Annotated in this window: 99 protein-coding genes, 1 tRNA gene and 1 riboswitch (2 of these 101 cut by a window edge); of the genes, 51 read left to right on the plus strand and 49 right to left on the minus strand. The window is 68.0% G+C overall.

Annotated elements, in window-relative coordinates:
* From MLJ35_RS10850 to MLJ35_RS10900, 11 genes are all read right to left on the minus strand, one after another.
* Positions 1-608 carry the 5' end (the start) of an MFS transporter gene (locus MLJ35_RS10850; protein ID WP_243384357.1) on the minus strand. 919 nt of this gene lie to the left of the window's left edge, so only the first 608 of its 1,527 coding nucleotides appear in the window; it begins with the start codon at positions 606-608; its stop codon lies beyond the left edge, outside the window.
* Between the two features lie 78 nt (positions 609-686).
* A complete protein-coding gene (locus tag MLJ35_RS10855; RefSeq protein ID WP_243384358.1) occupies positions 687-911 on the minus strand; it encodes a DUF6755 family protein in 225 nt (74 codons plus the stop codon).
* Positions 908-1,468: a QcrA and Rieske domain-containing protein gene (locus MLJ35_RS10860; RefSeq protein WP_243384359.1), complete on the minus strand. Its 561-nt coding sequence runs from the start codon at positions 1,466-1,468 to the stop codon at positions 908-910. Before MLJ35_RS10860 ends, MLJ35_RS10855 begins: the two co-directional genes overlap by 4 nt.
* Positions 1,468-2,067, minus strand: coding sequence for a 4Fe-4S dicluster domain-containing protein (locus MLJ35_RS10865; protein WP_243384360.1), 600 nt, complete (start codon positions 2,065-2,067; stop codon positions 1,468-1,470). The genes MLJ35_RS10860 and MLJ35_RS10865 overlap by 1 nt, the downstream gene beginning before the upstream one ends.
* Entirely contained in the window at positions 2,067-4,328 is a 2,262-nt protein-coding gene (locus tag MLJ35_RS10870; protein ID WP_243384361.1) for a molybdopterin oxidoreductase family protein, read from the minus strand. The genes MLJ35_RS10865 and MLJ35_RS10870 overlap by 1 nt, the downstream gene beginning before the upstream one ends.
* A 2-nt stretch (positions 4,329-4,330) precedes the next feature.
* Positions 4,331-5,443, minus strand: a complete 1,113-nt coding sequence (locus tag MLJ35_RS10875) for a hypothetical protein (protein ID WP_243384362.1) — start codon at positions 5,441-5,443, stop codon at positions 4,331-4,333.
* A 105-nt stretch (positions 5,444-5,548) separates the two neighbouring features.
* Positions 5,549-5,995: an RrF2 family transcriptional regulator gene (locus MLJ35_RS10880; protein WP_243384363.1), complete on the minus strand. Its 447-nt coding sequence runs from the start codon at positions 5,993-5,995 to the stop codon at positions 5,549-5,551.
* Positions 5,996-6,066: 71 nt separating this feature from the next.
* The gene (locus MLJ35_RS10885) at positions 6,067-6,834 is read right to left on the minus strand and encodes a YwiC-like family protein (RefSeq protein WP_338028453.1); all 768 of its coding nucleotides are present in this window, start codon (positions 6,832-6,834) and stop codon (positions 6,067-6,069) included.
* A 231-nt stretch (positions 6,835-7,065) separates the two neighbouring features.
* Entirely contained in the window at positions 7,066-9,204 is a 2,139-nt protein-coding gene (locus MLJ35_RS10890; RefSeq protein ID WP_243384365.1) for an acetate--CoA ligase family protein, read from the minus strand.
* A gap of 1 nt (position 9,205) precedes the next feature.
* Positions 9,206-9,805: an indolepyruvate oxidoreductase subunit beta gene (locus tag MLJ35_RS10895; protein ID WP_243384366.1), complete on the minus strand. Its 600-nt coding sequence runs from the start codon at positions 9,803-9,805 to the stop codon at positions 9,206-9,208.
* Positions 9,802-11,463 carry a thiamine pyrophosphate-dependent enzyme gene (locus MLJ35_RS10900; RefSeq protein ID WP_243384367.1) on the minus strand — a complete coding sequence of 554 codons (1,662 nt, stop codon included), beginning with the start codon at positions 11,461-11,463 and terminating at the stop codon, positions 9,802-9,804. The genes MLJ35_RS10895 and MLJ35_RS10900 overlap by 4 nt, the downstream gene beginning before the upstream one ends.
* A gap of 531 nt (positions 11,464-11,994) precedes the next feature.
* On the opposite strand from MLJ35_RS10900, the gene MLJ35_RS10905 reads away from it, so the two are divergent.
* From MLJ35_RS10905 to MLJ35_RS10940, 8 genes are all read left to right on the plus strand, one after another.
* On the plus strand, positions 11,995-13,350 hold the full coding sequence (locus tag MLJ35_RS10905) for a hypothetical protein (RefSeq protein WP_243384368.1): 1,356 nt from the start codon (positions 11,995-11,997) through the stop codon (positions 13,348-13,350).
* Positions 13,350-13,823, plus strand: coding sequence for a hypothetical protein (locus tag MLJ35_RS10910; RefSeq protein ID WP_243384369.1), 474 nt, complete (start codon positions 13,350-13,352; stop codon positions 13,821-13,823). The genes MLJ35_RS10905 and MLJ35_RS10910 overlap by 1 nt, the downstream gene beginning before the upstream one ends.
* 29 nt (positions 13,824-13,852) lie before the next feature.
* Positions 13,853-14,503, plus strand: a complete 651-nt coding sequence (locus tag MLJ35_RS10915) for a hypothetical protein (RefSeq protein WP_243384370.1) — start codon at positions 13,853-13,855, stop codon at positions 14,501-14,503.
* 85 nt (positions 14,504-14,588) lie between these two features.
* Positions 14,589-17,282 (plus strand): OmcA/MtrC family decaheme c-type cytochrome, encoded by a 2,694-nt coding sequence (locus MLJ35_RS10920; RefSeq protein ID WP_243384371.1) that lies wholly within the window; start codon positions 14,589-14,591, stop codon positions 17,280-17,282.
* A gap of 171 nt (positions 17,283-17,453) precedes the next feature.
* Positions 17,454-17,861 carry a ComEA family DNA-binding protein gene (locus tag MLJ35_RS10925; RefSeq protein WP_243384372.1) on the plus strand — a complete coding sequence of 136 codons (408 nt, stop codon included), beginning with the start codon at positions 17,454-17,456 and terminating at the stop codon, positions 17,859-17,861.
* Positions 17,862-18,189: 328 nt separating this feature from the next.
* Positions 18,190-20,847 carry an OmcA/MtrC family decaheme c-type cytochrome gene (locus MLJ35_RS10930; RefSeq protein WP_243384373.1) on the plus strand — a complete coding sequence of 886 codons (2,658 nt, stop codon included), beginning with the start codon at positions 18,190-18,192 and terminating at the stop codon, positions 20,845-20,847.
* 491 nt (positions 20,848-21,338) lie between these two features.
* Positions 21,339-23,987, plus strand: coding sequence for an OmcA/MtrC family decaheme c-type cytochrome (locus MLJ35_RS10935; RefSeq protein ID WP_243384374.1), 2,649 nt, complete (start codon positions 21,339-21,341; stop codon positions 23,985-23,987).
* 242 nt (positions 23,988-24,229) lie between these two features.
* Complete coding sequence (locus tag MLJ35_RS10940) at positions 24,230-24,703, plus strand: RrF2 family transcriptional regulator (RefSeq protein WP_243384375.1); 474 nt, start codon at positions 24,230-24,232, stop codon at positions 24,701-24,703.
* 31 nt (positions 24,704-24,734) lie between these two features.
* On the opposite strand, the gene MLJ35_RS10945 is transcribed toward MLJ35_RS10940, so the two are convergent.
* The 4 genes from MLJ35_RS10945 to gltA all read right to left on the minus strand — a co-directional run bounded on the left by MLJ35_RS10945 (position 24,735) and on the right by gltA (position 32,906).
* Positions 24,735-25,280, minus strand: a complete 546-nt coding sequence (locus tag MLJ35_RS10945; RefSeq protein WP_243323611.1) for an RrF2 family transcriptional regulator — start codon at positions 25,278-25,280, stop codon at positions 24,735-24,737.
* 140 nt (positions 25,281-25,420) lie between these two features.
* A complete protein-coding gene (locus MLJ35_RS10950) occupies positions 25,421-26,413 on the minus strand; it encodes a dihydroorotate dehydrogenase-like protein (protein ID WP_243384376.1) in 993 nt (330 codons plus the stop codon).
* 11 nt (positions 26,414-26,424) lie between these two features.
* Entirely contained in the window at positions 26,425-29,985 is a 3,561-nt protein-coding gene (gene nifJ, locus MLJ35_RS10955) for a pyruvate:ferredoxin (flavodoxin) oxidoreductase (protein WP_243384377.1), read from the minus strand.
* Between the two features lie 143 nt (positions 29,986-30,128).
* A complete protein-coding gene (gene gltA, locus MLJ35_RS10960; protein ID WP_243384378.1) occupies positions 30,129-32,906 on the minus strand; it encodes an NADPH-dependent glutamate synthase in 2,778 nt (925 codons plus the stop codon).
* A 445-nt stretch (positions 32,907-33,351) separates the two neighbouring features.
* On the opposite strand from gltA, the gene MLJ35_RS10965 reads away from it, so the two are divergent.
* From MLJ35_RS10965 to MLJ35_RS10975, 3 genes are all read left to right on the plus strand, one after another.
* On the plus strand, positions 33,352-33,798 hold the full coding sequence (locus tag MLJ35_RS10965) for a hypothetical protein (protein ID WP_243384379.1): 447 nt from the start codon (positions 33,352-33,354) through the stop codon (positions 33,796-33,798).
* A gap of 315 nt (positions 33,799-34,113) precedes the next feature.
* Positions 34,114-35,211: a prephenate dehydratase gene (gene pheA / locus MLJ35_RS10970; protein WP_243384380.1), complete on the plus strand. Its 1,098-nt coding sequence runs from the start codon at positions 34,114-34,116 to the stop codon at positions 35,209-35,211.
* A complete protein-coding gene (locus MLJ35_RS10975; RefSeq protein ID WP_243384381.1) occupies positions 35,208-36,536 on the plus strand; it encodes a 3-deoxy-7-phosphoheptulonate synthase class II in 1,329 nt (442 codons plus the stop codon). Before pheA ends, MLJ35_RS10975 begins: the two co-directional genes overlap by 4 nt.
* On the opposite strand, the gene MLJ35_RS10980 is transcribed toward MLJ35_RS10975, so the two are convergent.
* The gene (locus MLJ35_RS10980; RefSeq protein WP_243384382.1) at positions 36,537-37,526 is read right to left on the minus strand and encodes an isoaspartyl peptidase/L-asparaginase; all 990 of its coding nucleotides are present in this window, start codon (positions 37,524-37,526) and stop codon (positions 36,537-36,539) included.
* A gap of 34 nt (positions 37,527-37,560) precedes the next feature.
* Complete coding sequence (gene moaA, locus MLJ35_RS10985; protein WP_243384383.1) at positions 37,561-38,565, minus strand: GTP 3',8-cyclase MoaA; 1,005 nt, start codon at positions 38,563-38,565, stop codon at positions 37,561-37,563.
* Positions 38,566-38,624: 59 nt separating this feature from the next.
* Here moaA and MLJ35_RS10990 point away from each other — a divergent pair, with 59 nt between their 5' ends.
* The gene (locus MLJ35_RS10990) at positions 38,625-39,905 is read left to right on the plus strand and encodes a hypothetical protein (RefSeq protein WP_243384384.1); all 1,281 of its coding nucleotides are present in this window, start codon (positions 38,625-38,627) and stop codon (positions 39,903-39,905) included.
* Positions 39,906-40,208: 303 nt separating this feature from the next.
* On the opposite strand, the gene recA is transcribed toward MLJ35_RS10990, so the two are convergent.
* Both recA and MLJ35_RS11000 read right to left on the minus strand, forming a co-directional pair.
* The gene (recA, locus tag MLJ35_RS10995) at positions 40,209-41,270 is read right to left on the minus strand and encodes a recombinase RecA (RefSeq protein WP_243322905.1); all 1,062 of its coding nucleotides are present in this window, start codon (positions 41,268-41,270) and stop codon (positions 40,209-40,211) included.
* A 96-nt stretch (positions 41,271-41,366) separates the two neighbouring features.
* Positions 41,367-42,494 carry a glycosyltransferase family A protein gene (locus tag MLJ35_RS11000; RefSeq protein WP_243384385.1) on the minus strand — a complete coding sequence of 376 codons (1,128 nt, stop codon included), beginning with the start codon at positions 42,492-42,494 and terminating at the stop codon, positions 41,367-41,369.
* Between the two features lie 144 nt (positions 42,495-42,638).
* Between MLJ35_RS11000 and MLJ35_RS11005 the strand changes: the two genes are divergently transcribed.
* The 3 genes from MLJ35_RS11005 to MLJ35_RS11015 all read left to right on the plus strand — a co-directional run bounded on the left by MLJ35_RS11005 (position 42,639) and on the right by MLJ35_RS11015 (position 45,569).
* Positions 42,639-43,193, plus strand: coding sequence for a GNAT family N-acetyltransferase (locus MLJ35_RS11005; RefSeq protein WP_275976514.1), 555 nt, complete (start codon positions 42,639-42,641; stop codon positions 43,191-43,193).
* A 12-nt stretch (positions 43,194-43,205) separates the two neighbouring features.
* Positions 43,206-44,171 carry a carbon-nitrogen hydrolase family protein gene (locus tag MLJ35_RS11010; RefSeq protein WP_243384387.1) on the plus strand — a complete coding sequence of 322 codons (966 nt, stop codon included), beginning with the start codon at positions 43,206-43,208 and terminating at the stop codon, positions 44,169-44,171.
* A 102-nt stretch (positions 44,172-44,273) separates the two neighbouring features.
* The gene (locus MLJ35_RS11015; protein ID WP_243384388.1) at positions 44,274-45,569 is read left to right on the plus strand and encodes a cation:proton antiporter; all 1,296 of its coding nucleotides are present in this window, start codon (positions 44,274-44,276) and stop codon (positions 45,567-45,569) included.
* 37 nt (positions 45,570-45,606) lie between these two features.
* Here the strand turns inward: MLJ35_RS11015 and MLJ35_RS11020 are convergent, their stop codons facing one another.
* The 4 genes from MLJ35_RS11020 to MLJ35_RS11035 all read right to left on the minus strand — a co-directional run bounded on the left by MLJ35_RS11020 (position 45,607) and on the right by MLJ35_RS11035 (position 50,313).
* Positions 45,607-46,332 carry an ABC transporter ATP-binding protein gene (locus MLJ35_RS11020; protein WP_243384389.1) on the minus strand — a complete coding sequence of 242 codons (726 nt, stop codon included), beginning with the start codon at positions 46,330-46,332 and terminating at the stop codon, positions 45,607-45,609.
* Positions 46,333-46,387: 55 nt separating this feature from the next.
* A complete protein-coding gene (locus tag MLJ35_RS11025; protein WP_243384390.1) occupies positions 46,388-47,374 on the minus strand; it encodes a FecCD family ABC transporter permease in 987 nt (328 codons plus the stop codon).
* Entirely contained in the window at positions 47,371-48,204 is an 834-nt protein-coding gene (locus MLJ35_RS11030; RefSeq protein WP_243384391.1) for an ABC transporter substrate-binding protein, read from the minus strand. The genes MLJ35_RS11025 and MLJ35_RS11030 overlap by 4 nt, the downstream gene beginning before the upstream one ends.
* 81 nt (positions 48,205-48,285) lie before the next feature.
* Positions 48,286-50,313, minus strand: coding sequence for a TonB-dependent receptor plug domain-containing protein (locus MLJ35_RS11035; protein ID WP_243384392.1), 2,028 nt, complete (start codon positions 50,311-50,313; stop codon positions 48,286-48,288).
* Between the two features lie 66 nt (positions 50,314-50,379).
* A riboswitch (cobalamin riboswitch) is annotated at positions 50,380-50,578 on the minus strand.
* A 47-nt stretch (positions 50,579-50,625) separates the two neighbouring features.
* Here MLJ35_RS11035 and mtnP point away from each other — a divergent pair.
* The 4 genes from mtnP to MLJ35_RS11055 all read left to right on the plus strand — a co-directional run bounded on the left by mtnP (position 50,626) and on the right by MLJ35_RS11055 (position 53,705).
* Complete coding sequence (gene mtnP / locus MLJ35_RS11040) at positions 50,626-51,501, plus strand: S-methyl-5'-thioadenosine phosphorylase (protein WP_243384393.1); 876 nt, start codon at positions 50,626-50,628, stop codon at positions 51,499-51,501.
* On the plus strand, positions 51,498-52,025 hold the full coding sequence (locus MLJ35_RS11045; RefSeq protein ID WP_243384394.1) for a hypothetical protein: 528 nt from the start codon (positions 51,498-51,500) through the stop codon (positions 52,023-52,025). The genes mtnP and MLJ35_RS11045 overlap by 4 nt, the downstream gene beginning before the upstream one ends.
* A 289-nt stretch (positions 52,026-52,314) precedes the next feature.
* On the plus strand, positions 52,315-52,719 hold the full coding sequence (locus MLJ35_RS11050) for an ACT domain-containing protein (protein WP_243384395.1): 405 nt from the start codon (positions 52,315-52,317) through the stop codon (positions 52,717-52,719).
* Positions 52,720-52,889: 170 nt separating this feature from the next.
* Positions 52,890-53,705 carry a peptidoglycan DD-metalloendopeptidase family protein gene (locus MLJ35_RS11055; RefSeq protein WP_243384396.1) on the plus strand — a complete coding sequence of 272 codons (816 nt, stop codon included), beginning with the start codon at positions 52,890-52,892 and terminating at the stop codon, positions 53,703-53,705.
* Here MLJ35_RS11055 and MLJ35_RS11060 read toward each other — a convergent pair.
* The 4 genes from MLJ35_RS11060 to MLJ35_RS11075 all read right to left on the minus strand — a co-directional run bounded on the left by MLJ35_RS11060 (position 53,702) and on the right by MLJ35_RS11075 (position 56,953).
* Entirely contained in the window at positions 53,702-54,616 is a 915-nt protein-coding gene (locus MLJ35_RS11060; protein WP_243384397.1) for a DMT family transporter, read from the minus strand. The two genes, MLJ35_RS11055 and MLJ35_RS11060, sit on opposite strands and share 4 nt — an antisense overlap.
* A 9-nt stretch (positions 54,617-54,625) precedes the next feature.
* A complete protein-coding gene (locus MLJ35_RS11065) occupies positions 54,626-55,225 on the minus strand; it encodes a non-canonical purine NTP pyrophosphatase (protein ID WP_243384398.1) in 600 nt (199 codons plus the stop codon).
* 170 nt (positions 55,226-55,395) lie between these two features.
* Positions 55,396-56,397, minus strand: coding sequence for a ThiF family adenylyltransferase (locus MLJ35_RS11070; protein ID WP_243384399.1), 1,002 nt, complete (start codon positions 56,395-56,397; stop codon positions 55,396-55,398).
* 91 nt (positions 56,398-56,488) lie between these two features.
* Positions 56,489-56,953 carry a DUF6941 family protein gene (locus MLJ35_RS11075; RefSeq protein ID WP_243294677.1) on the minus strand — a complete coding sequence of 155 codons (465 nt, stop codon included), beginning with the start codon at positions 56,951-56,953 and terminating at the stop codon, positions 56,489-56,491.
* A 100-nt stretch (positions 56,954-57,053) separates the two neighbouring features.
* Here MLJ35_RS11075 and MLJ35_RS11080 point away from each other — a divergent pair, with 100 nt between their 5' ends.
* On the plus strand, positions 57,054-58,661 hold the full coding sequence (locus tag MLJ35_RS11080) for a bifunctional metallophosphatase/5'-nucleotidase (protein WP_243322978.1): 1,608 nt from the start codon (positions 57,054-57,056) through the stop codon (positions 58,659-58,661).
* 19 nt (positions 58,662-58,680) lie between these two features.
* Here MLJ35_RS11080 and MLJ35_RS11085 read toward each other — a convergent pair whose 3' ends face one another.
* From MLJ35_RS11085 to MLJ35_RS11105, 5 genes are all read right to left on the minus strand, one after another.
* On the minus strand, positions 58,681-59,580 hold the full coding sequence (locus MLJ35_RS11085; protein ID WP_243384400.1) for a hypothetical protein: 900 nt from the start codon (positions 59,578-59,580) through the stop codon (positions 58,681-58,683).
* Positions 59,581-59,661: 81 nt separating this feature from the next.
* Complete coding sequence (gene dxs, locus MLJ35_RS11090) at positions 59,662-61,587, minus strand: 1-deoxy-D-xylulose-5-phosphate synthase (protein WP_243384401.1); 1,926 nt, start codon at positions 61,585-61,587, stop codon at positions 59,662-59,664.
* An 8-nt stretch (positions 61,588-61,595) separates the two neighbouring features.
* Positions 61,596-62,483 (minus strand): polyprenyl synthetase family protein, encoded by an 888-nt coding sequence (locus MLJ35_RS11095; RefSeq protein WP_243322984.1) that lies wholly within the window; start codon positions 62,481-62,483, stop codon positions 61,596-61,598.
* A complete protein-coding gene (xseB, locus tag MLJ35_RS11100) occupies positions 62,480-62,719 on the minus strand; it encodes an exodeoxyribonuclease VII small subunit (protein WP_243322985.1) in 240 nt (79 codons plus the stop codon). The genes MLJ35_RS11095 and xseB overlap by 4 nt, the downstream gene beginning before the upstream one ends.
* A 54-nt stretch (positions 62,720-62,773) precedes the next feature.
* Entirely contained in the window at positions 62,774-63,508 is a 735-nt protein-coding gene (locus MLJ35_RS11105) for a hypothetical protein (RefSeq protein WP_243384402.1), read from the minus strand.
* Positions 63,509-63,594: 86 nt separating this feature from the next.
* On the opposite strand from MLJ35_RS11105, the gene MLJ35_RS11110 reads away from it, so the two are divergent.
* The 7 genes from MLJ35_RS11110 (at position 63,595) to MLJ35_RS11140 (ending at position 69,141) form a co-directional block, all read left to right on the plus strand.
* Positions 63,595-64,965, plus strand: a complete 1,371-nt coding sequence (locus tag MLJ35_RS11110) for a sigma-54-dependent transcriptional regulator (RefSeq protein ID WP_243384403.1) — start codon at positions 63,595-63,597, stop codon at positions 64,963-64,965.
* 147 nt (positions 64,966-65,112) lie between these two features.
* Positions 65,113-65,832: a hypothetical protein gene (locus MLJ35_RS11115; RefSeq protein ID WP_243322999.1), complete on the plus strand. Its 720-nt coding sequence runs from the start codon at positions 65,113-65,115 to the stop codon at positions 65,830-65,832.
* Positions 65,833-65,923: 91 nt separating this feature from the next.
* The gene (deoC, locus tag MLJ35_RS11120; RefSeq protein ID WP_243384404.1) at positions 65,924-66,760 is read left to right on the plus strand and encodes a deoxyribose-phosphate aldolase; all 837 of its coding nucleotides are present in this window, start codon (positions 65,924-65,926) and stop codon (positions 66,758-66,760) included.
* Between the two features lie 42 nt (positions 66,761-66,802).
* Entirely contained in the window at positions 66,803-67,300 is a 498-nt protein-coding gene (locus MLJ35_RS11125; protein WP_338028454.1) for a roadblock/LC7 domain-containing protein, read from the plus strand.
* A 15-nt stretch (positions 67,301-67,315) separates the two neighbouring features.
* The gene (locus tag MLJ35_RS11130; RefSeq protein ID WP_243287104.1) at positions 67,316-67,900 is read left to right on the plus strand and encodes a GTP-binding protein; all 585 of its coding nucleotides are present in this window, start codon (positions 67,316-67,318) and stop codon (positions 67,898-67,900) included.
* Positions 67,901-67,979: 79 nt separating this feature from the next.
* Positions 67,980-68,055 (plus strand) — tRNA-Asn (locus MLJ35_RS11135).
* 600 nt (positions 68,056-68,655) lie between these two features.
* Positions 68,656-69,141: an FKBP-type peptidyl-prolyl cis-trans isomerase gene (locus MLJ35_RS11140; protein ID WP_243384405.1), complete on the plus strand. Its 486-nt coding sequence runs from the start codon at positions 68,656-68,658 to the stop codon at positions 69,139-69,141.
* Positions 69,142-69,210: 69 nt separating this feature from the next.
* On the opposite strand, the gene MLJ35_RS11145 is transcribed toward MLJ35_RS11140, so the two are convergent.
* Together MLJ35_RS11145 and thiC are read right to left on the minus strand one after the other, a co-directional pair.
* The gene (locus tag MLJ35_RS11145; protein ID WP_243323005.1) at positions 69,211-69,792 is read right to left on the minus strand and encodes a DJ-1/PfpI family protein; all 582 of its coding nucleotides are present in this window, start codon (positions 69,790-69,792) and stop codon (positions 69,211-69,213) included.
* Positions 69,793-69,894: 102 nt separating this feature from the next.
* Complete coding sequence (gene thiC, locus MLJ35_RS11150; RefSeq protein ID WP_338028455.1) at positions 69,895-71,724, minus strand: phosphomethylpyrimidine synthase ThiC; 1,830 nt, start codon at positions 71,722-71,724, stop codon at positions 69,895-69,897.
* Between the two features lie 157 nt (positions 71,725-71,881).
* Between thiC and MLJ35_RS11155 the strand changes: the two genes are divergently transcribed.
* The 7 genes from MLJ35_RS11155 (at position 71,882) to gluQRS (ending at position 77,780) form a co-directional block, all read left to right on the plus strand.
* Complete coding sequence (locus MLJ35_RS11155) at positions 71,882-72,202, plus strand: hypothetical protein (protein WP_243384406.1); 321 nt, start codon at positions 71,882-71,884, stop codon at positions 72,200-72,202.
* On the plus strand, positions 72,199-73,167 hold the full coding sequence (locus tag MLJ35_RS11160) for an ATP-dependent 6-phosphofructokinase (protein WP_243323013.1): 969 nt from the start codon (positions 72,199-72,201) through the stop codon (positions 73,165-73,167). Before MLJ35_RS11155 ends, MLJ35_RS11160 begins: the two co-directional genes overlap by 4 nt.
* Positions 73,168-73,232: 65 nt before the next feature.
* Positions 73,233-74,300, plus strand: coding sequence for a mannose-1-phosphate guanylyltransferase (locus MLJ35_RS11165; protein ID WP_243323015.1), 1,068 nt, complete (start codon positions 73,233-73,235; stop codon positions 74,298-74,300).
* 209 nt (positions 74,301-74,509) lie between these two features.
* The gene (locus tag MLJ35_RS11170) at positions 74,510-74,869 is read left to right on the plus strand and encodes a phosphomannose isomerase type II C-terminal cupin domain (protein WP_243323025.1); all 360 of its coding nucleotides are present in this window, start codon (positions 74,510-74,512) and stop codon (positions 74,867-74,869) included.
* A complete protein-coding gene (locus MLJ35_RS11175; protein ID WP_243384407.1) occupies positions 74,869-75,585 on the plus strand; it encodes an outer membrane lipoprotein-sorting protein in 717 nt (238 codons plus the stop codon). The genes MLJ35_RS11170 and MLJ35_RS11175 overlap by 1 nt, the downstream gene beginning before the upstream one ends.
* A gap of 249 nt (positions 75,586-75,834) precedes the next feature.
* Entirely contained in the window at positions 75,835-76,821 is a 987-nt protein-coding gene (locus MLJ35_RS11180; RefSeq protein ID WP_243323028.1) for a deoxyhypusine synthase family protein, read from the plus strand.
* Positions 76,822-76,880: 59 nt separating this feature from the next.
* Entirely contained in the window at positions 76,881-77,780 is a 900-nt protein-coding gene (gluQRS, locus tag MLJ35_RS11185; protein WP_243384408.1) for a tRNA glutamyl-Q(34) synthetase GluQRS, read from the plus strand.
* A 1-nt stretch (position 77,781) separates the two neighbouring features.
* Here the strand turns inward: gluQRS and MLJ35_RS11190 are convergent, their stop codons facing one another.
* Positions 77,782-78,117 (minus strand): DUF5329 family protein, encoded by a 336-nt coding sequence (locus MLJ35_RS11190; RefSeq protein ID WP_243384409.1) that lies wholly within the window; start codon positions 78,115-78,117, stop codon positions 77,782-77,784.
* A gap of 59 nt (positions 78,118-78,176) precedes the next feature.
* Positions 78,177-78,440: a 30S ribosomal protein S20 gene (gene rpsT / locus MLJ35_RS11195; protein WP_026853326.1), complete on the minus strand. Its 264-nt coding sequence runs from the start codon at positions 78,438-78,440 to the stop codon at positions 78,177-78,179.
* Positions 78,441-78,617: 177 nt separating this feature from the next.
* On the opposite strand from rpsT, the gene MLJ35_RS11200 reads away from it, so the two are divergent.
* Genes MLJ35_RS11200 through MLJ35_RS11210 form a run of 3 tightly spaced genes read left to right on the plus strand, consistent with a single transcriptional unit; the run spans position 78,618 to position 82,928 of the window.
* Complete coding sequence (locus MLJ35_RS11200; RefSeq protein WP_243384410.1) at positions 78,618-79,448, plus strand: transketolase; 831 nt, start codon at positions 78,618-78,620, stop codon at positions 79,446-79,448.
* Between the two features lie 38 nt (positions 79,449-79,486).
* Positions 79,487-81,286 carry an arginine--tRNA ligase gene (argS, locus tag MLJ35_RS11205; protein ID WP_243384411.1) on the plus strand — a complete coding sequence of 600 codons (1,800 nt, stop codon included), beginning with the start codon at positions 79,487-79,489 and terminating at the stop codon, positions 81,284-81,286.
* 31 nt (positions 81,287-81,317) lie between these two features.
* A complete protein-coding gene (locus MLJ35_RS11210; RefSeq protein ID WP_243384412.1) occupies positions 81,318-82,928 on the plus strand; it encodes a CTP synthase in 1,611 nt (536 codons plus the stop codon).
* 64 nt (positions 82,929-82,992) lie between these two features.
* Here MLJ35_RS11210 and MLJ35_RS11215 read toward each other — a convergent pair whose 3' ends face one another.
* The gene (locus MLJ35_RS11215) at positions 82,993-84,303 is read right to left on the minus strand and encodes a citrate (Si)-synthase (RefSeq protein ID WP_243384413.1); all 1,311 of its coding nucleotides are present in this window, start codon (positions 84,301-84,303) and stop codon (positions 82,993-82,995) included.
* Positions 84,304-84,481: 178 nt separating this feature from the next.
* Here MLJ35_RS11215 and MLJ35_RS11220 point away from each other — a divergent pair, with 178 nt between their 5' ends.
* The 3 genes from MLJ35_RS11220 to MLJ35_RS11230 all read left to right on the plus strand — a co-directional run bounded on the left by MLJ35_RS11220 (position 84,482) and on the right by MLJ35_RS11230 (position 88,276).
* Positions 84,482-85,447 (plus strand): DUF3187 family protein, encoded by a 966-nt coding sequence (locus MLJ35_RS11220; RefSeq protein ID WP_243384414.1) that lies wholly within the window; start codon positions 84,482-84,484, stop codon positions 85,445-85,447.
* Positions 85,448-85,484: 37 nt separating this feature from the next.
* The gene (gene lysS, locus MLJ35_RS11225; RefSeq protein WP_243384415.1) at positions 85,485-86,996 is read left to right on the plus strand and encodes a lysine--tRNA ligase; all 1,512 of its coding nucleotides are present in this window, start codon (positions 85,485-85,487) and stop codon (positions 86,994-86,996) included.
* A 152-nt stretch (positions 86,997-87,148) separates the two neighbouring features.
* Positions 87,149-88,276, plus strand: coding sequence for a DegT/DnrJ/EryC1/StrS family aminotransferase (locus tag MLJ35_RS11230; protein ID WP_243384416.1), 1,128 nt, complete (start codon positions 87,149-87,151; stop codon positions 88,274-88,276).
* A gap of 12 nt (positions 88,277-88,288) precedes the next feature.
* Here the strand turns inward: MLJ35_RS11230 and MLJ35_RS11235 are convergent, their stop codons facing one another.
* Positions 88,289-88,672, minus strand: coding sequence for a PilZ domain-containing protein (locus tag MLJ35_RS11235; protein ID WP_243384417.1), 384 nt, complete (start codon positions 88,670-88,672; stop codon positions 88,289-88,291).
* Between the two features lie 217 nt (positions 88,673-88,889).
* Here MLJ35_RS11235 and rplI point away from each other — a divergent pair, with 217 nt between their 5' ends.
* The 3 genes from rplI to MLJ35_RS11250 all read left to right on the plus strand — a co-directional run bounded on the left by rplI (position 88,890) and on the right by MLJ35_RS11250 (position 90,848).
* Positions 88,890-89,339 (plus strand): 50S ribosomal protein L9, encoded by a 450-nt coding sequence (gene rplI, locus MLJ35_RS11240; RefSeq protein WP_243287079.1) that lies wholly within the window; start codon positions 88,890-88,892, stop codon positions 89,337-89,339.
* 110 nt (positions 89,340-89,449) lie between these two features.
* Complete coding sequence (locus tag MLJ35_RS11245; RefSeq protein ID WP_026853313.1) at positions 89,450-89,749, plus strand: HU family DNA-binding protein; 300 nt, start codon at positions 89,450-89,452, stop codon at positions 89,747-89,749.
* Positions 89,750-90,218: 469 nt separating this feature from the next.
* A complete protein-coding gene (locus MLJ35_RS11250; RefSeq protein ID WP_243384418.1) occupies positions 90,219-90,848 on the plus strand; it encodes a YqiA/YcfP family alpha/beta fold hydrolase in 630 nt (209 codons plus the stop codon).
* Here MLJ35_RS11250 and MLJ35_RS11255 read toward each other — a convergent pair.
* Positions 90,845-91,756: a LysR family transcriptional regulator gene (locus tag MLJ35_RS11255; RefSeq protein WP_243384419.1), complete on the minus strand. Its 912-nt coding sequence runs from the start codon at positions 91,754-91,756 to the stop codon at positions 90,845-90,847. The genes MLJ35_RS11250 and MLJ35_RS11255 overlap by 4 nt on opposite strands.
* Before the next feature lie 84 nt (positions 91,757-91,840).
* Here MLJ35_RS11255 and amaB point away from each other — a divergent pair, with 84 nt between their 5' ends.
* Positions 91,841-93,355: an L-piperidine-6-carboxylate dehydrogenase gene (amaB, locus tag MLJ35_RS11260; protein WP_243384420.1), complete on the plus strand. Its 1,515-nt coding sequence runs from the start codon at positions 91,841-91,843 to the stop codon at positions 93,353-93,355.
* 155 nt (positions 93,356-93,510) lie between these two features.
* On the plus strand, positions 93,511-95,199 hold the full coding sequence (locus MLJ35_RS11265; protein ID WP_243384421.1) for a sensor histidine kinase: 1,689 nt from the start codon (positions 93,511-93,513) through the stop codon (positions 95,197-95,199).
* A 1-nt stretch (position 95,200) separates the two neighbouring features.
* Here the strand turns inward: MLJ35_RS11265 and thiS are convergent, their stop codons facing one another.
* The 8 genes from thiS to MLJ35_RS11305 form a co-directional block, all read right to left on the minus strand.
* Positions 95,201-95,398: a sulfur carrier protein ThiS gene (gene thiS / locus MLJ35_RS11270; protein WP_243384422.1), complete on the minus strand. Its 198-nt coding sequence runs from the start codon at positions 95,396-95,398 to the stop codon at positions 95,201-95,203.
* A gap of 62 nt (positions 95,399-95,460) precedes the next feature.
* On the minus strand, positions 95,461-97,593 hold the full coding sequence (locus MLJ35_RS11275; RefSeq protein WP_420843040.1) for an aldehyde ferredoxin oxidoreductase family protein: 2,133 nt from the start codon (positions 97,591-97,593) through the stop codon (positions 95,461-95,463).
* A 106-nt stretch (positions 97,594-97,699) separates the two neighbouring features.
* Entirely contained in the window at positions 97,700-98,122 is a 423-nt protein-coding gene (locus MLJ35_RS11280; RefSeq protein WP_243384424.1) for a 4Fe-4S binding protein, read from the minus strand.
* Between the two features lie 110 nt (positions 98,123-98,232).
* Positions 98,233-99,351, minus strand: a complete 1,119-nt coding sequence (locus tag MLJ35_RS11285) for an ABC transporter ATP-binding protein (RefSeq protein WP_243384425.1) — start codon at positions 99,349-99,351, stop codon at positions 98,233-98,235.
* Positions 99,348-100,046, minus strand: coding sequence for an ABC transporter permease (locus MLJ35_RS11290; protein WP_243323101.1), 699 nt, complete (start codon positions 100,044-100,046; stop codon positions 99,348-99,350). The genes MLJ35_RS11285 and MLJ35_RS11290 overlap by 4 nt, the downstream gene beginning before the upstream one ends.
* A gap of 9 nt (positions 100,047-100,055) precedes the next feature.
* The gene (gene pruA / locus MLJ35_RS11295) at positions 100,056-101,687 is read right to left on the minus strand and encodes an L-glutamate gamma-semialdehyde dehydrogenase (protein ID WP_243384426.1); all 1,632 of its coding nucleotides are present in this window, start codon (positions 101,685-101,687) and stop codon (positions 100,056-100,058) included.
* A gap of 23 nt (positions 101,688-101,710) precedes the next feature.
* Complete coding sequence (locus MLJ35_RS11300; protein WP_243384427.1) at positions 101,711-102,544, minus strand: ABC transporter substrate-binding protein; 834 nt, start codon at positions 102,542-102,544, stop codon at positions 101,711-101,713.
* 326 nt (positions 102,545-102,870) lie between these two features.
* On the minus strand, positions 102,871-103,230 hold the full coding sequence (locus MLJ35_RS11305; protein ID WP_243384428.1) for a winged helix-turn-helix domain-containing protein: 360 nt from the start codon (positions 103,228-103,230) through the stop codon (positions 102,871-102,873).
* 61 nt (positions 103,231-103,291) lie between these two features.
* Between MLJ35_RS11305 and MLJ35_RS11310 the strand changes: the two genes are divergently transcribed.
* The 3 genes from MLJ35_RS11310 to MLJ35_RS11320 all read left to right on the plus strand — a co-directional run bounded on the left by MLJ35_RS11310 (position 103,292) and on the right by MLJ35_RS11320 (position 105,530).
* Entirely contained in the window at positions 103,292-103,735 is a 444-nt protein-coding gene (locus MLJ35_RS11310; protein WP_243384429.1) for a hypothetical protein, read from the plus strand.
* Positions 103,735-104,961: a molybdopterin molybdotransferase MoeA gene (locus MLJ35_RS11315; protein ID WP_243384430.1), complete on the plus strand. Its 1,227-nt coding sequence runs from the start codon at positions 103,735-103,737 to the stop codon at positions 104,959-104,961. The genes MLJ35_RS11310 and MLJ35_RS11315 overlap by 1 nt, the downstream gene beginning before the upstream one ends.
* Positions 104,962-105,143: 182 nt before the next feature.
* Entirely contained in the window at positions 105,144-105,530 is a 387-nt protein-coding gene (locus MLJ35_RS11320; RefSeq protein ID WP_243384431.1) for a DUF488 domain-containing protein, read from the plus strand.
* Here MLJ35_RS11320 and MLJ35_RS11325 read toward each other — a convergent pair.
* Entirely contained in the window at positions 105,520-106,713 is a 1,194-nt protein-coding gene (locus tag MLJ35_RS11325; RefSeq protein WP_243384432.1) for an amidohydrolase family protein, read from the minus strand. The genes MLJ35_RS11320 and MLJ35_RS11325 overlap by 11 nt on opposite strands.
* 42 nt (positions 106,714-106,755) lie before the next feature.
* On the opposite strand from MLJ35_RS11325, the gene MLJ35_RS11330 reads away from it, so the two are divergent.
* From MLJ35_RS11330 to MLJ35_RS11340, 3 genes are all read left to right on the plus strand, one after another.
* Positions 106,756-108,162: an MFS transporter gene (locus MLJ35_RS11330; RefSeq protein ID WP_243384433.1), complete on the plus strand. Its 1,407-nt coding sequence runs from the start codon at positions 106,756-106,758 to the stop codon at positions 108,160-108,162.
* A 155-nt stretch (positions 108,163-108,317) separates the two neighbouring features.
* Positions 108,318-109,460, plus strand: coding sequence for a homogentisate 1,2-dioxygenase (locus tag MLJ35_RS11335; protein WP_243384434.1), 1,143 nt, complete (start codon positions 108,318-108,320; stop codon positions 109,458-109,460).
* Positions 109,461-109,571: 111 nt separating this feature from the next.
* Complete coding sequence (locus MLJ35_RS11340; protein ID WP_243384435.1) at positions 109,572-110,468, plus strand: mechanosensitive ion channel family protein; 897 nt, start codon at positions 109,572-109,574, stop codon at positions 110,466-110,468.
* Between the two features lie 3 nt (positions 110,469-110,471).
* Here MLJ35_RS11340 and MLJ35_RS11345 read toward each other — a convergent pair whose 3' ends face one another.
* On the minus strand, positions 110,472-112,325 hold the 3' portion of the coding sequence (locus MLJ35_RS11345; RefSeq protein ID WP_243384436.1) for a hybrid sensor histidine kinase/response regulator. Its footprint extends 1,248 nt past the window's final position; 1,854 of the gene's 3,102 nt are visible here — the last part of the coding sequence; the start codon falls outside the window, past its right edge — the gene reads right to left on this strand; its stop codon occupies positions 110,472-110,474.

Here is a 112,325-nt window from a genome sequence, read left to right on the forward strand (position 1 = left end):
TTGCCTTTCGCACCCTCCGCCTTCCTCTCGTGGGTGAGGAGGAAGAAGGCCACGGCCATGACCAGCAGGACCGCCGCATAGAGCTTTGGCAGCATGCGCCAGGCCTCCAGGTTCGCGCCGCCGGCCGTGAGCTTCTTCAAGAGAAAGGGGGCACCCATGCTGGTGAGGGCCGAACCCGCATTGCCCGCGCCGAAGATGCCGAGCGCCGTGCCCTGGCGCGCCTTGCTGAACCATACGCTGGAGTAGGCGATGCCCACGGCGAAGGCCGCCCCCGACAGGCCGAAGCCCAGCGAGGCGAGCAGGAAGCCCTGGTAGCTCTGGACGCTGCCCAGCAGCCAGGTGGGCAGGGCGGCCAGCAGAAGCAGGATGGTGTAGACCTTCCGCCCCCCGAAGCGGTCCGTGAGCAGGCCCACGGGCAGGCGCATGACCGAGCCCGTGAGCACGGGGATGCCGATGAGCCAGCCGATCTGGGCCGTGTCCCAGCGGAAGAGGCCGTTCTCCACCAGGAAGGTGACGAGGACGCCATTCAGCGTCCACACGGCGAAACAGAGGGTGAAGGCCAGGGTGCTCATGGCCAGGGCGGTGGCGGCTCGGGTGCGATCGGGCACGGGTGGCTCCGGGAGACTACAGGAGGAAACAGTCCTAAATCAGGGCAGGGTCAGGTCCGCGGGGCGAACCGGAGAACTTCAGTCCTCCGGCCGCTGTTCCACCGTGCTTCGGAAAGCCAGGAAGAGGCTGACGGCGGTGAGGGCCAGGGAGACGAAGAAGGCGCCGGGGAGGACGCTGCGCTGGCCGTCGAGGACGGCGCCCAGGACGGTCTCGAAGAGGTAGAGCTGGATCACCAGCAGCACTAGGATGACGCCCAGGGCGGCTGGGGAGATGCGGACGCGGGAGGTGGGGGTCGGATTCATGCGGTCACCTCGCTCTTGTCGCGGGGGCAGGCCGCGCGGCGGTCCAGGGTCTCGAGGGTGGGCTTGGGCAGTTCCCCCACGGCCCAGAGGCTGCCGTCGGGGCGCACCTCCAGGGCGATGGCGGCCAGGGGCCGGCTGGGCGGGCCCTGCACGGGGAAGCCGCGATCCGGTTCGAAGAAGCCGCGGTGGCAGGGGCACTCCAGGCGCTCGCCCGCGTAGCGCACCGCGCAGCCCAGGTGGGTGCAGGTCTGCCGGTAGGCCCGCAGCTCGCCCTTGGGCGTGCGGATCAGGATGCAGGCGTCATGGGCATCGCGGAACTTGAAGAGGCGGCTCTGGCCGGGCTGGAGATCCGAGGCCAGGCCCAGGGCCACGGGCGTCTCGTGGCGTCCGGCTTCGGGATCGGAGGCGCCCTCCAGGGGCGTCTTCCGCCACCAGAGGTAGCCGATGCCGGCGGAGAACCCGGCGCTCACCACGGCCAGGAAGCGGGCGAACTCGCGGCGGGAGAAGTGGCCCTCCTCGGCGAGCTCCAGGGGGAAGGCGCGGCGCCACCAGGTCATCAGAGGCCTCCGGCCATAGGCTGGGAATCATGGATGAGCAACGCCGCATCCAGGTGCAGGGGGGTGTCCGGATCGGGCACCATGATGGCGTTCTTGGTCTTCACCCGCACGCTGCCGATGAGGAAGTCGCGCAGGGGCTTGTTGTGGCGCAGGTTGGCGACTTCGTCCTTGCGCACGAAGAGCAGGGCCTGGCTGGGGCAGACCGTGGCGCACATGGGCTTGTGGCCCACGGAGGTGCGGTCGTAGCAGAGGTCGCACTTGAGCATCTGCTCCAGGCCCGAGAACACGATGGGCACGCCGAAGGGGCAGCTCAGCTCGCAGTTCTGGCAGCCGATGCAGCGGGGCTTCTGCGCCGCGTGCACCACGCCGTCCTCGCTGCGCTTGATGGCGTCCGAGGGGCACACCTGGGCGCAGATGGGGTCCTCGCAATGCATGCAGACCGTGGGCACCGTCTGGGGGCTGTCGAAGCGGTCCATCTCGTCCAGGTGGATCATGGAGCGGCCGCGGTGTGTGCCGCACTCGGCGCAGGCGCCCACGCAGGAGCGGCAGCCGATGCAGCGCTGCGGATCAATAAAGAAGCCGTAGTCCTGGGGCACCATCAGAACACCCGCTCAGGCATGTCGGTCTGGTTGCTGCGGGCTTCGAAGGCCATGCGCTGCAGCTCCGCCAGCTCGGGTGAGAACTGGTCCTTGGTGGTCTTCTTGAGCCGCACGGCGCTCACCTTGAACTCGGGGATCTTCGAGACGGGATCCAGATGCCTCGCCGTGAGCCGGTTGGCGGACAGGGCCCCGGCCCAGTGGTAGGGGATGAACACGGTGTCGGGGCGGATGGTCTTCACCACCTTGGCGGGCAGCACCATGGAGCCGCGCCGGGAGGTGATCTCCACGGCGTCGCCTTCCGCGAGTCCGTACTTCTCGGCCAGGCGGGGATGGATCTCCAGGTAGGGATGCGGGCACTGCTCCACCAGGAAGCCGATGCGCCGGGTCTGGGTGCCGCTCAGGTAGTGGAAGACCACCCGGCCCGAGGTGAGCCAGATGGGATATTCGTCATCCACCACCTCCATGGGCGGGCGCCAGGGCGTGGGGATGAACTTGGCCTTGCCGTCGGGGTGGAAGAACTGGCCGCCTTCGAAAAGCCGCGGCGTGCCGGGGTGGTCCTCCGTGGGACAGGGCCAGAACACGCCCATGTTCTTCTCGATCTTCGCGTAGGTGATGCCCGCGTAGTCCGCGGTGCCGCCCTTGGAGGCCACGCGCAGCTCGTTGAAGATGTCCTCGGGGCAGGTGAAGTGATCGAAGTACTTCCCGCGGCCCAGGCGGCGGGCCAGCTCCACCATGATCTTCCAGTCCGGGCGGGCGTCGCCCGGGCAGTCCACGGCCTTGTTGATCTTGATGACGCGGCCCTCGGCGCTGGTGGAGGTGCCCTCGTCCTCCTCGTGCAGGGCCGAGGGGAGGACGATATCTGCGTGCTGTGCGCTCTCGCTGAGGAAGAAGTCCAGGCAGACGAAGAACTCCAGCTTGCTGAGGGCCTCGCGGGTGAACTGGCTGTCGGGCAGCGAGACCAGCGGGTTGAAGCAGAGCAGCAGCAGGCCCTTGATCTCGCCGGCATGGATGGCGTTCATGATCTCCTGGGCGCTCTGGCCCACACCCGGCAGCTCGTCGTCCGTGCAGCCCCAGACGGAGCAGATGTACTTCCGGTGCTCAGGATTGCTGATGTCGCGGTTGCCCGGCAGCTGGTCGCACTTGTGGCCGTGCTCGCGCCCGCCCTGGCCGTTGCCCTGGCCCGTGATGGTGCCGTAGCCGCAGCCGGGGCGACCGATGCGGCCCGTGGCCAGCACCATGTTGATGCAGCCCAGCACGTTCTCCACGCCCTTGCTCTGGTGCTCGATGCCTCGGGCGTGAAGCAGGAAGCTGGTGCGGGCTTCGCCCCAGATGCGGGCGGCCTTCTCGATGGCCTCCACGGGCAGGCCCGTGACTTGGCTGGTCCACTCCGGCGTGCAGTCCTTCACCGCCTCGACGGCCTGCTCGAAGCCGCTGGTGTGGGCGTTCACGAAATCCCAATCGATGAGCTTCCACTTGTTCAGCAGGTGCAGGATGCCGTTGGTGAGGGCGGTGTCCGTGCCGGGCTTCAGGGGCAGCACCAGGTCGGCGGTTCGGGCCAGGGGCGTGATGCGGGGATCCACCACGATGAGCAGGGCGCCGCGGTCCCGGGCCCTCCAGATGTAGTCGGTGGTGATGGGCGAGCACTCGGCCACGTTGGAGCCGGCCACCCAGATCACCTCAGCCAGCTCGATGTCCGCCCAGGAGTTGGCGGCGCGGTCGACGCCGAACGCTTTCTTGTTGCCCGCGCCGGCGCTCACCATGCAGAGCCGGCCGTTGTAGTCGAGGTTCTTCGTCTGCAGGCCCAGGCGCGCGAACTTGCCGGCCAGGTAGCTCTTCTCGTTGGTGAGCGAGACGCCGGACAGCACGGCGAAGGCATCCTTGCCGTGGGTTGCCTGGATGCGCTGGATCTCGGCCACGGTGCGGTCCATGGCCTCGCTCCAGTTCATGGGCTCGAAACCGTGCTCCGTGCGCTTCATGGCCTTCGTGAGGCGGTCGGGGTGGTTGCCCTGGAGGTAGCGCTTCACGCCCTTGGGGCAGAGCTTCCCCTGGTTGAAGGGGAACTCCTCCCAGGGATCGAAGCCGATGACCTTGTTGTCCTTCACCTTGAGCTTGATGCCGCACTGCTGGCCGCAGAAGCAGCAGTGGGTCTCCACCACCTTGTCGGGGGTGGGATCGGACAGCCAGCCCCCGGGAGGCGCCAGGTTGAGGTGGGGGCCGAACTGGGCGCGGAGCTGGTCCTGGGAGAGGGGAAGCGTGCTCATGGTCAGGCCTTCAGGCTGGTGGCATCGGGGATGGGCTCGGCGTGGACCGGGATGGTGGCGAAGGGATCAAAGGCGCCGTGGAGCCGCGTGCTTTGGGCCTTGGCCACCAGGCGCCGCTTGCACCTGGGGCACAGGTCCAGATGGTGGACGGACGCGCTGTGCCGGGTGCCTTCCAGCTCCAGCACCTTCCACAGCTCCCCGAGGTCGCGACGCTGGTTGGCCCGGATGAAAGGCACGCCGCAGCCCTTGCAGGCCAGGCGGCCCTCGGCCTCGCCCTCGGCCTTGTAGATCGTCACGCCCAGCTGGGCGGGCCGCTGAACGATGTGGAAGAGCTTGCCGAAGGGCAGGCCCAGCAGCAGGAGGATGACCGTCAGCTCGTGGAGGAACGCAAGGGTGCCGAAGTTCCGCCCCTGGAGCCACGTCTCCGAGGCGGTGAGCATCAGCCCCGTCATGCTCACGGCGATGAGGAGCACCAGGGGCAGCAGATCCAGATCAAAGCGCTGGGTGGCGGTGTCGCCCTCGTCCTGCTTTCGGCGGATGAGGCTCAGCACGCAGCCGGCGATGACCATGACCGCCGCCAGGTCCAGGATGTGGAAGCTGACGAAGGCCTGGAAGCTGTCGAGGGGGAAGGAGCCCGCGGGGAAACCCAGCACCCAGGCCTGGTAGCGGGTGGGGTCCAGGCCCTCGCTGGTGAAGCGCACCCATCCGAAGACCAGGGGCAGGGTCACCGCGAAGCCCAGGAGGCAGCCCCAGGCCAGCAGGGCGTGGGCGCCCCATCGCTTGATGGAGCGCTTCTCGATGAAGCGTTGGAGGAGGATCTGGTCCAGGGCCAGCAGGGCCATCTTCGGGAGCGTCTTGAAGACCCGGGGGGAGAGCAGGGTCCGGAGTGTGTGACGAAAGTACATGCGGGTGGCGGGGCGCTCGATCCAGGAGACGTAGCGGTAGGCCACGCCGAAGCAGGCGAAGAGGCTGGCCAGGAGGTAGCCCAGGAGGGCCGGATCCAGCCAGCGCCCGCCTCGGCTCCCCAGGGCCACGGCCACGCCGAGGGCCAGGGTGGCGAAGGCGGCTCCCAGCAAGGGCCGGGCTTCGAGGTCGAGTTCGGCGAGGAGGCTCATGGCTGGGCTCCAGGGGCAGGCAAGGAAGAGAAACGGACCAGTAAGTCCTAATTTAAAGCAAAACCGCGGTGGTTCAAGGCGCAGGATCCAGATCCAGGCTTGGGCTCAGGGTTTCTCGCAGGGCGGCCGGCCCTTGCCATCCTTCTGGTGCCGCAGGTCCATGAGCTGGAGGTCCCGGATGGTGGCCTCGGTCATGGACGTGGCCACCTGGGCCTTCACCGCGCCCCAGGCCTCGTGCAAGGGGCAGGGGTGGTCGCCGCCGCAGGATGGGAAGCCCATGATGCAGCCGTCCATGGAGTTCGGGCCCTCCAGGGCCACGACCACCTCGCCTACGGTGATGCGGTGGGAGGGGCGCAGCAGGCGGAAACCGCCCTTGGGGCCCCGCACGGACTCGAGGATCTCCGCCTGCACGAGGCCTTGGAGGATCTTCGCCAGGTAGGGCCCTGGAAGCTCAAGGCGCGCCGACAGGTCCTTGGCCAGGCAGAAGCTCCCATCCTCGGGAAGGGCGGCGAGGGCACGGAGGGCGTAGCCGGTGGCGGTCGAGAAGATCATTCCGGAATATTACTTCTGATTTGTAGTTCAGGGGGGGTGATTCGGGAGTCCATCCCCAGTTGTGACCGAGATCAGAGCAGGGCTCGCCAGAGGAGCAGCAGGCCCAGCACGCTCAGGCCGCCCTCCCGCCAGCCCAGGGTGCGGGCCGGGATGGGCCGGTAGGGAGCCAGGGCCCGGAGGTAGAGCAGGCCGGTCCAGCCGGTCCAGACGAGCCCTTGCGTTCCACGGGGGGCCAGGAGCAGGGCGGAGACCCCGATCAGCAGGAGGTGGAGGACATGGACGGGAACCTTGCGCCGATTCAGTTCCTCCGGGGCCAGGTGGTGGGCATGGCCCAGGAGCCGTCGGACGTGGGCGAGGTTGGCGCCTCCCACCAGGGCCGTCAGCAGCCAGGCCCGGCCGGCCTCGGGAAGGGAACTCCCGCCGGCCGCGAGGATGGCGGCGGCCAGGCCCGCGAAGGCGCCCTGGGCGGCCAGCTCCACGGCCAGGGAACGCACGGCCCGCTGGAGGTCGGCTCGGAGGGCCAGGAAGACCAGGGGGGTCGCGAACGCGAGGGGGATCAGGAACCGCGGGCCCGAAAGCCAGAGGGCGAGTCCCCCGAAGGCCGCAGCGAGGCATCCAAACAGCAGAAGGGCGCGGACCTGGAGGGAATCCCGCTGCCCCGTGAGCACCCGCCGGAGGGGCGGCCGGGCCAGGAAGAAAGCCAGGGCGGCCAGGCCCAACCCCAGGCCGGCCCAGCTCGGTCGCACCAGGAGCCCCAGCACCAGTGGGAATCCGAGCATGAACCAGCTCCCATGTTCGGCAGGCAGGAGGGTGCGCATGGGGGGAAGGGTTCGGGACATTTTAGTCCTCTCAGGTCCGAAATAGAGTCTGACCCCAGATCCTGCTCCTGGCCATGCCGAAGGTCACAGGAGGGAGATAAAGAAAGAACGGAACGCGAAGGGCGCGAAGAAAAGCGCGAATACCGCGAAATCGGGAACTGGGGCTCTGCGAGGAAGCGTCCACCGCAAGCCGACATCCCTTCGCGCGCTTCGCGTCCTTCTTGGCGCTCTTCGCGTTCCTGTCCTTCGTTGTTATTGCTCCGACGCGATCAGCCGCAGCCCCTCCAGGGCCTCCTCCATGGTGAGGAAGACGGGGAGGCCGGCCTCCCGGAGGCCCTGGCGGTAGGCGTCGTAGATGGCGCCGCCTTCCACGGCCACGCCTACCCACTTGCCGCTCTCCCGGGCCAGCTCGGCCAGGGCCTTCGCGAAGGGGCCGAAGGCCGCCGGGTCGGCGGTGCCCAGGCGGCGGGTGAGGGGCACCAGACCCACCACCACGGCATCGGCCTCCGACTGGAGCAGCAGCCTGGTGCCGGCCAGGTAGGCGGCCTCGTCGGCCATGGGCGTGAGGTCCAGGGGCAAGCGGGGGCTCACGAGGCCCGTGAGGCCGTGGGCCTCGATGGTGGCCGTGAGGGCCGACGTCTCGGCCTCCGTGAGCTTCGCGCCCCGGAAGGGGCCCGTCAGCAGATCCGCCGAGGCCACGGACTCGAAGCCGGCGTTGGTCACGATGGCCACACGGCGGGGCGTCCCCTCGGCGAAGGCTGCCAGCCAGGAGAGGGCCGCGTCGAAGGCCTCGATGCGCTCGGCGAGCATGGCCCCCGAGCGGCGGAGGACGCTGGCCTGCAGGGCGTGGTCGCCGGCCAGGGCGCCGGTGTGGCTGCTGGCAGCGGCCATGCCCTCCTGGCTGCGTCCGCCCTTGTAGAGGAGCACCCGGCGGCCAGAGGCCCGGAGCTGCTTCGCGGCCTCGGCCGTGGCCTTCAGGTCTCCGGGGGCGAAGCCCTCCAGGTAGGCGCCCACCACCTTCACCGCCGGGTCCGAGCCGAAGCCCGCCAGGAAGTCCGAGCAGCGCAGGTCCATCTGGTTGCCGATGGCCACGGCGGCGCGGAGGCCCAGCTCAGGCCGGCGGCTCAAGCGCGTGATGAGAAATGCTCCGCTCTGGCTCACCAGGGCCGCATGACCCCGGTGGGGCCTCAGGGGCAGCTTCTCGTCGGGGATGAAGAGGGTGTTCAGATCCTGGTCGGGGCTGTAGAGCCCCAGGCCGTTGGGGCCCACCAGGGCGGGGGTCCACTTGCCGGCGCGGCGGTGCTCGTCGAGGCAGGCCACCAGCCGCTTCCCGAGACCCTCGGTGTCCGCACCGTCCCCCAGGCCGCCGGCTACCACGTAGACGACGGTGGCGCCGCCCCCCTGGCGGCAGAGCTGCTCCACCACTTCCAGCGTCAGGGGCGCGGGCAGGGAGAGGATGAGCTGGTCCGTGGGGGCCGTGGCCAGGTCCGCGACCGAGCCGAGGCAGGGCAGGCCCAGGAACGTCGTGGCGCCAGGCTTGATGAGCCGGATGGTCCCGGCGGGGAGGGCGGAGCGCTGGACATTCTCCAGGATGATCCGGCCCACGGTGCCCTCGCGGCTGGAGACGCCGGCGATCACCAGGTCGCGGGGCGCCACCAGGGCCCGGTACCAGGCGGGATCCGGCGTCGCGGGCGGTTCGGTCGCGGCCGCCTCGAGGGTGCCCACGCCGTCCAGAGCCGTGGGCAGGCCCTCGCTGTCCAGCACCACGGGGTTGAGCTCCAAGAGGGTGACGCCTTCGCGGGCCAGGCCTTCGGCCGCCTTCCACAGGCCCTGGAGGAAAGCCAGGAGCTTCGGTTCGTCCGTGAGCGCCTCGGCGCCCCGCTGGCGGCCCAGCCACGTGCGGCCCAGCCAGTGCTCGCGGAGGTCCGCCAGGGCCTGCTCCGGCGTGCAGAGGGCCAGGGGCCAGATCAGGGGCGGGGCCAAGGCGGCCCAGGCGTCGGCCTGGAGGCCGCCGATGCCGCAGACCACCAGCCAGCCGGCCTCCGGATCGCGCTTCAGGGAGACCAGGGCCTCCGTGGGCAGGCCGGCCAGGCGCTTGAACGCGACCTTCTCGCACACCAGCCCCCCGATCCAGGGATGGCCGGAGACACGCTGCTTCATGGCTGCTGCCTCGGCCTTCAGGGCTTCGGACTCGAAGGTCCCGAAGTGGACGGCGCCCTGGTCGGACTTGTGCCAGAGCTGGTCGGCGATGCCCTTGAGGACGATGGGCTCGCCGGGGGCGAAGGGCAGGGGCCCGGTCTCCAGGAAGCCGTGGCGGGGCACCCGCAGGCCAGCGGCGGCGAGCAGGCCGTAGGCCCGCCCCTCGTGGAGGAATCCCGTGGTCGTGTGCATGTCAGGCTCCTACGGGGTCGTGGATCAGGCCGCGTCCGGCCTCGAAGGCCTCGAAGTTCTTCTCGGTGACGCGGGCGCCCTTGGTCTCGAAGCGCTGGGCGATGACTTCGCGCCAGGTGTCGTCCTCAATGGGCAGGAAGCGGGAGGCCATGCCCAGCAGGGCCATGCCTCCGGCCTGGCGGTGGTTGAGGCGCCGGGCCAGGTCCTCGGTGTCGATGAGGTGGGCGCCGCGCACGGCCTTGAGAGCCGCATAGACGTCGTCCAGGGGCGGGTAGCCCGCCATGTCCATCTGGGGCTCCTCCGAGACGACCAGGTGCCCGTCCATGCGCACCATGGACACGTAGCGCAGGGCCTCCAGGGGTTCCAGGGCGATGAGCAGGTCCGCGCCGCCCTCGTCGAGGATGGGCGAGGTGAGGGGCACCTTCGAGTAGCAGACCTGGGCGTGGACGCTGCCGCCCCGCTGACTCATGCCGTGGATCTCGGATTGCAGGGCGTGGAGGCCGCTGCGGCGCAGGGCCTCCAGCAGGATCTGCGCGAGGGAGAGCACCCCCTGGCCGCCGACGCCGGAGAGGACGATGCCGTGGATGCGGGACTCGCTCATGGACGCACCTCCGTGCCGCAGCAGGCGGTTTCCTGCCGGGCCTTCTCCTCCCGGTCGTGCTCCTTCAGCACGCCCCGGCGGATGGACTGGATGCACTCGCGACGGAACACCACCACCGAAGGGCCGGGATGTCGCAGGGCCGCCTCCATGGCGGCCACGTTGGCCTCGTGCTGCTTGGGCACGGGCAGCAGCACCTGGAGCTGGTCCTCGGCGATGCCCATGCCGCGCACCATGCGTTCCACCTGGTCGAGGGCCTGGCTGGGCTGCTGGCCCGTCATGCCCACCACGCGGTTGTCGAGGATGACCACCGTGACGTTCACGCCCGCGTCCGCCGCCGTGAGCAGGGCCGGCAGGCCGCTGTGGCCGAAGGTGGAGTCGCCGATGACCGCCACCGCCGGGGTCTGGCCCGCCAGGGCCGCGCCCACGGCCATGCTGATGCTGGCTCCCATCTCCACCACTGCATGGATGGCAGCCATGGGCTCCTGGGCGGCCAGGGTATAGCAGCCGATGTCCCCGAACACGCGGGCATCCCCAGCGCCCACGTTGGCCAGCGCCTGCTGCACGGCCCCGTAGGCGTCGACGTGGCCGCACCCGTCGCAGAAGCGGGGGGCTCGGACGGGCAGTTCCAGGTCAATGGCCGCTTTCCCCGCGGGGGGCTCCAGATCCAGGGCCTTCTTCAAGAGACGGGGAGAAAGCTCCCCGGTCCGGGGCAGGGCGCCGTCCAGCCGGCCCCGGACAATAGCCGTGCCGCGGAGGCCGAGGCGCTCTTCCAGTACCGGGTAGTCCTCCTCGAAGACCAGCACTTCATCCACCTGGCCGAGGAAGGCCTGCTCCAGCGCAGGGTCCACGGGATAGGCGGCGACTTCCAGGCGGGGCAGGGCGGAGAGCTCGGGGTTCTCGTGCAGCAGCTGCCCGAAGTAGGCCCGTCCCATGCCGGCCAGGGCCACGCCACGACGGACGGTGCCGGGAACGAGGCGGTTGAGGGGAGTGGTCTCGGCCATGAGGCGGGGCTGCTTGTCCAGCAGGTCCACATAGCGGCGGCGGGCGTTGGAGGGGATGAGCACCCAGTCCTGGATGGTGGATTCGGGCGCCAGGCCGAGGGTGGCGGGCGGCTGGGTGGCCCGGCGGGCCAGGGCGGCACGGCAGTGGGCCAGGCGCGTGACGATGCGGAGCATCACGGGCACCTGGAGAGCCTCGGACAGCTCGAAGGCCCGGAACGTGAAGTCGTAACATTCCTGGACGGTGGAAGGCTCGAGGCAGGGCAGCCATGCGAATTCGGCCAGGCGGCGGCTGTCCTGCTCGTTCTGGCTGCTGTGCATGCCCGGGTCGTCTGCCACCAGGAGGACCAGGCCGCCTCGGACGCCCGTGAGGGCCGAGTTGGCGAAAGCGTCCATGGCCACGTTCAGGCCCACATGCTTCATGGTCACCAGGGCGCGGTGCCCGGTGTAGCTCAGGCCCAGGGCCAGGTCGTAGGCCACCTTCTCATTGGCCGCCCACTGGGCCACCCGGCCGTCCCGGGCGCCGTGGATGAGCAGCTCGACGGCCTCGAACCCCTCTGTGGATGGCGTGCCCGGGTAACCGAACGCGCCCTTGATGCCGGCATCGAAGGCGGCGCATCCCACCGCCTCCACTCCCAGCGCGAGGGTGCTCTGTGTCATTGAAAACCTCCAACCTTTTCCAAGCCGGAAGTATGCAGAGTCGCGCCAGTGCCCGGGGTCACAGGGGGCGTGGTCCGACCAGAGGAAGCAGACCGGATGTCCGGCAGCGAACACTTGGCCCCGTTTTGCGTGAACCGGGGGTTCCCATGCCAGGAATCAGGCCTCGAAGGCGGGAACCTTCCCCCAGTGGCAAAGGTCACAACTTTGTCTGATGAGGGTAAATCTGTTGGAACCGAAATCCCTCGAAAGGTCTATTCCGGGACATCGTCATTGATTCAAACAGGTGATTTTAATTGCTTTAATAAAAATAGGTGGATGCCTTCAAATGTCTTAATTAACCATACGTTCATGAACGAATTGAGCATTTTCACCCTTGAGGTAGCCAGAGTGGGGACTATAGTTTTGTTTCTGACGCCAGGATCTGCTTTCATCCGCGTCTCAGCTTGCACTGGCCGGCTTTTCCAAAGATTCCGCCCCTGTTTCTTCTGCCATTCCACCCCGGTCCATTCACGCCACCGCATGAGGCGAATCATGAAGCCACGAACCCAAGTGGTCCTGCTTGCCACCCTGATGTCTGCCACGGCCTGGGGCCAGGAGGTGAGCCTCTATGGCACCACCATGGCCCAGATGTGGAAGCAGGAGACGCCGGGCTTTGACAAGGCCACCTTCACTCCGGCCACCCAGTATCTGGGCATTGATGCCACCAAGCTGGGCATGGACAACCTGTCCCTGCACCTCTTCGGCTGGGGCCGGACGGATCTCAGAGACGCCAGCAACTTCGACGGTTCGAAGTCCGGCGGCTACCTGAACTATGGCTACCTCCAGTACCGCTTCGACCAGGCCAACGCCGAGATCAAGGCCGGACGCTTCACCACCAACCAGGCCACCGGCTTCGAGCAGGTGGACGGCGTCAGCGTCCGGACCGACCTGCGGGGCGGCTTCACCGTGTCGGCCTTTGGCGGGAAGCCCGTCTACTACAAGACGGTGGATCCGAGGAACCAGTCCGACTACGAGTACCAGCGGGACTTCATCTTCGGCACCCGCCTCGGCTGGCGCATCGCCCAGGCCGCCGAGGTCGGCGTCTCCTACCTCCAGGATGGATCGAAGGCCGCCAAGGATCTCGACATCCCGTCCCCGACCGATTACACCCGCAAGATGCTGGGCGCTGATGTCCACTTCGGCGCCGGCTCCCTCCTGGACTTCCGCGGGCGGACGGTGTTCAACGTCGCCAATGAGAGGACCAACCTCGCCGAGCACGACTACACCGCCACCGTAAAGCTGGGCAGCCAGGTCACCGTGACCGGCAATTATGCCGAGCGGGATTTCGTCAACTACTTCGCCGGGACGAACCTGCCCTCCCTTTTCCGCCAGGACGAGAACGACCTGTTCCGCGGCTTCGGGGGCAGCATCACCTGGAACGCGCCCACGGGCGTCCAGCTGGTGGCCGACTACCGCCACATGCACCGCGAGACCTTCGGCGACGTGAACCGCGCCGGCGGCGAGTTCCGGTGGTCCACCAGCGAGCGGACCTTCCTCGGCGGCATCGGCGCCCACTGGGTGAACGCCGCCAACACCAGGTTCGTGGATCCGGCCACCCCCTATCGGAGCCTGAGCCACAAGGAGGCCCGCATCTGGGGCATGGTCAACCGGGGCAAGCTCTCCGCCAGCCTGGACGGCATCCTCCAGCGCTATGAGAAGGACAATCCCTACCTCGTCGGAATCCGGAACCTGTATGAGGTGGTGGGCTCGCTCGGGTACCAGGCCACCTCGAACGTGAAGGTGTCCGGCGATGTCAGCTACGGAAGCACCGCCGTCGCCAAGCACGAGACCCGCGGCCTGCTGCGGGCCGAGTACCGGTTCGGCTTTGCCAAGAAGGGAGGCCGCTAATGGCCCGGAAGACCGTATTCCAGATCATCGGCATCGCCCTGGGACTCGGCGTCCTGATGGCATGCAGCCTCATCTCGCCCGAGGCGAGCTTCGCGGCGACCCACCCCCAGGAACTGGGCGCGGGCCGTCCCATCTGCTCTGAATGCCACAGCAGCGATGTGGCCAAGGGCGCGCAGAAGCCCTTCGCCGCCTTCGACCACACGCCCACCTTCGTGAAGGACCACCGCTTCCAGGCCAACCAGGATTCCAACACCTGCGCCGCCTGCCATGCCCAGTCCTTCTGCACGGACTGCCACGGCGGCAAGGTTCCCATGAAGCCGGCCACCCGCTTCAGCGACCGGCCTGACCTGCAGTCGCCGCACCGGGGCGACTTCATGACCCAGCACCGCATCGAAGGAAAGATGGATCCGTCGAGCTGCTACGCCTGCCACGGCCGAGCCAACAACGACAAGTGCGCAGCCTGCCACCGGTAGAGATCCGCATCGCGTCCAAGGGGAACACCATGAGCCGAATGAAACTGATGGCCGGAAGCTGCTTCGCGCTGGCCCTCGCGCTCCTCGCCTGGGGCTGCGCCGGGACCGCGAGCAAGGCCGCCCCGTTCAATCCCACCACTGGGCAGCACCCCGCAAACTGGATCCAGGTCCACTACGCGGAATATGTGAAGGCCCCGGACCAGTGCCGAAGCTGCCACGGATCCACCTCCGATCCCGCCCAGGCCGGCGGCATCTCCAAGGTGAGCTGCTTCAGCTGCCACACCAGTGTGGATCATCCCGCCGGATGGGCCGACCCCAGCCAGCACGGCCGCCTCGGGGCCCAGGCCGTTCCGGCCGTGACCCAGCTGGCCGGCGGGGCGGTGGTCAATGGTGCCGGCTTCGCCTACTGCACGAAGTGCCACGGCCCCAACTACACCGATGGCCTCGCCGTCTCCTGCAAGTCCTGCCACACCAAGGCACCGCACCCCGATGCGCCCTGGCGCGGTCCCACGTTTGTTTCGCCCAGCCATGTCAACACGAACAGCGGGAATGCCCCGGCGTGCGCCCAGTGCCATGCCAACGGCGCCAACTCCTCGCTGAAGCCCGTGACCCCGGCGCCCGCCGGCACCGCGCCCGGCTGCTTCAACAACACCCTGTGCCATGGCACGAGCTTCCAGTAAGGAGGTGCCTATCCAGCCATCTCCTTCGACCCTCCTCCCCCTGCTCTCTCAACCGAAGTCCAACTCCCTCTAAGGAGAATGCAGCATGCAACACCGACCTCTGAAACAGCTCTGCGGCGCCATCGCCGCGGCGGCCGTCGCCCTGATGGTGATCGGCTGTAACGGCAAGTCCGGCCCCGCCGGCGCCAATGGCACCAACGGCACCAACGGCACCAACGGCACCAATGGCACCAACGGCACCAACGCTGTCATCACCGTCAATGCCGCCCAGCTCACCACGGCCGAGTGGGGCCAGCTCACCCTGGATGGCAACATCACCAGCGTGACCATGGGCACCAAGCCCGTCGTGAACTTCACCGTCGTCGACGGCAAGGGCACGCCCGTCAGCGGCCTGGGCTTCACCAGCAAGGCCTCCACTGCCTTGGCCGCCAGTTACCCGAACTTCGGGTTCAGCATCGCCAAGCTGGTGCCCGGCACCAGCGGAAGCCCCAGCAAGTGGGTGAACTACATCGTCACCACGATGCCCACCACCACCACCGCTGCGGCCCCCGGCAGGCCCTCCACCGACAACACCGGCACCTTGGTGGACCACGGGGATGGTTCCTACACCTACACGTTCTACCGGGACATCACCGCTACCCAGGCCTTCCTGGACAACTACACCTTCGACGCCACGAAGAACCAGGTTCGTGATGACCTGGGCAACGTGAGCTACGAGCCGAACCTGGTGCATCGCGTCACCATCCAGATCGGCGGCAATGCCCGCGGCACCAGCACCAACACGCCCACCGGCGTCAACAGCGGCGTCACCGGCGTGCCCGTCCTGACCCCCGCCAACATCATCTCCGATTTCGTGCCTGCCACCGGCGCCGCCCCCGCGGCCACGGACGTGCAGCGCAACATCGTGGACACCTCGTCCTGCAACAAGTGTCACACCAAGTTCAACGGGTTCCACGGCAGCACCCGCATCAAGGCCGAGTACTGCGTGGTCTGCCACACCGACCAGCGCAAGTACGGCAACCCCGAAGCCGCCACCACCGCCACCGGCTACGACGACACCACCAAGGATGCCAACGGGAGCATCATTGGCCAGCGCAAGATCGGCGGCCTGGCTGTGGGCGACTTCCCCGCCTTCATCCACCGCCTGCACATGGGCGAGGAACTCTCCAAGACGGGCTACTACTACGCCGGTGTCCGCTTCAACGAGACCACCTACCCGCAGGACCTGCGGAACTGCTCCACCTGCCACACCGCGTCCATCGCCGCCACCCCCCAGGGTGATGCGTGGAACACCAACCCCAGCCGCATGGCCTGTGGCGCCTGCCACGACGCCATCGACTGGAACTCCGGCGCCAACCACGGCGGCGGCGCCCAGACCAGCGACCTGCAGTGCTCCGGCTGCCACGGCTCCGCGGGCATCAAGCTGAACCACATTCCCGTGTCGCCCCTGAACCCGGCCTTCGCCACCGGCGGCTACGTCAACGGCTCCTACCTGGCCGGCGACCGCAACAACCTGCCTCCGGGCGCCATCAAGATCGACTACGACCTGAAGAGCGTCACGCTGGACGCCACCCGGCACCCGGTGTTCACCTTCAAGTTCAAGCAGACCCTCAACGGCACGACCTCGGACGTGGTCTTCAACACCTACGCGGCCGGCACGGTCACGGAGATGATGGACAACTTCGTGGGCAGCCCCAGCGTCTACCTGGCCTTCGCGGTTCCGCAGGACGGCATCACCGCCCCGGCTGACGTGAACGCCACCGCTTCCGCCTACATCAAGAAGGTCTGGAACGGGACCGCCACCGGCACCGGCGTCGGCACCCTGACCGGCCCCGACGCCAGCGGCTACTACACGCTGACCATGACCGGCGTGGCGATCCCCGCCAACGCGGTGATGCTGCGCGGCGGCCTCGGCTACACCTACAACAAGAACAGCCAGCCCCTGACCCAGACCAACGTGCCGAACCTGGGCACCACCAGCTTCGCCTACGATCCCGTCACCATGCTGGGCGGCTTCAGCGTGCCCGCGCCCAACAAGTTCATGACGGTCACCGGCTTCTCTGCCCGCCGCAACATCGTGGACAGCGCGAAGTGCAACGATTGCCACAAGACCCTGGGCGTCTTCACCGCCTCCGCCTACCACGCGGGCGAGCGCAACAACGCCGAGTCCTGCCACTTCTGCCACAACCCCAACCAGACCAGCAGCGCCTGGAGTGCCAACGCCAGCACCTTCCTGCACGGCATCCACGGCGCCAGCAAGCGCAGCGTGGCCTTCAACTGGCACGCCCCGTCCCCGACGGACACCTTCGCCAACGTGACCTACCCGGCGATCCTCAACAACTGCGAAGCCTGCCACGTTCCGGGCTCCTATGACTTCAGCAACAGCGCCAACGCTGCGGCCATCCCGAACATGCTCTTCAGCACCGTCGCCAAGGGCACCTACAACACGGATCCCGCCACCAACCCCACGGGCTACTTCTCCATCTCGCCCTACGTGGATGGCACCACTGCGACCAACTACGGCACAGGCCCGAGCTACAGCGCCGCCACCGGCACGCTGACCCAGGACGTCGCCGGCACCAACCTCGTGATCTCCCCGATCACCGCGGCTTGCGCCTCCTGCCACGATTCCTCCGCGGCAGTCGCCCACTTCAAGGGCAACGGTGGCTCCTTCTATGACACCCGCGCCACCGCCCTGCTGAAGGTCGAGCAGTGCATGGTCTGCCACGGCTCCGGCCGCACGGCCGACATCAAGGCCGTCCACATGACCTTCAAGTGATGTCCCACGCCAGGGCGCGGTTTCGCGCCCTGGCGACCTGAGCTGCACGATCGAGGACCCGGTTGCCTTCCAGCTCCGGGTCCTCTTTTCGATTCCAGTCCCCTACGATTCGTTTGATTGACATTGCCGCCCGGCAGGCCGGACAATCGGCCTCCGGCGCTCGAGGAACCCATGAAGAACACGCTGCTGAAGACGACCCTTGCCTTCCTGACCCTGCTGGCCCCGGCCCTGCCGGCCCGGGCCCAGGAGGAAGCCTCCGCCCCCCGGAAGGCCGAGTCCAGGGCCGCCAAGGACGCCCGGTCGGCCAAGGCGAAGGAGACCGCCAAGAAGGCCCGGGTCCGGGCGAAGGAGAAGGCTGAGGCGGAGGCCAAGGCCGTTGACGTCAATAGCGCCACGAAGGAGCAGCTGAAGACCCTCCCCGGCATCACCGACGCCTATGCGGACAAGATCATCGCGGGACGTCCCTACCTCTCGAAGGCCTTCCTGGTGACGAAGAACGTCCTGCCACAGGAACTCTACCTGACCATCCGGAAGCGCATCGTGGCCCGGCAGGCGGGCGCGAAGCCCCAGAAGCGCTAGATCCTCCCTACGCGGTCCAGCCCCCCGGTGAGATCCGCCGGGGGGTTTTTTCATGCCGAATCTTTCCAGTCTGGCTTTTGTGTCATGAGACTCGTGACAAATGTCACAAGGCTGGTTGACTGCATAAATTACCGTAGGATCCTCATTGGCGAAATCCTGATGGAGTTGCCGTTCAGGAGACGTGCGCACCCATGCCGCAAACCTTCGGCCATCGCTCGCGACCCCCCCGACCCTTCGTGGTGGGCGATGGGGCCGTGCCGGGAATTGCCATGGAAGCGCGTTTCCTGCCCCTGCCCCAGCACCCCGATTTCCTCAAGGAGGAGGACCCATGCCACACCGGCCCCTGAAACAGCTCTTCGGCGTCATCGCCGGCGGCGCCCTGCTGTTGGCGCTGGTCGCCTGCGACGGCAAGACCGGCCCCGCGGGCGCCAATGGCGTCAACGGAACGAACGGAACGAACGGAACCAACGGCACCAACGGAACCAATGCCGTTCCCACCGTCAACGCCTCCCAGATGACCGAGGCCGAGTGGGCCAAGCTCACGCTCCAGAGCTCCGTCACCAGTGTCACCATGGGCGGCGCTCCGGTGGTCACTTTCAAGGTCACGGACGGCGTGGGCAACCTGGTGTCGGGCCTGGCCGTGAAGAACGCGAACGGTGCCTACGCCAACTTCGGCTTCGCCCTCGCGAAGCTGGTTCCCGGTGACACTACCCTGAAGAACCCCAGCCGCTGGGTGAGCTACATGGTGGTGCAGACGCCCGTGGCGGGCGGGACCGCCGCCACTGGCTGGGCAGAGACCGAGAACACGGGCACCTTGACTGACAACCAGGATGGGACCTACACGTACACCTTCGCCCTGGATATCAGCAAGGCGAAGGCCTATGTGGACGGCGCCACCTACGACGCCTCGCACCTGAAGTCCGACCTGGACGACCTGACCTACGATCCATCCCTCACGCACCGGCTGCTGATCGCGGTGGGCGGAAGCAAGCCCGGCACCACCACCCAGGTGCTCACCTCAGCCAATGTGGCCTACGACTTCATCCCGGCCACGGGCCAGCCCGTGACGGCCGCGAGCACGGAACGGCTGATTGTCGATACGGATTCCTGCAACACGTGCCACACCAAGCTGTCCATGCACGCCAACTTCTTCCCCGCCATCCAGGACACGCGGCTCTGCGTGGTGTGCCACACCGAGCAGCTGAAGTACGGCAGCGGCGAATCGCTGCCCGCCTCCGGCAACACGCTGGTTCCGGCCGGAACCTATGGCAGCACCCAACGCCTGCAGGACATGGCCCTGGCCAATTTCCCCAACATGATCCACCACATCCACACGGGCGATCTCCTCTACTACCAGGGCTACAACCAGTTCCTGCCCTACAACGAGGTCACCTACCCCCAGGATCTGCGGAATTGCACCAAGTGCCACACCCAGTCCGCCGTCGCGCCCCAGGGCGACAATTGGATGAGCGTCCCCAGCCGGCTGGCCTGCGGAGGATGCCATGACGCGATCATCTGGAGCAGCGGCGTCAACCACAACGGCGGCGCACAGGCCACCGACAAGGACTGCAGCAGCTGCCACGGCGCGTCCCAGATGCAGGTGATCCACACCCCGCTCGTGGCACCCAACAGCGTCTGGGGAGCCGGAACCCACACCAACGGCTCCTACGTCGCGGCCTACAAGAACATCCTCCCCGCTGGCGCCCACCAGATCACCTACGACCTGAAGAGCGTCACGCTTAACGGCAGTTCCCAGCCCGTCTTCCTGTTCCGCTTCCTCAAGGATGGCGCGCCCGTGGTGTTCAACACCTATACCGCTGGCGGGCCCACGGAGCTCATGGACGGCTATGTCGGCAGCCCCAGCCTCTACCTGGCCTACGGGCTTCCCCAGGACGGGATCGCGGCTCCAGCCGATTGGAACGCCACGACAAGCGCCTACCTAAGGAAGATCTGGAACGGCACCCAGACCACCAATGCCAGCGGCTCCTCCAGCGCCGGCACAATGGCGGGACCGGACGCGGACGGGTACTACACCGTCACCCTCACCGGCGTGACGATCCCCGCGAGCGCCACCCAGATCACCGGCGGCATCGGCTACGTCTACAGCTACGGCTCGCAGCCGCTGACCCAGATCGATCTCCCGGCCTACCCCTATGATTCGGCCACGACTAAGGGCGGACTCAGCGTTCCCGCGCCCAACGTCACCAAGCTCGTCAGTGGGACCTTGCCCACGGGATTCGCGGGCCAGAAGGCCCGTCGGGCCATCGTATCCAACCAGAAGTGCAATGACTGCCACGCCTACCTGGGCGTCTTCACAGAGAAGGTCTATCACGCCGGGGAGCGCAATGACGCCCCGACCTGCACCTTCTGCCACAACGTGAACCGCGTGAACAGCGGCTGGGGCGTCAACATCAAGGATGCCGTCCATGCCATCCACGCCGCCGACAAGCGGGTCAACAAGTTCTCGTGGGAAGTCTCCGCGGGCGACTACTACTGGGAAGTCACCTATCCGGCCATCCTGAACAACTGCGAAGCCTGTCATGTGGCCGGCTCGTACGACTTCAGCAACAGCACCAACGCGGCCGCGCTTCCGAACCTGCTCTGGACCACCGTGGCCACCGGCACCACGCCCGCGACGATCAACTACGTCAAGGGTGACGGCACCGACGTCCTTCCGGGAACCTACTACTCGCCCTTCGTGACTGCAGCCACCACCTACGGCTCCGGCTACGCGTTCAATGTCAACGCGAGCAACACGGGCGCGGTGACGACGGATGCGGCCGGCACCACCCTGGTGAGCTCGCCGCTCACCGCGGCCTGCTCCAGTTGCCACGACTCGGCCTCGTCCATCGCCCACTTCCAGGGCAATGGCGGTGCCTTCTACGAGCCCAGGGCCACCGCGCTCCTCAAGGTTGAGCAGTGCATGGTGTGCCACGGCCCCGGCCGCACGGCCGACATCAAGGCTGTCCACATGACGTTCAAGTGACATGAGGGCCAGGGCCTCGGCCCTGGTCCGCCGCTCTACCCTTCCGGGACCCGGCGCCTATAGGCTTCGGGTCCCGGTTTTTTGGGTGGTCGATCGAAAAAGCACGAGCTTGAGTCTCAGCGGAAGGTTGGGGAATCTGCCGCCATGGAGGTCCATTATGCATCTTATTGCTACATAGGAAGAGATCTAGGGCTTTGGTGTATTCGATTTAATTTTCCAAACATGAATCAGGCGGTGACTCGAGTCACAAGGGTGATTGACTCATTAAATTACCGTCAGATCATCATTGACGAATCCCTGACGGAACATTCCTACCGGGAGGTGTGTGGTGTCCATGTCACAGGCCATTGCCCGTGCAAGGCGCCCCTTTTCCCGGCAGGCGTTCTCCAGTGCTCGTGCTCGCAGGAGGTGACGACTGCGCTGATACGACGGAATCCCTTTCCAACCCCTACCCCACAACGCAGCTCGACTCCCTGAAAGGAGCATGTAGCATGCAACAGAGACCTCTGAAACAGCTCTGCGGAGCCCTCGTGACGGCGGCGGCGCTTCTGACGCTGATCGCCTGCGACGGCAAGACCGGCCCCGCCGGCGCCAACGGCGTCAACGGCACCAACGGTGTCAATGGCACCAACGGCACCAACGGCACCAATGCCGTGCCCCTCGTCGACCTCGGCAAGCTGACGGCTGAGCAGTGGTCGGCCCTCAAGCCGGTGGGGCAGATCACCGGTGTCACCATGGGCGCCGCTCCGGTGGTGAACTTCAAGCTCACGGACGCCGCCGGCACGCCCATCGTGGGCCTCGGCGCCGTCACGTCGAAGAGCACCGTCCCCGATCGGAGTGGGAACCTCGCCACGCTGACCGGCTATCCCAACCTGGCCTTCGCCGTCGCGAAGCTGGTGCCCGAGGATGCCACCACCAAGGCTCCCAGCAAGTGGGTCAGCTACATCGTGACCTCCGTGCCGGTCATCAAGGCCTCTACCGGCGCCGCGATCGCAGCCGGCCCCACCACGCCAACCACCGACAACACCGGCACGCTGGTGGACAACGGCGACGGCACCTACAAGTACACCTTCTACCGTGACATCACCAAGACGCAGGCTGCCCTGGACGCGGCGACCTACACCGCTCCCAGCGTCAAGGCCGATCTGGGCGACGTGACCTATGCGCCCACGCTCGTCCATCGCATCACCCTGCAGTTCTCGGGTAACGCCCCCGGCACCGGCAGCAACACGCCTGATGGCGTGACGCTTACTCCGGGCGTCCCGCTGGAGAACCCCATCAACGTGATCTACGACTTCGTGCCCTCCACCGGCGCCCCCGTGGCCGCGGGCACGGACATCCGCGACGTCGTCTCCATCAACCGCTGCAACGAGTGCCACGGCAAGCTGGCCTTCCATGGTGGCGGCCGCGTCGAAGCCCGCTACTGCGTGGTCTGCCACACGGACCAGCGCAAGTTCGGCCGCGCTGAAGCCACCACCACGGCTACCGGCTACAGCGGCAGCACCTACAAGATCAACGGCAAGGCCGCTGGCGACTTCCCCACGATGGTGCACCAGATCCACATGGGCAAGGAGCTGACCAAGACCGGCTACAACTACGCGAACGTGCTCTACAACAACATCGGCTACTCCATCCTCGATGGCGGCCAGCGGATGTGCCTGAAGTGCCACTCCGACGTGCCCCAGGCCGCCAACTGGAGCTCCAAGCCCACGCGCTTGGCCTGCGGTTCCTGCCACGACCAGGTGGACTTCGCCACCGGCCTCAACCACATGCCCGGGACCAACGTTCCCCTGACCGATGACCAGGCCTGCACCATCTGCCACACCACGGACGCGATCACGACCTACCACATGACCAACAACGTGACGCCGAACAACCCGGCCATCGCGTCGGACCTGAAGGTGGTCACCTACGAGATCAAGTCCGCCGCGGCCACGGCCACGGACACGACGGTGGTCTTCCGCGTCAAGGTGGACGGCACCCCCGCCACCTTCCTGGCCCCCGCCGCCGGCATGGCGAACCCCCTCGCTGGCTTCTCCGGCTCCCCGAGCTTCCTGCTCGCCTATGCCCAGCCGCAGGATGGCGTGACGGCACCGGCCGACTACAACAACCTGGGCAGCGGCTCCTCGAACTTCCAGCCGATCAGCGTCTCCATCGCCAACCTGCTGGATCCCAACTACGCCGCTACCCGCGGGACCCTCGCCGGACCCGATGCGGACGGCTACTACACCGCCACCCTCGTGGGCACGAAGACCTTCCCCGCCGGCGCGACCATGCGCTCGGTCTCCCTCCAGGGGTACTTCACCCAGGTCTTCACCATCGATCGCAATGGTGATGGGGTCGTGAACAGCAGCGACAACGTCGCCCGCCACGCCATCTCGGTCATCAAGCCCGTGACCGGCGACACGGTCCGACGCACCGTCATCGATTCCGCCAAGTGCGCCAAGTGCCACGAGTGGTTCGAAGGCCACGGCGGCAACCGCGTCTACGAGGTCCAGGTCTGCGTCCAGTGCCACGTTCCCGGCCTGACCACCAGCGGCCGCGGCATCTCCGACGCCGCGCTGAACGCCTATGCGTTCTCCACTTCCGACCAGGCCATCCTCACCGCCTGGCAGTTCGACAAGACCCTGCCGAACGCCGCCCTGGCGTTCCCGCAGGTCACCAACAACTTCAAGGACATGATCCATGGCCTGCACGCCGGGAAGGATCGCAACGACTCCATCAAGATCGCCCGCGATCGGACGCCGTCCGCGATCAACCTCATCGACGGGGCGAACATCGGCTTCCCTGGCATCCTGAGCAATTGCCAGACCTGCCACACCCCCACCGGCTACAGCGGCGTGCCCGCCAACGCCCTGGCCTCCCGCCAGGAAGCGGACAACGGCGTGTTCCTCAACGGCACCAACCGCACAACGGCGGATGCCAAGGCCGCGCTGGCCACCAACAACGCCAATGACCTGGTGACCACGCCCTTCACGGCCGCCTGTGTCAGCTGCCACGACAGCACCATCGCCAAGGCCCACATGAACCAGCAGGGCGGGCAGGTCCTGGTGCTCCGCAGCGGCCTCAACCTGGCCGGGGAATCCTGCGGCACCTGCCACGGCGCCGGCGCCACGTTCGATCCCGCCAAGGTGCACTAGACAGCCACCACAGCCTGGAAGGGACGGGTCTCCCGTCCCTTCCACCACCCATTCGACCCGGAATCCGCCAAGGATCCGGGTCGAATTCTTACGAAAGGAGCTGGGGCGGATCTGTGTTTTTTTACAATCTCCATCCAGATGGTGACGAAGATCACAAGGATGGTTGACTCGTTAGATTACCGACGGATCCTCATTGATGAGGCCTCAATACAACCCTCTTCATGGAGGTGCGTGTGCTCCCCTTGTCACAGACCACCGGTTACGCGCTGCGCGCCATGCGATGCCTCCAGGAGCCCGGTGGGCAACCGGTCCTGGTGGAATCCGTGGCGGACTACACCGGCATCCCGAGATCCTACCTCTCGAAGCTGGTCCACAAGCTGGCCAAGAAGGGCCTGGTGACCGCCCGTCGCGGCCATCACGGCGGCGTCGTCCTGGCCAAGCCCTCGGCTGAGATCACGCTGGAGGACCTTTCCGAGGCCATCGACGGCGTGGCCTGGCGCAAGCGCTGCCTGATGGGCCTGGCCGGGTGCACGGAGGAGACGCCCTGCGTGCTCCACGAGTACTGGAAGCAGACCCTGCAGGAGATCCTGGTGCGGCTGCGCTCCGTCACTCTGGCGGACATGGCCCGCCATCAGGATCCAGGCGTGGAACGCTTCCGCGCCGACCATGGCTTCCTGGCCACGGCCGAGGCGGAACGGAATCACGCTCCGGTCTGAAGACCCGGAGCGGATGATTCGGGGCGGGGGATCAGGCCTTCTTCGCGGTGGCCTTCGCGGCCGCGGGCTTCCGGGCCGGCGCCTTCGCCCCGGCCGGCTTGGCGGCCTTCCTGGGCTTGGGCTTGAGCTTCTTCTCGGGAAGCGCATCCGCCAGGCGCCAGGTGCGGCTCTGCTGCTCGAAGGCGCGGATCTCCTCCAGGGAGATGTCCTTCAGGCAGCGGTGGATGTGGTCGCGCTCGGACTTCCAGAAGGTGTGGGCGGGGCAGGCCCGCTCGTCGCTGCACTCCTTGAAGCCCAGCAGGCACTGGTTGCGCCACTCGGAGCCGTCCACGGCCTCGGCGATGAGGTCCAGGGTGATCTCCTTGGCGGCCAGGGCCAGCACCACGCCGCCCTTGTTGCCGCGCTTGGCCAGCACCAGACCCACCTTCGCCAGCTTGTGGATCATCTTGGAGAGGTAGGGCCGGGGGAAGCCTGTGCGGGCCGCCACGTCCACCACCAGCGTGGGCTTGCCGCCGGGATCCTCGAGGCAGCTCATGGCCAGGACTGCGTAACCGGAGGACTGGGACAGTGGGAGCATGGTCACCTACGCAGAAATGGAAGATGATTCGATCAAGAATGATAGACGATCTTCAGGTCAATCACATCCAAAGAGTGTGATTTCTCTCACAATGGCCAAGGCCCCCGGAGCTCCGGGGGCCTTGTGGGTAAAAGAAGGCACTAGGCCTTCCATCCATTGAGAATCCGCATGTAGTTCGCGCGCGTGAAGGCCTGGGCGCTGGGGCACTTCTGGAGGCTCATGCTGCCGCGGGCCTGGGCCAGGGATTCGTACTCGTGTTCGTCCAGCCACTCGTCCAGGGCGGCGCGCGACTGGGCCAGGCGCTCGGGGCCGTGGATGAGGAGGGCGGAGACCATCTGCACGGCGTCCGCGCCCGCCATGACGGCCTTGAGGGCGCCGATGCCATCGTGCACTCCGCCGGTCACCGCGAGGCTGCCCTTCACATGGCTGCGCAGCACGGCCAGCCAGCGAAGCCGCAGGAGCAGCTCCCCGGGGCTGGATAGCTGGAGGTTCGGCTCCGCGGTCAGCTCCTCCACATTGATGTCGGGCTGGAAGAAGCGGTTGAAGAGCACCAGTCCGTCGGCCCCCGCAGCCTCCACCTCGCCGGCGAAGTGGGCCAGGGAGGAGAAGAAGGGCGAGAGCTTCACGGCGACGGGGATCTTCACCTGGGACTTCACGACCCGGATCACGTCGAGGGTGCGCTTCTCCACCGCGGCGGCGGACTCCTTGGGATCCGTGGCCAGGTAGTAGACGTTCAGCTCCAGGGCGTCGGCGCCGGCCTGTTCCATGAGCTTGCTGTAGTGCAGCCAGCCCGCGGAGGTGGTGCCGTTCAGGGACGCGATGACCGGGACTGAGACTGCCGTCTTGATGCGGCGGATCTGCTCGAGGTACTTCTCGGGCCCAAGGCGGAAGTCGTCCGGCTGCGGGAAGTAGGACAGGGCCTCAGCGCTGGAGTGCGAGCTGAGCTGCATGTCCATGATGGTGCCCTCTTCCTCGCGGGTGATCTGCTCCTCGAAGAGCGAGTGCATCACGATGGCGGAGGCACCGGCATCTTCGAGGCGCTTGACCATGCCCATGTCGTCGACCATGGGCGAGGCGCCCGCCATCAACGGATGGGCCAGCTTGAGGCCGAGGTAGGTGGTGGAGAGGTTCATGGATTCCCCCTTCAGCTTTCCTTGCCTTTGATGGAGAGCTTCGCGAGCTGTTCATAGACCGAGAAGCGGTTGGTGGTGTCGTGCTGGGCCTGGGCGAGCAGCTTCTTGAAGTGCTCGGGATTCTGCTGCTCGATCATGCGGTAGCGGGTCTCGTTGCGCACGTACTGGCCGAGCTCGATCTTGGGCGCGCCGGAGTCCATCTGGAGCGGAGTCTCGCCCCTGTCCATGCGGCGGGGGTCGAAGCGGAACAGCGGCCAGTGCCCGGAATCCACGGCCATCTTCTGCTGGTCGGCGCCGTGGGCCAGGTCGTAGCCGTGGGCGATGCAGTGGCTGTAGGCCAGGATGAGGCTGGGTCCGTTGTAGGACTCGGCTTCCTGGAAGGCCTTCACGGTCTGCATGTCGCGGGAGCCGAAGGCCACCTTCGCCACGTAGATGCCGCCGTAGGTCATGGCGATCATGCCCAGGTCCTTCTTGGGCATGGCCTTGCCGGCCATGGCGAACTTGGCGCCGGCGCCCATGGGCGTGGACTTGGAGGCCTGGCCGCCCGTGTTGGAGTAGACCTCGGTGTCGAGTACCAGGACATTCACGTTCCGGCCGGAGGCGAGGACGTGGTCCAGGCCGCCGTAGCCGATGTCGTAGGCCCAGCCGTCGCCGCCCACGATCCAGACGCTCTTGTTGACCAGGTAGTCGGCCAGGTCGTGGAGCATCCTGGCCTCGGGCTCCTTGAGGCCCGCGAGCTTCTGCTTGAGGGCTTCCACCCGCTCGCGCTGGGCCTTGATGCCGGCCTCGGTGCTCTGGTCGGCGGTGGCGATGCCGGCGATGAGCTCGTCGCCGAGCTGGGCGGCCAGGCGGTGCATCAGCTCCAGGGCGAACTCCTGGTGCTTGTCCACCGAGAGGCGCAGGCCCAGGCCGAACTCCGCGTTGTCCTCGAAGAGGCTGTTGGCCCAGGCGGGACCCCGGCCGTCCTTGTTGACGGTGTAGGGCGTGGTGGGCAGGTTGCCGCCGTAGATGCTGGAGCAGCCCGTGGCGTTGGCGATGAGGGTGCGGTCGCCGAAGAGCTGGGTGAGGAGCTTGATGTAGGGCGTCTCGCCGCAGCCGGAGCAGGCGCCGCTGAACTCGAAGAGCGGCTCGAGGAACTGCGTGCCCTTCACGTCCAGCTTCACCGTGGTGCGGTCAGCCTCGGGCAGGTCGAGGAAGAACTGGAAGTTCGCCGCCTCGGGCTCGCGCAGCGGGGCCTGGGGCACCATGTCGATGGCCTTGTGCTTGGGGTTGCTCTTGTCCTTCGCGGGGCAGACCTCCACGCAGAGCGTGCAGCCCGTGCAGTCCTCGGGGGCCACCTGGATGGTGTACTTCTGGCCCTTGTACTCGGGGCCCTTGTAGTCCACGGCCTTGAAGGTGGCCGGCGCGCCGTCCAGCTCGGACGGATCGTAGACCTTGGCGCGGATGGCGGCGTGAGGACAGGCCATGGCGCACTTGTTGCACTGGATGCAAATGGAGGCGTCCCACTCGGGAATGTCCAGGGCGATGTTGCGCTTCTCCCACTTGGTGGTGCCCACGGGCCAGGTGCCGTCCACGGGGAAGGCGCTGACGGGCAGCAGGTCGCCCTTGCCCTCCATCATCACGGCGGTGACGCGCTTGACGAAGTCCGGGGCCTCGTCGGCCACCATGGGCGGGCGCTTGCGGGTGGCGGTGACCTTGCCCGGCACCGTCACCTGGTGCAGGTGGGCCAGGGTCTCATCCACGGCCACGAAGTTCTTCTGGACGATGGCGTCGCCCTTCTTGCCGTAGGTCTTCTTGATGGCCTTCTTGATCTGCTCGATGGCCTCCTCGCGGGGCAGCACGCCGGAGATGGCGAAGAAGCAGGTCTGCATGATGGTGTTGATGCGCACGCCCATGCCGGTGTTCTTGGCCACCTCGTAGGCGTCGATCACATAGAGCTTGAGGTTCTTCTCGACGATGGCCGACTGCACTTCCACGGGCAGGGTGTCCCAGACCGTCTCGGCGCTGTTCGGGGTGTTGAGCAGGAAGGTGGCGCCGGGGACAGCGGTCTCCAGCATTTCGTACTTGTCGAGGAAGCTGGTCTGGTGGCAGGCGATGAAGTTGGCCTTGGTCACCAGGTAGGCGCTCTTGATGGGGCGGGGCCCGAAGCGCAGGTGGCTGATGGTGATGGCGCCGGACTTCTTGGAGTCGTAGACGAAGTAGCCCTGGCCGAAGTTGGGGGTCTCCTCGGCGATGATCTTGATGGAGTTCTTGTTGGCGCCCACCGTGCCGTCGGCGCCCAGGCCGTAGAACAGGGCGCGGGTCACGTCTGCGGGTTCCACGTCGAAGTGGGCGTCGTAGGTCAGCGAGCTGTGGCTGATGTCGTCCATGATGCCGACGGTGAAGTGGTTCTTCGGCGCGTCCTTGGCCAGGTTCTCGAAGATGCCCTGGACCATGGCCGGCGTGAACTCCTTGGAGGACAGGCCGTAGCGACCGCCCACGACGATGGGGTCGAGTTTGGTGTGGCCCTCTTCGCGGCCTTCGCGCAGGGCGGCGATCACATCCAGGTGCAGGGGGTCGGCGGGGGCGCCGGGTTCCTTGCAGCGGTCCAGGACGGCGATCTTCTTGACGGAGGCGGGCAGGGCCCGGACGAACTCGGGGATGGCGAAGGGCCTGAAGAGGCGGACCTTCAGCACGCCGACCTTCTCGCCCTGCTTCATGGCCCACTCGACGTACTCATGGGTGACGTCGCAGCTCGAGCCCATGGTCACAATCACGCGCTCGGCCTCGGGGTGGCCGAAGTAGTCATAGAGGCGGTACTGGCGGCCCGTGAGGGCGGCGAAGCGGTCCATCTCCTGCTGCACGATGGCCGGGAAGGCCGCGTAGTAGGGCGTGCAGGCCTCGCGGGCCTGGAAGAAGGTGTCGGGGTTCTGGGCGGTGCCGCGGATCATCGGGTGATCGGGCGTCAGGGCCATCTTGCGGAAGTTGGCCACCAGCTCGTCGGGCACCATGTGGCGGAGGTCCTCGTCATTGAGGATCTCGATCTTGGCCACCTCATGGCTGGTGCGGAAACCGTCGAAGAAGTGGAGGATGGGCACCCGGCTGCGCAGCGTGGCCGCGTGCGAGATGGCGGCGAAATCATGGGCCTGCTGGACGCTCTCGGAGCTGAGCATGGCGAAGCCGGTCTGGCGGCAGGCCATCACGTCCGAGTGGTCGCCGAAGATGCTCAGGGCGTGGGCGGCCAACGTGCGGGCGGTGACGTGCATGCAGAAGGGCGTCAGCTCGCCGGCGATCTTGTACATGTTGGGGATCATCAGGAGCAGGCCCTGGGACGCCGTGAAGGTCGTCGTGAGGCTGCCGGCCTGGAGGGCCCCGTGCACGGCCCCGGCGGCGCCGCCTTCGGACTGCATCTCGATGACCGAGGGGATGGTCTTCCAGACGTTGGTCTTGCCCTGGGAGCTCCACTCGTCGGCCCACTCGCCCATGTTGGAGGAGGGCGTGATGGGGTAGATGGCGATGACTTCGCTGAGGCGATGGGCGACCGAGGCGGTGGCCTCGTTCCCATCCAGGGTCTTCATCAAGCGCTTGCTCATGGTTTCGCTCCTTCCGGCGTGCTTCTTCGGGGCGCTTCCGGGGATAGGTTTCAGGACAGGCAATCCAGAATCAGGACAGGCAACAAGGCAGGCCCATCATATCTGATGGATCGGTCAATATTCATCACAAGATGGTCCAGTGGTCAGACCGCGGCCTGGGGCTCCCCCATGAGGCGGCGGTGCATGGCCGCGGCGGCCCGGCGGCCCTGGCCCATGGCCAGGATGACCGTGGCGCCGCCCGTGATGACGTCACCGCCCGCGAACACGCCGGGCAGGGAAGTCTCGCCGGTTTCGTTGTCAACGACAACAACCCCGCCCTTGAGGGTCTTGAGGCCCTTGTCGGTCTGGGCGATGAGGGGGTTCACATCGAAGCCCAGGGCGACCACCAGGGTGTCGCAGGGGATCATGATGCGCTCGTCGGTCATCCTGGGGCTGCGTCGGCCGTCGGGGCCGGGCTCGCCCAGCTCCATGACCGCGCACTCGGCATGGGTCATCCAGCCCTTGTCGTTGCCGTGGAGCTGCACGGGCGTGCAGAGGAACTTGAACTCGACGCCCTCCTCCTGCGCGTGCTCCAGCTCCTCCTTGCGGGCGGTGGATTCCTTCACCGTGCGGCGGTAGACGACCGTGACCTTCTCGGCGCCCATGCGGCGGGCCGCGCGGGAGGCGTCCATGGCCGTGTTGCCCGCGCCCACGATGATGACGTTCTTGCCGACGGTCACCGGCGTGCCGTACTCGGGGAAGAGGTCCGCCCGCATGAGGTTGATGCGGGTGAGGAACTCGTTGGCGGTGTAGACGCCCTTGTACTCCTCGCCGGGGATGCCCATCATCTTGGGCAGGCCGGCGCCGGTGCCCATGAAGATGGCGTCGTGGTCCTTGCGCAGGTCATCGAGGGTCATGCTGCGGCCGACGAGGGTGTTCATGATGAACTTCACGCCCAGGCGGCGGAGGGTCCCCACTTCCTGGTCCACGATCTTGTTGGGCAGGCGGAACTCGGGGATGCCGTAGAGCATCACGCCGCCCGGCTTGTGGAGGGCGTCGTAGACCGTGACCTGGTGGCCCTTCTTGATGAGCTCGCCGGCGACCGTGAGACCCGCGGGGCCCGCGCCGATGACGGCCACCTTCTTGCCCGTGGGAGCCTCGACCGGGGGCAGCTCATCCGAGCCCAGCATGGAGTCGGAGGCGTAGCGCTCCAGGCGGCCGATGGAGACGGGCAGGCCCTTGATGCCCACCACGCACTTGATCTCGCACTGCTTCTCCTGCGGGCAGACGCGGCCGCAGACGGAACCCAGCGAGGAGCTCTCCTTGATGATGCGGGCGGCGCCCTGGGGATCCTCGTGGACGATTTTCATGAGGAAGGCGGGGATGTTGATGTTGACCGGGCAGCCCTCGATGCAGGCGGGGTGCTTGCACTGGATGCAGCGGGCGGCCTCGAGCCGGGCCTGCTCGGGCGAGAGGCCCAGGCTCACCTCGTCGAAGTTGCACACGCGAAGCTCAGGCGGCTGACAGGCCATCTCCTGGCGGGGGATCTTCATCTTCTGGCTGGGCTTGATGGTGTTCAGGTCCAGGTTCTGCCAGTCCAGCTCGGTCACGGGATCGTTCAGGTACTTGGAATAGTCCACGGGGCCGGTGGCGGCCACGCGGCCGATCTTGCACTCGGAGGGATCGCAGGCGTCGTGCTCCTCCGACTTGTACCAGTCCTGGCGCATGCGGAGCATGTTGAAGTCCACCTGGTGGCCGTCGAAGTCGGGGCCGTCGAAGCAGGCGAACTTGGTCTGGCCGCCCACGCTCACGCGGCAGCCGCCGCACATGCCCGTGCCGTCCACCATGAGGGCGTTGAGGCTCACGAGCGTGAAGATGCCGTGGGGCTTGGTCAGGTCCGAGACGGCCCGCATCATGGGCAGGGGTCCCACGGCCACCACCTGGGCGACCTTCTCGCGGGCGATGATGTCCTTGAGGGCGTCGGTCACCAGGCCCTGGCGGCCCAGGGTGCCGTCGTCCGTGGTGACGATCAGTTCCGCGGAGGCGGCGCCCAGCTCGTCGGCCAGCAGCACGCGCTCCTTGCTGCGGCCGCCCAGGATGGTGATGACCCGGCGGCCCTGGGCGTGGAGCTCCTCGGCGGCAGGCAGGATGGCGGCGGAGCCGTAGCCGCCCGCCATCAGCACGATGGTGCCTTCCTCCACCAGCTCCGTCGGGGTGCCCATGGGGCCGGCCACGGCGAAGAGGCGATCGCCGGCGCTGAGCCTGCCCATGGCCTTCGTGGTGGCGCCCACCTCCTGCATGATGAAGTGGATGTAGCCCTTCTTCGCGTCGCCGCCGGCCAGGGTGAGGGGGATGCGCTCGCTCTCGGGGAAGGGGGCGACCATGAAGAACTGGCCCGGCTTCCGGCCGCGGGCCACCTGGGGGGCCTGCACGATGAAGGACCAGGTCTCGGGGGCGATGAGCTTCTTCTCGAGGATGAGGTAGCCGTCCTGGGTCTCCTCATCGGACCAGTACATGGACCTGCCCTTGAGGAGGGGCAGCATGAGCCGCTCTTCCATCTCGATGTGATCGCGGACGAGGTCGACGAGCCGCTGCCCCTGCAGCGTGAGGGCCTGGGGCGCCCGGACCTGGCCTTCGTTGATCTCCGACAGCAGCTGGAGGGTGAGGTCCCACATCTGGCGGTGCTCGTCCTGGATGCGCTGCACCAGGGCCTCGGCCCCGAGCTCTTCCAGAAGGGGCAGCAGCTCGCGCTCCTCGGCCTCGTTGTGGGGCTTGAGCTCTTCATAGACCCACCGGGCCCCGAGGTCCACGCGCTTCCAGTCCCCGGCCCCGATGGCCTTGGCCATGTCGGTCAGCTGCTTCTGGGCTTCCTGGTGGGTGGCATGCCAGTGCGGCGCCGGCAGGTTCTCGGCGGTGATGAGCGGGCGGGCCGTGTCGGACATGGAAGCCTCCAGATCCGTTCAGCATGCGATGACCGCCAGGGGAATTCTGTGTCTAAAAACCTAATCGGGGCCACTTGTGACTCATGCCACAGGGGCCTGGAATCATAAGGACTTAGCTAGAGTATCAATCATTCTGTATGGATTATTTGGTTGTTAATATCCGGCCCTCTCCACCCGGCGGCCCCTGACCTCGGGTCAGCAACTGGCGGATCCGGAAGGGGTTCGGGAGAACACCCCCAGGTGGCGGAACAGCGGCGCCCTTCGGGGTGTCCGCCTGGCCGCGGCAGTGGAGCGGTCAGGGGAATGGGATGGGATCGAGACTCTGAATCGATTCTGTCCCCCAGCCCCCATCCAGAGAGGGACGTGCAGCCGCGGCATGCCGCATGGAATGGCGCTCCGGGAGAGGCCGGGCCTGCGGTAGGGTGGAGGCCCCGGAGGCCTCCCTGTGGACCAGCTCGATGAATTCCTGCCCTACGCCCAGAGCTGCCTGAAGCATGCCTCGGAGCGGGCCCGGCTGGCCGCCATCCTCACCCTCTGGGTGGCCAAGTGGCGGGGGAAGCACCGGGTGTTCGACTACTCCCGCAGCCACCACGGGGCCTTCTTCCACTTCAACCAGCTCATGGACGGCAAGTGGGTCCAGGCCTTCACCTTCGTGGCCACCCGCCGCGAGGGCGTCTGCCTGCGCGGGCCCGATCCCGACCGTACGCGGAAATCCCACAAGCTCCGCCGCAACGCCCTGGACGCCGCCCCGCTGGACGCCCTCTTCGAGGCCTGGTCGCGGCACCCCGAGGCCCGGCCCGCCGGCCATGCCGTGGAGTTCTTCCTGGACGAGACCCCCGACGACGTGTGGGCGGCCTGCCTGGCGGAGGTCGTGGCCTGCCTCGGGGCCTGAGCCCAGGAAAAGCAAAAGCGGAACGCGAAGCGCGCTAAGAATGGCGCGAAGGCTAAATGGATGCCCGTTTTGGACCGAGCTTCGATTCGCGGTCTTCGCGCCTTCATTCGCGCCCTTCGCGTTCCATGGAATCTCCTTGCAGGCCAAGGGCTTTTCCGGCAAGGTGTCTAGACCGTGATGACCGCCTCCCGCACCTTCTTCTCTAGCTTTCGCACCCCGGGTGCGAGGGTAGGCGGCGTCTAGAACCGGAACCGCTTCGAACCATCGCCCCCGAGACCGCCAGGCTCGGGGGTTTTCGCATTCCAGGAGAACCCCATGACCGAGATCCCGTCCCTCCCAGGCCTCCGCCAAGCCATCGACGCGGTGGACGACCAGGTGCTGGTCCTGCTGAACCGCCGGGCGGCCCTGGCCGCGGAGGTGGGCCGCCTCAAGGCCGCGGCCGCGCCCGACGCCCTCTTCCATGCGCCCGCCCGGGAGCGGGAGGTGCTGGCCCGCCTGGAGGCCGCGAGCGCCGGACCCTTCCCGGCCCCGGCCGTGCGCACGGTCTTCCAGGAGATCATGAGCGCCTGCCTCAGCCTGGAGAAGCCGCTGCGGGTGGCCTTCCTGGGCCCCGAGGGCACCTTCACCCACCTGGCGGCGCGCCACCAGTTCGGCGGCTCCGGCCAGGCCCTGCCGCAAGGTACCATCCAGGCCGTGTTCCAGGCCGTGGAGCGGCGGCGCGCGGACTACGGCGTGGTGCCCGTGGAGAACGCCACCGAGGGCGCTGTGGACTCCACGCTCGACGCCTTTCTCGACAGCTCCCTGGCCATCTGCGCGGAGATCCTCCTGCCCGTGGACCAGGCCCTGCTGCTGCGGCCGGATCTGGACCTGGGCGGCGTGCGGCGGGTCTACTCCCATCCCCAGGCCCTGGGCCAGTGCCGGCGCTGGCTGGAGGCCCACCTGCCGGGGGCGGACCGCATCGAGGCGCCCTCCACCTCGGAAGCCGCCCGCCTGGCTCGGGAAGACGCCGAGGGGGCCGCCGTGGCCTCCGAGTTGGCCGCGGACCTCTTCGGCCTCCGCGTGGCCGAGACGAAGATCCAGGACCTGGCCGCCAACGCCACCCGCTTCCTGGTGCTGGGACCGACATCCGCCGAGCCCACGGGCCGCGACCGCACCACCCTGCTGGCCATGGCCCAGGACGGCCCCGGCGCCCTGCTGCGCCTGCTGGAGCCCCTGGCCCGCCGGGGCCTGAACCTCAGCCGCATCCAGAGCCGGCCCACCCGGCGCAAGCTCTGGGAATACGTCTTCTTCCTGGATGTGGAGGGCCACGCGGCGGATCCGGCGCTGGCGGAGGCCCTGGAGGAGCTGCGGGGCGTCTGCGCCTCGCTGAAGGTCCTGGGCAGCTATCCCCGGGCCCTGGAGGTGGCGCGATGACTGGCCGGACCTGGACCCCCGATTCCTGGCGCGGCCTGCCCGCGGCCCAGCAGCCGAACTACCGCGACGCCGCTGCGGTGGAGGCGGCCCTGGCGGAGCTGCGGGAGCTGCCGCCTCTGGTGGTGGCCGAGGAGGTGGACCACCTCCGGAGCCTCATCGCCGAGGCCGCCGCGGGAAAGCGCTTCCTCCTCCAGGGGGGCGACTGCGCCGAGGCCTTCGCGGACTGCCGCGGGCCGATCATCCAGGACAAGCTGCGCGTCCTGCTCCAGATGTCCGTGCTCATCACCCACGGCGGCCGCACGGGCGTGGTGCATCTGGGCCGCATCGCGGGCCAGTACGCCAAGCCCAGAAGCGGGGACACGGAACTGGTGGACGGTCATCGCGTGCCCGTCTACCGCGGGGACCTCATCAATGGGCTCGATCCGACCCAGCGCGAGGCCGATCCCCGGCGCCTGCTGGAGGCCTACCACCGCGCCGCGGCCACCCTCAATCACCTGCGGGCCCTGGTGGACGGCGGCTTCGCGGACCTGCACAACCCCGAGCACTGGGACCTTCCCTGGAGCCGCGAGGACGCGGGCCACTACCTGGAGACGCTGGAGCAGGTGCGGGCCTCCCTCGACTTCGTGAGGTGCCTGGGCGGCCTGCCCGAGCACCTGCGCACCGGCGAGCTGTTCACCAGCCACGAGGCCCTGCACCTGCCCTTCGAGACGGCCCTCACGCGCTGGGTGCCCGAGAAGGGGGCCCACTACAACCTTGGCGCCCACTTCCTTTGGATCGGCGAGCGCACCCGCCAGATGGACGGCGCCCACCTGGAATACATCCGCGGCCTGGCCAACCCCATCGGCCTGAAGGTCGGCGCCGCCATGACGCCGGACCAGCTGCGACAGGTGCTGTCCAAGCTGGATCCGGAACGCCAGCCGGGACGGCTCACGCTCATCACCCGCTTCGGGGCGGGGAAGGCGGGGCGCGTGCTGCCGGGCCTCATCGAGGCCGCGCGCGCCGAGGGTCATCCCGTGCTGTGGAGCTGCGATCCCATGCACGGCAACGGGCGCACGACCAAAGGAGGGCTCAAGACGAGGGACTTCGGCGACATCCTCCAGGAGCTGCGGGAGGTGGCCGACCTCCACCGCGCCCACGGCTCGAGGCTGCGCGCCGTCCACTTCGAACTCACCGGCGAGCCCGTCACCGAGTGCACCGGCGGCGTCGAGGGCCTCGTCGAGGCCGATCTGGAGCGAGCCTACAAGAGCGGCTGCGACCCCCGCCTCAACCGCAGCCAGAGCCTGGAGATGGCCTTCCTCATCGCGCAGATGATGCGAAGGGCCTGACTATTCGCGCACGCTCCATGCCATCTGGTCCCGGTAGCCGGTCTTCACGAAGGCCTTCTTCTCGGCGCTGTAGTTGCAGCCGCCGCCGGTGGTACCGGGGCCGACGGCGACGAGGCCGAGGTCGATGGTGGGCGGGAAGGCCTTGAGGGCGCGGTCCACGGCCTCCTGGGCGGGGAGGCCCTGGGCCAGCAGGTCGTAGGTGGCTTTCGCCACCAGGTGCTTGACGATGTCCTCGCCGTTGCCGGTGCAGGCCACGGCGCCCTTGGGGCCGGCGTAGATGCCCGCGCCGAACATGGGCACGTCGCCCACACGGCCGTAGAAGGTGATGGTGGTGCCGCCGGTGCTGATGGCGGCGGCGAAGTTCCCCTTGGCGTCGCGGGTGACGCAGCCCACGGTGTCCGAGGGGCCCAGCGCTTCTTTCAGCGGCGTGGGGAAGTTCCAGGCCTTCTTCCAGTCGTAGCGCTTCCAGGCCTCGATCTGGCGCGGGTCCGAGCCCTTGAGGATGTCCCGCACGCGCTTGAAGCGGGCCTTGTTCTCGGCGCAGGTGGGGTCGTAGTCGGGAAAGCCCATGGCCCGGGCGAAGCGGGTGGCGCCTTCGCCCACGATGAGGAGGTGGGGCGTGTCCATGACCTTGCGGGCCACCAGCACGGGATTCCTCACGCGCTCGATGGCGGCCACGGCGCCGTAGCCGCCGGTGGCGCCGTCCATGCAGGCGGCGTCCATCTGGATGGTCTTGCCGTCCAGGCGGAGGTTGGCGCCGGTGCCGGCGTTGAAGCGAGAATCGTCCTCCAGCACCACCACGCCGGCCAGGGCACCGTCCAGGGCGCTGCCGCCGGCCTTCAGGGCCGCCAGGGCCTTCGCCGCGGCCGGATCCGTCCCGTCCATGCGGGCGCGCGGGCTGCCGGCGCCCCCATGGACGACCGCCGCGGGAGGCGCCGCCAGGAGGCCCGCGGCCAGGAGGAGGAACGCGAAGGGGGGGCGGATGCGCATGGGGAGCCTCGGGGATCGGTTCGCAGGCCGAGTGTCATCCCCCCATGCGGGACATTTCCACCTTGGGGAGACCGGGCGTGGCGGCGTGACGGATCTCTGAATAGTGATCGCTCCGCCGCTTCCAGTGGAAGCCCAGCAGGGCCGTCAGACTCGGATCGTCATGCCCGTTCCGGAGGAACCCCTTCAGGTCGAGGCCGTCTCCGGCGAAGAGGCAGGTATAAAGGCGGCCTTCCGCCGAGAGGCGGGCGCGGTCGCAGCCCCGGCAGAAGGGCTGCGTCACGGAGGCGATGAGTCCCACCTCGCCTTTCCCGTCGCCGTAGCGCCATGTACGGGCCACGGCGTCGCCCTCGGCCTCCACGGGCTCCAGGGGCCAGTGGGCATGGATCAGGGCCCGGACCCGGGAGGCGGGCACCACTTCCTCCATCCGCCAGCCGTTGGTGGTGCCCACGTCCATGAACTCGATGAAGCGCAGGGTGTGGCCTTCCTCGCGGGCGAAAGTGGCCAGGTCGAGGATCTCGTCGTCATTCACGCCGCGCTTGAGCACGCAGTTCAGCTTGACGGGGCCGAAGCCCGCGGCCCGGGCGGCCGCCACGCCCGCCAGCACGCGGTCCAGGGGCAGGTCCGTGTCGCTGATGGCCCGGAAGCGGTCGGGGCGCAGGGTGTCGAGGCTGACGGTGATCCGGTTCAGCCCGGCGTCCTTCAGGGGGCGGGCCAGGTCGGGCAGGAGCACCCCGTTGCTGGTGAGGGCGAGATCCTCCAGGCCGGGCAGCGCCGAGAGCATGCGCACCAGGACCGGCAGCTCCCGGCGCATGAGGGGCTCACCGCCCGTGAGGCGGATCTTGGTGACGCCGAGGCGGATGAAGATCCGCGCCAGCCGGGTGATCTCCTCGAAGCTGAGCAGGGCCTCCCTGGCCAGGAAGGGATAGTCCGGCCCGAAGACATCCTTGGGCATGCAGTAGGTGCACCGGAAGTTGCAGCGGTCGGTGACCGAGATGCGCAGCGCCTTGAGGGGGCGGCCCAGGGTGTCGCGAGGCTCCATTCCCCAAGCATAATTTCATTTAATGCGTCAGAATGGACTGTTTGATTGGACCGCTGAATATGGGCTTTTTCGATCGCTTCCGTTCCCGCGCCGACGAGGCGCCCCTGCCGTCGCTGGCCACCCTGCTGGAGACACGGGGCCTGCCAGCCTCCCTGCCGGGACTGGAGGCGCTCGTGCCGACCTTCGAGGCCCATCGCCGGGCGGAAGAGCGTGAGGCCTGGGCAGATGCGGTGGCGGAGACCCACCGGCTGGGCCTGCCCCTTCCGGAGCCGTGGATCGATGCCCAGGACCACCTGCTGCCGGAGCTGGTGCCCACCTGGCGGGCCGAGCGCGAGGGCCGCTGGAGCCACGCCTTCATCGATGGCTTGACGACTCGGATCCGCGTGGCTGAGGTGGTGATGCCTGCCGCCTGGCTCCGGATCTGGGACCAGCCCGCCGAGGACGTGCTGGATCTGGCCCTGGACCACCTGCGCCACCGCAGCGAGGGGGCCTTCGTGCGGCTGCCCTCGGGCATCTACCAGGCGCCCTGGCACGACGGGGCCGACGCGGCCCGCCTGCTGCTCCCCGAGGTCTGGCACGGCCTCTTCAAGGACCAGCATCCCTTCCTGGCCATCCCCACGGCGGACACCCTGCTGGCGGCGCCCCAGATCCTGCTGCCCAAGCTCATGGAGGAAGTGGGCCGGGCTCTCCAGGCCAAGAGTCAGGCCGGGGGCCAGGCCGGCGCTCCGCCCCTCCAGCTCGCGGTGCTGGAGCGCATCGGCGACAAGCTGGTGACCGCCCGGCTCCAGGAGCCCCATCCCATGTCGGCCCCCCAGCGGGAGCTGAAGAACATGGACTTCCTGGAGGCCCTCCGGAACCAGGAGAAGGACCTGGATCCCAGTCTGGGACGTCCGGCCCCGGTCCTCCTGCTGAAGACCGGCCAGGGCAAGCCCCTCACCATGGCCACCTGGACCGACGGGGCCCCGACCCTGCTTCCCGAGGCCGATCTCATCGGCTTCGCCGGTTCGGACGGCGAGCCGCTGGGGATCTACTGGCGCCAGTCCCTGCCCCGCATGCACGAGGTCCGCGGCACTGCCGTGGACATCTGGGGGCCCCGGCGCGTCCGCTACGAAGGCTTCCCCACCGCCGAGCAGATCGCCCGCCTGGAGCCCTTCGCCACCGCGGAGCAGATGAAGTCCCTCCAGGCCCAGCCCGGGGCGCAGCCGGGTGCCCAGCCGGGGCCCCGGCCCTCCGCGCCTAAGGCCGCGGCCCCCGCCGGCGCCCCGTTCAGCGCCCAGGGCGCGGCGCCCCTGCCGAAGCATCTCCGGGGCGCGGGCCTGGGCGTGCAGGACAAGGACTAGCCTCACCCGCCCAACGGAAAGATTGGGAATGCGAAGGGCGCCAAGACGCCCTGCGGACGCGCGAAGACTGCGAAGAAGCTTCGAGCCATCCTGGGCATCCTTTGGTGGGCTGGGCGCGACCGGGGGGGCGAAGGCCCAGATGCCCTGCACCGGAGCAATGGAGGCGCCTTCGCGTCCTTGCCTTTCCCCTTCCCGCCCTTCGCGTTCCCGTCTTTCGCATTCGGTCAAATCAAAAACGGCGGCGGCCTTTGGGGACCGCCGCCGTCTGCCGACCCCTTCCAAGGGCGCGCAGGTCGATGATGCTTACACTTCCACGGCGGCGCTCTTCATGCCGAGGCGCTCGCGGATGAGGCCTTCCACCTCGTCTGCCAGTTCGGGATTGTCGGTGAAGAGCTTCTTCACGTTCTCGGCGCCCTGGCCCAGTCGGCTGTCCTTGTAGCTGTACCAGGAGCCGCTCTTCTGGATGATCTCCAGCTGGGTGCCCAGCTCCACCAGCTCGCTGGTGCGGCTGATGCCCTCGCCGTACATGATGTCGAAGGTGGCCACCTTGAGGGGCGGGGCGACCTTGTTCTTGACGACCTTCACCTTGGTCTTCTTGCCCACCACGGAGGAGTCCTCGTCCTTGGCGGCCACCAGGGGATCGCCCGTGTTGCCCTTGATGCTCTGGATGCTGCGGACGTCGAGGCGCACGGAGGCGTAGAACTTGAGCGCGTTGCCGCCGGTGGTGGTCTCGGGGTTGCCGAACATCACGCCGATCTTCATGCGGATCTGGTTGATGAAGACCACGCAGCTGCGGGTCTTGCTGATGGTGCCGGTCATCTTGCGGAGGGCCTGGCTCATGAGGCGGGCCTGGAGGCCCACGTGGCTGTCGCCCATCTCGCCGTCGATCTCGGCCTTGGGCACCAGGGCGGCCACGGAGTCCACCACGATGATGTCCAGGGCGCCGCTGCGCACGAGCTGGTCGCAGATCTCCAGGGCCTGCTCGCCGCTGTCCGGCTGGCTGATGAAGAGGTTGTCCACGTCCACGCCCAGCTTCTTGGCGTATTCGGGGTCCAGGGCGTGCTCGGCGTCGATGTAGGCGGCCAGGCCGCCCTTCTTCTGGGCCTGGGCCACCATGTGGAGGGCCAGGGTGGTCTTGCCGCTGGCTTCCGGCCCGTAGACTTCGACGATGCGGCCCTTGGGCACGCCGCCGACGCCCAGGGCGCTGTCCAGGGCGATGGAGCCGGTGCTGATGACCTCGAGGCCCTCGGCGGGGCTCATGCGGTCGCCCAGCTTCATGATGGAACCCTTGCCGAAGGCCCGCTCGATGTCGGCCACGGTGCGGGACAGGGCTTTCAGGCGGTCATCTTGTTCGGCTGCGGCCATGGGGTCCTCCGGAAGGGGTGCTTTCCAGGATGGATTCAAAAAGCGAAAAAAACAAGAAAATCTTTTAACCCGATCGCGAGGGGCGGGTCCACCAGCCTAGCGCAGCTTGACGTCTCGCCCACGCCAGTGGTTCACCCCCCGGAGGCGGTCCGCGAAGGCCCAGGCGGTGCCCGCCGTGAAGACCAGGGCATCCAGGGGCCAGAGGGCCCAGAGCAGGTCCATGGGCCGGCCGGTCATGCGCTGCTGGACGTCCCCCGCCAGGGCGGGCACCAGCAGCCAGAGCAGCAGGGCCAAGCCCGGGTGGCCGGCGAAGGGCAGCCAGAGGGGGGCGAGCATCACCAGGGCCACGGGCGGGAGGAGCAGGGGCAGGAGGCCCCAGGCGGGCAGGGCGGCGGCGTTCTTCCGCATGGCCCGCACCAGCTCCCCCAGGCCGTGGTACATCCGCAGGTGCAGGTCCGGGCCGCCCCGGGCCACTCGGTTCACGAAGCCGGCCCGCTTCATCCGCCGGGCCAGCATCATGTCGTCGATGGCCTCCAGGGGCGCCGCCGCGTGGCCGCCGGCGGCCTCGTAGGCCTCCCGCCTCACCAGGGTGAAGCCGCCCACGCCGCAGAAGGCGGGATGGCGGGGGTTCGGCACCTGGTGGGGGGGCACCAGCAGCTGGAAGGCCGAAGCCGCCAGGGGCAGCACCACCCGCTCCGCCGGGTCGACCGCGTCCACCCCGGGGATGAGGGCCAGGATGTCCGTGGGCTGGGCCAGGGCGAAGGCCACGGCCCGCCGGAGGAGATCCGGCGAAGCCTGCACGTCCCCGTCCGCGAAGAGCAGCCATGCGGCGCCCTGGGCTTCGGGTTGGCGGGCGGTCAGGTCCAGGGCGTGGTTCTTCCCCAGCCAGCCGGGGGGCAGGCTGTCGTTCCGAACGACCCGGAGACGGTCCGGCCGGCCGGCTTCGCGGCCCTGGAGGATCTCCGTGCTGCCGTCCGTGGAGCCGTCATCCACCACGACGATTCGCAGGGCCGGGTAGTCCTGCGCCAGCCAGGAGTCGATGGCGGCCGGCAGCTCGAGGGCCTCGTTCCGGACGGGGATGCAGAGGCACACAGGGGGGGGATCGGCGGGCAGGGGGGGATCCGGCTCCAGCGCGGGCAGCCGGGTCCAGTGCCGGCGCAGGAGGACCAAGCCCATGAGGAGCAGGGAGGCGACAGTCCACGCGGCGAGGTCGGTCCAGGGCATGTCCCAGGCTAGCCGGGACAGGGCGGCTGGCGAGGTGGGTTAACCTGAAGGGCCAATTCCGGGAGCGCCATGGACGACCGTTGCCCATCCACCCCGGTGATGCGCCTCAGGACGCCGGGAGACATACCGGGGATCCAGGCCTTGATGACCCGGGTTTACCCCCCACCCCACGGCCCCGAGGCGGTGTGGTCCGCGGAGAACCTCATGCGCCACATCGAACGGTTCCCGGAAGGCCAGATGGTGGTGGAGGCCGGGGGGAGGATCGTGGGGACGGCCACCGCCGAGCGCGTGCCGTTGGCCGCGGCGCTGGCCCCCCACTCCTGGTCCGAGATCACCGGACGCGGCAGCCTCTCCACCCACAATCCCGGAGGAGACGCCCTCTATGGGGTGAACATCGCCGTGGATCCCGCCTGGCAGGACCGGGGCATCGGGCGGCTCCTCTACCAGGGCCGCATCGACCTGGCCCGGCGCCTGGGCTGCCGCGCCTTCGTGGCCGGGGCCCGCATTCCCGGCTACCACCTCGCCGCCCAGGAGATGAGCCCAGAGGCCTATGTGGAGGCCGTGGTGGCTGGCCGGATCTTCGACCCCACCCTGTCCAAGCAGCTCCGTGTGGGATTCCAGGTCCGCGGCGTGCTCCGGGACTACGCTCCGGACCCAGAGACCCTGGGCCACGCGGCTCTCATCGTCATGGAACTCTGAGGAGGCGACGGCATGCGATTCAAGGCCCCCACCCCATTCCTGTCTCGTCCCGTGCGGGTCTGCGGCATCCAGTACGCCCTGCGCCCCGTGGCCGACTTCGCCGCCTTCGCCACCCAGGTGGAGAACTACGTGGATGTGGGCGACGACTACGACGCCGATGTCATCGTGTTTCCCGAACTGCTGGCCGTCCAGCTGCTCAGCTGTCTGCGGCCCGGCTTCCCGCCGCCGGAGGCCATGCGGGAGCTGGCGGAGCGGTTCACGGTCGACTACGAGGGACTGTTCCTCCACCTCTCACGGAAGTACGACCGCATCATCGTGGCGGGCACCCATCCCCGCTTCGTGGACGGGAAGCTGCAGAACGTGGCCTCCATCTTCGTGCCGGGCCACGGGCCGGTCCACCAGCCCAAGCTTCACCTCACCCCCACGGAGCGGAACGTCTGGCGCTTTGAGCCGGGCCAGGAGATCCACATCATCGACACGGACTTCGGCCGGATGGGCGTATCCATCTGCTACGACGTGCAGTTCCCCGAGGTGGCGCGGATCCAGGCGGAACAGGAGGTCCAGCTGCTGGTGGTGCCCTACCTCACGGACGACCGCCGGGGCTACAGCCGCGTCACCACTTGCGCCCGGGCCCGGGCCGTGGAGAACCAGATCTACGTGGTGACTGCCGGCATGGTGGGCAGCCTGCCCCTCATCACGGATCTCACGGCGCAGTACGCCCAGAGCGGCGTCTACACGCCCTCCGACTACCCCTTCCCCATGGATGGCATCGCCACCGAGGCCGCCCCGAACTCCGAGATGGTGCTGGTGGGGGACATCGACTTGGCCATGCTGGACCAGACCCGGGCGCGGGGCTCCGTGCTGAACCACCAGGACGCCGCGCGCGACGGGCTTCACGTGACCTTCGAGGGCCGCATCCATGTCCACCACCTGCCCTGGCTGAAGCAGGGCGAGGGAACCGGTACGGCAGAGGGCTGAGGGTGGCCATCCGCGGGTGGTGGCCCGTTGTGGCCCCGGCTGAGCGGGAATGTCCATGAACCGTGAGGTATCCTCGGGTCACACCATTTCCCGAGGTACCGGATGACCCTGGCCTTCCTGGTTCACGACCCCCTCGCCGGCACCCTGATGCTGCTGGCGCTGCTGTGGCTCTCCGCCAAGGTGGGTGGGGAGCTGGCTGTGCGCCTGAAGCTGCCCGCGGTCACCGGCGAGCTGGCCGTGGGGCTGGCCCTCACGGCCCTGCACCGGGCCTGGCCCCTGGTGCCGGAGGTGGCGGCCTCCCCGGCCGCCGAGCTGCTGGGGGGCCTCGGCGTGGTGGTGCTCATGTTCGCCGTGGGGCTGGAATCCACCGTGCCGCAGATGATGAAGGTGGGCGCGGCCTCGCTGCGGGTGGCCTCCATCGGCGTGGTCGCGCCCATGGCCGCGGGCTTGGCGGGGGCCTGGCTCCTGCTGCCCGAGGGCGCGCCCTTCGTGCTGGACCTGTTCATCGGGGCCTGCCTCTGCGCCACCAGCATCGGCATCTCCGCCCAGGTTCTGCGGGAGAAGGGTGCGGCGGATTCCGTGGAAGGCCGCATCATCGTGGGCGCCGCCGTGGTGGATGACGTGCTGGGCCTGCTGGTGCTGGTGGCGGTCTCGGGTCTTGTGGGGGCCTCGGCCACGGGCGGGCTGGGCGGACCAGGCGGATCCCTGGGTTCCGAGCTGGCGAGAACCCTCCTCCTCGCCCTGGGCTTCCTCGCGGCGGCCCTCACGCTGGGTCGCGTCGCGACGCCACGCCTCTTCCGCCTGGCCAGCCGGTTCCGAGGCGAGCAGGTGCTGCTGCCCCTGGGCCTCGGCTTCGCCTTCCTGCTGGCCTGGCTGGGCAGCCTGGCGGGCCTGGCCTCCATCGTGGGCGCCTACGCCGCGGGCCTCATCCTGGAGCCCGCCCACATCGTGGACCTGGAGCACCGGGAGAAGCACTCCCTCGAGGAACTGGTCCACCCCCTCGTGACGGTGCTGTCTCCCCTCTTCTTCGTGCTCATGGGGGCCAAGGTGGATCCCACCGCCCTCTTCCGGCCCAGGACCCTCGGCTTCGCGGCCGTGCTGGCCCTGCTCGGCGTGGCCGGGAAGTACGTGGCGGGCTACACGGGAGGCCGGGGCACCCGCGCGGCGGTGGTGGGCTGGGGCATGGTCCCCCGCGGCGAGGTGGGCCTCATCTTCGTGGCCACCGGCGCTCAGCTCCAGTGGCATGGCACCCCCCTGCTGAGCCCCGACATCCAGGCCGGCATCATCGGCGCCCTCCTGCTCACCACCGTGGCGGGGCCCGTGGGGCTGGGGTGGGTGCTGTCCCGGCAGGCGCCGAAAGCTTTAACAACCTCTCACCGCAGAGAACGCGAAGGGTGATCTTCTTCCTCCGCGTTTTCCGCGGTGAATAGACCGCTCAATCCTGTGGCAGCTCAGGCACCAGGGACTCGACGAACGTGGCCTCCACGCGGAAGACCTGGCGGATGAGGTCGGCGGTGAGGACCTCGTGGGGCCCGCCGTTGCCCACAAGGCGGCCCCGATCCAGGACGAGCACGCGATCGAAGCGGTAGGCGGCGCGCAGGTCGTGGAGGCTCACCAGGACGGTGCCGCCGCCCTCCGCCCGGCGTCGGGCCAGGCGCATGACCTCCAGCGCGTGCCGCACGTCCAGCTGAGCCACCGGCTCGTCCCAGAGCTGGAGGGGCGCCTGGGTGGCCAGGGCCCGGGCCAGGGCCACTCGGTGGCGTTCGCCGCCAGAGAGACGCGTCGCCGGGCGGTCTGCCAGGAACGTCAAGTCCAGTTCCGCCAGAGCTTCGGCCACGCCCGTGGGATCGTCGCCCCAGGCGTAGCGGCCCTGGGCTACCACCTCGCGCACCGGGAAGGCGAACTCGAAGTGGGCCTCCTGCCCCACCCAGGCCAGGTGCCGGCCCCGCTCTGCGGCAGGGATGTGCGACAGCGATTGTCCATTCCATTGGATGGCCCCGTGGGCCGGTAACAATCCTGCCAGGGCCTGGATCAGCGTGGACTTGCCCGCCCCGTTGGGCCCCACCATCGCCACCAGTTCACCGGGACCGAGATCCAGCGATACGGCATCCAGCCGGCCCGGCACGGACAACCCAGCGGCATGGAGGGCGGGCGTGCTCATGGCGCCGCCTCCGTGTCCGGGCTGAAGACTGAGGACTGAGGACCGGGGACTCGCATCACCGCGGCCTCCGCAGCAGCCAGAGGAAGAAGGGCCCGCCCACCAGGGCCGTGACGACGCCCAGGCGCAGGCCGATGGGGAAGGTGCGGGTAACGAGATCGCAGGCCAGGAGGAAGGCTGCGCCGCCCAGCATGGAATGGGGAAGCAGGCGCCGGTGCGCCGGACCGAAGGCCAGGCGGAGGATGTGCGGCACCACCAGGCCCACGAAGCCGATGACGCCGGCCGTGGCCGTGGCCAGGGCCGTGAGCACCGTGGACAGGGCAATGAGCTGGCGGCGCAGGCGGCGCACGTCCACGCCCAGGCTCTGGGCGCTCTGCTCGCCCAGGCTCAGCAGGTCCATGGCCCGCCCCAAGGGCAGCAGGAGGAGGCAGCCCGCGAGGATGGCGGGAACACCCATCCACACGTGCTCCCAGCTGCGGCTCTCCAGGCCGCCCATGAGCCAGAAGAGGATCTGGGCGTTCACCTCGAAGTGGCCCACCGTGGTGGTGAGCAGGAAGCTGGTCCCCGCGCCCAGGAGAGCGTTCAGAGCCACGCCGGAGAGCAGGAGCCGCTCGGTGCCCGCGCCCCGCTGGGCGAGCATCAGCACCGCACCCGTCGCACCGAAGGCGCCCAGAACCGAGGCCGCGGGCAGCGCCCACAGCGTGGCGGAGGCGAAGCCCAGCATGGGGCCCAGCGCCAGCACCGCCACGGCGCCCAGGGCGCCCCCGCTGCTCACCCCCAGGAGGCCGGGGCTGGCGAGCGGGTTGCGGAAGAAGGCCTGCATGACCACGCCACTGGCGCCCAGGGCCGCGCCCGCCGCCATGCCCACCAGGGCGCGGGGCAGGCGGAAGTCGCGTACCACCGTCCGGGCGATGTCATCGCTGCCGCCGCCCAGGGCCGCCACGACCTGCGAGAAGGACAGCCGCAGCTCGCCGAAGGCCAGCGAGGCCAGGAAGGCCATGACCAGCAGCGTCACGAGAATGGGGATGGCCAGGCGGGTTCTCACCGGAAGCGTTCCGGATGGAGGCCCCTGGCCAACATCTCGTAGGCGTCGATGCGGCGGTGGGAGACGCTGGACATGAGGGCGCCGGGGAGAACCACGAAGCGGCCGGCCTTGAAGGCGGGCAGGACGCGGTAGTGGGGGATCTCCGCCAGGCGGGGGCGCGTATCTGATGCGTCGGCCCGGTCCCCGGAGATCACCAGCACCTCGGCGTTCCAGGTGAGCAGCTTCTCCGAAGGCGTGGGCGCGTGGCCCTTGAGCCCGGCCTCGGCGGCCACGTTGATGGCCCCGGCGTGGTCGCAGAGGTCCTGGAAGGTCGTGCCGGCGCCGGCGGTGAAGGGATAGGCTCCGGCGGTGAGGACGCGGACGGGACGAACGCCCCTGAGGCGATCCGCGAGGACCTGCACCCGGCCGCGGCACTGGGCGATGAGGGCCTCGGCGCGGGCATCCTGGCCCAGCTCGCGACCCAGGATCCTGATGCTGGCGTAGACATCTTCCAGCGTGTCGAAGCGGTCCAGCACCACCAGCCGGACCCCGGCCCGCCGGAGCAGGGCCAGGGTCTCAGGGCGGGTGAAGCTGGCGGCCAGCACCAGGTCGGGCCGGAAGCGGAGCACGCTTTCCGCGTCGCTGTCCTTGAGGGCCGGGAACCGCTGGGCCTCGCTGGCCGCCGCGCTGAACCGCGCGTCCCGGCCGATGTGACTCAGGGCGGCGATCTGGCCGGGATCTGCCAGGGCCAACAGCAGTTCGTCCGTGCCGACCGACTGGCTCACCACCCGCTGGGGTCGCGCGGCGAGCAGGGAGACGGTGGCGATCAGAAGAAAAAGAACACGTCTCACCGCCAAGACGCCAAGAAGGGCTTTGCTTGGCGTCCTGGCGCCTTGGCGGGGATCCGTTCCGTGTTTCACGCCTCGCCTCCGTCACCACTTCCAGGTCGCGGCCAGGGTCCAGCGGGGGCCGGGAGCGGGGAACCCGTAGACCAGGCTGGCGTCGCCGTCCTGATCGTAGCGTCCGCTGAGCCAATCCTGGACGGTCTGCTTCGGCTGCAGCAGGTGTTCGCCGCGAAGGGCCAGGGTGAGGCGCTTCACGGGCTCATGGCGCAGGCCCAGGCTGAGGTCGCGGTAGGGCCTGCGTGTGGAGAGCACCTGGTACGTGGTGTCGTTCAGGTCGTAGCGGGGGCCCACGCGGGCGAAGCGGACGTCGGCGCGCCAGGTGCCGGACTGGACGAAGGCCGCCAGGGCAGCCGTGAAGAAGGGGTGGCGCAGGATGGCAGTGGTCTGGGCGCCGAAGCGGTCGGCTTCCGTGTTGTGGTCCAGGTCGCGGGTCTCCTGGCTGCGGAGGATCACGTCCCAGCCGTAGGCCACGGTTTCGCCGCCGCGCCAGCCCAGGGCGCCTTCCAGACTCTGGGCCCGGATGGAGCCCTGGTTCGCGTAGTGCGAGGTGAAGAGGGGCGGAAAGGCGAAGGTGGTGTCGTAGACGTAGCCCAACAGCTCGGACACGTGCGTGCGCTGGGCCTCGAGGCGATACTCCCAGTGGTCGCCGAGCTGGCCCGTGGCGCCGAGCTGAACGGTGCGGCTGCGCTCGGGGCGGATCGGATAGGCTGCGTTGTCCTGGCTTTCCGCCTGGGCGTTCAGGGCGAACTCGGTGGTGTTGGGCATGCGGAAGCCCTGGCCCGCGCTGGCGTAGAGGCGAAGCGCCGGCGCCACCACCCAGTTGAGGCCCGTGCGCCAGGTGCCCGCCTCGGCGCTCCCCGCGCGGCTGCGGAGGCCCGTGTCCGAGCGGGTGAGGTCCCGGTGGCCGGCGTCGCGGCGCAGGCCTGCGGTCCAGTCCAGGCCTTCGGCCAGCGTCCAGCGCAGCTCCAGCGCTCCGGCCAGGTCCGTGCCCTCCCCCCGGTAATGCACAGCGGTGAAGGTGTCGGGGTCGTAGTAGTTCCGGGCATGGCTGGTGTCCTGGCGGCCCTCCAGCCGGCCGGAGAGGCGGAAGGCGGGGGCCGGTGTCCAGTGCAACGAGAGCTGGTCCTCCACGCGGCGGAAGTCGCGGTCCGTCTGCTGGCGCTTGGGCCCGCTGGGATCGCCCGTGCGGCCCTCCAGGGCCTGGAGGGTGTTCTCCAGCGCCAGCGTGGGCGCCAAGGCCCAGTGCAGCCTGGCGCCCCAGCTTTCCTGCCGGGCGCGCATCTCGCGTTGGGGTTCGTAGCTGCGGGCCGCGGGCCAGCCGGAGGTGGTGAAAGGGATGGAAGCCGTCTGGCCGCTGTTGCGATAGAAGGCCGTCAGGTCGGCTCCGCCGAGCTTCGTCCCCATCCGCAGGAAGCCGCCAGCCTGGCGGAAGGCGTCGTCGGGGAAACCGCTCTCCTGCTTCTGGGCTTCGGCGCCGGCGGCGATCCAGCCGCGGCTTCCGGTCACCTGGGCCTGGGCGGAGCCGCCCAGCAGGCTGTCGGTGCCCGCCTTCAAGGTGGCCTGGCCGTGGCAGCCTTCGGCGCCGCGCCCTGTGCTGGTGAGGGCGATGACGCCGCCGATGGCGTCGCTGCCGTAGAGGACGGACGAGGGCCCGAGGATCAGCTCCACGCGCTCGATGCCCACGAGGCTGAGGGCGCCCAGGTCAGGCGAGAGGGCCGTGGGGTCGTTGAGCCGCAGGCCGTCCAGGAGCACCACCACGTTGCGGCTGAGGGTGCCGTTGAGGAAGGCGGAGGCCTGCTTGCCCGTGCCGCCGGTGCCCATGACGGCCCCGGGCTGGAGGGTGTCCAGCAGGTCGGCCAGGGTGCGGGCGCCCAGGCGGGCCAATTCCTCGGCCTCCAGGATGCGGACGGGGCCCGGAGTCCGGGTGACCTCCACGGGCTGGGCCTCGGCGCTGACGGTGACCGTGGCCTCGGCGGGCTTGCGGTCGGCCTCCGCGGCCACGGAGAGGGCGGACACGGCCGCCAGGGAGAAGAGAATGCGGGCAGAACCCATCATGCCTCCACGCATGAAGTCGCGGCGGCAGGGCGTCCCGCAGGGGGAAGGCCCGGCCCGTTCCCGCGACGGGGGGTGAGGTGCGGGACCGGTCTCCGGGCTCGCACGCGACAGGAGCCTTTCGGCGCCCTCCGAGCCTTCCCGGGACGATCCCAGTGACTCGGACTTGAGGTCTCACACCCGGTGACGCGTGGGCGTGGTGCATACCGTTGCGGGGCAGCGCAGGAGTCTCACCTGCTTCCCGTGCATCCAGCACGAAATTGTCAAACTTCAGAGAACCACGGCGCCGGTGGATTCCGCAAGTACAATGGCCGCATGCGAGCACCCATCGGCATCATCGGCGGCAGTGGACTCTACCGGATGGAAGGGCTCTCCCTCGACCGGACGGAGCTGGTGCAGACTCCCTTCGGCGCGCCATCGGGGCCTGTGCACCTCGGCGCCCTGGACGGCATCCCCGTGGCCTTCCTGGCCCGCCACGGCGAAGGCCACCGCTTCACCCCCAGCGAGGTGAACTACCGCGCGAACCTCTGGGCCCTGAAGTCCCTGGGCGTCGAGCGCCTCATCTCCGTCTCCGCCGTGGGCAGCCTCCAGGCCCGCCACAAGCCAGGCGAGCTGCGCCTCGTGAGTCAGTTCATCGACAAGACCCGCCATCGGAAGGATACCTTCTTCGGCGAGGGGCTGGTGGCCCACGTGAGCTTCGCGGAACCGGTCTGCGCCCATGCGACCGCCGCCCTGCTCAAGGCTGGACAGGCTCTGTCCATTCCTATCGAGGACGGGGCCACCTACGTCTGCATGGAGGGGCCGGCCTTCTCCACTCGCGCCGAGAGCCGCCTGCACCAGAGCTGGGGTGCGGACCTCATCGGCATGACCCAGGTGACCGAGGCCCGCCTGGCCCGCGAGGCCGAGCTATGCTACGCCTGCATCGCCCTGGTGACGGACTACGATGCCTGGCGCGAGGAGGAGGAGGGCGTGGACGCCGCCTCGGTGCTGGAGGTCATGCACGCCAACGTGGACAAGGCCCAGCGCCTGCTCCGCGCGGCGGTGCCCGGCCTTTCCGGGGCCCCGCGGGCCTGCGCCTGCGGCGATGCCCTGAAGGCGGCCCTCTTCACCGCCTCCGACGCGGTCACCGAGGACGCCCGCAAGCGGCTGGACCTGCTGGTGGGCCGGTACGGATACGGGACCCGCGGATGAGCCCGATTCAGGCCAGCCCCAAGCTCCAGGCCCTGCTGAAGGACTTCCAGCAGATCGCGAGCATGTCGGGCTACCTGAACCATGCCTTCGACCCTCCGCAGCTGCGGTTGTTCTTCACGCTCTACGGTCGCGTGATGGTGGCCTCTCCCGCCGAGGGACTGGCGCTTACGCCGCAACTCCAGGCCTGGTGCGAGAGTCTGGCCGTCAACCTGCGGGAGGCCAGCTCCTCGGCCATCATGCCCCCGCAGGTGCAGGTGAGCGCCCCCCAGACCCTGCCGGACGGCCGCGACTATCTCGTAGCCACCCTCACCTTCAACACCAAGGTCACCGACACCTCGTACCTCCGGGTCCGCACCGCCGTCCTCGCCGCCTACCAGGAGGCCGTGAAGATGCGGGAGGCGGGTTTCAACCTGGAGGACGACGTCGCCGTGGCTGTGGAGACGGAGCGAGCACAGGTGGAAGCGATTTCAAATTCTGGCGAACCTGACAAGTCTAGTCAGGTTGCAACTGACCCGAATACTTGAATCCCTGGAACAAGAGGCCAAAAGGGCAACGCAGATGCTCGCGGGCAAAGTCCTATCTGTGATCCGGAGACCCCTGGAAGGTGAAATGGGGTATCCCGGTCACGGGCGGAAAAGACTGTTTGTGGATCAAACTCCATCTGGACTGGAACCCTCGATCTCATAAATCATTCCTCGTTGAGCCAAGGCTGCTCTCCATCTCCCAGGTGACCAGCTTGCTTAACCCATCGTCAAACCTGGATCCGGCTGCAGGTGCATGGTTTGGTTAGCTCCGTCCGTTAGGTGCCCCCGAATGAGTCTCCCCGTTTCAGATCTGAAGCAGCTCCTTCAATGCATGGAGCCCATTCTGAATGAGGGGGCATTTGTGTTCGCATCCCTGCCGCTTGATGCCGATGTGAGCCCGCTTCAGCCCCTGGCGACGATCCGCGAACCCGAGGGGCTATCGGTGGTCGTGACGGGGGCAACGGCGCAGCGGTACCAGCTGACGCCTTTGTTCGAGGCCGCCTGGATCACCCTCAGGGTCCACTCCGATCTTCACGCGGTGGGCCTAACCGCGGCCTTTGCTGGTGCGTTGGGAGCGGCGGGCATCAGCTGCAATGTAGTGGCCGGTGCCTACCACGACCATCTGTTTGTTCCCGTGGATCGGGCCCAAGATGCCATGACCACCCTTCGGGCTTTACAACACCCTTCTGATTGAGCACCTCGACCTCCAGTGGATCCGTTGAGGAAGGGGGGTGAGTTGGGAATCACCTTGTAGCATCGGTTACCGCCGGTTGAAGAGCTTCTCCAAGCGGCTCCCTGGCGCCGGCTCGGTCGCCCCCTTCGGTATCCTGGAAACCCAGCCTGTGCGAGGTTTCAGGAATGACCATGATTCGATGCCTTTCCGCCTGCCGCTCCCTGGGCCTGATGGCCGTGGCGATGGCCACCTGGGCGGCGCCGGCGGTGCTTCCCTTCAAGCCCTCGCCGGTGCCCGGCGGCGTGGCGATCGTGACCATCCCGGGCCAGGGCCCGGCGCCCAAGGTGACCTACCACGGGGAGTCGGTGTTGGTGCGGCGCGCGGCCAAGGGCTGGGTGGCGGTGGTGGGCATTCCGTTGGGCGCGAAGCCGGGCCGGCAGGAGATCCAGGTGGGGGGGCGATCCATCCCATTCACCATCCGTCCCAAGCGCTACCCGGAGCAGCGCATCCGCCTGAAGGACGAGCGCCGGGTGACGCCGAACGCCGAGGACGAGGCGCGCATCGCCCGGGAGCAGGCGCTCATGGCGCCGGCCTGGCGGGCCTGGCCCGAGGGCCTGGTGCCCACGCTTCAGTTCCAGCAGCCCACGCTTGGTGGCCTCACCAGCTCTTTCGGCCTGCGTCGGGTCTTCAACGGCCAGCCCAGGGCCCCTCATTCGGGCCTGGACATCAAGGCCCCGGCGGGCCAGGCCGTGCGCGCGCCCGCCGCGGGCGTGGTGGTGCTCACGGGTGACTTCTTCTTCAGCGGCAACGCCGTGTTCCTGGCCCATGGCGAAGGCGTGGTGAGCCTCTTCGCCCACTTGTCGAAGGTCACGGTGACCCAGGGCCAGGTGGTGAAGGCCGGCGACCTCCTGGGCGAGGTCGGCATGACGGGCCGGGCCACGGGCCCGCACCTACACTGGTCCCTCAGCCTCAACAACGCCCGCGTGGATCCGCGCCTCTTCCTCTAGGCACGGGCCAGACGGTACCCCTTCGTCTGCACCAGGACGACGCCCAGGATGGCAATGGCGCCTCCCAGGATGGTGAGCGGGGAGGGCACCTCGCCGAGCCACACCCAGGCGATGAGGCTGGCCAGCACCGGCGAGAGGTAGAGGAAGCTGGAGAGCAGGGAGGCGGGCATCCGGGAGAGGGCGAGGTTCCACAGCACGTAGGCGATGGCGCCGGGGAAGACGCCGAGGTAGATCACGGCCGCCGTCGCCGAAGGCGCGGCCACAGGCATGCGGTGGACCAGGCCCGGCAGGAAGACGAGCATGGGCAGGGTGCCCGCCCAGATGGAGTAGCAGGTGAAGGCCAAGGCGGAATGGCGCCGGAAGCTCCGCTTGGAGAGGATGGAATAGACAGCGGCCACGCCGGCGGACAGCAGGATGAGCAGGGCGCCGGGCGTGAAGCGCAGACCCCGGCCGCTGCTGAGGGCGATGAGGGCCACGCCGGTGAAGGCCACCAGGATGCCGCCCCAGCCGAGGCGCGTGAGGCGCTCGCCCAGGAAGAGGGCCGAGAGCAGGGCGGTGAACACCGGGCCCGCCGCGATGAGCAGGGAGGCCGCGCCCGCCTGGACCGTCAGCTCGCCGAAGTTGAGGGCCACGTGGTAGACGCTGATGCCCAGGAAGCCGGCCAGGGCGATCACGGGCAGGTCGCGCCGTTCCGGCAGCCGCATGCGCGTGGCCAGCGCGTACAGGGCCAAGGCGACGGAGGCCGTGCCGAAGCGCAGCAGGGCCAGCTCACCGGGGCCGTAGCCATCCAGGTCGGGCAGGCCCGCCGGTGTGATCCGCAGGCCGGCCCGGATGCCTGCGAAGGCCGAGGACCACAGCAGCAGCACACCGGCAATGGCCAGCCAGGTCCGGGGATCGCGCTTCCAGGTCATGCTTCCACGCTAGCGCGGCAACCGGGCCAGCCGCTCCCGCAAGGCCGCGCAGGCCCGGGCGCGGTGGCTGAGGGTGTGCTTGGTCTCCGGGGGCAGCTCGCCGAAGGTCCGGTCGAAGCCGTCGGGGATGAAGATCGGGTCGTAGCCGAAGCCGCCCTCCCCGCGGGGATCGAAGGCCAGGGAGCCCTCCACGGAACCGCTGGCGGTGAAGGGCTCGCCGTGGAAAGGCACGTAGGCCAGCACGCACACGAACCGGGCCGAGCGGTCCGCCCCATCGGGGACCATGGCCAGCAGGCGCCGGTTCTTGTCGCGGTAGGCGGGCAGGTCCGGGGCGAAGCGGGCGGAGAGCACGCCCGGACCGCCCCACAGCGCATCCACGCAGAGCCCCGAATCATCCGCCAGCACGCCATCCACGGGCTCTGAGCCGTGCGCGAGCCACCAGGCCCTCGCGCCCTCCGCCTTCTGCAGGGCGTTGTCCTGGAAAAAGGCGCCCGTTTCCGGCAGCTCCGGTGCCTCGGCCGGCCAGGGCACGAGCGTGACGCCCGACAGCAGCTCCGCGAACTCACGCAGCTTGCCGGCGTTCCTGGAGGCAAGGAGGATCTTCAACATGGGGACATCACCTGTTCGTCAGAGCTAAGGAATGTTGAAAGCGGAGGATAGCTGAGGAGCTGAGGAAAGCGGAGAAAGGAACTCGGGGGCCTCAGCGGGCTACTGCAGGAAGTACCTCTGCTCTCCTCCGCCCCTCCGTTCTCCTCCGCTTATCCCAATGCTTTTCCGCCTCAGCACCCCACGACCTCGGTGTACCAGCTGCGGGCGCGCTCGGGGGTCATGGGGCCGTGGACGAGGGCGCGGCCATCGGCGAAGAGGGTGATCTCGTCGGGGCCCTCCTGGCCCTTGAGCATCATTCCGGCCTGCCTCCAGGGGCTGTGGGTGCGGGTTTCCAGCCGAGTCTTGAGGGTCGCCAGGTCCAGCTTGCCGGGCGGGTTCACGCGGATCTGAACGCCCTCCAGGCCGCAGAGCGGGCTGGCCTTGAGGGTCCAGCGGGCGTCCAGGAACTCGGTGACCTTCTCCGTGCAGAAGCGGCAGCGGGTCTTGGGCGGCTTCAGGAACTGGCGCTCGTCGTGCCAGAAATCAAAGCGGGCCAGGTCGGCATGGGGCGCCTTCCCGGTGAGGATCTTGAGGGCCTCCAGGGCGGCCCAGCTGGCGATGACGCCCACGGCGGGGCCCAGCACGCCGGCGCTGTCGCAGGTGTCCACGTCGCCGCCGGCCGGGGGTTCCTCGATGAGGCAGCGCAGGCAGGGCGTGTGCGGCGGGTTCAGGGGCCAGACGACCCCCTCGCCGCCGATGGCGCCCGCGTAGATCCAAGGCGTGCCCGTGAGGATGGCCACATCGTTGATGAGGAAGCGGGCCTCGAAGTTGTCGGTGCCGTCGCAGATGAGGTCGAAGCCGGACAGCAGCTCCCGGGCGTTGCCGCTGGTGAGGTCGGCCACGACGGCTTCCAGTTCGATGGAAGAGTTGGCTTCGCGCAGCCGTTCCGCGGCCACTTCGGCCTTGGGCCGTCCCAGGTCCGACTCGCCGTAGAGGAGCTGGCGCTGGAGGTTGCTGGCCTCCACCAGGTCCCGGTCGATGAGGGTGAGGTGGCCCACGCCGGCCCGGGCCAGCCAGGGGGCGATGACGGAGCCCAGGGCCCCCAGGCCCAGCACGGCCACGCGCTTGGCGCGCAGGGCCCCGTCCGCCTCGCGGCCGAGAAAGATGCGTTGCTTGGCGTAGCGGTCGTTCATGGGGCTCTCAGCCATCACCTGTCAGCTCTCAGTCTAAAAGCAACGGCGCCCCGAGGGGGCGCCGCACTGATCGCTGAAAGCTGACAGCTGCTTAGTTCCCGCCCTGTCCAGCCTCGGCCATGGCCTTCTCGTACTCGGCCTGGAGGCGGCTGGCGTCGGAGATGGCGAACTTGTAGATGTACTCGAAGCGGTCGGCCCCCTTGGTGAGGGCGATGATCACCTCGTAGACGCCCTCGGCGGTCACTTCGAAGGGAGCCGCGATGACGTTGAAGGTGCCTTCCTTGGCGCCGTCGGGAATCTGCACGTCGCTGTCGCGGATCACGTCCTTGCGGTCACCGGTGGGGCTCACGATGGAGAAGCCGAACTTGAACTGGCCGTCCATGCGGGAGAAGCGGGTGTAGAAACACACCTTGGGCAGGGTGAAGGGCACCTGGGGCACCACGATGTGGTGGTCGTACAGGCCCATCAGCGAGGTCTTGCCGCCCATCTCCTGGCGGATGTCATCGCAAAGCAGCGTGAATTCATGCTTGGGGGCCTTGATCTGGACTTCTTGCATGGGGGCTCCGGAAAGAGGGGGCATCCTTGGGTGAAGGGAAAGTTTACCCTTGAAGACGGTCCCATCCAACCACGGGTTGGCGGCCGGTCCCGGAGGCTGCATGCGCCATTGGTTCTGGATCCTGTTGATCGCGCTGGGCCTCCAGGCCCAAGAGGCCCGGATTCAGATTCTTGGAACCACGGACATGCACGGGCACGTGATGGCCGAGGACACCTTCAGCCTCCAGCCCGCGAACCAGGGGTGGGCGAAGATCGCCACGCTGATCCGCCGCCAGAAGACCCTGAACCCGGACACGATCCTGGTGGACTGCGGCGACACGATCCAGGGCGAGCCGCTCAACTATGTGCGGAATACCCTCCGCCGCGATCTGCCGGAACCCAGCGTGGCCATCATGAACGCCCTGGGCTATGCCGCCATGGCCGTGGGCAATCACGAGTACGACTTCGGCCAGGATCTGCTGCGCGAAGTGGAGAAGCAGGCCCGGTTCCCCTTCCTGTCGGCCAATACCCTCACGGCCAAGGGCGGCCAGGCCTTTCCCGCCCACGTCCTGGTGACCGTCGGCGGCATCCGGGTGGCCCTCGTGGGTTTCACTACCCCTCGGACCGCCATCCTGGCGGGACCGCAGAACGGGGCCGGCCTCACCTTCCGGGACATTGTGGCCACCGCCCGCGAGCTGGTGCCCCGCCTCCGCGACAAGGAGAAGGCCGACGTGGTGGTGGCCTTGGTCCACTCGGGCCTGGGGCAGGTCGATGGCAGGGAGGGCGACGAGAATGAGGCGCTCCGCCTGGCGGATCAGGTGCCGGGCCTCGATGCCATCCTCACGGGCCACACCCACCAGGCCATCCAGACCGAGCACAAGGGGATTCCCATCCTGCAGGCCCAAGCCCATGGGCGCGCTCTCGCCGTGGTGGACCTGAGCCTGCGGAAGGAGCGGGGCCGCTGGCAGGTCGTCGCGAGCCAGGGCAGGCTCATCCGTCCGGAGTCGGACACGCCGGTGGACCCGGAGGTGCTGAGCCTGACCGCGGACCTGCGCACGGCCACGGACCGCTACCTCGACACCGCCGCCACCAGTCTGACGGTGGACCTGGACAGCCGCTGGTCCCGCATGGAGGACACACCCCTGATGCAGCTGATCCACCAGGCGCAGCGGCAGGCCACGGGGGCCCAGCTTTCCGCCGCGGCCAGCCCCGGCGCCAAGCTCTTCATCCCCAAGGGTCCCACCAGCGTGCGGCAGTTCTACGCCCTGTCGCCCTACGAGAACCAGGTGGCGCGCATCCGCATTACCGGCGCCCAGCTCAAGGCCTACCTCGAGCACGCGGCCCGGCACTACACCTACAGCTGGGAGCCGGAACTCTACAACCACGACGTTCCCATCCATGACTTCGACACGGTGGACGGCGTGGGCTATGCGCTGGACCTGGGCAAGCCCGTCGGCAGTCGCGTGGTGAACCTCACCTTCCAGGGCAAGCCCGTGAATCCCGACCAAGCCTTCACCCTGGCCCTCACCACCTACCGGCTGTGGGGTGGGGGCGGCTACATGGAAGCCATCGGCTTCAAGGGTGTTCCGGACCTGGTGACCGAGGCCTCCCAGCGCAACCTGCTGCTGGCCTATGTCCTGGCCCATCCCACGCTGAATCCGACCGTGCCCAACGCCTGGCGGACCATCCCCTACCTGGACCGAGAGCGGGTGCTGAACCAGGCCCGGTAGGTCGAAGCGGGCCCCGCTCCTATTTGACGGCCACCACCATCAGGCCGCCCTTGGGGTTGACGAAGATCGCGTCCGAATCGAGCACTCCCACCAGGACATGGCTGTCGTCCAGGCCCGTGGGCAGGAAGTCCACGGCGGTCCGCGGGAGGTCCAGCCGGGCCAGCACCAGCCCTTGCAGCGTGCTCCGCTGGGCGGCCGGCACTTGGGTGGCCTTCAGGGCGGCGAAGATCACGCCCTTGCCCACCCAGACCGCCAGGGGCCCGCGGCGGGTGGTGTCTCCCTCGAGGGCCGGAGCGGGGGCCCCGTGGAATTTCAGGGCGGTCTCGCCGATCTTCTGGCCGGTGTTGGCGTCCAGGATGCTGAGGTTCAGGGAGTTGCCGTCGGCCATCAGGATGTTGCCGCTGTCGTCCAGTGCGAGGGGGCGCTGGTTCTGGGGGGCCGGACCCTCCCTCTTCGAGGGCTTCGCGCCGAAGGTCCAGATCACATCCGCGTTGCGGAAGTCGCGCTTTTCGACATAGGGCTCGGCGGTGCGGTAGGAGAGGATCATGCCCACCGCGTCCCAGCAGACATCGCTCACCTCGGCGTGGAGCTTCACACGGTCCAGGATCCGGCCGGTCCGGTCGAGGCGGGTCAGGGAGGTGCCGTGGGCGACCCAGGCGGTGCTGCGGGGGTCGATGACCCAGCGGTCCGGCTCCTCATCGAGTTTCCCGAGAGGCAGGGTCCCCAGGAGGCCGCCGTCCCGGACCCAGGTGTAGAGGCTGCGCGTGGAGGCGTCGTAGAAGGTGAAGGAATCATCCCGGTCCTGCTTGGCCCAGCTGGTCGCCTTGCCGGCCGCATCCCAGGCCTGGGCGGAAGCCGTCACGGAGGTTAGACAGAGGAGGGCGCCCAGGATGGACGCGTAGATAGGGAATGACCTCACGAGAGCCTCGGGAAAGAACGCGCTGCTACGGCGGGTTGGGACCAACCATAGGAATTCCAGCGATCTTTCGCAAGGTTTTACTTAGATGTCACGGAAGAAATTCCGGATTCTGCCTTCGAGCGCCTCGGGGCTGAGGCCTTCTTCTTCCAGCAGGCGCCTCGGATCGCCATGGTGGATGAGGTGGTCGGCAACGGCGCAGCGGAGGAGGGGTTTGACCAGTCCCGCATCGGCCAGCGACTCGGCCACGGCCCCGCTGAAGCCGCCCGGGGCGCAGCCTTCTTCGAGGGTCACCACCGCCTTGCAGCGGCCCGCCCAGGCATGGATGAGGGCGCCGTCCAGGGGCTTCACGAACCGTGCGTTGATGACGGCGCAGGAGATCCCCTCCCCGGCGAGAACCTCCGCGATCCTCCGGGCCGGCTCCACCATGGCGCCCAGGGCGCAGAGCAGCAGGTCGGTCCCTTCGCGCAGCAACTCGCCCTTGCCCACAGGCAGAGCCGTGATGGGCTCCTCCAGGGTCACGCCCAGGCCGTTGCCCCGGGGATAGCGGAGCGCGGCGGGATGGCCGCAGTAGAGGGCCGTCAGCAGCATGCGCCGCAGCTCGTTCTCGTCCTTGGGGGCCATGAGGATGAGGTTGGGCAGGCAGCGCAGGTAGGCCAGGTCGTAGAGTCCGTGGTGGGTGGGGCCATCGGCGCCCACGATGCCGGCCCGGTCCAGGGCGAAGGTCACGGGCAGGTCCTGGATGCAGACGTCGTGGGCCACCTGGTCGAAGCCCCGCTGCAGGAAGGTGCTGTAGATGGCGCACACGGGCCGCATCCCCTGGGCGGCGAGCCCCGCGGCGAAGGTGACCGCGTGCTGCTCGGCGATGCCCACGTCGAAGCAGCGGTCCGGGAAGGCCTTCTGCAACAGGTTCAGCCCGGTGCCGTCGAGCATGGCGGCGGTGATGCCCACGATCTTCTCGTCCCGCCGGGCCAGGTCCACCAGGGCCTTGCCGAAAACGCTGGTGAAGCTGGGCGGGGCCGGCTTGGCCGGGTCCCCCTGGACCTTGATGATCTCGCCGGACTCGGCGTCGAAGGCGGTCACGCCGTGCCACTTCAGGGGATCCTGCACGGCGGGCTCGTAGCCGTAGCCCTTCTTGGTCTGCACGTGCAGCAGGACGGGGCCGTCCTTCATCTTCTCCTTGGCTTCGGCCAGGGCCTTGGACGTGGCGTTCAGGTCATGGCCGTTCACGGGCCCGATGTAGCGGAAGCCCAGGTCCTCGAAGAGCAGGCCCGGCACCATCAGGCGCTTGATGCTTTCCTCGCTCCACTTGGCGGCCTTGGCCACGCCCTTGCTGAGGCCTTCCAGGGGAATGGCCTTGATGGCGTGCTCGATGCGGTCGCGCCACCGCTGGTAGTACTGGCCCGACATGATCTGGTTCAGGTAGCCCTGCAGCGAGCCGACATTGGGATTGATGCTCATGTCGTTGTCGTTGAGGATCACCAGGAAGTTCTTCGTCTCCAGGTAGCCTGCCTGATTGAGGCCTTCGAAGGCCATGCCGGCGGTCATGGAGCCGTCGCCGATGACGGCGATGCAGGCGTGGTCCTGCTTCTGGAGGTCCCGCGCCTTGGCCATGCCCAGCACCGCGGAGATGCTGGTGCTGGCGTGGCCGGCGCCGAAGTGGTCGTAGGGGCTCTCGTCCCGCTTGAGGAAGCCCGACAGGCCGTGATGCTGGCGCAGGGTGGGGAAGCGGTCCTTGCGGCCCGTGAGGAGCTTGTGGGGATAGGCCTGGTGGCCCACGTCCCACACGATGCGGTCCTGGAGGAAGTCGAAGTGGTGGAAGAGGGCCACCGTCAGCTCCACCGTGCCCAGGTTGGAGCTGAAGTGGCCGCCAGTCTCGGACACGGAGGCGATGATGAACGCCCGCACCTCCGCCGCGAGCTGCCCGAGCTGCTCCGGGGTGAAGTGGCGGATCTGCTGGGGGGCGGCGAGGGAGTCCAGCAGGGGATAGGGGTTGGCGGGAGATTCCACCTGGACGCCTATTTCGCCCGCTGGGCCAGATACCGGGCCCAGGCTGCCAAGGACGTGCGATTGGGAAGGGTTGCTAGATGACATAGGGCGTTCTCGGTCGCTTCACTCAGGGCTTTGCGGGCGCCGTCCAGGCCCAGGAGGGAAGGGTAGGTGATCTTACCCCTGCCCGCATCTTTTCCGGCGCGCTTGCCCAGGTCCGCGTCGGTGGCGGTGGTGTCCAGGATGTCGTCCTGGATCTGGAAGGCGAGCCCGATGGCTTCGCCGTAGGCCCGCAGCGCGGAGCGGTCCGCGGGGGTCGCGCCGCCCAGCACCGCGCCGATCTCCAGCGAGGCGCGCAGGAGGGCGCCGGTCTTGAGGCGGTGGATGAGGCGCAGGTGGTCCAGGTCGTAGCTGTCCAGCGTTTCGCCTTCGAGGTCAAGGGCCTGGCCCCCGGCCATGCCTCGCCAGCCGGCGCCTTCGGCCAGCAGGGCCAGGGCCTCGGACCGCCTCACGGGATCCAGGTCCGCCGAGGCCAGCACGCCGAAGGCCTCGGTGAGCAGGGCGTCGCCCGCCAGGATGGCGTGGCCCTCGCCGAAGACCTTGTGGCTGGTGGGACGGCCCCGGCGCAGGTCGTCGTCGTCCATGGCCGGCAGGTCGTCGTGGATGAGCGAATAGGTGTGGACGTATTCCAGGGCCAGGGCGCCGGGGAGCGCCTGCGCCGCCGTCCCGCCCACGGCCTCGGCGGCCAGCAGGCACAGGACCGGCCGCACGCGCTTGCCGCCGGCCTCCAGGCTGTAGCGCATGGCCTCGCCCAGGCGGGCCGCTTCGCCCTCCTGGAAGGGGGTCGTGAGGCGGGCGTCCAGCAGGGGGAGCAGGCGGTCCAAGTCCGCCTTGACCAGCGAGGCGGGGTCGTTCATCGGCCTTCCCTGCCTTCGTCCAGGGGTTCGGCCCGGTATTCGCCGCCCAGGCCCGCCTTGAGGACCTCCACCTTGCGCTGGGCGTCGGCCAGCTGCTTCTGCAGGGCCTGGCTCAGCTGGACGCCTTCCTCGAACCGGGCCAGGGCCTCTTCCAGGCTGAGGCTGCCGGACTCCAGCTGCTGCACCAGGGCCTCCAGCCGGTCCAGGCCATCGTCGAAGGAGGGTTGGGGGCTCATGGGGATTCCGCAAGGAAGGGGCCCGCTAGCTGATCGCTGGGGGCCCCGCCCAGTCTACCGCTTCCCCTTCGCGGCGTCCTTCATCTCCTTGCCGCCGTCCCTCATGGTGTAGCCCGCGGGCAGGGCCCAGGTGCTTTCAGGGATGGCGGCGGTGGAGATCTCCGTGGCCACGGTGGTCACGTCCGTGCCCATGAGCCCGGTGATGTGGGTCTTCAGGGGTACGCCCTTGAGCTTGGCCGTCTCCTGGTAGACCCGCTTGAAGAGGGCGCCCATGGGTCCCGGGACGCGGTTCAGCATGGCCATGGACTTGGCGTAGTCCTTGATGGGGAACTGGAGGGAGGGGTCGATGCTCAGCTCTTCCACCATCTTGCCGAGGACGACACGCACTTTCTTGCACGGCCGGCCCAGGACGGCGTCCGGCCCCAGCTGCTCGACCTTCACCTCGGACACGTCGCCGAACATCATCTTGGTCACCATTTCGGGCATGCCGGCCATCTGGTCTTCCAGGGCCTGCATGGCTTCCTGCATGTCCTTGAACGTCATCTTGGTGATGACCTTCTTCCCGTGGTCGATGCTGTAGATCACCTCGTGGCCGTAGTCCACCAGGCTGTCGACCTTCGATCCGGCGTGGTTGATGCGCATCCGCGTGGCGCTCAGGTACTGGACCTGGGAGCCATCCTTGGCCAGGGCGCCCTTGCCCGTGACCTGGGAGGTGATGGTGAGGTCGCCCGCGGCGAGGCTGACCAGGGAGATGGCCATTCCGAAGGCAAGAGCCAGAAGGGTTCGCATGGGAATTCTCCGTGGGAAGGGTGCCGTGAGCATACCCTGGGGACTCGCCGGGGGCCAGGTGGGATACCTTCAAGGTGGGGGTGGCCATGGCCCGAGTCCTCGTGGTGGACGACAGCAAGGAAACCTGCGAGTTCCTGGAGGAGCTGCTGGGGACCATGGGCCTCGAGGTCGCCAAGGCGACACACCCCGACCGGGCCATCGAGCAGCTGCGGAAGGGGGGCTTCGACCTGTTGCTGTCGGACATCAACCTCGAGGCCAAGAAGGACGGCCTGGACCTGCTGCGGGAGGCCAAGCCCCTGGGAGTGGACACCATCCTGCTGTCGGGCTTCGGCACCCTGGAGACTGCCATCGAGGCCGTGCGGGAGGGCGCCTTCGACTTCCTCAGCAAGCCTTGGAACAACGAGGAGCTGAAGGCCCTGGTGACCCGGGCCCTCGCGCGGCGGCAGTCGACGGGCCAGGGCGAGACCCAGGACGCCTCGCCCAAGGCCAAGCGCAGCCTCATGATCGGCTCCAGCCCGAAGATGATGGCGGTCTACAAGACCATCGCGAGCCTCCAGAACAGCCGGGCCACGGTGCTTATCACGGGGGAGAGCGGCACCGGCAAGGAGCTGGTGGCCCGCAGCATCCACCTCTCCAGCGACCGCCGGGATCGCGCCTTCGTGGCCGTGAACTGCGGCGCCCTCACGGAAACCCTGCTGGAATCGGAGCTCTTCGGGCACGTGAAGGGCTCCTTCACGGGCGCCGTGGGCGAGAAGCCGGGCCTCTTCGAGGAGGCTTCCGGCGGCACCATCTTCCTCGACGAGATTGGCGAGACCAGTCCCAGCTTCCAGGTGCGCCTGCTGCGGGTGCTCCAGGAGCAGGAGATCCGCCGCGTGGGTGGCAACAAGACCATCAAGGTGGACACCCGGGTCATCGCCGCCACCAACCGGGACCTCCAGCAGATGGTGAAGGCCGGGACCTTCCGGGAAGACCTCTACTACCGCCTCAGCGTGGTGGAGCTGGCCGTGCCGCCCCTCAGGGAGCGGGGTGACGATGTCGGCGCGCTCCTGGACCACTTCCTGGCGGAGTTCGGGCAGAAGGACCAGCAGACCTACCGCCTGCATCCGGAGGCCCGGCGGGTGCTGGAGGCCTATTCCTGGCCGGGCAACGTGCGGGAACTGGGCAATGCCGTGGAGAACCTCACCCAGCTCAGCCGCGGCCGGGAGATCACCGTGGACGACTTGCCGGCCAAGATCCAGGCCGACGTGCTCAAGCGGGCCCTGCTCAAGACCGAGCCTTCCGAGGAGACCCCCTCCCTGATCGGGGATTGGCCCTCCCTGGACGAGCTGGAGCGCCGCTACATCCAGATCCTGCTGGGCCGCCACAAGGAGAAGCAGCGCATCGCCGACATCCTGGGGGTGGACCGGACCACCCTCTACCGGAAGCTCAAGCGCTACGGATTCCACGACGGGGAGTAGCAGGCTGCCACGAGTGGCAGAATGCAACGGGTTTTCCAGGGTTGGCCATTGCCTAAGTGTCTAATTGACTTGAATTAAAATTTGGCCCAGATGATGCAACCCTGACGGCACTTCCGGCCGTGCCGGATCAACCCAGGGAGAACCCCCATGAAGAAGCTTGCTGCGCTGCTCGTCGCCGCCGCTCTGATCAGCCCCGTGTTCGCGGAAGAGGCGAAGAAGCCTGAAGCGAAGAAGGTCGAGACCAAGAAGGCCGAGAAGAAGGCTGAGAAGAAGGCCGAGCCCAAGAAGGAAGAGGCCAAGAAGGCCCTGACCGTCGCCGAGGAGAAGAAGGCCGAGGCCGCCCCCAAGGCCGAGAAGAAGGCTGAAGCTGCCCCCAAGGCCGAGAAGAAGGCCAAGAAGCACCACAAGAAGGCCGAGAAGAAGGCTGAGGCTGCTCCCGCCGCCGAGAAGAAGGCCCTGACCTCCGAGGAGAAGAAGGCCGAGAAGAAGGCTGAGCCCAAGAAGGAAGAGAAGAAGGCCGAGAAGAAGGCTGAGAAGAAGGCCGAGGCCAAGAAGGCCATGACCGCCGAAGAGAAGAAGGCCGAGGCCGCTCCCAAGGCCGAGAAGAAGGCCAAGAAGGCGAAGAAGGCTGCCAAGAAGGCCGAGCCCGCCGCTCCCGCCGCCGAGAAGAAGGCCCTGACCTCCGAGGAGAAGAAGGCCGAGAAGAAGGCTGAGCCCAAGAAGGCCGAGAAGAAGGCCGAGAAGAAGGCCGAGGCCAAGAAGGCCATGACCGCCGAAGAGAAGAAGGCTGAAGCCGCCCCCAAGGCCGAGAAGAAGGCCAAGAAGGCTGCCAAGAAGGCCGAGAAGAAGGAAGAGGCCAAGAAGTAATAGGCTTCACCGGTTCACGAAAGAGCGGGCTTCGGCCCGCTTTTTCGCGTACGGCTTTCCGGCGGGACGCCCCCGGGCCATGATGGGAGCCATGATCGATCCGCTTCTCGACCTCACCGCAGAGATCCGCGCCCGGCTCCAGCCGCTTCCCGAGGGGCGGAGGCCTCAGCTCCTGGGGTGCGTGGAGGGCGCCTGCCTGCTCCACGACCATGCGGGGCTGCACCATCGCACCCAGGCGCAGGCGGCCCTCCCCGCCGGACCCTGGGACCTGTCCCCCCTCATCGACCACACCCTGCTGAAGGCCGAGGCCACGGGCGCCCAGGTGGAAGTCCTCTGTGCCGAGGCCCTGAAGCACGGCTTCGCCTCGGTCTGCGTCAACCCCCTGTGGGTGCCCCTGGCCTCCTCCCTGCTGAAGGGCAGCGCCGTCCGGACCTGCACAGTGGTCGGCTTCCCCCTGGGGGCATCCTCCCTGCTCGCCAAGGCCCACGAGGCAGAAGTGGCCGTGAAGGAAGGGGCGCAGGAGGTGGACATGGTGCTGGCCATCGGCGCCGCGAAGGGCGGCGACTGGGACACGGTCCGCCGGGACCTGGAAGGGCTGAGGGCGGCCGTTCCCGTGCCCGCGGTGCTCAAGGTCATCCTGGAGACCTGCCTGCTCACGGATGCCGAGAAGGAGCGGGCCTCGACGCTCGCGCTGGAGGCGGGTCTCGACTTCGTGAAGACCTCCACGGGCTTCTCGACGGGCGGCGCCACCGAGGCCGATGTCGCGCTCATGCGCCGGACCGTGGGCACGGGCATGGGCGTGAAAGCCTCCGGCGGCATCCGCACCTACGAGAAGGCGCTGGCCATGGTCCTGGCCGGGGCCACCCGCCTGGGGATTTCCGCCTCCGTGGCGGTGATTCAGGGGGGAGCCGGCTCAGAGGCCTACTGAAAAGTGCTATCCTCACGGATAGCAGTCCCGGCGGAGGTTCTTGTGGCAAAGCTTGATCTCATCATGTTCGAGGAGGAGTACAAGCTCCTCCACGAGATCATCGGCCGCCTCCAGAAGGATGCCTCCGCCAAGGTGGTGTTCCTGGTGGACAAGAACGGCCAGCAGATCGCCGCCGCGGGCGACGTGAAGAGCATCGACGCCACCAGCCTGGCCTCCCTCACCGCCGGCAACGTGGCGGCCACGGACGGTCTGGCCAAGCTCATCGGCGAGAAGGAATTCAGCCTTCTCTTCCACGAGGGCGAGCGGGACAACCTGCACATCTCGATCGTGGGCAAGCGCGGGATCCTGGTGGTCATCTTCGATCAGAATTCCAGCCTGGCGCTGGTGCGCCTGCGGGTGAAGAAGGCCAGCAAGGAACTCCAGGAGATCTTTGACCAGGTGGAACAGCGCGCGCAGAAGGAATCCGACAGCGGCAACCGCTTCGAGAGCCCCTTCTCGGAGATCACCGACGAAGACATTGACCGCCTCTTCGGCGACTAAGCCTGAGGCGCGGACATGACCTTCATCAACTACGCGTCCCGCGAGATCAACTGCAAGATCGTCTACTACGGCCCCGGCCTCTGCGGCAAGACGACGAACATCCAGTGGATCTACGAGCAGGCGAACCCCGACAAGAAGGGCAAGCTGGTCAGTCTCGCCACCGAGACGGATCGCACCCTCTTCTTCGACTTCCTGCCCCTGGACATGGGCACGGTCAAGGGCTTCAAGGTGCGGTTCCACCTCTACACCGTGCCTGGCCAGGTGTTCTATGACGCCAGCCGCAAGCTCATCCTGCGCGGCTGCGACGGCATCATCTTCGTGGCCGACAGCCAGAAGGCCCGTATGGAAGCCAACATCGAGTCCATCGCGAACCTGGCGACCAACCTCAAGGAGAACGGCTTCGACGTTCGCAACATCCCCTACGTCCTCCAGCTGAACAAGCGGGACATGCCTTCCGCCGTGCCCGTGGCCGAGATGGAGCGCCTGCTCAGGTTCCGGAGCGAGCCCATGATCGAAGCCGTGGCCAGCCAGGGCACCGGCGTCATCGAGACCCTCAAGGCCGCCGCCCGCCAGATCCTGATGGAGCTCCAGAAGAACTAGGGGGACGACGAGGATCACAGGCCCCGCCCCTCCCCGCTTGAATCCGGGCCCGCCTCCGGTAGAATGGATGTTCACGCTTTCCGGAGTAGCTCAGGGGTCAGAGCGGGTGACTGTTAATCACTAGGTCGGGGGTTCAAATCCCTCCTCCGGAGCCAAAACAAGAAGAGGTCCCACCGGGACCTCTTCTTGTTTTGGATGAGAATTTGGGGGATTTGAACCCCCGAGTGGCAGCTGGTCCGCGAGCGCGCCGTTCCGGTAGGGCGGGGCGTTGCCGGAACGGATGAAGCGCGAGTGGTCGCCGGCAACGGGTTCAATTCCCTCCTCCGGAGCCAGACAAGTCAGGAGTCCTGCGGGACTCCTGGCTTGTCTGGCTGGGGATCAGGCGGATGTGACCTTCAGAAGGCCTCGACTCTGCGCGGGAGCGCAGCATGGAGGCTTTCGAGCGGCTGGATCAAGATTGGGCGCGCGGCACTGCCTGAGAGGGGCGCATGACCCTGCTCGGCCCCCTGTTCTTCGACACCAGCCGGGATGTGATGCTCCAGGCCCTGTGCCGGGCCGCCTCCTCCTGTCCTTGGCCATGATGGCCCGCCACGCTGATTTTCGACGGCCCGCAAGCTGAGGGGCGACTCCGGGCGTGGCCTCCGGCTCCTACCGGCAGACCTGGTGGCCCGGAGGAGACAGGCTGGTTCCAGACCACCTCCAGACCCAGTGCATCAAGCGCGCTCCTTCCCGTAGACTCGGAGGCTGGAGGTGTCATGATCCGCAGATTCTCCACCCTGGCTGCGCTGCTGCTCGCGCTGCCCTGGGCCACCCAGACCCTGGCAGCCCAGACCACCGCGCCCGCCAGGAAACGAGTTCAGGCCCCCGGGAACAAGAAGAAGGTACCCGCCATGATCACGACCCTGACCGGCCTCCAGTACGTCGACACCCAGATCGGCACGGGGACCCTGCCCCAGCGAGGGCAGCGCTGCTCGGTCCACTACACGGGCTGGCTGTCCGACCACGGGAAGAAGGGCAAGAAGTTCGACAGCTCCTTGGATCGCGGCGAGCCGCTGGTCTTTCCCGTCGGCGTGGGCCGGGTGATCAAAGGCTGGGACGAGGGGCTCATGACCATGAAGGTGGGCGGCAAGCGCACGCTGTACATCCCCGCCGCGCTGGGGTACGGCACCCGCGGCGCGGGCGGGGAGATCCCACCCAACGCCGACCTGATCTTCGAGGTGGAGCTGCTGGGAGTCCAGTAGGCCGCAAGAGCGCCTGCCCAAGCCCCGACGAGGCCGCTGGAAGGCCAAGTGCGGGCGTGGTTGCCCGCCCTAAAGCGTGATGCGGGTCCCCAACACGGTCAGGAACTGGGCCATCCAGGCGGGATGGGCGGGCCAGGCAGGGGCCGTGACCAGGTTGCCGTCCGTGACGGCGCCATCGATGGCGATGTCGGCGTATTTCCCCTTGGCCACTTCCACTTCGGCGCGGCAGGCGGGATAGGCGGAGCAGGTGCGTCCCTCGAGCACACCCGCGGCGGAAAGGATCTGGGCGCCGTGGCAGATGGCGGCCACGGGCTTCTTCGCGGTGAAGAAGTGGCGGACGATCTCCAGCACCTTGGGGTTGAGGCGCAGGTACTCGGGGGCGCGGCCGCCGGGGATCACCAGGGCGTCGTACTGGTCCGGCTTGATGTCCGCGAAGGTGGCGTTGAGGGCGAAGCGGTGGCCGGGCTTCTCCGAGTAGGTCTGGTGGCCCTCGAAGTCGTGGATGGCCGTGGCCACGGACTCGCCGGCCTTCTTGTCGGGGCACGCGGCGTGGACCGTGTGGCCCACGGCCAGCAGGGCCTGGAAGGGCACCATGATTTCGTAGTCCTCTCCGAAATCGCCCACGAGCATGAGGATCTTCTTCGCGGCCATGACTGCCTCCTTGGGGTGATGGAACCGCTCCGATGATACGCGTCCGCCCATGGAAAAGCCCCACCTGAGGCGGGGCTTTTCCGTAACGCCTGGCGGTGGGGATCAAGCCTTCTGATAAACCTCCGCACCTTTCTGCACGAACGTCTCCGCCATCTCCTCCATGCCCTTCTTCAGGGCCTCTTCCTCGTTGTAGCCGTGCGCTTCGGCGTACTGCCGCACGTCGTCCGAGATCTTCATGGAGCAGAAGTGGGGGCCGCACATGGAGCAGAAGTGGGCGGTCTTGGCGCCCTCGGCGGGCAGGGTCTCGTCATGGAACTCGCGGGCGGTGTCGGGGTCCAGGGCCAGGTTGAACTGGTCCTCCCAGCGGAACTCGAAGCGCGCCTTGCTCATGGCATCGTCCCAGATCCGGGCGCCGGGATGGCCCTTGGCCAGGTCCGCGGCGTGGGCGGCGATCTTGTAGGCGATGACGCCGTCTTTCACGTCCTTCTTGTTGGGCAGGCCCAGGTGTTCCTTGGGCGTGACGTAGCAGAGCATGGCGCAGCCGAACCAGCCGATCATGGCGGCGCCGATGGCCGAGGTGATGTGGTCGTAGCCGGGCGCGACGTCTGTGGTGAGGGGCCCCAGCGTGTAGAAGGGAGCTTCATCGCACACGGCGAGCTGCTTCGTCATGTTCTCCTGGATGAGGTGCATGGGCACATGGCCGGGGCCCTCGATCATCACCTGCACATCATGCTTCCAGGCGATCTTGGTCAGTTCGCCGAGCGTCTCCAGTTCGCCGAACTGGGCCTCGTCGTTGGCGTCCGCGGTGCTGCCGGGGCGCAGCCCGTCGCCCAGGGAGAAGGCCACGTCGTAGGCCTTCATGATGTCGCAGATGTCTTCGAAGTGCGTGTAGAGGAAGTTCTCCTGGTGATGCGCGAGGCACCACTTCGCCATGATGCTGCCGCCTCTGGAGACGATGCCGGTGACGCGCTTGGCGGTCAGCGGCACGTAGCGCAGCAGCACGCCGGCGTGGATGGTGAAGTAGTCCACGCCCTGCTCGGCCTGTTCGATGAGCGTGTCGCGGAAGATCTCCCAGGTGAGGTCTTCGGCCTTGCCGTTCACCTTCTCCAGGGCCTGGTAGATGGGCACGGTGCCGATGGGCACGGGGCTGTTGCGGAGGATCCACTCGCGGGTCTCGTGGATGTTCTTGCCTGTGCTGAGGTCCATCACCGTGTCGGCGCCCCAGCGGATGGACCAGGCCATCTTCTCGACCTCCTCCTCGATGCTGGAGGCCACGGCCGAGTTGCCGATGTTGGCGTTGATCTTCACCAGGAAGTTGCGTCCGATGATCATCGGCTCGGTTTCCGGATGATTGATGTTGGCGGGGATGATGGCGCGGCCCCGGGCGACCTCGTCACGCACGAACTCGGGGGTGATGCGGCTCTTGATCCCGGCGGCCTCGCGGCCCAGGTTCTCGCGGATGGCGATGAACTCCATCTCGGGCGTGACGATGCCTCGCTTGGCGTAGTGCATCTGGGACACGTTCCTCCCGGCCTTGGCCCGCAGGGGCTTGCGCTCGGCGTGGAAGCGGATGGCGTCCAGGTCCTTGTCCCGCTCGCGCAGCTTGCGGTAGAGGCTGGTGGCGCCGGGCAGCTCCTCCACGTCGCCCCGGCCCAGGATCCAGTCCTGGCGCAGAGGGGTCAGGCCCTTGGCCACGTCGATGGCCACGGCGGGATCGGTGTAGGGGCCCGAGGTGTCGTAGAGCACCACGGGCGGATTCTCGGTGAGGCGGTCCTGGAAATCCCGGGTGGGCTGAAGCTGGACCTGCCGGAAGGGCACCCGGACGCCCGGGAGGCTGCCGGCCACGTGGATCTTGGTGGAGGCGGGGAAGGGCTTCAGGCAAGCGGTGAGGGCCGTGCCGTCCATGGGGGCGGAACCGGATTGCATGGTCATGAAAACTCCGGACTTGTTGAGGTCGGGCCGGGATTGATCCCTGAATCAGCAAGTTTATCGCGAGGGGGGCCGGGGGGACGAATCCAAAACGCGGCGCACAGGAGAGGTGGAGCGCCGCATCCGCCCGGATGCGCGATAATTGATTACAGGAGGGACCATGCCGCGACGCGTCTTGTTCATCAGCAGCCTGGCCCTGGGGCTGGTGGCCGCCCCGCGGCCCCAGGACGATCCCGTGATGAAGATCCGGGCCGAGCGGGCCTCGGCCCAGGGGATCTCCGAGGGGGACCTCCCGCCGGTGCCCAGGGGCATCGTCGAGCCGCCCCCCCTGCCGCCCCCGGAAGCCCACGTGAAGGACACCCGTAAGGGCCGGCGGGTCAGGGGCAAGGTCCGCAAGCGGAGCAGATCGGCTGCCGCCAAGGGGAAGGGGAGGGGCTCGGTGTCCCGCTCCAAGCTGCCGGCGCACCGGAAGGCGAAATGAGGATTGGCGTCCTCACCTCCGGGGGGGACGCTCCGGGCATGAATGCCGCCATCCGCGCGGCGGTCCGCCAGGCGGACGCCCTGGGGCATGAGGCCTGGGGCATCCGGCGCGGCTACCAGGGGGTGCTGGAGAAGGACTGGTCTCCCATGCCCAGCCGCGCCTGCGCCAACATCCTCCAGAGGGGCGGGACGGTGCTGCACACGGCCCGCTGTCCGGAATTCCACGAGGCGGCCCGGCGCGCCGAGGCCGCGGCGAACCTGCGGGAAGCCGGCATCCAGGGCCTGGTGATCATCGGGGGGGACGGCAGCTTCCGGGCCGCCGAGGCCCTCCAGCGCGAGCACGGCATCCCCTGCGCGGGCATTCCGGGCACCATCGACAACGACCTGCCAGGGACGGATCGCACCCTGGGTTTCGACACTGCCTTGAATACGGCGGTGGAGGCCATTGACCGCATCCGGGACACGGCCTCCAGCCACGGACGGCTCTTCCTGGTGGAGGTCATGGGGCGCAGTTCCGGCATGCTGGCCGTCCACACGGCCCTGGCCTGCGGGGCCGAGGCCGTCCTCTATCCCGAGTCGCCGGACGGTTCCTATCAGGCCCTGGTGGCGCGCCTCAACGCCAACTGGCTGCGGGGCAAGCGCAGCTCCATCGTGGTGGTGGCCGAAGGCGACGGCCTGGGCAGCGCGGTGGCCGTGGGCGACCGACTCCGCCGGGACTACGGCCTGGATCTGCGCGTGGTGGTGCTCGGCCACATCCAGCGTGGCGGGAGCCCCTCCGCTCTGGACCGCATCTGGGGCTGCCGCTGGGGGGCCGAGGCCGTGCGGCTCCTGGGCGCGGGGAAGGGCGGCTTCTACCTGGGCGAGGTGGCCGGGGCCCTCGCGGTCCAGCCCCTGGCCCGCATCCTCGATTCTCCGCCCGCGCCTCCGGAGGACCTGAGCGATCTGGTGGACATCCTTTCACGCTAGATGGCTTGTGAGGGGCGCCGGGCCCATGTTCCCCTGGAAGGTCGCAGGATTGCAGGAGGCAGGTGATGTCGGATAGCCACAAGGATTCCCTGGTCGCCGTCGTGATGGCCGGGGGGCGGGGAACCCGGTTCTGGCCCCGCAGCCGCAACGCCCGCCCCAAGCAGTTCCTGGCCATCGTGGGCACGGAGACGCTGCTCCACCAGACCGTGCGCCGCCTGGACGGCCATGTGGCTCCCGAGCGCATCTTCGTGGTGACCACGGAGGACCTGGCGGCCGAGACGCGCCGCATGCTGCCGGAACTGCCGCCGGAGAACGTGATCGTGGAGCCCGAGGGCCGCAACACCGCGCCCTGCCTGGCCCTGGCCCTGGTTCAGATCGAGCGGAAGGTGCCCCATGGCGTCATGGCCGTGCTGTCGGCGGACCACTGGATCGGCGATCGGGAGCTCTTCCTGGAGGACCTGGAGACGGCCGTGAAGCACGCCGCCTGGGAACACGAGCTGGTCACTTTCGGCATCAGGCCCACGTACCCGGAGACAGGCTACGGCTACATCGAATCCGAGGGTCACGGTCCCGTGCAGAAGGTGGTGGCCTTCCGCGAGAAGCCGCCGGTGGAGGTGGCGGTCCAGTACCTCGAATCCGGCCGCCACTACTGGAACGCGGGCATGTTCGTGTGGACCCTGGCCGATTTCCGCGAGGGTCTGGCGAAGCACGCGCCGGAAGTACTGAAGCCCCTGGACGCCTGGGTGGCGGCGGGCGCCGACCCCGCGGCCCTCGGCGCCGCCTACCGCCAGCTGCCCAAGGTGGCCATCGACGTGGCGCTCATGGAGAAGGCCGAGACGGTGGCGGTGGTGCCCACCCGCTTCCGCTGGTCCGACGTGGGTTCCTGGCCCGCCGCCATCGAGTTCCAGGAAACCGATCCCGAGGGCAACGTGAGCCAGGGCGAGACCCTGCTCCTGGACACCCGCAACAGCGCCTTCTTCGGAGGCAAGCGCCTCATCGCCGCCAGCGGCGTGGACGATCTCATCGTGGTGGACGACGACGACGCCCTCCTCATCTGCCACCGCGACCGCGCCCAGACCGTCAAGCAGATCGTCGAGCGCCTCAAGGCCGAAGGCCGCGAGGACCTGCTCTAGACTCGGAACTGAAGACTGAGGACCGATCCATGCAGCGACCTGACACCCTCCACGTGGACAAGCCCTGGGGACGGGGCCCCGTCCGCGAACCCCGAGGGTGAGCGGGAGCACGCCACGGGCGTGGCGTGCGATCCGGGGGTAGTCCCGGAGCCCCCCGCGAGGCGAGCCGAGCGGTGATGATGAACGAACCTTTCCAGCGAGCAGAGACCATGCAGCGACCTGACACCCTCCACGTGGACAAGCCCTGGGGCTCCTTCGACCAGTACGCCCTCAACACGCCCTGTACGGTGAAGATCCTCACCTGCAACCCGGGCCAGAAGCTGAGCCTGCAGCGGCACGCGCACCGCGGCGAGCTGTGGGTGGCCCTGGATCCGGGCGTGGTGGTGGATCGCGATGGCGCGGAGCTGCGCCCCACCGTGGGCGAGGAGATCTGGCTGCCCCAGGGCAGCACCCACCGCCTGCGCTGCGACGCTGGCGCCCTCCATCCGGTGCGCGTGCTGGAGGTGAGCCTCGGCACCTTCGACGAGGCGGACATCGAGCGGCTCCAGGACGACTACGGGCGCCGCTGATGCGGACGTCCCTGCTCTTCGCCGCCGCCCTGCTCTTCGCCGCGGCCCTGCCTGTCCCGGCCCAGAGCCCCGCTCCGGAGGGCGGGGAGATCCTCGGCCGGGTGGACCGCCTGCGCCACCCCTGGCCCGCCTTCACGGTGGAGCTCGCCATGAAGGCGCCGGGTGTGGTCCAGCGGTGGAAGGTGTCGGCCCGCGAGAACGGCGACGCCCGGCTGGACGGGCTCTCCGAGAAGGAGAAAGGCCGCGCCGTGCTGCTCCTGGGTGACGAGATGTGGCTGCTGCTGCCCGGCACGAAACGGCCGGTGAAGGTCTCGCCCCAGCAGCGCCTCATGGGCCCCGCCGCGGGCGGGGACGTGGCTCGCACACGGTTTCGCGATGACTACGCCGTGCGGGAGGTGACGGAAGCGTCCCTGGAGGACCGGGCCTGCTGGCGGCTGGACCTGGCGGCCAAGCGGCCGGCTCTCAGCGCCCGCCAGGTCATCCTCTGGGTGGCCAAGGAGGGGTCGCTGCCCCTGAAGGCGGAGTTCCGGCTGGCCTCCGGGCGCCTGGCCCGCACCGCTCGTTTCGGCCCGCCGGTCCAGGCCCATGGGCAGTCCGTACTGTCGCGCCTCGAGATCGAAGAGGCCGGCGGCGGCAAGGCGGAACTGGCCTTCGCGAACTGGACCCGGGGCGGCGTGGCGCCGGGGGCCTTTGACGTCCCAGGCGCCGGGCGGTGATAGAATGGTCGGCGAGGTGCCCGCGAGGGCTTCCCGCCACCAACCGTCCCACCAATCGATCCCAGCCCCGCTCGCGGGGCTCCCGCTGAAACGCCCCACCACTCGAAACCCCGCCAAATCTACCCTCACGAAGCGCCCGTACCTCCGGGCGCTTCCTTTTGAGGCGAGCTTTCGGGCGGGGGCCTGGACCGCAATCTGTCCTCGGAGCCGGGTGAGGCGGCTGGCACAATGGAAGGATTCGGAGGATTTATGTCCACGCCCAAGCTCGGACCCGTCGGCAGCTATGTGAAGCACCACTTCCGGCATTTCAATGCCGCGGCCCTGGTGGACGCCGCCGAGGGCTACCGGGTCTACCTGGAGAAGGGCGGCAAGATGATGGTGACCCTGGGCGGCGCCATGAGCACCGCCGAGCTGGGCCTCTCCTTCGCCGAGATGATCCGCCAGGACAAGGTGCACCTCATCGTCTGCACGGGCGCCAACCTGGAGGAGGACATCTTCAACCTGGTGGCCCACGACTTCTACGAGCGCGTGCCCCACTACCGCGACCTCACGCCCCAGGACGAGAAGGGCCTCCTGGACCGCCACATGAACCGCGTGACGGATACCTGCATCCCCGAGATGGAGGCCATGCGGCGCATGGAGAAGGCCATGCTCGAGGTGTGGATGGAGGCCGACGCCAAGGGCGAGCGCTACTTCCCCCACGAGTTCTTCCAGAAGGTGCTCCGATCGGGGAAGTACGAGCAGTACTACCAGATCGATCCCAGGCACTCCTGGATGCTGGCCGCCCTCGAGAAGAACGTGCCCATCGTCGTCCCCGGATGGGAGGACAGCACCCTGGGCAACATGTTCGCCGCCGCCGTCATCCGCGGCGACGTGAAGAATGTCCACACCGTGCGTACCGGCATCGAGTACATGACCTGGCTGGCCAAGCACTACCAGGAAGTCACCAAGACCTCGCCCCTGGGCATGTTCCAGATCGCCGGCGGCATCTCCGGCGACTTCCCCATCTGCGTGGTGCCCATGCTGCACCAGGATCTGGAGCTGACCGAGGTGCCCCTCTGGGGCTACTTCTGCCAGATCAGCGACTCGACCACCAGCTACGGTTCGTACTCCGGCGCCGTGCCCAACGAGAAGATCACCTGGGGCAAGCTGGGCATCGACACCCCCAAGTTCATCATCGAGAGCGATGCCACCATCGTGGCTCCGCTGATCTTCGCGTATCTGCTGGGGTGGTAGCGCTCAGCTGTCGGCTTTCAACTGAGAGCTGACAGCCGATCGCTGATGGCTTCCCATCCATGACCACCGGCCGCTTCGCGCCTTCGCCCACCGGGATCCTCCACCTGGGGAACCTGCGCACGGCGCTGGCGTCCTGGCTGTCGGCGCGCGCGGCGAGGGGGCGGTGGCTCGTCCGCCTGGAGGATGTGGACGGCCCTCGCTGCCGCCGGGAACTGGGCGAGGCGCAGCTGCGGGATCTGGCCGCCCTGGGGCTGGTGTCGGACGCGCCCGTGGTCTGGCAGTCCGAGCGCGGGGCGACCTACCGCGCGGCCCTGGAGACGCTGCACGCGGCCGGACGCCTGTATCCCTGCGCCTGCACCCGCAAGGACTTGCAGCTGCTCGCCTCGGCGCCCCACGCGGAGGACGGCCTGCGGCCCTATCCCGGCCGCTGCCGGGACCGGGCCTGGGAGGGCTTTGACCGGGCCTTGAGGCTGCGGCTGCCGGAAGGTCCGTTGGCCTGGGAGGACCGCGTGCTCGGGGCTCAGACGGACGATCCCGCCGTCTTCACGGGCGATCCGCTCCTGTTCCGCCGGGACGGGTGCTTCGCCTACCACCTGGCGGTGGTGGTGGATGACGGGGCCCAGGGCGTGACGGAGGTGGTGCGCGGCGCGGACCTGCGGCCCGTCACCGCCACCCAGGTCCGCCTGCAGGAGGCCCTGGGCCTGCCGCGCCCCGCGTACGGGCACCTGGGCCTGGTGGCCGCACCGGACGGGGGTCGCCTGGGCAAGCGGGCCGGCGCGCTGGGTGTCGCGGCCCTGATGGCCGGAGGGGTCGCCGTGCCCGAGATCCTGGGCTGGCTGGGCTGGAGCCTGGGCTGCCTGGCTCGGCCGGAACCCTGCCGGGCCGAGGACCTCGTCGACGCCTTCGCCTGGGACCGTGCGCCGGCCGGAGAGGTTCGTGTGCCGGCGGCCTGGACTTGATTCAGCGCGCGGCTTCCATCCGCTTCAGCTCGGTCCACAGCCAGTCCCGGGAGAGGACCGTGCGTCCGTCCGTCAGCCGGATCTCGTAGGGCTTGCCGCTCATGGAACTGCCCGTGGCGCAGTACTGGATGAACTCCGGGGCGGTCTTCACGCGCTTTCCGGCATTCCGCCACTTCAGGCGGAGGTGCTCCGCGGCCTGGGCCGGGGTGTGCTCGCTTCCGTTCCGGATGAACACGGCGCCCTGGAGCGCCGCCACCGCCTGGATGAGGGCCTCGATCTTCTGGGCCTCGGGCATCGGGGCAGGGGCGGCAAGGAGCAGGAGCGGAACCGGGATCATGTCCCTAGCATGACAAAGGACCCGGCTCTCCGGGTCCTTTGCGCAAGATGGGAGGCTGATTAGGCCAGGTTGTTCACTTTCTGAGCCAGGCGGGACTTGGTGCGGTCGGCGGCGTTCTTGTGCATGACGCCCTTCCGGCAGGCCTTGTCCACGAGGCCCTGGGTCAGGGGGAGCTGCTTGGCGGCCTCGGCCTTGTTGCCGCCGGCGATGAGGGCCAGGAAGCTCTTGACGGCCGTCTTCAGGGTCGAGCGGTTGCTGCGGTTGCGGAGGCGGGCCTCGGCATCGCGACGAGCCTTCTTGGCAGCGGACTTGTGGTTGGCCATGGGCGGGATCTCCAGCTCCCCTGGAAACCCCGGGAAGCGCGAAAGACCATCCTATCGCAAAAAGCCTGATGGTCAAGGGCAAAAGGCGGGGCTGAAGGCCCATTCGCCCCCTTCCGGAGCGCCCCTCCCCAGGGCATCCTGGTCGGAGGCGAATGGCCTCCCGGGAAGGATGGGGTCATGCCTCAGAAGAAATTGGAGTCCGTCGTGGATCTGGCGGCGAAGGCGAAAGCCCTGCGCCGGGACGTGCTGCTGCAGGTCTACAAGGCCCAAAGCGGCCACCCCGGCGGCAGCCTGAGCTGGATCGACATCGGCGTGGCGCTCTACTTCCACGAGATGACCGTGTTCCCCGAGGACCCCGCGAACCCCGCCCGTGACCGCTTCGTGCTCTCCAAGGGCCACGCCTGCCCCGCCCAGTACGCCCTCCTCGCGGACCAGGGCTTCTTCCCGAAGGCTTGGCTGGAGACCTTCCGCCAGTACCCCACGAGGCTCCAGGGCCATGCCGAGAACCACTACACGCCCGGCGTGGAGGTGACGACCGGCAGCCTGGGCCAGGGCCTGCCCCAGGCCGTGGGCATCGCGCTCGGCCTGAAGGTGCAGCAGGCGGCCCAGCGCGTCTACTGCGTGGTGGGCGACGGCGAGAGCCAGGAGGGCGTGATCTGGGAGGCGGCCATGGCCGCGCCCCACCACAAGCTGGACAACCTCTGCGTGTTCCACGACCTGAACGGCCTGCAGATCGACGGCGAGGTGAAGAAGGTCATGAACATCAACCCGGTGGCGGACAAGTGGCGCGCCTTCGGCTGGGCCGTGAAGGAGATCGACGGCCACGACTTCACCCAGATCCTGGAGGCCCTGGCCTGGGCCCGCACCGTGAAGGGCCAGCCCGCGATGATCTGCGCCCGCACCGTGAAGGGGAAGGGCGTGAGCTTCATGGAGAACCAAGCCGGCTGGCACGGCGTGGCCCCCAAGACCGAAGACTACGAGAAGGCCCTGGCCGAGCTGGCCGACTGACCGAGCACTGAAGACTGAAGACCGAGGACTGAAGACTGATGGAATCCCTGCGACACACCTTCGAACAGCGGCTGGCGGCGGCCCTTCCCGGCGTGGAGATCTCGCTGGAGCGGCCGAAGACCGGTGAGCTTGGGGACCTGGCCTTCCCCTGCTTCCGTGCCGCCAAGCAGCTGGGAAAGAACCCCGTGCAGCTGTCGCAGGAACTGGCGGCTTCCATCGCCATCGACGGGGCTACGCTCGTGGCGGCGGGCCCCTACCTCAACTTGAAGCTGGCGCCCGAGACCCGCGCCCAGTCGGTGCTGGGCGCCATCCTCGCTTCTCCCGCGAACCGGCCTTTCGGTTCACGGCCCGTCAACGGCAAGAAGGTCATCGTCGAGTACAGCTCGCCCAACATCGCCAAGCTCTTCACCATCGGCCACCTGCGCTCCACCATGATCGGTCACACCCTGGCCCAGGCCCACCAGTTCCTCGGCTACGAGGTGATCCGCCTCAACCACCTGGGCGACTGGGGCACGCAGTTCGGCACGTTGCTGGCGGCCTACACCCGCTGGGCCCAGGCGGAGAACGCGAACCTCGAGCAGGACTTCGACTGGGCGGAACCCGCGCCGGAGAAGCGCCGCACGCCCCTGTTCCGGCTCTTCCAACTCTACGTGCGGTTCCACGCAGAGGAGGAGAACGACCCGGCCATGCGCGACGAGGCCCGCGGCTGGTTCCGGCGCCTGGAGGAGGGCGACCTTGAAGCCCGCCGACTCTGGAGCTGGTTCCGGGAGATCTCCCTGCGCGAGTTCCAGCGCATCTACGATCGCCTTGGCGTAAGCTTCGACACGCTGGAGCAGGGCGAGGCCTTCTACGAGGACCGGCTCGTCCCGACCATGCAGCGGCTGGAGGATGCGGGCCTGGTGGTGGAAGGCAACAACGGCGCCCGCATCGTGAACCTCGAGGACGTGGGCATCAGCACGCCCTGCCTGGTGCAGAAGGCCGACGGCACCAGCATCTACGCCACCCGCGACCTGGCGGCGGCGCTGTACCGCAAGGAGGCCTACGGCTTCGACCGCTGCCTGTATGTGGTGGGCACGGACCAGGTGCTGCACTTCCAGCAGATCTTCGCCGTGCTCGACAAGCTGGATCCCTGGTTCAAGGGCCGCATGCTGCACACGCCCTTCGGCATGGTGAAGCTGCCCGAGGGCAAGATGAGCACCCGCAAGGGCAATGTCATCTTCCTGGAGGACGTGCTGGACGAGGCTCGCGAGCGCGTGGCCTCCATCATCGACGAGAAGAATCCCGAGCTGGCCAACAAAGCCGAGGTGGCCGAGATGCTGGGCATGGGCGCCGTGGTGTTCTTCGATGCCATGAACGATCGCGTGAAGCCCATCACCTTCACGTGGGACCGCGTCATCGCGCTCGACGGCGACACGGGCCCCTACGTGCAGTACGCCCACGCCCGCATCATGAGCGTGCTGCGCAAGGCCGGCGGCGAATGGGCGGCGAAGGCTCAGACCCAATCAGCCCAGGGTCCTTTCCTTTCCTACTCGGAAGCGCAGCTCCCGAGCGATCTCGCAGGCCTCGACGCACCCGAAGCCCAATCCCTCCTCTTCGAGCTGGCCGGGCTCCCCGTCGCCATCGCCGCCGTGGCAGAAGGCTGCATGGCCACGCCCCTCGCGCGCCAGCTCGTGACCGTGGCCCGCTCCTTCAGCGGCTACTACACCAACTGCCCCATCCTGGCCCCGGAGAATGCGCCGGAAGTCCGCGACGCCCGACTCACCCTCTGCGTCGCCACCGCCCGCGCCCTCCGCCAGGGCCTCCACCTCATGGGCATCCAGGCCCCGGAGGAGATGTGACCTTCGCCGAATCCCGTTTCCAGGAGATCCCATGACCAAGTACGTGTTCGTGACCGGCGGTGTGCTTTCGAGCCTGGGCAAGGGGATCGCGGCGGCCAGTCTGGGCGCGCTGCTGGAGGCCCGAGGGCTGAAAGTGACGCTCATGAAGATGGATCCCTACCTCAACGTGGATCCGGGCACCATGTCGCCCTTCCAGCACGGCGAAGTCTTCGTGACCGACGACGGCGCGGAGACGGATCTGGACCTGGGCCACTACGAGCGCTTCACCTCGGTGCCCACCACGCAGAACCACACCATCACGACGGGCCGGATCTACAACACGGTGATCCAGAAGGAGCGCCGAGGCGACTACCTGGGCAAGACCGTGCAGGTGATCCCCCACATCACCGACGAGATCAAGGGGGTGATGAAGAAGGTCGCCAAGGACATGGACGTGGTGATCATCGAGATCGGCGGCACGGTGGGCGACATCGAGAGCCAGCCCTTCCTGGAGGCCATCCGGCAGTTCAAGCTGGAGGTGGGCCTGGATTCCCAGATGAAGGCCAACGCCCTCAACATGCACCTCACCTACGTGCCCTTCATCAAGGCCGCGGGCGAGCTGAAGTCGAAGCCGACCCAGCACAGCGTGAAGGAGCTTCGGGCGCTGGGGATCCAGCCGGACGTCCTGCTCTGCCGCGCGGAGCAGGACATCCCCCGCGACCTGAAGGACAAGATCGCCCTGTTCTGCTCCGTGACGCCGGATGCCGTGTTCAGCTGCCGGGACGCGCACTCCATCTACGAGGTGCCCCTGAACCTGCACCTGGAGGGCCTGGACGCCAAGGTCGCCGCCCTGCTGGGCCTCGGCGAGAAGGAGCCGGACCTGAGCGCCTGGCAGAACCTCCTCCAGCGCATCCGCAACCCCAAGGGCAGCGTCCGCATCGGCATCGTGGGCAAGTACGTGGAGTTCAAGGAGAGCTACAAGAGCCTCATCGAGGCCCTTCACCACGCCGGCTACGGCCTGGAGACCCACGTGGACCTCAAGTGGATCGAAGCCGAGGAGCTGGAGACCCAGGATCCGGCGGCCTTCCTCCAGGACTGCCACGGCATCCTCGTGCCTGGCGGCTTCGGCGTGCGAGGCACCCGCGGCATGATCAAGTCCATCCAGTACGCCCGGGAGCACAAGATCCCCTTCTTCGGCATCTGCCTGGGCATGCAGATGGCGTCGGTGGAGTTCGCGCGGAACGTGGCCGGGCTGGAGGGCGCCGACTCCACCGAGTTCGACGACGCGCCCAAGCACCGCGTGATCTTCAAGCTGCGCGAGCTGGTGGACGTGGAGGAGCTGGGCGGAACCATGCGCCTGGGCGCCTATCCCTGCCGCCTCACACCGGACAGCCAGGCCGCGAAGGCCTATGGCAGCACGGAGATCAGCGAGCGCCACCGGCACCGCTACGAGTTCAACCACGAGTACCGGAAGGCCCTGGAGGACAAGGGCCTCCGCTTCACGGGCATGAGCCCCGACGGCGTCTTCGTGGAGATCGTGGAAGTGAAGGACCATCCCTACTTCTTGGCCTGCCAGTTCCATCCCGAGTTCAAGAGCCGCCCCCTGAACCCCCATCCGCTCTTTACCGCCTTCGTGAAGGCGAGCGCCGCGGCTCGCAGCTGACCTTCCCCAGAAACAGAAAGGGCGGGCCATCCGGCCCGCCCTTTCTGTTTCTGGGCGCTGGCAGCTACTTCCGTCCGCCCTTGGCCGCCCAATCCTCGAGCATGTCGGTGGTGACGGACTTGGGTCGCTCCAGGGCATAGCCGAGGGCGCGGTCCCAGGTGATGTTGGCCAGCACGCCCAGGGCGCGGCCCACGCCGAAGAGCACCGTGTAGAAATCGTACTCCTTGAGGCCGTAGTACCACTGGATCACGCCGCTCTGCGCATCCACGTTGGGCCAGGGGTTCTTGGTCTTGCCCTGCTCCGTGAGCACGCCGGGGGCCACCTTGTAGATCATGTTGACCAGCTTGAAGAGCGGGTCGTTGGGCAGGTGGTTGAGGCAGAATTCCATCTGGGCGGTGTAGCGCGGGTCGGTCTTGCGCAGCACGGCGTGGCCGTAGCCGGGGATGACGTGGCCGCTGTTCAGCGTGTCCCACAGGGCCTGCTTGACGTTCTCTTCCGTGGGCTCGGCGCCGTTGAGCTTCTTCTGGAAGCCCATGATCCAGTCGAGCACTTCCTGGTTGGCCAGGCCGTGGAGGGGGCCGGCCAAGCCGTTCAGGCCGGCGCTGAAGCTGTAGTAGGCGTCGGAGAGGGCGGAGGCCACGAGGTGGGTGGTGTGGGCGCTGACGTTGCCGCTCTCGTGGTCGCTGTGGAGGATGAAGTACATCCGGGCCACATCGTCGTAGGGCTTGGCGATGCCCATCATGTGCGCGAAGTTGGCGCCCATGTCGAGGCCGGCCTTCGGGGCGATGATGTCGCCGTTCTTGTACTTCCAGCGGTAGATGAAGGCCGCGATCTCGGGCAGGCGGGCCACGAGGTTGCTGGCGTCCTCGTACATCGTGTCCCAGTAGTCGGTCTTCTTCGTCTCGTGGTACTTCGCGGCGAACTGGCTCTCCTTCTGCATGGCCAGCACGGCGGTGGACAGCATGGCCATCGGGTGGCTGTCCTTGGGCATGGCCTTCAGGATGTCGAAGACGTAGGCCGGCACTTTGGCGCGGCTCTGGAAGTCGGCCAGCACCTCGTCGGCCTCGGCCTGGGTGGGGATCTCGCCGGTGAGCAGGAAGTACCAGAAGGACTCCACCGTCGGGTACTCGCCGCCCTTGGCCTTCGGCAGCGCCGCGAAGGTTTCGGGGATGTTCTTCCCGCGGAACCGGATGCCCTCCTGGGGATCCAGGTACGAGATGTCGGTTACGAGGCAGCGGACGTCCCGCGCGCCGCCGATGCACTGGTCGATGGTCACCTCGTCGATGACCACCTTCCCGTGTTCCTTCACCAGAGCGGCGGTACGGGGGCGATGCTCCTGGATCTTTTCCAGCAGGCGGGATTTCAGACGTGACATGGCTGACTCCTTGAAGAAGAGCGGTGGAAGGGGCGCGTTAGGAAGGAACGGGGGGGGAATCATCATCATGGCATCATCTATCGCGTCGCGATGCCATTCTTTAATGACCATCAGGGAATGAATCTAGCACCATTCCTGTCCACAGGATCGAGTATGTATGGAGTGCGGGAGGGATGCCGTGACCTTCGTCAAGCCGGGAGTGTTGATTATCTCAATGGTGGCTTTGGGCCTGGGCGCCCAGGAGACGCCTCGGCCCAACCGGGTGGCCTGGTTCGAAGGATTCCCGGAGCCCCTGCCGGAGGGGATGAACGAGCTGGCGCTGGAGGCAACCAGCCAGATGCTGCGTCCGGACTTGGAGCATAGCGCCGATGGGCGCACCTGGGCACGCCTGGATGGCGAGGAGTGGCAGCTGACCTGGGACTGGGCCACGAGGGTGGGGGCCTCGCGGATCAACATCCGGACCCGCGTGGCCTCTCGATCTGGCGGCATCGCAGATCAGGCCATCACGAACTGGCACACCCTCCTGAACCTGCCCCAGGGCGGACGGGAAGACGCACCGAAGAACCGCCTGGTCTACCACCTGGAGCGGGATGGGCGCGTGATCGGCGACCTGACCCGGCCGGGCGTGGCCCTGATGGATCTGGATGTGGCATGGGTGCGTCCCTTCGGCACCGCGGACGCGGGCGGGCGCATCGGCGCGTCGCTCCAGCTGCCCACGGGCAGGCAGTCCGACTTCTCCGGCAGCGGCGGCACCGATGGTCTCGTGGGGGCGGCGGCGTGGAAGCGCCTGGGTCGCATCAAGCTCTTCGGCCAGGCGGAGCGCGTGATGCTGGGGCTTCCCCAGCACAGCCCGCTGCGGGAGGTCATGGACCACACCTCCTTCAACCGGGCCTGGGCCACGGTGGCCTGGCTGGGGCAGGGCCGGGGCCTCATCGACGGCCTCGGCCTCGAGGTCAGCGTGGGCTACGCCGGCAGTCCCTACCGCACGGGCCTGGCCCGGCTGGACCGGGCGGGGTGGCAGCAGCACTGGACCCTCCGCCACACACGGCTGCCCCGCTGGCGCTTCGGATTCAGCGAAGAGGCCGGCACCTTCACGGCTCCGGACATCTCCGCCTACGTGGCCTACCGCTTCGACGGGAGCTGACCTGCCTGTAAACTAAATGATTCGTGCCGGAGCTCCCATGCAGCCCAACCAGTACCGCGACATCCGCCTTGAGAAGCTCGACAAGCTCAAGGCTCTGGGACTGGACGTCTGGCCACGGAAGGCGAAGCGCACCCACGGGGTCTCCCAGCTTGCGGAGGCCTATGCGGATGCGGAGGCCTGGCCCAACGAGAAGCTCGAGAGCCTGGGCATGACCGTGTCGGTCATGGGGCGCGTGCTCACCATCCGGGAGATGGGCAAGAGCGTCTTCGCGCACCTCACGGAGAACGGCGAGAAGCTCCAGGCCTTCTTCCGCAAGGACGACGTGGCGGAGCCCGGCTGGGACGTGCTGAAGCTCCTGGACATGGGCGACTTCATCAGCGTCACGGGCCCGCTCATGCGCACCAAGACCGGCGAGCTGAGCGTGCGGGTGAAGGAGGTCCAGTTCCTCAGCAAGGCCCTGCTGCCCCTGCCCGAGAAGTGGCACGGCCTCCAGGACAAGGAGCAGCGCTACCGCCAGCGGTACCTCGACCTCATCTCCAACGGCGACGTGCTGAAGACCTTCCAGACCCGGTCGCGCATCGTGAGTGGCATCCGGCGCTTCATGGAGGGCCAGGGCTACCTGGAGGTCGAGACGCCCATGATGCAGCCCATCCCGGGCGGCGCCACGGCCCGGCCCTTCATCACGCACCACAACGCCCTGGACATGTCGCTCTACCTCCGCATCGCCCCGGAACTGTACCTGAAGCGGCTCATCGTCGGCGGCTTCGAGAAGGTCTTCGAGATCAACCGCAACTTCCGCAACGAGGGGCTGAGCGTCCGCCACAATCCCGAGTTCACGATGATGGAGTTCTACGCCGCGGGCCAGGATCTCCGCGACATGATGGCCCTCACGGAGGATCTGATCTCGGGCCTGGCGCGGGACGTCATGGGCGCCGAGACACTCCCCTGGGGCGAGCAGCCCATCTCGTACGCCAAGCCCTTCCGGCGCCTGACCCTGAAGGATGCCATCGCGGAATACGGCCACGTCGATCGGCACCTCCTGGAGGACGGCGACAGCGTCCGCGCCCTGGCAAAGGCTGTCCACATCGAGGACACCGCCACCAAGACGGTGGGAACCTTGCTGGGCGACCTCTTCGAGCACCACGCGGAGAAGCAGCTCATCCAGCCCACCTTCATCACGGACTATCCCATCGAGCTGTCGCCCCTCACCAAGACGCTGGAAGGCGACGACCGCTTCGTGGATCGCTTCGAGCTCTTCGTGGGCGGCATGGAGCTGGCCAACGCCTATTCCGAGCTGAACGACCCTGTCGACCAGATGGGCCGCTTCCAGGCCCAGATGGCCGAGCGGGACGCCGGCAACGACGAAGCCATGCTGCTCGACATGGACTTCGTCACCAGCCTGGAGCACGGCTTCCCCCCCACCGGCGGCGAGGGCATCGGCATCGATCGCCTGGTGATGCTCCTGACCAACAGCGCCAGCATCCGCGACGTCATCCTCTTCCCCCTCATGCGCCCGACGAAGCCGTCGGAGAGCGAGGAAAAGGAATAAACGCCAACCGCAGAGAACGCGGAGAACGCAGAGAAGAACCAAGGCGATCTTCCTCCGCGTTCTCTGCGTTCTCCGCGGTGAAACCCCGCCTGGATGTGACAGAATCTGGCCCCTTCCGCTGCCATACTTGAAAACCTTGATTGGAGGCTCCCATGGCCGTCCCGATGCTTGAGCTTGCCCCGCAGAATGCCGCCGTGAAGGCGAAGGTGCTGGAGGGGCTCTCGGGTCTCATCGACCGTTCCTCGTTCATCTTGGGCGAGAACGTGAAGGGCCTGGAGGCCGAGATCTCCGCCTACGCAGGTGCCGCCCACGCCGTCGCCATGTCCAGCGGCACGGACGCCCTGCTGGCGGCCCTCATGGCCCTGGGCATCGGCCATGGCGACGAGGTGATCGTTCCCAGCTTCACCTTCTTCGCCTCGGCGGGCGTGGTCTCGCGCCTGGGCGCCAAGCCCGTCTTCATCGACCTCGATCCGGCCACCTTCAATGCCACGGGCGCCCTGGTGGAAGCCGCCATCACGCCCCGCACCAAGGCCATCATGCCCGTGCACCTCTTCGGCCAGCTGGCGGAGATGCCCGCCATCATGGCCGTGGCGAAGAAGCACGGCATTCCGGTGCTGGAGGATGCCTGCCAGAGCCTGGGCGCCAAGGGCTGGGGCAAGTCCGCGGGCCAGTTCGGCGACATGACCGCCTACAGCTTCTATCCCACCAAGAACCTCGGCGCCTTCGGCGACGCGGGCATGACCGCCATCCGCGACGACGCGACCCTGGGTGCGCGCGTGCGGCGCATCCGCGTCCACGGCATGGAGCCGGTCTACATGCACCACGAGGTGGGCATGAACGGTCGCATGGACGAGTTCCAGGCCCTGGTGCTCCGCGCCAAGCTGCCCATGCTCGACGGCTGGCACGAGGGGCGCCGGAAGCACGCCGCCTGGTACCTGGAGCGCATGAAGGGCCTGACCGCCGACGAGGCCGTGCTGCCCCGCGAGGTGGTCCCCGACGGCCGCCACATCTACAACCAGTTCACCATCCGGGTGAAGGGCGGCAAGCGCGACGCCCTCCAGGCCCACCTCAAGGAGCGGGGCATCGGCAGCGCCATCTACTATCCCATCTGCCTCCACGAACAGCCCTGCTTCAAGGACCTCGGCTACAAGGCCGGCCAGCTGCCCGAGTCCGAGCTCGCCGCCAAGGAAGTGCTCAGCCTTCCCGTCTACCCCGAGATGACGGCGGCCATGCTCGAAGAGACGGCGACGGCGATCCTGGCCTTCTTCGGCAAAAAGTAGCCTCCCGGAGGTTCAGGCCCCCGATCCCCCGTCGGCCGTGACCGTCTCCACCCAGGCGGCCAGCGCCTCGCTGGTGGCGGGGGGCACGTCCTGGAACTGCAGGCCCATCCCCACCTGCTCCTCCGTCTGGCCGCTGGCGGAGTACCCCAGCATGTAGGCCACGGTCGCCGTGATGGGTTGCTTGGGGAGGTCGGGATGGCCGAGCACCAGGCCGTCGAGGGTTGTCCCCGGCAGGAAGAAGCGGGCGGTCCGTCCCGGGACGAGGGCAAAGCAGCCACCCGCGCTCAGGTTCATGATGCGGACTTCACGGAAATCGTAGCCATTCAGGCTGAACGAGATGGTGAATTCAGGGCCGGTGACGACGCGGGCCTCACGGCGGTGATCCTGGCTGTTCATGGACGGAGCCCCCTCGATCCGGAAATCCCTGGTTGGGTATCGGACGATCCGTGGATAAACTGGACTTTCTGATCGGCCTGAACCCACCGGGGGACAGGGCGGGTTCCTGGGAACCCGGCCCTGACGGCGCAGGACGCCGTCTCACCCAAGCGGGGACAACGCGGGCAAGCAGCGCTGGCCGGACCCTCCATCCACCCATTCTATTCCTGGAGTTCCCATGGAAATCCTCCTCATCGAGAATGTGCCCAGCCTCGGCGCCCGCGGCGACGTCGTGAACGTCAAGGACGGCTACGCCCGTAATTTCCTGCTGCCGCGCAAGATGGCCCTGCCCGTCACCGCCGGCAACAAGCGCCAGATCGAGCTCGAGAAGATCCGCGCCGAGAAGCTCCGCGCCAAGGAACTGGCCGATGCCAAGAGCCTGGCCGAGAAGCTCGAGGCCGTGAGCCTCGCCGTGGCCAAGAAGGCCGGCGAGAACGGCCACCTCTTCGGTTCCGTCACCAATGCCGATGTCGCCGAGCTCTTCAAGGGCAAGGGCTTCACCCTGGATCGCCGCGACATCACCGTGCCCCACATCAAGGATGCCGGCACCTATACCGTGGATGTCCGCCTTTACAGCGGCGTGCACGCCAAGGTCAGCCTCGAAGTCACCGCCACCGCGGCCGAGTAGGCCCGCCCACGACCCATCCCCCCACCCGGCCGGCTCCTCGCGGAGGCGCTGGTCCTGCCGGGATTCCGCGCCGTCGGATCCCGCCACACCCCATCCCAAGGAGTCCATCCATGGCGAAGACCACTGCCAAGCCTGAAACCCTCGGCATCGCCGAACTCGCCGCCACCCTGGCGGAGGCCCAGGACCTCTCCAAGGCCCGCGCCAAGGCGATTCTCGACGGCGTCCGCGACCACATCGTGGAGACTCTGCTCTCCGGCCAGCGCGTCAACCTCTTCGGCCTCGGCACCTTCGAAGTGCGCGCCACCAAGGAGAAGATGGGCCGCAACCCCAAGACCGGCGAAAGCATCCAGATCCCCGCCGGCCGCAAGGTCGTCTTTAAGACGGCGAAGGGCCTCAAGGATCAGATGTAACCGACCGCCGGGTGACGGAGAACGCGCCAGTGGCGCGTTCGGAGTCGGGACCCGGCGAGGAGGTTATGCCACAGACGCAGAAGGCCGCCGCAAGGCGGCCTTCGTCGTGTGGGAGAGACGACCTTGCGGCCAGGCAAGGTCGTCTTCACCATCCGACCGAAGCATCGCGGAGGGAGGATAGGGCCGCATCGGCACAGCCGATGGCGGGGGCGAAGCCCCGAGGGCCGGAGGCCCGAGCCAGGACGGCCAAGGGGCTGAAGGACCAGATGTAACCGACCGCCGGGTGACGGAGAACGAGCCAGTGGCGCGTTCGGAGTCGGGACCCGGCGAGGAGGTTATGCCACAGACACAGAAGGCCGCCGAAAGGCGGCCTTCTCTTTGATAAAGAGATCTTCTGCTGCCAGCGAAGCTGGCAGCCCTGGGCCAAACCGCATCGCGATTTGGCGCCCTCCGAGCGCATGATCAGGTGATGGACCTGATCTACCTCCACGGTTTCTCCTCCGCCCCCAACGGGAACAAGGGGCGCTTCACGCGGAAGTGGGCGGAGGCCCGCGGGATCGCCTTCCATGCGCCGGACCTGAACCTGCCAACCTTCGAAGCCCTCACGGTCACGGCCCAGGTGGAGGCCGTGGAAGCGCTGGTGCGGAGCCTTCCCGAACCGCCGGTGCTGGTGGGGAGTTCCCTGGGCGGGTTCGTCGCCACGGCGGTGGCGCACCGGGGCAGCCCGCTGCGGTCCCTGCTCCTCCTGGCTCCGGCCATCGGCTTCGCCTCGCGCCGCATGACGCATCCCGCCTGGGCCGCCTACCGGGAGCGCGGGGAGATGGTGGTCTTCCATCACGGCGAGGGACGACCCCTGCGGCTGGGTCCGGACCTGCTCCGGGACCTCCCGCGCTGGCAGGGCGATGAGGCTTGGCGCATTCCCGTGCCCACGGTGATTCTCCACGGCCGGGCGGACGAATCCGTCCTTCTGGTGGAGAGCGAAGCCTATGCGGCGCGGAACCCGGGCGCCGTCCTCCACATCCTCGAGGATGACCACGGGCTGCTGACCCCGCCATCGCTGGCCTGCCTGGAAGCGGCACTGGATGGGGCCTTCCACTAGGATCCGAACTCCGCCGGGCTCAGCCCCTGCAGGTAGCGCGTGAGCAGCTTCTGCTTCTCCTGGCTGGCCTTCACCTTCTTCTGGTAGATGGAGAAGCGGTCCTCGGCGGGCCGGATGGCGGGGAAGAGGGCCACGAGGTCGCCCCGCTCCAGCTCCTCCAGCACGCTGTAGCGCGGCACCAGCAGCGCGCCCATGCCTTCCGCCGCCGCGTGGATCATGGCGCGGATGTGGTCGATGGCGATGAACCGCTCCAGCTGGGGCTGGTCCCGGCCGGGGACGGCCATGAGGAAGCGGTTCCACCAGGTTCCGGCCTTGTCGAGGGACAGCACCGGGCACCGCCCCAGGTCGCCGGGGACCCGGATGCGGTGCACCTTGCGGAACGCAGGGGCACAGGCCACCACGTAGGTCTCCCGGAAGAGGGGGGTCTTCTTCAAGGAAGGCAGCAGGTGCTCCAGGCAATCGATGATCAGGTCGAGGTCGTCGCGCAGGAGGGGCGCCAGCAGGTCGTGGCTGAGGGTGAAGTCGATCTCCAGATCCGGGTTCGCGGCCAGGAAGGGCTGCATGTGGCGCATGAGGATGCTGCTGCCGAACTCCACGGTGGCGCCCACGCGCAGCCGCCCCTTCGACAGGCTCTGGTGTCGGCGCAGGTCCTCCGAGGCCGCGTCCAGGGTCGCGAAGACCTGCTCGCAGGCCTGGTAGAGCCGGCGGCCCTCCTCGGTCAGGCCCAGGCTGCGCCCCCGGCGTTCTAGGAGCCGGACGCCAGCCAGTTCCTCCAGCCTGGCCATGGCATGGCTGACGGCGGACTGGGTGCGGTTCAGGCGGCGGGCACAGGCCGTGAAGCTGCCGGTCTGGGCCAGGGTGAAGAAGGTGCGGAGCTGGGGGAGATCCAGGAGGGCGTCCATGAACATGAATCATATTCATGCCAAGGGTGAATCGAATGAATTTTATCATTGACGCAAAAAAAGATACAAATGCCATAGGGAGGTGCGGCCATGCAGGACGTCCTGAAGGCGCTGGGCATGTCGGATTCGAATCGGGGCGGGTTCTCCGGCGAATGGATCGGAAGCGGGAAGGCCCAGGCCGTGGTGTCCCCCATCGACGGCGCGAAGCTGGCGGACGTGGCCAATGTGACGCCCGCGGAGTTCGAGGCCATCCTGGCCCGCAGCCATGCGGCCTTCGCCTCCTGGAAGCTGGTGCCCGCGCCCAAGCGGGGCGAGGTGGTGCGGGCCCTGGGCGACGAGCTGCGGAAGCACAAGGAGGCCCTGGGCATGCTCGTGAGCCTCGAAATGGGCAAGGCCCTGCGCGAGGGCCTGGGCGAGGTCCAGGAGATGATCGACATCTGCGACTTCGCCGTGGGCCTCTCCCGCCAGCTCTACGGCCTCACCATGCCCAGCGAGCGCCGCCAGCACCGCCTGCAGGAGCAGTGGCATCCCCTCGGCGTGGTGGGCGTCATCACGGCCTTCAACTTCCCCGTGGCGGTGTGGAGCTGGAACACGGCCCTGGCCCTGGTCTGCGGCGACACCGTGCTGTGGAAGCCCTCCTCCAAGACGCCCCTCACGGCCATCGCCTGCACGAAGATCGCCGAAAAGGTGCTGCGCGACTTCGGCTACGATCCGGCCATCTGCAGCCTGGTGATCGGCAAGGGCAGCGAGATCGGCGACCTCATCAACACCGACCCGCGCGTGGCCCTGGTGTCCTACACGGGTTCGGTCCCTGGCGGCCGCCACGTGGGCAAGCTGGTGCAGGAACGCTTCGGGCGCCACATCCTGGAGCTGGGGGGCAACGGCGCCGTGATCGTCAGCGAGAAGGGCGACCTCGAGATCGCGCTGCGCTCCATCTACTTCGGCGCCATCGGCACCTCCGGCCAGCGCTGCACCTCCACCCGCCGCGTCATCGTCCACGAGTCCGTCTACCTGGCCTTCCGCGACCGCCTGCTGGACCTCTACCGCAAGACGCCCATTGGCGATCCCCGCAAGGACGGGAACCTCATGGGCCCCCTGGTGGACAGGGCCGCGGTGGAGACCATGCTCGCGGCCATCGAGACCGTGAAGGCCCAGGGCGGGAAGGTCCTCTTCGGCGGCGAGAAGCTGCCGAACGCCGGCGGCTGCTACATCACGCCCTGCCTCGCCGAGGTTCCAGGCAACCTGCCCATCGTGAAGGAGGAGACCTTCGCGCCAGTGCTCTACCTCATGACCTACCGGACCATCGAGGAGGCCATCGCCCTCCAGAACGGCGTGTCCCAGGGCCTCTCCAGCGCCATCATCACCAACGATCAGCGCGAGAGCGAGCTGTTCCTGTCTGCGGCCGGCAGCGATTGCGGCCTGGCCAACGTGAACACGGGCACCAGCGGGGCGGAGATCGGCGGGGCCTTCGGCGGCGAGAAGGAGACCGGCGGCGGCCGCGAGAGCGGTTCCGACGCATGGAAGGCCTACATGCGCCGCCAGACCAGCGCCATCAACTTCAGCGGCCAGGTGGAACTGGCCCAGGGCATCACCCTGGAACTCTGAATCCGCCGGCCGGGTTTCAGCAGGGCCATTCCAGGGGCACTCGGGTAGACTCTAGGCAGAATTAACCGTGAGGCTGACCAGTGCCCGGGCCAACCCCCCGTCTCCATCCGTCTGACCCAGTGGCGGCTCCTGTCTCCGCCAGGGGCGGCGGTGGGTTGGCCCGGGCGGCCCGGGGAGCCCTGGTCGCGACCTGGCTCGGCGTGACGCTGGCGCACCTGGCCCTCCCGGCGGCCCAGCGCATCCAGGTATGGCCCCTGGGCTATCTGCTCCTCGAGATCCTGGCCTTCCTGAGTCTGAGCCACCGGGCCTGGCGGGCCCCCTCGGGCGAGCGGATGGCCTGGCTGCTGCTGGCCGTGTCCGCCTTCTTCGAGGTGCCCAGCCTGCTCCTCACCTTCAGCAGCCACGGGCAGGCGGTGCCGGGGATCATCTTCCTGGTCAGCCTCCTGAGCCTGGCCACAGGCATCCTGGCCTTGGCGGGCGTGCTGAGCTTCCCGAAGGAGCCGGGGCCGGGCAGCCTGTTCCGCAGGCGGGCTCTGGACAGCCTCATCTTCGCCACGTCCCTTCTCTTCCTACTCCTCGCGATGGGCGTGCAAGGCTCTCTGCGCGCCTCGAGCCAGGGCATGGGACTGCGGGTCCTGGCGGCCTACCTCAACGCGGCCCTCCTCGGGGGCGGCCTGGTCTTCATGACCTCCTATCATCCCGGTCTCATCCGGGGTCCCCTCGGATGGCTGTCCGCCTCTGCCCTGGCTTGGCTCTCGGCGCTGTCCTGCTGGGCCCTGGCAGGCCTGCCTTCCGTCACGTCGCCCCACGCCTGGATCGCCTTGGCAGGAGGAATCCCGTTCTTTCAGGGCCTTGCGGCCTGGTCCCCGCAACCCGAGGTGTCGCGTGCCTCGCGGGCGACCGACGGGAAGCGGTTGGTGCGGCTGTTCCCCTACCTGCCGGTCCTCGCGGCCATTCTCGTCCTGGCGGCCCTCCTGCCCCGGGGGCCGCTGGAGTTGATGCGCGGCGCCATCGGCGCCTTCCTGCTCATGGTCGCCCTCCTGCTCCTGCGCCAGTTCCTGGCCATCCTGGACCTCCGGGCTGCCCGACGGACGCTGGAGGAGCGGGTCCAGCACCGGACGGAGGCCCTCGAGCATGCCCAGGAGGCCCTGCTGAGGACGGAGCGCATGAACACGCTGGCCCTCATGGGCGCCGGGCTGGCCCACGATCTGAACAACCTCCTGAGCGTCCTGAAGAGCTCCGCGGAGCTGGCCCTCATGAACTTGGAGGAAGGCCGGCCCGCGGGTTCGGAGGACCTCCAGAGAATGACCTCCGCCGCCAGCCGCGCCGCCACCCTGACCAGCCGGCTCATGCGGTTCGTGAGCCGCGAGTCCGAGGACCTGGCGCCCGTGGATCTGGGCCAGGAGCTGCGGGACATGGAGGCGACACTGCGCCTCCTCATTCCCCGGACGGTGGAGTTGTGCATCGATGTGGCTCCTGCCGAGGCCCTGATCGTGCAGAGTTCCCGGCTTCGGCTCGAGCAGATGCTGGTGAACCTGGTGGCCAATGCCCGGGATGCCATGCCCGAAGGCGGAAAGCTTGCCATCCGCGCGGGGGCCGACGGGCCCGAGGCGGCCATGGCGCGGATCGACGTGGTCGATTCCGGAATCGGCATGCCTCCGGAGATTCTCGACCGCATCTTCGATCCCTTCTTCACCACCAAGGCCCCCGGCAAAGGCACCGGGCTGGGCCTGCCCTCCCTCAAGGCGCTGGTGGAGGAAGGCGAGGGCCGCATGGAGGTGGCCAGCGAACCGGGGAAGGGCTCCCGGTTCACCATCTTCCTTCCGCGGCTGAACGCTCTCTGAATCAGCCGCCGCTGATGAGGTGGATGACCTTCACCACGGCCCCGTCCGGGACCGTGGTGGTGTCGTAGTCGGCCTTCGCGACCAGGGCGTCGTTCACGTGGATGACGAGCATGGGGAAGCGGTAGTTCCGCGCCTTGAGGATGTCCCGCACGGTCATGCCCTCGTGCCATGCCAGCGGCTCTTCATTCACCAGGATCATGCAGGGGCCTTCCTTGGCTTTGCCCATGCTGAAGTCATCGACCGCATTCGCGGCCGATGACTTCAGGAGAGGTGCTGCTTGACGACCTCAACCACTTCGGGGAAGGCGTCCAGGCCCAGCTCCTTCAGCCGCGCCAGCGTGGGCACGCCGTTGGACGTCCAACCGCGGCGGGCATAGACGCTGTCCATGAGCTTGGAGAAGCGGTCCGTGCGCCACTGGCGGTGCAGGGCCATCTTCTCCTCCGTGGACTTCCCGGCGGGATCCAGGCCCATCTCGGTGATGATCTGCTGGTCGTAGCGCTCGGCGCGGGACTCGTACTCCTCCTTCGTCACCGGGCCCAGGGAGCGGTAGGGCGCAGCGTCGTGCTCGCGCAGGCCCTTGCCCATGCGGATGTTGAACACGCGCTGGAAGTTGTAGACCTTGGCGGACTGGATGATCAGCTCCTCCTTGTCGATCTTCACGCCCGTGGTGGCGCTGAAGAGGTCCACATAGTTCTGCACGTGCTCGGGCACCTTGTGGGCCTCGGGCTGCTCGGAATTGTTGGCGGGCACCACGTCGTTCCAGGGCAGCTTGCAGAAGCCGTTGAGGCCGAACCAGGTGCGGAACAGGGGGAAGTAGTAGAGCGCCTCCGCCTTGTCCTCGAAGGTGGGGATCTGCTTGTTCACCATGTCCATGAAGATCAGCCAGGCCTCGTCGTGCTGGGGGCCCTTGTTGGTGAGCGCGTAGCCGCCCTGCTGGGCCAGGGACTCCTTGGACATGTACTGGGAGTACTCGAGGCCCTTGTTCTCCATGCCGATGTCGTTGATGAGCTGCGGATCCCCCCAGCCCTGTTTGATGAAGTACTCCTTCATCTTCTTCACGCCCATGCCGGCGATCTTGCCAAAGCCCTCGCCGCGCGCCATCTGGTGCATCATCTCCAGGTCGGCCTCCGCGTTGCCCCAGGTCATCTCCAGGCCGCCCGTGCGTTCCTTGTTGAGGATGCCGCGCTGGTAGCACTCCATCACGAAGGCCGTGAGGGTGCCCCAGGTGATGGTGCAGATGCCGTAGGTGTCGCAGTAGAAGTTCAGCTCCAGCAGGTAGTCGGGGTCGAACACGCCGCAGTTGGAGCCGAGGCCCGCCGCGTTCTCGTACTCGGGACCATCCACGGTGACCATGTCGCCCTTATACGGGCCGGTCTTCAGCACCAGGCCGTCGGCGCCCTTGGCGCAGGCCATGGAGCAGCCGTACCAGCAGCCGTCCACCGTGGCCTGGGTGCAGCGCTGCTGCCAGTAGGCGGAGTCGATCTTGTGCACATCCGGGTGCGAGCCGTACTGGAAGTTGTGGACGGGCAGCAGGTCGTAGGCGTCCATGATCTCGACGATGTGGGCCGTGCCGTTGCGGCGCATCATGCACTGGCCGCCGTCGTTCTCGCGGATCTCCTTGTGGTACTTGATGCCGGTCTTGGCGATGGTCTCGGGATCCACCGGGTGGTTGAGGTCACCCGCGACCTTGGGGCCACGCACCACCAGGGCGCGGATGCGCTTGTCCCGGAACACGGTGCCGATGCCGCCCCGGCCCGCCTGCTTGAAGCGCACGCACTTGCGGCGGCGGTCGTAGAAGGAGAAGTTCAGCATGCCGATGAGGCTGTGGGCCGCGGCGGCGCCGCTGGAGACCACCGAGACATTCGGCAGGTCCTTCTCGTTCTCCGCGTACATGTGCGTGAGCAGCTCGGCCAGCACATGGCTGTCCTCGGGGCCGCCCTCGACTTCCTCGATGCGGATGATCCCCTTCACGCCGTCCACGAAGAGGATGACGTCCTTGTCGGCCTTGCCCTGGAGCTCCAGGGCGTCGAAGCCCGAGAACTTCAGCAGGGGACCGTAGAAGCCGCCCACGTTGGAGTCGATGGGGATGTCCGTCTGGGGCGAGAGGCTCACCACCAGGGACTTGCCGGTACCCGCGTACTGGGTCATGCCGGCCACGGGCCCGGGGCTGATGACGATCTCGTTCTCGGGATCGTTCCAGCGGGTGGTGGGCTTCACGGCGTTCCACAGGTGGAAGAGGCCGAAGCCGCGCCCGCCGATGAAGACATCCTTCATCTGCTGGGTGACGGGCTTCTCCGTGACCTCGAGACTGCCCACGTTCACGTAGAGCGTGCGGTTCGTGTAGCCCTTGTCAGGCAGGCTGGGCTGGAAGGGCACCTCCTTGAGGGTGCGCATCCCGGCGCGGAGGGCCTCGAGCCGGTCGAGGTACTCCGTGCGCTTCGTGTAGTCGATGTCCATCACCTTGCTGGGATCGAAGACGAGCTGGCTCATGGGGACTCCTTCAGATGATCCGGACGGCCGGCTCGGGGACGTCTTGAATGGAGAGGGCCCCGTGGGGGCAGACCTTCACGCAGACGCCGCAGGAGGTGCACTTGTGGGGGACGATCCAGTCCGGGTTGCGCATGAAGGCGTCCTTCTCGCAGAAGCCGATGCACATGTAGCAGCCCACGCAGAGCTGCTTGTCGATCATCACCACGCCCAGCTTGTTGCGTTTGAGGGCCTCGGAGGGGCAGACCACCACGCAGTCGCCGCACTGGTCGCAGAGGACGGCCTTGCCGCCACCGTCCTCGTAGGCCTTGATCTGGAGGGTGGCCTGGGCGGGGTCGTCCACCTTGAAGACCTTGATGGCGCACTCCATCTCGCACTCGTGGTTGCAGTTGCGACCTGCGTCGCACTTCTGGAAATCGATCACCAGCTGTTTCATGGCTCGGAGGCCTCCGGGTACGGACCTTTGACGACACGCCAATCGGGAGCGGTCGAAACCACCCCAGATGCGAGGCTAGTCCCGGTCCGGACCCCCGGCAATGGACGCGGTCACACTTCGGAGTCGAGACCCTCCCGCCGGATGAGGTGGGCTGCCGTGGCCTTGAAGGAGGCGACGATGGCCCCGCCGGGCTCAAGCCCCAGTTCTGCCAGGGATTGCGCGGTCACGTAGGCCGCCAGGAAGAACCCGCAATCCAGCTCCACCTTGAAGAAGGGGCCCCTGGGAACGACTTTCGTGACGGTCCCCGGGAAGGCGTTCCGGGCACTGCTGGATTTGTCGGTCTGTAAAGACAGCGCCACGTGCTCCGGGCGGATGCCCACCAGGATCGTCTGGCCGGGTCGCGCCTCGCCCACGGCCAGGACCTCGTGGCCGTCTCCGCCCTTGCCGAGGCGCAGGGTGAGCAGGCCCTCGCCGCTGGAAGCCACCTGGCCCTTGAGCAGGGTCTCCATGCCCACGAAGGCGGCCACGAAGGGGTCCTCGGGGTGGTTCATGACCTCGCGCAAACCCCCGGTCTGGAGGATGCGCCCATCCTTCATCACGGCCAGGCGGTGCCCGAGGCGCGCGGCCTCGCCTTGATCGTGGGTGGAAACCACGGCGGTGCTGCCGGTTTCCGCCAGGATGCGACCCAGGTCGTCCAGCAGCGCCTCGCGCGTGGGGGCGTCCAGGGCCCCGAAGGGCTCGTCCAGGAAGAGGATCTCCGGCCCCAGGACGAAGGCCCGGGCCAGGGCCGTGCGCTGGGCCTCGCCGCCGGAGAGCTGCCGGGCAGGACGGGCCAGGAGGTGGCCTACGCCCAGGCGCTGGGCCCAGGCGCGCACGGCGGGCTCACGCAGGGCGGCGGGGATCCCCCGGAGCTTGAGACCAGCGGCGATGTTCTGGGCCACGGTGGCGTCGAAGAGGAGCGGATCCTGGAAGACCATGGTCATGCGGCGGCGGTAGGCCTCGCGCTCCGGTCGAGAGCCGAGTCCTGCGCCCTTGAAGCGGAGGCTCCCCCCAGACAGGGGGAGCAGGCCCGCCAGGGCCAGCATCAGCGTGCTCTTGCCCGCGCCGTTGGGGCCCATGAGGGCCAGCACCTCGCCGGCGCGGAGGTCCAGGGCGGGTACGTCGAGGACCTGAGTTCCGGCCCGATGGACCGTTAGGCTCCGCGCCTCCAGGACGGTCGGGCGGCTCATCGGGGGCGGTTCCGCTGCTGGAGGTGCGTGAGCACGGCGTTCACCGTGAAGGCCAGCACGAGCAGGAGGATGCTGAGGGCGAAGGCCACCTCGAAGTTGCCCTTGCTGGTCTCCATGACCGTGGCGGTGGTGAGTACCCGCGTCTGGCCCTTGATGTTGCCGCCCACCATGATGGAGGCCCCCACCTCGGAGATGACGCCGCCAAAGCCCGCCATGACGGCGGCCAACAGGGGCAGGCGGGCCTCCTTCAGCAGCAGCCACACCATCTGGGGCCGCGAGGCGCCCAGCGCGAGGATCTGCAGCCGCAGGCCCGGCGGCAGGTGCTGGAGGGCCGAGAGGCTGATGCCGGCGATGATGGGCGAGGCGATGACGGCCTGGGCCAGAATCATGGCCGTGGGCGTGTAGAGGATCTCCAGGAAGCCGAAGGGCCCGCTGCGCCACAGCAGCACGGTGACGAAGAGGCCCACCACCACCGGCGGCAGGCCCATGCCCGTGTTCAGCAGGGCGATGACGAGCCGCTTGCCGGGGAATTCGTTCAGGGCCACGGGGATGGCGATGCCCAGGCCGATCACCAGGCTGATGAGGGTGGCCAGACCGGAGACTTCGAGGGAGAGCAGGGTGATCCGGAGGACCTCGGGATCCAGCGTGAGCAGCAGCTCCAGCGCCTTCCGAAGGCCCTCCCAGATCAGGTCCACAGCGCTCCTTTATTCGGCTTCGAGGAAGGGGAACTTGATGTCCCGGGGCGGCGTGAAGCTCTCCTTGATGGTGCGCGGAGAGGTCCAGCGGATCAGGTTGAGGAAGCTGCCGGCCTTGTCGTTGGTGCCCGAGGCCCGGGCGCCGCCGAAGGGCTGGTGGCCCACCACGGCGCCGGTGGGCTTGTCGTTGATGTAGAAGTTGCCGGCGGTGTTGGCCAGCACCTCGGTGAGGTGGTTGATCACGTAGCGGTCGCGGGCGAAGATGGCGCCGGTCAGCGCGTAGGGCGAGGTCTCGTCCAGCACCTTCAGGGTCTCGTCCAGCTTCGCGTCGTCGTAGACGTAGAGGGTGACCACCGGCGCGAAGATCTCCTCCTGCATGGTCACGAACTTGGGGTCCGTGGTGACGATGATGGTGGGCTCCACGAACCAGCCCTTGGACTTGTCGCCCTTGCCGCCCACGAGGATCTGAGCATCCTTGGAGGCCTTCGCCAGCTCGATGTACTTCATGGCGTTGTCGAAGGAGGCCTCGTCGATGACGGCGTTGAAGAAGTTGCGGAAGTCGCGCACGTCGCCCATGCGGATCTCGCCCATCAGCTCCACCAGTCGCGCCTTCAGCTCGGCCCAGCGCGAGGCCGGCGCGTAGACGCGGGAGCAGGCCGAGCACTTCTGGCCCTGGTACTCGAAGCCCGCGCGCACGATGGCGGCGGCGGTCTCGTCCACGTCGGCAGAGGCGTGCATGAAGACGTAGTCCTTGCCGCCGGTCTCGCCCACCAGGCGGGGGTAGATGCGGTAGCGGCCGAGGTTGTCGCTGATGGTCTTCCACATGCCGTTGAAGACCCCCGTGGAGCCCGTGAAGTGCAGGCCCGCGAAGTTGGGGTCCTCCAGGGCGATCTTGCCGATCATGGAGCCGCGGCCGGGGATGAAGTTGATGACACCATCCGGCAGGCCGGCCTCCTTGTAGAGCTGCATGAGGTAGTAGTTCGACACCACGGAGGTGGAGGCGGGCTTCCAGACCACGGTGTTGCCCATGATGGCGGGGGCCGTGGGCAGGTTGGCGGCGATGGCCGTGAAGTTGAAGGGCGTCACGGCGAAGACGAAGCCCTCCAGGGCGCGGTAGTGGACGCGGTTCCACACGTGAGGGTCGGAGATCGGCTGCTGCTTGTAGATCTCCTCCATGAACTTCGCGTTGTAGCGGAAGAAGTCTGCGGTCTCGCAGGTGCTGTCGATCTCCGCCTGGTAGGCGCTCTTGGACTGGCCCAGCATGGTGGCGGCGTTAAGGATGTAGCGGTACTTCGACGAGATGAGGCTGGCCACCTTGTGGAAGATGGCGGCGCGGTCCTCCCAGGGCGTGGCTTCCCAGTCCTTCTTGGCTGCCAAGGCGGCGTCGATGGCCATGCGGACCTCGGCTTCCCCCGCCTCGTGGTAGGTGGCCAGCACGTGCTGGTGGTCGTGGGGGCAGACGGCCTCCTGCGTCTTCCCGGTGCGCACTTCCTTCCCGCCGATGATGAGCGGGATGTCCAGCACCTGGGCGTACTGGCGCTCCAGTTCGGCCTTCAGGAGGGCGCGCTCCTTCGAGCCGGGCGCGTAGGGGAGGATGGGCTCATTGTGGGAGTCAGGCAGGCTGAAGATGGCGTTCGACATGGGGTTTCCTCCGTCCGGCGCGCCTATTCCGGCTTGCCGGCATCAGGGAAGAATAGCGGTGATCCAAAGGTGCCGATTCCGAATTCTTTGATCAGAGTCTGCACATCTTTCGACACCAGGAAGTCAGCAAAGGCGCGGGCTCCGGGGGTATTCACCTTGGGATGCCGCGCCGGATTGACCTCGATGACATGGTAGACATTCAGGAGGGCGGCATCGCCTTCGCTGAGGATCTCCAGCCCCAGCTTTTTGCGCAGGGCCAGGTAGGTGCCGCGGTCTGACAAAGTGTAAGCCCGCTTTTCGGAGGCCACGGCCAGGGTCTGGCCCATGCCGAGGCCGGTCTGCTGGTACCAGGCACCCTCGGGCTTGAGACCCGCCGCAGCCCAGAGCTTCTTCTCCTGGGCGTGGGTACCGGAGTTGTCGCCCCGGGAGATGAACAAGGCGTGGCCCGCTGCAATGGCCTGGAAGGCCGCCGCGGCGCCCTTCCCGCGCAGGTGGGCGGGATCGGTGGCCGGGCCCAGGAGGATGAAGTCGTTGTGCATGACGATGCGGCGGTTCACGCCGGAGCCTTCGGCCATGAGGGCCTTCTCCGCGTCGGGCGAGTGCACCAGCAGCACGTCCGCCTCGCCCTTCCTGCCCATGGCGATGGCCTGGCCCGAGCCCACGGCGATGGTCTTCACCAGGTAGCCGGTCTGTTTCTCGAAGCGGGGGATCAGCTCATCCAGCAGGCCCGAATCCTGGGTGCTGGTGGTCGTGGCGAGGATGACCGCCTTCGTGGCGGGCTGCCCCGCGTGCAGGCCCGCGCAGGCGAGGGACACCGCGAGCAGCCAGGTCCAGCCGGGGAATCGCGGGATCCGCATGGGGGCCTCCGTCCAATGTGTTCGAAAGGATACAACGAAACGCCCGACTCCAGTGGATTTCCCGCCAGAAAAGAAGAACGCGAATGGCGCGAAAACGCCCTTCGGGCGCGCGAAGGGCGCGAATGGAACTCGACCCACCGCGGACATCCCTTCACGGGCGGCGGCCATGGCGGCCCATGAAAACCGCCCAGAGCCGCCACCCGTGAAGCAGGCCGCGCGATGCGCGACCTGGGGCCGAAGGCCCGGATGTCCTGCACCGAAACGCCAGTGTTCGATTTCGCGGTCTTCGCGTTCTTCTTTTCCTCTGTGACCCTTGGGCGGAAGGCTCAGTCCAGCAGCCGCTTCCGGAAGGCCCGCACGTCGGCGGCGATGGCCTCGGCGGCCTTGGCCTGGATCTCCCGGAAGCGGGTCAGGGCCTCCCGGCCGGTGGGGGTGAGGACCGCCCCGCCACCCCGGTGGCCCCCCTTGGCCGCGGCCACCACGGGCGCGTGGAAGCACTGGTTCATCTCGTCCACCAGCAGCCAGGCCTTGCGGTAGCTCATCTCCAGGTGGCGGGCCGCCGCGGAGATGGACCCCGTCTGTCCGATGGCCTCCAGCAGGTCCGCCTTGCCCTGGCCGATGGCGATGTCGGTGCCGTAGGCGATGCGGATGCGGATGGAGGCAGCTGGGGAGGTGGGCTTGGCCATGGGTACCTCGGGGCGCCCCCATTTCAGCACGGGCGGGAAGGGAATCTGCTAGAAGGGAGGGATGGATGACAGGCGCGCAGACAAGCCGGCCCCTCCCACCCTCCGGGCGCGGCTCTTCCCGGAGCGCCCCCGGTTCTTCCCCTGGGCGCGGCCGGTCCAGCTGGTCCTGCGGAGCGTCCACATCGCAGCCATGGCCCTGGTGGTGGGGGCGCTCCCCTTCGGTGCCAGCCACGAGGCCCTGCGGACGCCCATCTCCCTCACGGTGGCCAGCGGCGCCCTCCTCTTCGCCATCGACCTCGCCCGGGACATGGGCATTCTCGTCCAGGGCAGCGGCGTGGCCGTGCTGGTGAAGCTGGCCCTGCTGGGCGCGGGCCTCCTGCAGCCGGCCCACCGCCTGCCCTGGTACCTGGCCGCCACCCTGGTGGCCTCGGTGGGATCCCACATGACCGGGAGCTGGCGCCACTTCTCCTTCGTCCAGTGGAAAGTCCTGAGGTACCCCGACTGATGCCGTCCCCCGCTGAAGCTCTCGCCCTGATCCTCGAGCGCGTGGCGCCTCTGCCGCCGCGGCAGGTGCCGCTCCCCGAGGCCCTGGGCCTGGCCGCCGCCGAGGCCCTCGCCTCCGAGGAACAGGTGCCTCCCTTCACCAACTCCGCCATGGACGGCTACGCCGTGCGGGCCGAGGATCTGGCTGCCGCCTCGACGGCGCAACCCATCCGCCTCCGCGTGCTGGGAGACCTGGCCGCCGGAGCCACACCGGACCAGGCTGTGGTACCTGGCACGGCCTGGCGCATCATGACTGGCGCGCCCCTGCCTGAGGGGGCCGACACGGTGGTCCCCGTGGAGGACACGACCCGCGGCCAGGACTGGGTGGAGGTCCGCGCCCCCCTCCGACGGGGCGTCCACGTGCGCCACGCCGGCGAGGACATCCAGGCGGGGCGGTCCCTGCTGGTGCCCGGCCGCGCCCTGCGCCCCGGCGACCTGGGCGTGCTGGCGGCCGTGGGGATGCCCGCCGTGCCCGCGCATCCACGGGCGCGGGTGGCGGTGCTCACCACGGGTGACGAGCTGGTGGACGCCTCGGAGCGGCCCGGCCCTGGGCAGATCCGTGACGCGAACATCCACTCGATCCGCGCCCAGGTGGCGGCCTGCGGGGCGATTCCCGCGCCCTTCCCCCGGGTTCGGGACGACCGCGCCACGCTCACCGCCGCCCTGCGCGAGGCGCTGACGGCCGATGCCGTCCTCACCACCGGCGGCATCTCCGTGGGCGACTACGACTTCGTGAAGCCCATCCTGGAGGAGCTGGGCGCGCGCCGCGTCTTCTGGAAGGTGGCCCAGAAGCCCGGCGGTCCGCTGGGGTTCTGGATGCTGGGCGGGAAGCCCATCTTCGGGCTCCCGGGCAATCCCGTGGCCGCCATGCTCATGATGGAGGAGTACGTGCGACCCGCCCTGCGGCGGCTCATGGGCTTCTCCGCGTTGCACCGCCCCGTGGCGGAGGCGGTGCTGGAGGACGGCTGGCACGGCAAGGCCGGCGATCGCCGCACCACCTTCCTGCGCGTGGTGGCCCGCCACGATGGCGGCCAGCTCCGGGCGCGGCTCACGGGCCCCCAGGGCTCGGCCATCCTCTCGTCCATGCTCGAGGCCAACGCCCTGGCCGTCATCCCGCCCGGCGTGGACCGCGTGGAACCGGGTGGTACCGTGACGCTGCACCTCACCGAGCTGGCGGAAGACCACTGAATCTCGATGAGCGCTTGAAGAGGGGAAGGACTTTTCACCACCAAGGCACCAAGACCACCAAGAACGGCAAAAGCACAGGCCATGGCTTTTCTTGGTGCCTTGGTGTCTTGGTGGTGATCCTTGTCTTTTGAAGGTGAGGCCGGAGGGCTAAGTTGGTGCTACAACTGCGCGGGGAGGCAGCCATGGCCATCCGCGTGGTGCGACTGGGAGCGCCAAGGGCGCCGGGCGAGGGCCTGCGGATCGGCACGGTGCGCCGGCCGCCCCGGGGCGTGCCCAAGGTGGAGTTCGCATCCCGGGACTTCTACGACGTGTGGATGCCCGAGGCGGCGCCCAGCGAGGAGCTGGTGAAGCAGGCCCAGGCGGCCGAGAGCGAGAAGGACTGGGCCGCCTTCAAGAAGAAGTACCGGGCGGAGATGGGCCACCCCGAGAAGGCCCGGCTCCTGGACCTACTGGCAGCCCTGTCGCACCGGACGGACCTGGCCGTGGGCTGTTACTGCGAGGACGAAGCGCGCTGCCACCGGTCCGTGCTGCGGGAACTCCTGGCGGAGCGGGGCGCCCTCATCCGCTGAGGGCGGCGGGATCGCGCTGGAACACGCTGGGGGCCAAGCGCCGACCCGTGCGGGGATCCCGCAGGGTGCGCTTGAGCACGAAGTCGAAGAGGAGCGGGTTGGCCCTCCAGATCTCGTTGAGAGCCCTCCGCTCGGCGCGCGTGATGAGCTTCAGCTCCACGAGGCGGCGGGTCCAGATGACCAGATCCACACCCGGCAGGGGATAGTCGCTCCCGTTGAGCAGGCGGTCATCCAGGTCGCGGGCCAGCAGGGTGCGGAGAGGCCGCGGCAGGCGGTTGACCTGGGTGATGGCCGAGAGGTCGCCGTAGAGGCGGCCGCGGTACTTGGGATCGTCCATCAGCCGCAGGAACAGGTCGAAGTTCGAGGCCGTCTTCCCGGGATGGTCCAGGTCCTCGTTGCGGCCCAGGCTGGCGCAGTGGGCCACGATCACGGTGACGCCCAGGTCCAGGGGGCGGCGCAGGCGCAGCGGGTTGCCGAGGGCCTGGGCGCCTTTCACGGCCACGGCCTTCTCTTCCCCTGCGTGGGTGAGCAGGATCACGCCCAGCTCCTTCATGCGGCGGTAGAAGGCGTCGTAGCGGGGATCGGCGGGATCGATGGCCTGGGCGTTGGGCAGCCACTTGAGCAGGCGGACACCCTTGGCCGCGCAGGCCTCCAGCTCCTGAATGGCGTCCTTCCTCGCCGGGTGGATGGAGGCCACGGGGACGAAGAGGTCCGGGTGCTTCGCGGCAGCCTCCAGCACATAGGCGTTGGGCACGTGGAACTCCGTGCGTGTGGGATCGGGCGTGCCATCGGCGTGGTAGGCCCCGTCCATGGCCAGGAGGTGGATTTTCACGGGATGGGGGAAAGCCCGCGCCCGGGCGACGAGGATGTCCAGGTAGTCGCGGTCGAAGTGGGCGAGGCCTTTCACGCCGGTGGCCTTCAGGTAGAGGTTCGTCTCCAGGCGCTTGACCGGGTGCCGGGGGCTCAGCTTCTCGGGGTTCACGAAGGTGCCATCGCCGTCCTGCCCAAGGCCGATGGCGTGGACGTGGACATCCACCACGGGATGGGCGGGATCCAGGTCCGCGAAGGCGCGGTCCACGAGGGCCTGGGCGGCCGGTGACAGGGGCGGCGCGGCGGACAGCGAGGCCAGGCCCAGGGCCAGAGTGAGGCAGGATCGGAGCCAGCGGGAGGGGCGGGGGGACATCCGCCAGAGATACCAGAATCCGGGGATCGATGACACCTCGCCATGCGAGACTATCCCGACTCCGAGCCCGACCCCGAGGTATCCATGACCGCCGAGCCCTCCTTCCGCGAGAAGTACGCCTTCCCTGCCAGCTACTGGAACGCCAACCTCACCGAGCTCTTCGAGCGGGCGGCCTACTACTCGATGGCCAGCTTCATCGTCATCTACCTGGGGCGGCTGGGGCTTGGCGACTACTGGCCGAGCACGCTGAACGGGGTGCTGTGGTTCCTGGTCTACTTCCTGCCCATCCTCAGCGGTACCATCGCGGACCAGATCGGCTTCCGGCGCAGCCTGCTCCTGGCCTGCGTGTTGCTGGTGGCCGGCTACTTCCTCATGGGCTACCCCGTGTGGTTCGGGGGGCATGTGCTGGCCCTCCAGGCCGGGCGGGAAGTCACGGCGGGGGCAGGCGTGGTGGTTCCGGTCTCCCTGGCCATCCTCCTCGTGGGCATCGGCGGCTCCTTCGTGAAGCCCTGCATCGCGGGCACCGTGCAGCGCACGCACCTGGGCAAGGCCACGCTGGCCTTCGCCATCTTCTACATGGTCATCAACATCGGCAGCGTCTTCGGCCGACTCACGGCCTTCTTCGTGCGCACCAAGCTCGGCAAGCTCGACACCATCTTCCTGGTGTCCATGGCGGCCTCGGTGCTGGCCTTCCTCGTGGTGGCGCTGCTCTACCGGGACCCCGAATCCGCCGTGGATCCGGCCAAGCCCAAGCGCAGCATCCCCGAGATCTTCCTGGGCATGTTCAAGGTGCTGGGCAGCGGCCGCTTTGCCCTGTTCCTGCTGGTGAGCAGCGGCTTCTACTTCATCTACAACCAGGTCTACAACGTGCTGCCCCTCTACGTGAAGAAGACCGTGGAGCTGAGCCCGGCCATGGACCTCTACACCATGGCGAACCCCATCACCATCGTGCTGTTCCAGCTGCTCATCACCAAGCTCTTCGGCAAGCTGCCGCCCATCAAGTCCATCATCGTGGGCACGGTGATCATCGGCCTCTCCATGCTCATCAACGTGGCGCCCCTCTTCATGGCCGGGGGCGTCACCGCGAAGGTGCTTCTGCCCGTGGGCAGCCTCTTCATCGTGATGACCGTGGCCCTCATCGCCTTCGGCGAGCTGTTCGCCTCCAGCCGCCTCTACGAGTACATCGGCTCCCTGGCGCCCAAGGGGCAGGAGGGCCTCTTCCTGGGCTACGCCAACCTGCCCATGGCCATCGGCAGCCTCGTGGGCGGCCCCGCCGGCGCCTGGCTCTTCAACCAGGTCATGTGCGCCGGCGCCGTGAAGCAGGCCGACGGCCTCCTGAAGCTCGACCCCAAGGCCGCCGCCACCGGCTGGATCATCCTCACCCTCTTCGGCCTGGGCAGCGCGCTCAGCCTGTGGATCTACAACCGCTGGTTGCAGAAACAGGGCTGAAGGAGCCAAGAACTGAAATAAGCGGAGGGACACGGAGGAGCAGAGGAAAGCGGAGAAAAGACCAGCGAGTCTTCCTCCGCTTTCCTCCGCCCCACTGCTCTCCTCTGCTTATTGAATTCTTTTTGAGAGATAATGGATCCCCTCCCGAGGTCCCCATGTCCAAGAAGGAAACGCCGCTCTTCCCCCTGCGCAAGGGGCTCCACACACGCCAGGCGCACGTGGACCTGCCCGCGGGCACCTTCGAGGAGGAGCATGCGCGCAACGGGTTCTTCGGGCGTACCACCCACCTCTACCGCTTGCATCCGGTGACGGACTGGACGCGCATCGAAGGTCCCCTGCGGCCCCACAGCTACGACCTGAACGGGCTGAAGCCCTCTGCCGATGAGGCCGTGCGCGCCTCCATGTTCGGCTCCACGGAGCCAGCGTTTGCCCCCATCTGCATCCTTCACAACGCGGATGTGGCCCTGCACTGGGTGGCGCCCTCCAGCATGGACTTCTTCTACCGCAACGCCGACGGCGACGATGTCTACTACATCCACGGCGGCGCCGGGAAGCTGGAGACCACCTTCGGCGCCATCCACTACGCCACCGGCGACTACCTGGTGATCCCGCGCGGCACCACCTACCGCTTCCTGCCTTCAGAAGGCGACCAGCGCTACCTGCTCATCGAGAGCGCGAGCGAGGTCACCATCCCCGACCGCAACCAGCTGGGGCCCAATGCCATCTTCGATCCCGCCATGGTGGACACCCCGGAGCTGGAGCCCTACGACGCTACTGCCCGCGAGTGGGCCGTCCACATCAAGCGCGAGAACCAGATCACGAAGGTCTTCTACCCGTTCAACCCGCTGGATGTGGTGGGCTGGAAGGGCGACCTCACGGTCTGGCGCATCAATGTGAAGGACATCCGGCCCGTGCTGAGCGCCCGCTACCACCTGCCGCCCAGCGCGCACTCCACTTTCATCGCGAACAACTTCGTCATCTGCTCCTTCCTGCCCCGGCCCTTCGAGGAGGAGGAGGGCGCCATGCGCGTGCCCTTCTACCACTCCAACATCGACTACGACGAGGTGCTGTTCTACTCGGCGGGCCACTTCTTCTCGAGGGACGGCATCGGCGCGGGCATGGTGACCTGGCACCCCCAGGGCATCCACCACGGGCCCCACCCCAAGGCCATCCCCCTCAGCCGCACCAAGGAGCGCACGGACGAGGTGGCCGTCATGGTGGACACCTTCCGGCCCCTGAAGGCCACGCCGGCGGCAGGGCTGGTGGAGAATCTCAACTATTGGGCGTCCTGGAAGTAGGGGGGTGCGTTCCCTCACAAGCGTGATTCGCGCCCTGTGGGGCCCCGCTCCAGGCGCTCCCCCGGAGCGCCTTCCGCGACCCACATGGTTGCGAGGAAGTAGACTGGTGAGGTGATCGTTCTCTTCCTTCAGCCCCTGATCAAGACCGAAGTCCGGCGCTTCGACCATTTCATGGCGTGGATGGACCGGGTGGGTTGGTCGCGCGCGGAGCACCTGCTCATGGTCGGCGCGGCCTGCCTGGCCATCCTGTGGAGCGTGAAGCTGGTGTCCCGCGCCGTGCGCCGGGCCGTGGACGACGGGAACGAGGAGGTGACCTCGGACGCCGAGCGCCGGGCGGAGACCCTGGGCTCCGTGCTCAACAACACCGCCCGGGTGCTGGCGGTGGTCTTCTTCCTCCTGATGTCGCTCCAGGAGTTCGGCGTCAACATCGGCCCCCTGGTGGCCGGCGCCGGCATCGCGGGCGTGGCCCTGGGCTTCGGGGCCCAGAGCCTGGTGAAGGACGTCATCAGCGGATTCTTCCTCCTCATGGAGAACCAGTTCGGCGTGGGGGACATCATCAGCGTGGACGAGCAGCATACCGGGGTGGTGGAGCGCATGACCCTGCGGGTGACGCAGATCCGCGACGCGGAGGGCAAGGCCCACTTCATCCCCAACGGCTCCGTGGTTCGCGTGGTGGTGCTCTCCAAGGAGTTCGCCCGGGCCAAGGTGATGGTCGGCGTCGGCTACGACACCGACATCGATGCGGCCATCGCCCTGCTGACGCGCATCGGGAAGGAGCTGGCGGAGGACTGGCCCGACCGGGTGCTTGAGCCCACCCAGGTGCTGGGCGTGGACGACCTCGGGGACAGCGCCGTGACCCTGCTGACCCTCACCAAGACCGCCCCGGCCAAGCAGTGGGAGGTGGCTCGGGAGCTGCGCCGCCGCATCCTCAGGGCCTTCCGCGAATCCGGCATTGAGATCCCCTTCCCCCAGCGGGTGATCCACCACCGCCGCGAGCCCGCCAACTGAGGTTCAGGAGGCCAGGGCCTTCCGCAGAGCCTGCCTGAGTCCGTCGAGGGTATAGGGCTTCTGCAGGAAGCCGGCCAGCCCCCGCCCCAGCAGCAACCGGGTGGACTCCGATTCGTTATAGCCGCTGCTGAGGATCACCCGGAGGTCCGGCCGGATCCTCCGCATGGCCTCGAAGGCGTCGCGCCCGTCCATGCGGGGCATGGTCAGGTCCATGAGCACCAGGTCGATGGCCTCCGGAGCCGCCTCCAGGCGCTCCACCGCCGCGAGTCCATCCTCGGCGGTGACGATGTCGAGGCCCATGGAGGCCAAGGCGGCGCCGATGGTCTGCAGGACAGCAGGCTCGTCGTCGACCAGCAGGATGGTGCCTTCCAGGCGGGCCTCGCCCTGGCCGTCCCTGGCCGGCTCGGCCAGCGGGCTGCCGGACGAGGCGGGGAAGTAGGCCTTGAAGGTGGAGCCCCGTCCCACCTCGCTGGAGACCTGCAGGCCCGCGCGGTGGCCCTTCAGGATGCCGAGCATGGCGGAGAGGCCCAGACCCCGGCCGGTGGCCTTGGTGGTGAAGAACGGGTCGAAGATCCGGGCCATCACCTCGGGGCTCATGCCCTGCCCGGTATCGCCCACTTCCAGCGTCACGAAGGTTCCCGGCAAGAGGGACTGGGTGGGGAAGGTGGCCGCGATGCCTGCCGCATCGAGCTCGGTGGCACCCGTCCGGATGGAGATGGTGCCCTCCTCGTCCCCCAGGGCGTCCGAAGCGTTGGTCACCAGGTTCATGATCACCTGCTGGAGCTGGGTCCCGTCGGCCTCCAGGGGAGGGAGCTCCTCTGGAAGGTCGAGCCGCAGGTTGGCCTTCTTGGAGATGGACACCCGGAGCAGGTGGGTCATCTCGGAGACCACCAGGTTCAGGTCGTGGAGCGACACCACGAAGCGTCCCTTGCCCGAGTAGGCGAGCATCTGCTTGGTGAGGTCGGAGGCCTTGAGGACGGCCTTCTCGGCGCTCCCCAGGAAGGGAACGGCCGGAGAATCCGGATCCAGGTTGGCCTGGGCGATGTTGAGGTTCCCCAGGATCGCCGTGAGCAGGTTGTTGAAGTCGTGCGCGATGCCGCCCGCCAGCACCCCGAGGCTCTCCAGCTTCTGGGCCTGCTGGATCTGGGCCTCCAGCTGGCGGTGCTGCGCCTCGGCCTGGTGCCGCTCGGTGATGTCCGTGCTGATGCCCACGATCCGGTGGAACCGCCCTTCGGCATTCCGGATGGGCACCAGCAGGGTCTGGAAGTGCCGCAGGCCATGCCCCAGGTCGGCGGATTCCTCGTAGGTGATCGGGCGGCCCGCGTCCAGGCAGCGCTGGTAGTTGGCGCAGAGTGCGTCGGCGATGGCGCGTGGGAGCCAGTCTTCAAGGGGGCGCCCGACGATCTCGTCGGCGGAGCGGTCCAGGGACCTGGCCTGGGCTGGGTTGAGGCTCTCCAGGACGAAGGGGCCCTGCTCCGGCACGCCGATCCAGAAGATGGCGTCCGGCGAGTTCTCGAAGAGACCCTGGTAGCGGGCCTCCGCATCGCGCAGGGCGGCCTCGGCGGCCTTCCGGGCCTCGACATCCCGGGCCGCCACCAGCAGCCGGTCCTGGCCGCTCACCTGCGCCCGGCGCATGTTCACTTCCACCCAGAAGGAGCGGCCCGAGCGGTGGCGCCCGCGCCACTCGAAGACCTGGGGTGTTCCCGACGCGGCGCGGCGGATCCAGGCCAGCGCCTCGGCCTGGGTGTAGGGAGGGATGTCCTCGTTGAAGGTGGACACCGGAATCTGGCGAAACTCCTCGGGCGTGTAGCCGTACATCTCCGTGGCGCGTGCGTTCGCCTCGAGGATGGCCCCGGT

The sequence above is a fragment of the Geothrix alkalitolerans genome, from assembly GCF_022808885.1.
GTDB lineage: Bacteria > Acidobacteriota > Holophagae > Holophagales > Holophagaceae > Geothrix > Geothrix alkalitolerans.

Excerpts from the sequence above, each read along its gene's own strand:
- MLJ35_RS10855 (WP_243384358.1), bottom strand. The coding sequence starts at position 911 with ATGAATCCGACCCCCACCTCCCGCGTCCGCATCTCCCCAGCCGCCCTG.
- MLJ35_RS10860 (WP_243384359.1), bottom strand. The coding sequence starts at position 1,468 with ATGACCTGGTGGCGCCGCGCCTTCCCCCTGGAGCTCGCCGAGGAGGGC.
- MLJ35_RS10865 (WP_243384360.1), bottom strand. The coding sequence starts at position 2,067 with ATGGTGCCCCAGGACTACGGCTTCTTTATTGATCCGCAGCGCTGCATC.
- MLJ35_RS10870 (WP_243384361.1), bottom strand. The coding sequence starts at position 4,328 with ATGAGCACGCTTCCCCTCTCCCAGGACCAGCTCCGCGCCCAGTTCGGC.
- MLJ35_RS10875 (WP_243384362.1), bottom strand. The coding sequence starts at position 5,443 with ATGAGCCTCCTCGCCGAACTCGACCTCGAAGCCCGGCCCTTGCTGGGA.
- MLJ35_RS10880 (WP_243384363.1), bottom strand. The coding sequence starts at position 5,995 with ATGATCTTCTCGACCGCCACCGGCTACGCCCTCCGTGCCCTCGCCGCC.
- MLJ35_RS10885 (WP_338028453.1), bottom strand. The coding sequence starts at position 6,834 with ATGTCCCGAACCCTTCCCCCCATGCGCACCCTCCTGCCTGCCGAACAT.
- MLJ35_RS10890 (WP_243384365.1), bottom strand. The coding sequence starts at position 9,204 with ATGCACACGACCACGGGATTCCTCCACGAGGGGCGGGCCTACGGCCTG.
- MLJ35_RS10895 (WP_243384366.1), bottom strand. The coding sequence starts at position 9,805 with ATGAGCGAGTCCCGCATCCACGGCATCGTCCTCTCCGGCGTCGGCGGC.
- MLJ35_RS10900 (WP_243384367.1), bottom strand. The coding sequence starts at position 11,463 with ATGACACAGAGCACCCTCGCGCTGGGAGTGGAGGCGGTGGGATGCGCC.
- MLJ35_RS10905 (WP_243384368.1), top strand. The coding sequence starts at position 11,995 with ATGAAGCCACGAACCCAAGTGGTCCTGCTTGCCACCCTGATGTCTGCC.
- MLJ35_RS10910 (WP_243384369.1), top strand. The coding sequence starts at position 13,350 with ATGGCCCGGAAGACCGTATTCCAGATCATCGGCATCGCCCTGGGACTC.
- MLJ35_RS10915 (WP_243384370.1), top strand. The coding sequence starts at position 13,853 with ATGAGCCGAATGAAACTGATGGCCGGAAGCTGCTTCGCGCTGGCCCTC.
- MLJ35_RS10920 (WP_243384371.1), top strand. The coding sequence starts at position 14,589 with ATGCAACACCGACCTCTGAAACAGCTCTGCGGCGCCATCGCCGCGGCG.
- MLJ35_RS10925 (WP_243384372.1), top strand. The coding sequence starts at position 17,454 with ATGAAGAACACGCTGCTGAAGACGACCCTTGCCTTCCTGACCCTGCTG.
- MLJ35_RS10930 (WP_243384373.1), top strand. The coding sequence starts at position 18,190 with ATGCCACACCGGCCCCTGAAACAGCTCTTCGGCGTCATCGCCGGCGGC.
- MLJ35_RS10935 (WP_243384374.1), top strand. The coding sequence starts at position 21,339 with ATGCAACAGAGACCTCTGAAACAGCTCTGCGGAGCCCTCGTGACGGCG.
- MLJ35_RS10945 (WP_243323611.1), bottom strand. The coding sequence starts at position 25,280 with ATGCTCCCACTGTCCCAGTCCTCCGGTTACGCAGTCCTGGCCATGAGC.
- MLJ35_RS10950 (WP_243384376.1), bottom strand. The coding sequence starts at position 26,413 with ATGAACCTCTCCACCACCTACCTCGGCCTCAAGCTGGCCCATCCGTTG.
- nifJ (WP_243384377.1), bottom strand. The coding sequence starts at position 29,985 with ATGAGCAAGCGCTTGATGAAGACCCTGGATGGGAACGAGGCCACCGCC.
- gltA (WP_243384378.1), bottom strand. The coding sequence starts at position 32,906 with ATGTCCGACACGGCCCGCCCGCTCATCACCGCCGAGAACCTGCCGGCG.
- pheA (WP_243384380.1), top strand. The coding sequence starts at position 34,114 with ATGACCGAGATCCCGTCCCTCCCAGGCCTCCGCCAAGCCATCGACGCG.
- MLJ35_RS10975 (WP_243384381.1), top strand. The coding sequence starts at position 35,208 with ATGACTGGCCGGACCTGGACCCCCGATTCCTGGCGCGGCCTGCCCGCG.
- MLJ35_RS10980 (WP_243384382.1), bottom strand. The coding sequence starts at position 37,526 with ATGCGCATCCGCCCCCCCTTCGCGTTCCTCCTCCTGGCCGCGGGCCTC.
- moaA (WP_243384383.1), bottom strand. The coding sequence starts at position 38,565 with ATGGAGCCTCGCGACACCCTGGGCCGCCCCCTCAAGGCGCTGCGCATC.
- MLJ35_RS10990 (WP_243384384.1), top strand. The coding sequence starts at position 38,625 with ATGGGCTTTTTCGATCGCTTCCGTTCCCGCGCCGACGAGGCGCCCCTG.
- recA (WP_243322905.1), bottom strand. The coding sequence starts at position 41,270 with ATGGCCGCAGCCGAACAAGATGACCGCCTGAAAGCCCTGTCCCGCACC.
- MLJ35_RS11000 (WP_243384385.1), bottom strand. The coding sequence starts at position 42,494 with ATGCCCTGGACCGACCTCGCCGCGTGGACTGTCGCCTCCCTGCTCCTC.
- MLJ35_RS11005 (WP_275976514.1), top strand. The coding sequence starts at position 42,639 with ATGACCCGGGTTTACCCCCCACCCCACGGCCCCGAGGCGGTGTGGTCC.
- MLJ35_RS11010 (WP_243384387.1), top strand. The coding sequence starts at position 43,206 with ATGCGATTCAAGGCCCCCACCCCATTCCTGTCTCGTCCCGTGCGGGTC.
- MLJ35_RS11015 (WP_243384388.1), top strand. The coding sequence starts at position 44,274 with ATGACCCTGGCCTTCCTGGTTCACGACCCCCTCGCCGGCACCCTGATG.
- MLJ35_RS11020 (WP_243384389.1), bottom strand. The coding sequence starts at position 46,332 with ATGAGCACGCCCGCCCTCCATGCCGCTGGGTTGTCCGTGCCGGGCCGG.
- MLJ35_RS11035 (WP_243384392.1), bottom strand. The coding sequence starts at position 50,313 with ATGATGGGTTCTGCCCGCATTCTCTTCTCCCTGGCGGCCGTGTCCGCC.
- mtnP (WP_243384393.1), top strand. The coding sequence starts at position 50,626 with ATGCGAGCACCCATCGGCATCATCGGCGGCAGTGGACTCTACCGGATG.
- MLJ35_RS11045 (WP_243384394.1), top strand. The coding sequence starts at position 51,498 with ATGAGCCCGATTCAGGCCAGCCCCAAGCTCCAGGCCCTGCTGAAGGAC.
- MLJ35_RS11050 (WP_243384395.1), top strand. The coding sequence starts at position 52,315 with ATGAGTCTCCCCGTTTCAGATCTGAAGCAGCTCCTTCAATGCATGGAG.
- MLJ35_RS11055 (WP_243384396.1), top strand. The coding sequence starts at position 52,890 with ATGATTCGATGCCTTTCCGCCTGCCGCTCCCTGGGCCTGATGGCCGTG.
- MLJ35_RS11060 (WP_243384397.1), bottom strand. The coding sequence starts at position 54,616 with ATGACCTGGAAGCGCGATCCCCGGACCTGGCTGGCCATTGCCGGTGTG.
- MLJ35_RS11065 (WP_243384398.1), bottom strand. The coding sequence starts at position 55,225 with ATGTTGAAGATCCTCCTTGCCTCCAGGAACGCCGGCAAGCTGCGTGAG.
- MLJ35_RS11070 (WP_243384399.1), bottom strand. The coding sequence starts at position 56,397 with ATGAACGACCGCTACGCCAAGCAACGCATCTTTCTCGGCCGCGAGGCG.
- MLJ35_RS11075 (WP_243294677.1), bottom strand. The coding sequence starts at position 56,953 with ATGCAAGAAGTCCAGATCAAGGCCCCCAAGCATGAATTCACGCTGCTT.
- MLJ35_RS11080 (WP_243322978.1), top strand. The coding sequence starts at position 57,054 with ATGCGCCATTGGTTCTGGATCCTGTTGATCGCGCTGGGCCTCCAGGCC.
- MLJ35_RS11095 (WP_243322984.1), bottom strand. The coding sequence starts at position 62,483 with ATGAACGACCCCGCCTCGCTGGTCAAGGCGGACTTGGACCGCCTGCTC.
- xseB (WP_243322985.1), bottom strand. The coding sequence starts at position 62,719 with ATGAGCCCCCAACCCTCCTTCGACGATGGCCTGGACCGGCTGGAGGCC.
- MLJ35_RS11105 (WP_243384402.1), bottom strand. The coding sequence starts at position 63,508 with ATGCGAACCCTTCTGGCTCTTGCCTTCGGAATGGCCATCTCCCTGGTC.
- MLJ35_RS11110 (WP_243384403.1), top strand. The coding sequence starts at position 63,595 with ATGGCCCGAGTCCTCGTGGTGGACGACAGCAAGGAAACCTGCGAGTTC.
- MLJ35_RS11115 (WP_243322999.1), top strand. The coding sequence starts at position 65,113 with ATGAAGAAGCTTGCTGCGCTGCTCGTCGCCGCCGCTCTGATCAGCCCC.
- deoC (WP_243384404.1), top strand. The coding sequence starts at position 65,924 with ATGATCGATCCGCTTCTCGACCTCACCGCAGAGATCCGCGCCCGGCTC.
- MLJ35_RS11130 (WP_243287104.1), top strand. The coding sequence starts at position 67,316 with ATGACCTTCATCAACTACGCGTCCCGCGAGATCAACTGCAAGATCGTC.
- MLJ35_RS11140 (WP_243384405.1), top strand. The coding sequence starts at position 68,656 with ATGATCCGCAGATTCTCCACCCTGGCTGCGCTGCTGCTCGCGCTGCCC.
- MLJ35_RS11145 (WP_243323005.1), bottom strand. The coding sequence starts at position 69,792 with ATGGCCGCGAAGAAGATCCTCATGCTCGTGGGCGATTTCGGAGAGGAC.
- thiC (WP_338028455.1), bottom strand. The coding sequence starts at position 71,724 with ATGACCATGCAATCCGGTTCCGCCCCCATGGACGGCACGGCCCTCACC.
- MLJ35_RS11155 (WP_243384406.1), top strand. The coding sequence starts at position 71,882 with ATGCCGCGACGCGTCTTGTTCATCAGCAGCCTGGCCCTGGGGCTGGTG.
- MLJ35_RS11160 (WP_243323013.1), top strand. The coding sequence starts at position 72,199 with ATGAGGATTGGCGTCCTCACCTCCGGGGGGGACGCTCCGGGCATGAAT.
- MLJ35_RS11165 (WP_243323015.1), top strand. The coding sequence starts at position 73,233 with ATGTCGGATAGCCACAAGGATTCCCTGGTCGCCGTCGTGATGGCCGGG.
- MLJ35_RS11170 (WP_243323025.1), top strand. The coding sequence starts at position 74,510 with ATGCAGCGACCTGACACCCTCCACGTGGACAAGCCCTGGGGCTCCTTC.
- MLJ35_RS11175 (WP_243384407.1), top strand. The coding sequence starts at position 74,869 with ATGCGGACGTCCCTGCTCTTCGCCGCCGCCCTGCTCTTCGCCGCGGCC.
- MLJ35_RS11180 (WP_243323028.1), top strand. The coding sequence starts at position 75,835 with ATGTCCACGCCCAAGCTCGGACCCGTCGGCAGCTATGTGAAGCACCAC.
- gluQRS (WP_243384408.1), top strand. The coding sequence starts at position 76,881 with ATGACCACCGGCCGCTTCGCGCCTTCGCCCACCGGGATCCTCCACCTG.
- MLJ35_RS11190 (WP_243384409.1), bottom strand. The coding sequence starts at position 78,117 with ATGATCCCGGTTCCGCTCCTGCTCCTTGCCGCCCCTGCCCCGATGCCC.
- rpsT (WP_026853326.1), bottom strand. The coding sequence starts at position 78,440 with ATGGCCAACCACAAGTCCGCTGCCAAGAAGGCTCGTCGCGATGCCGAG.
- MLJ35_RS11200 (WP_243384410.1), top strand. The coding sequence starts at position 78,618 with ATGCCTCAGAAGAAATTGGAGTCCGTCGTGGATCTGGCGGCGAAGGCG.
- argS (WP_243384411.1), top strand. The coding sequence starts at position 79,487 with ATGGAATCCCTGCGACACACCTTCGAACAGCGGCTGGCGGCGGCCCTT.
- MLJ35_RS11210 (WP_243384412.1), top strand. The coding sequence starts at position 81,318 with ATGACCAAGTACGTGTTCGTGACCGGCGGTGTGCTTTCGAGCCTGGGC.
- MLJ35_RS11215 (WP_243384413.1), bottom strand. The coding sequence starts at position 84,303 with ATGTCACGTCTGAAATCCCGCCTGCTGGAAAAGATCCAGGAGCATCGC.
- lysS (WP_243384415.1), top strand. The coding sequence starts at position 85,485 with ATGCAGCCCAACCAGTACCGCGACATCCGCCTTGAGAAGCTCGACAAG.
- MLJ35_RS11230 (WP_243384416.1), top strand. The coding sequence starts at position 87,149 with ATGGCCGTCCCGATGCTTGAGCTTGCCCCGCAGAATGCCGCCGTGAAG.
- MLJ35_RS11235 (WP_243384417.1), bottom strand. The coding sequence starts at position 88,672 with ATGAACAGCCAGGATCACCGCCGTGAGGCCCGCGTCGTCACCGGCCCT.
- rplI (WP_243287079.1), top strand. The coding sequence starts at position 88,890 with ATGGAAATCCTCCTCATCGAGAATGTGCCCAGCCTCGGCGCCCGCGGC.
- MLJ35_RS11245 (WP_026853313.1), top strand. The coding sequence starts at position 89,450 with ATGGCGAAGACCACTGCCAAGCCTGAAACCCTCGGCATCGCCGAACTC.
- MLJ35_RS11250 (WP_243384418.1), top strand. The coding sequence starts at position 90,219 with ATGGACCTGATCTACCTCCACGGTTTCTCCTCCGCCCCCAACGGGAAC.
- MLJ35_RS11255 (WP_243384419.1), bottom strand. The coding sequence starts at position 91,756 with ATGTTCATGGACGCCCTCCTGGATCTCCCCCAGCTCCGCACCTTCTTC.
- amaB (WP_243384420.1), top strand. The coding sequence starts at position 91,841 with ATGCAGGACGTCCTGAAGGCGCTGGGCATGTCGGATTCGAATCGGGGC.
- thiS (WP_243384422.1), bottom strand. The coding sequence starts at position 95,398 with ATGATCCTGGTGAATGAAGAGCCGCTGGCATGGCACGAGGGCATGACC.
- MLJ35_RS11275 (WP_420843040.1), bottom strand. The coding sequence starts at position 97,593 with ATGCGCACCCTCAAGGAGGTGCCCTTCCAGCCCAGCCTGCCTGACAAG.
- MLJ35_RS11280 (WP_243384424.1), bottom strand. The coding sequence starts at position 98,122 with ATGAAACAGCTGGTGATCGATTTCCAGAAGTGCGACGCAGGTCGCAAC.
- MLJ35_RS11285 (WP_243384425.1), bottom strand. The coding sequence starts at position 99,351 with ATGAGCCGCCCGACCGTCCTGGAGGCGCGGAGCCTAACGGTCCATCGG.
- pruA (WP_243384426.1), bottom strand. The coding sequence starts at position 101,687 with ATGTCGAACGCCATCTTCAGCCTGCCTGACTCCCACAATGAGCCCATC.
- MLJ35_RS11300 (WP_243384427.1), bottom strand. The coding sequence starts at position 102,544 with ATGCGGATCCCGCGATTCCCCGGCTGGACCTGGCTGCTCGCGGTGTCC.
- MLJ35_RS11305 (WP_243384428.1), bottom strand. The coding sequence starts at position 103,230 with ATGGCCAAGCCCACCTCCCCAGCTGCCTCCATCCGCATCCGCATCGCC.
- MLJ35_RS11310 (WP_243384429.1), top strand. The coding sequence starts at position 103,292 with ATGGATGACAGGCGCGCAGACAAGCCGGCCCCTCCCACCCTCCGGGCG.
- MLJ35_RS11315 (WP_243384430.1), top strand. The coding sequence starts at position 103,735 with ATGCCGTCCCCCGCTGAAGCTCTCGCCCTGATCCTCGAGCGCGTGGCG.
- MLJ35_RS11320 (WP_243384431.1), top strand. The coding sequence starts at position 105,144 with ATGGCCATCCGCGTGGTGCGACTGGGAGCGCCAAGGGCGCCGGGCGAG.
- MLJ35_RS11325 (WP_243384432.1), bottom strand. The coding sequence starts at position 106,713 with ATGTCCCCCCGCCCCTCCCGCTGGCTCCGATCCTGCCTCACTCTGGCC.
- MLJ35_RS11330 (WP_243384433.1), top strand. The coding sequence starts at position 106,756 with ATGCGAGACTATCCCGACTCCGAGCCCGACCCCGAGGTATCCATGACC.
- MLJ35_RS11335 (WP_243384434.1), top strand. The coding sequence starts at position 108,318 with ATGTCCAAGAAGGAAACGCCGCTCTTCCCCCTGCGCAAGGGGCTCCAC.